Source organism: Nakamurella flava, assembly GCF_005298075.1.
Classification (GTDB): domain Bacteria; phylum Actinomycetota; class Actinomycetes; order Mycobacteriales; family Nakamurellaceae; genus Nakamurella; species Nakamurella flava.
This window is the reverse complement of record NZ_SZZH01000003.1, coordinates 169760-284381: the sequence shown is the minus strand read 5'-3', so window position 1 is coordinate 284381 and position 114622 is coordinate 169760. Positions and strand designations below refer to the sequence as shown.

105 protein-coding genes and 3 tRNA genes (2 of these 108 cut by a window edge) are annotated in these 114622 nt (G+C 72.2%); 46 read left to right on the top strand and 62 right to left on the bottom strand.

Annotated features, from left to right (window positions below):
• Nucleotides 1–205, top strand: partial view of a hypothetical protein gene (locus FDO65_RS22835; protein WP_240757593.1) — the 3' end only. The gene continues 626 nt to the left of window position 1, outside the view; 205 of the gene's 831 nt are visible here — the last part of the coding sequence; the start codon falls outside the window, past its left edge; it ends in the stop codon at nt 203–205.
• A gap of 62 nt (nt 206–267) precedes the next feature.
• Here the strand turns inward: FDO65_RS22835 and FDO65_RS22210 are convergent, their stop codons facing one another.
• The gene (locus FDO65_RS22210; RefSeq protein WP_166442180.1) at nt 268–429 is read right to left on the bottom strand and encodes a hypothetical protein; all 162 of its coding nucleotides are present in this window, start codon (nt 427–429) and stop codon (nt 268–270) included.
• Nucleotides 430–591: 162 nt separating this feature from the next.
• Between FDO65_RS22210 and FDO65_RS13060 the strand changes: the two genes are divergently transcribed.
• Nucleotides 592–1503: an SDR family NAD(P)-dependent oxidoreductase gene (locus FDO65_RS13060; protein WP_137450144.1), complete on the top strand. Its 912-nt coding sequence runs from the start codon at nt 592–594 to the stop codon at nt 1501–1503.
• A 9-nt stretch (nt 1504–1512) separates the two neighbouring features.
• Here the strand turns inward: FDO65_RS13060 and FDO65_RS13055 are convergent, their stop codons facing one another.
• Nucleotides 1513–2550 (bottom strand): LLM class flavin-dependent oxidoreductase, encoded by a 1038-nt coding sequence (locus FDO65_RS13055; RefSeq protein WP_205850019.1) that lies wholly within the window; start codon nt 2548–2550, stop codon nt 1513–1515.
• 291 nt (nt 2551–2841) lie between these two features.
• Here FDO65_RS13055 and FDO65_RS13050 point away from each other — a divergent pair, with 291 nt between their 5' ends.
• The gene (locus FDO65_RS13050; RefSeq protein WP_137450143.1) at nt 2842–3267 is read left to right on the top strand and encodes a hypothetical protein; all 426 of its coding nucleotides are present in this window, start codon (nt 2842–2844) and stop codon (nt 3265–3267) included.
• Nucleotides 3267–4577: a glutathionylspermidine synthase family protein gene (locus FDO65_RS13045; RefSeq protein ID WP_137450142.1), complete on the top strand. Its 1311-nt coding sequence runs from the start codon at nt 3267–3269 to the stop codon at nt 4575–4577. Before FDO65_RS13050 ends, FDO65_RS13045 begins: the two co-directional genes overlap by 1 nt.
• Nucleotides 4578–4621: 44 nt before the next feature.
• On the opposite strand, the gene FDO65_RS13040 is transcribed toward FDO65_RS13045, so the two are convergent.
• The 3 genes from FDO65_RS13040 to FDO65_RS13030 are packed head-to-tail and all read right to left on the bottom strand — an operon-like array spanning nt 4622 to nt 8901.
• A complete protein-coding gene (locus FDO65_RS13040) occupies nt 4622–5170 on the bottom strand; it encodes a type 1 glutamine amidotransferase domain-containing protein (protein ID WP_137450141.1) in 549 nt (182 codons plus the stop codon).
• 42 nt (nt 5171–5212) lie between these two features.
• Nucleotides 5213–7396 (bottom strand): YhgE/Pip domain-containing protein, encoded by a 2184-nt coding sequence (locus FDO65_RS13035; RefSeq protein ID WP_137450140.1) that lies wholly within the window; start codon nt 7394–7396, stop codon nt 5213–5215.
• Entirely contained in the window at nt 7393–8901 is a 1509-nt protein-coding gene (locus FDO65_RS13030; protein ID WP_137450139.1) for an ATP-binding cassette domain-containing protein, read from the bottom strand. Before FDO65_RS13030 ends, FDO65_RS13035 begins: the two co-directional genes overlap by 4 nt.
• 228 nt (nt 8902–9129) lie before the next feature.
• On the opposite strand from FDO65_RS13030, the gene FDO65_RS13025 reads away from it, so the two are divergent.
• Nucleotides 9130–9202, top strand: a tRNA-Lys gene (locus FDO65_RS13025).
• A gap of 139 nt (nt 9203–9341) precedes the next feature.
• On the opposite strand, the gene FDO65_RS22205 is transcribed toward FDO65_RS13025, so the two are convergent.
• The 5 genes from FDO65_RS22205 to FDO65_RS13010 form a co-directional block, all read right to left on the bottom strand.
• Nucleotides 9342–9827 carry a hypothetical protein gene (locus FDO65_RS22205; protein WP_166442179.1) on the bottom strand — a complete coding sequence of 162 codons (486 nt, stop codon included), beginning with the start codon at nt 9825–9827 and terminating at the stop codon, nt 9342–9344.
• Nucleotides 9824–9949 carry a hypothetical protein gene (locus tag FDO65_RS23095; protein WP_276606859.1) on the bottom strand — a complete coding sequence of 42 codons (126 nt, stop codon included), beginning with the start codon at nt 9947–9949 and terminating at the stop codon, nt 9824–9826. The genes FDO65_RS22205 and FDO65_RS23095 overlap by 4 nt, the downstream gene beginning before the upstream one ends.
• Nucleotides 9950–9997: 48 nt before the next feature.
• Nucleotides 9998–10153: a hypothetical protein gene (locus tag FDO65_RS22540; RefSeq protein WP_205850018.1), complete on the bottom strand. Its 156-nt coding sequence runs from the start codon at nt 10151–10153 to the stop codon at nt 9998–10000.
• Between the two features lie 144 nt (nt 10154–10297).
• Nucleotides 10298–11230 (bottom strand): SDR family oxidoreductase, encoded by a 933-nt coding sequence (locus tag FDO65_RS13015; RefSeq protein WP_137450138.1) that lies wholly within the window; start codon nt 11228–11230, stop codon nt 10298–10300.
• A gap of 101 nt (nt 11231–11331) precedes the next feature.
• Nucleotides 11332–12240 (bottom strand): NmrA family NAD(P)-binding protein, encoded by a 909-nt coding sequence (locus FDO65_RS13010; protein WP_137450137.1) that lies wholly within the window; start codon nt 12238–12240, stop codon nt 11332–11334.
• Nucleotides 12241–12283: 43 nt separating this feature from the next.
• Between FDO65_RS13010 and FDO65_RS13005 the strand changes: the two genes are divergently transcribed.
• Nucleotides 12284–12751: a MarR family winged helix-turn-helix transcriptional regulator gene (locus FDO65_RS13005; protein ID WP_137450136.1), complete on the top strand. Its 468-nt coding sequence runs from the start codon at nt 12284–12286 to the stop codon at nt 12749–12751.
• A gap of 15 nt (nt 12752–12766) precedes the next feature.
• On the opposite strand, the gene FDO65_RS13000 is transcribed toward FDO65_RS13005, so the two are convergent.
• Together FDO65_RS13000 and FDO65_RS12995 are read right to left on the bottom strand one after the other, a co-directional pair.
• Nucleotides 12767–14065, bottom strand: coding sequence for a hypothetical protein (locus FDO65_RS13000; protein ID WP_137450135.1), 1299 nt, complete (start codon nt 14063–14065; stop codon nt 12767–12769).
• Nucleotides 14062–14634: a TIGR03086 family metal-binding protein gene (locus FDO65_RS12995; RefSeq protein WP_137450134.1), complete on the bottom strand. Its 573-nt coding sequence runs from the start codon at nt 14632–14634 to the stop codon at nt 14062–14064. The genes FDO65_RS13000 and FDO65_RS12995 overlap by 4 nt, the downstream gene beginning before the upstream one ends.
• Nucleotides 14635–14704: 70 nt before the next feature.
• Between FDO65_RS12995 and FDO65_RS23090 the strand changes: the two genes are divergently transcribed.
• The 3 genes from FDO65_RS23090 (at nt 14705) to FDO65_RS22200 (ending at nt 16000) form a co-directional block, all read left to right on the top strand.
• Entirely contained in the window at nt 14705–15478 is a 774-nt protein-coding gene (locus FDO65_RS23090) for an ElyC/SanA/YdcF family protein (RefSeq protein WP_137450133.1), read from the top strand.
• Nucleotides 15479–15614: 136 nt separating this feature from the next.
• The gene (locus tag FDO65_RS12985) at nt 15615–15827 is read left to right on the top strand and encodes a hypothetical protein (protein ID WP_137450132.1); all 213 of its coding nucleotides are present in this window, start codon (nt 15615–15617) and stop codon (nt 15825–15827) included.
• A complete protein-coding gene (locus FDO65_RS22200; RefSeq protein WP_166442178.1) occupies nt 15824–16000 on the top strand; it encodes a hypothetical protein in 177 nt (58 codons plus the stop codon). Before FDO65_RS12985 ends, FDO65_RS22200 begins: the two co-directional genes overlap by 4 nt.
• A gap of 20 nt (nt 16001–16020) precedes the next feature.
• Here the strand turns inward: FDO65_RS22200 and FDO65_RS12980 are convergent, their stop codons facing one another.
• The 3 genes from FDO65_RS12980 to FDO65_RS12970 all read right to left on the bottom strand — a co-directional run bounded on the left by FDO65_RS12980 (nt 16021) and on the right by FDO65_RS12970 (nt 18560).
• Nucleotides 16021–16467 (bottom strand): hypothetical protein, encoded by a 447-nt coding sequence (locus tag FDO65_RS12980; RefSeq protein WP_137450131.1) that lies wholly within the window; start codon nt 16465–16467, stop codon nt 16021–16023.
• 69 nt (nt 16468–16536) lie between these two features.
• Nucleotides 16537–17676: a bifunctional diaminohydroxyphosphoribosylaminopyrimidine deaminase/5-amino-6-(5-phosphoribosylamino)uracil reductase RibD gene (gene ribD, locus FDO65_RS12975; RefSeq protein ID WP_137450641.1), complete on the bottom strand. Its 1140-nt coding sequence runs from the start codon at nt 17674–17676 to the stop codon at nt 16537–16539.
• Nucleotides 17677–17771: 95 nt separating this feature from the next.
• A complete protein-coding gene (locus tag FDO65_RS12970) occupies nt 17772–18560 on the bottom strand; it encodes a dioxygenase family protein (RefSeq protein ID WP_166442177.1) in 789 nt (262 codons plus the stop codon).
• An 83-nt stretch (nt 18561–18643) separates the two neighbouring features.
• On the opposite strand from FDO65_RS12970, the gene FDO65_RS12965 reads away from it, so the two are divergent.
• Nucleotides 18644–19171 (top strand): MarR family winged helix-turn-helix transcriptional regulator, encoded by a 528-nt coding sequence (locus FDO65_RS12965; RefSeq protein ID WP_137450130.1) that lies wholly within the window; start codon nt 18644–18646, stop codon nt 19169–19171.
• Nucleotides 19172–19232: 61 nt separating this feature from the next.
• On the opposite strand, the gene FDO65_RS12960 is transcribed toward FDO65_RS12965, so the two are convergent.
• The 12 genes from FDO65_RS12960 to FDO65_RS12905 all read right to left on the bottom strand — a co-directional run bounded on the left by FDO65_RS12960 (nt 19233) and on the right by FDO65_RS12905 (nt 36256).
• Nucleotides 19233–19308, bottom strand: a tRNA-Thr gene (locus FDO65_RS12960).
• 56 nt (nt 19309–19364) lie between these two features.
• Nucleotides 19365–20660: a L,D-transpeptidase gene (locus FDO65_RS12955; protein WP_240757591.1), complete on the bottom strand. Its 1296-nt coding sequence runs from the start codon at nt 20658–20660 to the stop codon at nt 19365–19367.
• Between the two features lie 314 nt (nt 20661–20974).
• Nucleotides 20975–22441, bottom strand: coding sequence for a M20/M25/M40 family metallo-hydrolase (locus FDO65_RS12950; RefSeq protein ID WP_240757590.1), 1467 nt, complete (start codon nt 22439–22441; stop codon nt 20975–20977).
• Between the two features lie 356 nt (nt 22442–22797).
• Nucleotides 22798–23613, bottom strand: a complete 816-nt coding sequence (locus tag FDO65_RS12945; RefSeq protein WP_137450128.1) for a PSP1 domain-containing protein — start codon at nt 23611–23613, stop codon at nt 22798–22800.
• A gap of 50 nt (nt 23614–23663) precedes the next feature.
• Nucleotides 23664–24896 (bottom strand): DNA polymerase III subunit delta', encoded by a 1233-nt coding sequence (locus tag FDO65_RS12940; protein WP_137450127.1) that lies wholly within the window; start codon nt 24894–24896, stop codon nt 23664–23666.
• Nucleotides 24893–25759 carry a class I SAM-dependent methyltransferase gene (locus FDO65_RS12935; RefSeq protein WP_137450126.1) on the bottom strand — a complete coding sequence of 289 codons (867 nt, stop codon included), beginning with the start codon at nt 25757–25759 and terminating at the stop codon, nt 24893–24895. The genes FDO65_RS12940 and FDO65_RS12935 overlap by 4 nt, the downstream gene beginning before the upstream one ends.
• 116 nt (nt 25760–25875) lie before the next feature.
• Nucleotides 25876–28008: an MFS transporter gene (locus FDO65_RS12930; protein WP_137450125.1), complete on the bottom strand. Its 2133-nt coding sequence runs from the start codon at nt 28006–28008 to the stop codon at nt 25876–25878.
• 89 nt (nt 28009–28097) lie between these two features.
• Nucleotides 28098–28847 carry a hypothetical protein gene (locus FDO65_RS12925; RefSeq protein ID WP_137450124.1) on the bottom strand — a complete coding sequence of 250 codons (750 nt, stop codon included), beginning with the start codon at nt 28845–28847 and terminating at the stop codon, nt 28098–28100.
• 136 nt (nt 28848–28983) lie between these two features.
• The gene (topA, locus tag FDO65_RS12920) at nt 28984–31908 is read right to left on the bottom strand and encodes a type I DNA topoisomerase (RefSeq protein ID WP_137450123.1); all 2925 of its coding nucleotides are present in this window, start codon (nt 31906–31908) and stop codon (nt 28984–28986) included.
• A gap of 189 nt (nt 31909–32097) precedes the next feature.
• Entirely contained in the window at nt 32098–32814 is a 717-nt protein-coding gene (locus tag FDO65_RS12915) for a hypothetical protein (protein WP_137450122.1), read from the bottom strand.
• A 219-nt stretch (nt 32815–33033) separates the two neighbouring features.
• The gene (locus FDO65_RS12910; protein ID WP_137450121.1) at nt 33034–33744 is read right to left on the bottom strand and encodes a hypothetical protein; all 711 of its coding nucleotides are present in this window, start codon (nt 33742–33744) and stop codon (nt 33034–33036) included.
• A 211-nt stretch (nt 33745–33955) separates the two neighbouring features.
• Nucleotides 33956–36256, bottom strand: a complete 2301-nt coding sequence (locus tag FDO65_RS12905; RefSeq protein ID WP_137450120.1) for a sodium-translocating pyrophosphatase — start codon at nt 36254–36256, stop codon at nt 33956–33958.
• A 280-nt stretch (nt 36257–36536) separates the two neighbouring features.
• Here FDO65_RS12905 and FDO65_RS12900 point away from each other — a divergent pair, with 280 nt between their 5' ends.
• Nucleotides 36537–38891: a Zn-binding domain-containing protein gene (locus FDO65_RS12900; RefSeq protein WP_137450119.1), complete on the top strand. Its 2355-nt coding sequence runs from the start codon at nt 36537–36539 to the stop codon at nt 38889–38891.
• Nucleotides 38892–38908: 17 nt separating this feature from the next.
• Here FDO65_RS12900 and FDO65_RS12895 read toward each other — a convergent pair whose 3' ends face one another.
• From FDO65_RS12895 to FDO65_RS12860, 8 genes are all read right to left on the bottom strand, one after another.
• Nucleotides 38909–39289, bottom strand: a complete 381-nt coding sequence (locus tag FDO65_RS12895) for an Rv3654c family TadE-like protein (protein ID WP_205850017.1) — start codon at nt 39287–39289, stop codon at nt 38909–38911.
• Nucleotides 39290–39378: 89 nt separating this feature from the next.
• The gene (locus FDO65_RS12890) at nt 39379–39705 is read right to left on the bottom strand and encodes a TadE family type IV pilus minor pilin (protein ID WP_137450117.1); all 327 of its coding nucleotides are present in this window, start codon (nt 39703–39705) and stop codon (nt 39379–39381) included.
• Between the two features lie 95 nt (nt 39706–39800).
• Entirely contained in the window at nt 39801–40007 is a 207-nt protein-coding gene (locus tag FDO65_RS23325) for a DUF4244 domain-containing protein (RefSeq protein WP_420847541.1), read from the bottom strand.
• Between the two features lie 255 nt (nt 40008–40262).
• Nucleotides 40263–41063: a type II secretion system F family protein gene (locus tag FDO65_RS12880; protein WP_166442176.1), complete on the bottom strand. Its 801-nt coding sequence runs from the start codon at nt 41061–41063 to the stop codon at nt 40263–40265.
• Entirely contained in the window at nt 41060–42019 is a 960-nt protein-coding gene (locus tag FDO65_RS12875) for a type II secretion system F family protein (protein WP_137450115.1), read from the bottom strand. Before FDO65_RS12875 ends, FDO65_RS12880 begins: the two co-directional genes overlap by 4 nt.
• Entirely contained in the window at nt 42016–43170 is a 1155-nt protein-coding gene (locus tag FDO65_RS12870; protein ID WP_137450114.1) for a TadA family conjugal transfer-associated ATPase, read from the bottom strand. Before FDO65_RS12870 ends, FDO65_RS12875 begins: the two co-directional genes overlap by 4 nt.
• Entirely contained in the window at nt 43167–44231 is a 1065-nt protein-coding gene (gene ssd / locus FDO65_RS12865) for a septum site-determining protein Ssd (RefSeq protein WP_137450113.1), read from the bottom strand. Before ssd ends, FDO65_RS12870 begins: the two co-directional genes overlap by 4 nt.
• A 1063-nt stretch (nt 44232–45294) precedes the next feature.
• Nucleotides 45295–46053, bottom strand: a complete 759-nt coding sequence (locus FDO65_RS12860) for an oxidoreductase (protein ID WP_205850016.1) — start codon at nt 46051–46053, stop codon at nt 45295–45297.
• Nucleotides 46054–46280: 227 nt separating this feature from the next.
• Here FDO65_RS12860 and acs point away from each other — a divergent pair, with 227 nt between their 5' ends.
• Complete coding sequence (acs, locus tag FDO65_RS12855; RefSeq protein WP_137450112.1) at nt 46281–48359, top strand: acetate--CoA ligase; 2079 nt, start codon at nt 46281–46283, stop codon at nt 48357–48359.
• A gap of 43 nt (nt 48360–48402) precedes the next feature.
• On the opposite strand, the gene FDO65_RS12850 is transcribed toward acs, so the two are convergent.
• Entirely contained in the window at nt 48403–49230 is an 828-nt protein-coding gene (locus FDO65_RS12850) for a hypothetical protein (RefSeq protein ID WP_137450111.1), read from the bottom strand.
• Nucleotides 49227–49736 carry an RNA polymerase sigma factor gene (locus FDO65_RS12845; RefSeq protein ID WP_137450110.1) on the bottom strand — a complete coding sequence of 170 codons (510 nt, stop codon included), beginning with the start codon at nt 49734–49736 and terminating at the stop codon, nt 49227–49229. Before FDO65_RS12845 ends, FDO65_RS12850 begins: the two co-directional genes overlap by 4 nt.
• Nucleotides 49737–49868: 132 nt before the next feature.
• Here FDO65_RS12845 and FDO65_RS12840 point away from each other — a divergent pair, with 132 nt between their 5' ends.
• The 7 genes from FDO65_RS12840 (at nt 49869) to FDO65_RS12810 (ending at nt 58420) form a co-directional block, all read left to right on the top strand.
• Nucleotides 49869–50393: a PadR family transcriptional regulator gene (locus FDO65_RS12840; protein WP_137450109.1), complete on the top strand. Its 525-nt coding sequence runs from the start codon at nt 49869–49871 to the stop codon at nt 50391–50393.
• On the top strand, nt 50390–51067 hold the full coding sequence (locus FDO65_RS12835) for an ABC transporter ATP-binding protein (RefSeq protein WP_137450108.1): 678 nt from the start codon (nt 50390–50392) through the stop codon (nt 51065–51067). The genes FDO65_RS12840 and FDO65_RS12835 overlap by 4 nt, the downstream gene beginning before the upstream one ends.
• Entirely contained in the window at nt 51064–53541 is a 2478-nt protein-coding gene (locus FDO65_RS12830; protein WP_137450107.1) for an ABC transporter permease family protein, read from the top strand. Before FDO65_RS12835 ends, FDO65_RS12830 begins: the two co-directional genes overlap by 4 nt.
• Nucleotides 53542–53554: 13 nt before the next feature.
• On the top strand, nt 53555–55255 hold the full coding sequence (locus tag FDO65_RS12825) for a hypothetical protein (protein ID WP_137450106.1): 1701 nt from the start codon (nt 53555–53557) through the stop codon (nt 55253–55255).
• 72 nt (nt 55256–55327) lie between these two features.
• Complete coding sequence (locus FDO65_RS12820) at nt 55328–56749, top strand: glucose-6-phosphate dehydrogenase (protein WP_137450105.1); 1422 nt, start codon at nt 55328–55330, stop codon at nt 56747–56749.
• 183 nt (nt 56750–56932) lie between these two features.
• Nucleotides 56933–57418: a phage holin family protein gene (locus FDO65_RS22535; protein WP_240757588.1), complete on the top strand. Its 486-nt coding sequence runs from the start codon at nt 56933–56935 to the stop codon at nt 57416–57418.
• A gap of 12 nt (nt 57419–57430) precedes the next feature.
• Nucleotides 57431–58420, top strand: coding sequence for an alpha/beta fold hydrolase (locus FDO65_RS12810; protein ID WP_137450104.1), 990 nt, complete (start codon nt 57431–57433; stop codon nt 58418–58420).
• Between the two features lie 6 nt (nt 58421–58426).
• Here FDO65_RS12810 and FDO65_RS12805 read toward each other — a convergent pair whose 3' ends face one another.
• From FDO65_RS12805 to nth, 3 genes are read right to left on the bottom strand one after another with little or no spacing between them, the layout of a single operon-like run.
• Complete coding sequence (locus FDO65_RS12805; protein ID WP_137450103.1) at nt 58427–59647, bottom strand: MarP family serine protease; 1221 nt, start codon at nt 59645–59647, stop codon at nt 58427–58429.
• The gene (locus FDO65_RS12800; RefSeq protein WP_137450102.1) at nt 59647–60345 is read right to left on the bottom strand and encodes an NUDIX hydrolase; all 699 of its coding nucleotides are present in this window, start codon (nt 60343–60345) and stop codon (nt 59647–59649) included. The genes FDO65_RS12805 and FDO65_RS12800 overlap by 1 nt, the downstream gene beginning before the upstream one ends.
• Entirely contained in the window at nt 60342–61145 is an 804-nt protein-coding gene (gene nth / locus FDO65_RS12795) for an endonuclease III (RefSeq protein WP_137450636.1), read from the bottom strand. The genes FDO65_RS12800 and nth overlap by 4 nt, the downstream gene beginning before the upstream one ends.
• An 83-nt stretch (nt 61146–61228) precedes the next feature.
• On the opposite strand from nth, the gene FDO65_RS22825 reads away from it, so the two are divergent.
• Together FDO65_RS22825 and FDO65_RS12785 are read left to right on the top strand one after the other, a co-directional pair.
• Nucleotides 61229–61549: a hypothetical protein gene (locus FDO65_RS22825; protein ID WP_240757586.1), complete on the top strand. Its 321-nt coding sequence runs from the start codon at nt 61229–61231 to the stop codon at nt 61547–61549.
• A gap of 225 nt (nt 61550–61774) precedes the next feature.
• Nucleotides 61775–62449, top strand: coding sequence for a Crp/Fnr family transcriptional regulator (locus tag FDO65_RS12785; RefSeq protein ID WP_137450101.1), 675 nt, complete (start codon nt 61775–61777; stop codon nt 62447–62449).
• 6 nt (nt 62450–62455) lie between these two features.
• On the opposite strand, the gene FDO65_RS12780 is transcribed toward FDO65_RS12785, so the two are convergent.
• The 3 genes from FDO65_RS12780 to FDO65_RS12770 are packed head-to-tail and all read right to left on the bottom strand — an operon-like array spanning nt 62456 to nt 64841.
• Nucleotides 62456–63325, bottom strand: a complete 870-nt coding sequence (locus FDO65_RS12780; RefSeq protein ID WP_205850014.1) for a putative RNA methyltransferase — start codon at nt 63323–63325, stop codon at nt 62456–62458.
• Nucleotides 63322–64101 carry an MBL fold metallo-hydrolase gene (locus FDO65_RS12775; protein ID WP_137450100.1) on the bottom strand — a complete coding sequence of 260 codons (780 nt, stop codon included), beginning with the start codon at nt 64099–64101 and terminating at the stop codon, nt 63322–63324. Before FDO65_RS12775 ends, FDO65_RS12780 begins: the two co-directional genes overlap by 4 nt.
• Complete coding sequence (locus FDO65_RS12770; RefSeq protein WP_137450099.1) at nt 64101–64841, bottom strand: NUDIX hydrolase; 741 nt, start codon at nt 64839–64841, stop codon at nt 64101–64103. The genes FDO65_RS12775 and FDO65_RS12770 overlap by 1 nt, the downstream gene beginning before the upstream one ends.
• Before the next feature lie 53 nt (nt 64842–64894).
• Between FDO65_RS12770 and FDO65_RS12765 the strand changes: the two genes are divergently transcribed.
• The 5 genes from FDO65_RS12765 to FDO65_RS12745 all read left to right on the top strand — a co-directional run bounded on the left by FDO65_RS12765 (nt 64895) and on the right by FDO65_RS12745 (nt 73578).
• Nucleotides 64895–65602, top strand: a complete 708-nt coding sequence (locus FDO65_RS12765; RefSeq protein WP_137450098.1) for an MBL fold metallo-hydrolase — start codon at nt 64895–64897, stop codon at nt 65600–65602.
• Nucleotides 65603–65680: 78 nt separating this feature from the next.
• Nucleotides 65681–66394: a response regulator gene (locus FDO65_RS12760; RefSeq protein ID WP_137450097.1), complete on the top strand. Its 714-nt coding sequence runs from the start codon at nt 65681–65683 to the stop codon at nt 66392–66394.
• Between the two features lie 2 nt (nt 66395–66396).
• Nucleotides 66397–67602, top strand: coding sequence for a sensor histidine kinase (locus FDO65_RS12755; protein ID WP_137450096.1), 1206 nt, complete (start codon nt 66397–66399; stop codon nt 67600–67602).
• 180 nt (nt 67603–67782) lie between these two features.
• Nucleotides 67783–68700, top strand: a complete 918-nt coding sequence (locus tag FDO65_RS12750) for a hypothetical protein (protein ID WP_137450095.1) — start codon at nt 67783–67785, stop codon at nt 68698–68700.
• Between the two features lie 240 nt (nt 68701–68940).
• Nucleotides 68941–73578 carry an RHS repeat domain-containing protein gene (locus tag FDO65_RS12745; protein WP_137450094.1) on the top strand — a complete coding sequence of 1546 codons (4638 nt, stop codon included), beginning with the start codon at nt 68941–68943 and terminating at the stop codon, nt 73576–73578.
• A gap of 108 nt (nt 73579–73686) precedes the next feature.
• Here the strand turns inward: FDO65_RS12745 and FDO65_RS12740 are convergent, their stop codons facing one another.
• Together FDO65_RS12740 and FDO65_RS22195 are read right to left on the bottom strand one after the other, a co-directional pair.
• Nucleotides 73687–74154 carry a RidA family protein gene (locus FDO65_RS12740; protein ID WP_137450093.1) on the bottom strand — a complete coding sequence of 156 codons (468 nt, stop codon included), beginning with the start codon at nt 74152–74154 and terminating at the stop codon, nt 73687–73689.
• Nucleotides 74151–74324, bottom strand: a complete 174-nt coding sequence (locus tag FDO65_RS22195) for a Sp36 family protein (RefSeq protein ID WP_166442175.1) — start codon at nt 74322–74324, stop codon at nt 74151–74153. The genes FDO65_RS12740 and FDO65_RS22195 overlap by 4 nt, the downstream gene beginning before the upstream one ends.
• A 39-nt stretch (nt 74325–74363) precedes the next feature.
• Here FDO65_RS22195 and FDO65_RS12735 point away from each other — a divergent pair, with 39 nt between their 5' ends.
• From FDO65_RS12735 to FDO65_RS12700, 8 genes are all read left to right on the top strand, one after another.
• Nucleotides 74364–74624, top strand: coding sequence for a hypothetical protein (locus FDO65_RS12735; protein ID WP_137450092.1), 261 nt, complete (start codon nt 74364–74366; stop codon nt 74622–74624).
• 97 nt (nt 74625–74721) lie between these two features.
• On the top strand, nt 74722–75735 hold the full coding sequence (gene bagA, locus FDO65_RS12730) for an ATPase BagA (protein ID WP_137450091.1): 1014 nt from the start codon (nt 74722–74724) through the stop codon (nt 75733–75735).
• Complete coding sequence (gene bagB, locus FDO65_RS12725; RefSeq protein WP_137450090.1) at nt 75732–76922, top strand: ArsA family ATPase; 1191 nt, start codon at nt 75732–75734, stop codon at nt 76920–76922. The genes bagA and bagB overlap by 4 nt, the downstream gene beginning before the upstream one ends.
• A gap of 110 nt (nt 76923–77032) precedes the next feature.
• Nucleotides 77033–79312, top strand: a complete 2280-nt coding sequence (locus FDO65_RS12720) for a transglycosylase domain-containing protein (RefSeq protein ID WP_166442174.1) — start codon at nt 77033–77035, stop codon at nt 79310–79312.
• A gap of 87 nt (nt 79313–79399) precedes the next feature.
• Nucleotides 79400–80413 (top strand): metallophosphoesterase, encoded by a 1014-nt coding sequence (locus tag FDO65_RS12715; protein WP_137450088.1) that lies wholly within the window; start codon nt 79400–79402, stop codon nt 80411–80413.
• 15 nt (nt 80414–80428) lie between these two features.
• Nucleotides 80429–80505 (top strand) — tRNA-Pro (locus tag FDO65_RS12710).
• Between the two features lie 411 nt (nt 80506–80916).
• Nucleotides 80917–81627, top strand: coding sequence for an IclR family transcriptional regulator (locus FDO65_RS12705; RefSeq protein ID WP_166442173.1), 711 nt, complete (start codon nt 80917–80919; stop codon nt 81625–81627).
• A gap of 87 nt (nt 81628–81714) precedes the next feature.
• On the top strand, nt 81715–83526 hold the full coding sequence (locus FDO65_RS12700) for a S9 family peptidase (protein ID WP_137450086.1): 1812 nt from the start codon (nt 81715–81717) through the stop codon (nt 83524–83526).
• Between the two features lie 6 nt (nt 83527–83532).
• On the opposite strand, the gene FDO65_RS12695 is transcribed toward FDO65_RS12700, so the two are convergent.
• On the bottom strand, nt 83533–85272 hold the full coding sequence (locus tag FDO65_RS12695) for an AMP-binding protein (protein WP_137450085.1): 1740 nt from the start codon (nt 85270–85272) through the stop codon (nt 83533–83535).
• Between the two features lie 125 nt (nt 85273–85397).
• Nucleotides 85398–86033: an NADPH-dependent FMN reductase gene (locus FDO65_RS12690; protein ID WP_205850013.1), complete on the bottom strand. Its 636-nt coding sequence runs from the start codon at nt 86031–86033 to the stop codon at nt 85398–85400.
• 168 nt (nt 86034–86201) lie between these two features.
• Here FDO65_RS12690 and FDO65_RS12685 point away from each other — a divergent pair, with 168 nt between their 5' ends.
• Complete coding sequence (locus tag FDO65_RS12685; protein WP_137450084.1) at nt 86202–87266, top strand: hypothetical protein; 1065 nt, start codon at nt 86202–86204, stop codon at nt 87264–87266.
• A 2-nt stretch (nt 87267–87268) separates the two neighbouring features.
• On the opposite strand, the gene FDO65_RS12680 is transcribed toward FDO65_RS12685, so the two are convergent.
• Nucleotides 87269–87904: a LysE family translocator gene (locus FDO65_RS12680; RefSeq protein WP_137450083.1), complete on the bottom strand. Its 636-nt coding sequence runs from the start codon at nt 87902–87904 to the stop codon at nt 87269–87271.
• A gap of 52 nt (nt 87905–87956) precedes the next feature.
• A complete protein-coding gene (locus FDO65_RS12675; RefSeq protein ID WP_137450082.1) occupies nt 87957–88538 on the bottom strand; it encodes an NADPH-dependent FMN reductase in 582 nt (193 codons plus the stop codon).
• Nucleotides 88539–88804: 266 nt separating this feature from the next.
• Between FDO65_RS12675 and FDO65_RS12670 the strand changes: the two genes are divergently transcribed.
• A complete protein-coding gene (locus FDO65_RS12670; protein WP_137450081.1) occupies nt 88805–89623 on the top strand; it encodes an esterase/lipase family protein in 819 nt (272 codons plus the stop codon).
• Nucleotides 89624–89752: 129 nt separating this feature from the next.
• Here the strand turns inward: FDO65_RS12670 and FDO65_RS12665 are convergent, their stop codons facing one another.
• Nucleotides 89753–90820 (bottom strand): aspartate-semialdehyde dehydrogenase, encoded by a 1068-nt coding sequence (locus tag FDO65_RS12665; protein WP_137450080.1) that lies wholly within the window; start codon nt 90818–90820, stop codon nt 89753–89755.
• Nucleotides 90821–90826: 6 nt separating this feature from the next.
• Entirely contained in the window at nt 90827–92092 is a 1266-nt protein-coding gene (locus FDO65_RS12660) for an aspartate kinase (RefSeq protein ID WP_137450079.1), read from the bottom strand.
• A gap of 444 nt (nt 92093–92536) precedes the next feature.
• Here FDO65_RS12660 and FDO65_RS22190 point away from each other — a divergent pair, with 444 nt between their 5' ends.
• From FDO65_RS22190 to FDO65_RS12640, 4 genes are all read left to right on the top strand, one after another.
• Entirely contained in the window at nt 92537–93178 is a 642-nt protein-coding gene (locus tag FDO65_RS22190) for a DUF2510 domain-containing protein (protein WP_166442172.1), read from the top strand.
• 19 nt (nt 93179–93197) lie between these two features.
• Entirely contained in the window at nt 93198–94076 is an 879-nt protein-coding gene (locus FDO65_RS12650; RefSeq protein ID WP_137450077.1) for an ATP-grasp domain-containing protein, read from the top strand.
• Nucleotides 94077–94157: 81 nt separating this feature from the next.
• Nucleotides 94158–94637, top strand: a complete 480-nt coding sequence (locus FDO65_RS12645) for a DUF2231 domain-containing protein (protein WP_137450076.1) — start codon at nt 94158–94160, stop codon at nt 94635–94637.
• The gene (locus FDO65_RS12640) at nt 94634–95434 is read left to right on the top strand and encodes a phosphatase PAP2 family protein (RefSeq protein ID WP_137450075.1); all 801 of its coding nucleotides are present in this window, start codon (nt 94634–94636) and stop codon (nt 95432–95434) included. The genes FDO65_RS12645 and FDO65_RS12640 overlap by 4 nt, the downstream gene beginning before the upstream one ends.
• On the opposite strand, the gene FDO65_RS12635 is transcribed toward FDO65_RS12640, so the two are convergent.
• Genes FDO65_RS12635 through FDO65_RS12620 form a run of 4 tightly spaced genes read right to left on the bottom strand, consistent with a single transcriptional unit; the run spans nt 95431 to nt 98748 of the window.
• Nucleotides 95431–96129 (bottom strand): GntR family transcriptional regulator, encoded by a 699-nt coding sequence (locus FDO65_RS12635; RefSeq protein WP_137450074.1) that lies wholly within the window; start codon nt 96127–96129, stop codon nt 95431–95433. The two genes, FDO65_RS12640 and FDO65_RS12635, sit on opposite strands and share 4 nt — an antisense overlap.
• Complete coding sequence (locus FDO65_RS12630; protein ID WP_137450073.1) at nt 96129–97325, bottom strand: CaiB/BaiF CoA transferase family protein; 1197 nt, start codon at nt 97323–97325, stop codon at nt 96129–96131. Before FDO65_RS12630 ends, FDO65_RS12635 begins: the two co-directional genes overlap by 1 nt.
• Nucleotides 97322–98209, bottom strand: a complete 888-nt coding sequence (locus FDO65_RS12625; protein ID WP_205850011.1) for an HpcH/HpaI aldolase/citrate lyase family protein — start codon at nt 98207–98209, stop codon at nt 97322–97324. The genes FDO65_RS12630 and FDO65_RS12625 overlap by 4 nt, the downstream gene beginning before the upstream one ends.
• Nucleotides 98206–98748 (bottom strand): MaoC family dehydratase, encoded by a 543-nt coding sequence (locus FDO65_RS12620; RefSeq protein WP_137450072.1) that lies wholly within the window; start codon nt 98746–98748, stop codon nt 98206–98208. Before FDO65_RS12620 ends, FDO65_RS12625 begins: the two co-directional genes overlap by 4 nt.
• A 202-nt stretch (nt 98749–98950) precedes the next feature.
• Between FDO65_RS12620 and FDO65_RS12615 the strand changes: the two genes are divergently transcribed.
• The gene (locus FDO65_RS12615) at nt 98951–100138 is read left to right on the top strand and encodes an acyl-CoA dehydrogenase family protein (RefSeq protein ID WP_137450071.1); all 1188 of its coding nucleotides are present in this window, start codon (nt 98951–98953) and stop codon (nt 100136–100138) included.
• A gap of 182 nt (nt 100139–100320) precedes the next feature.
• Here FDO65_RS12615 and FDO65_RS12610 read toward each other — a convergent pair whose 3' ends face one another.
• Genes FDO65_RS12610 through FDO65_RS12595 form a run of 4 tightly spaced genes read right to left on the bottom strand, consistent with a single transcriptional unit; the run spans nt 100321 to nt 104947 of the window.
• Nucleotides 100321–101085 (bottom strand): SDR family NAD(P)-dependent oxidoreductase, encoded by a 765-nt coding sequence (locus FDO65_RS12610; protein ID WP_137450070.1) that lies wholly within the window; start codon nt 101083–101085, stop codon nt 100321–100323.
• Nucleotides 101086–101143: 58 nt separating this feature from the next.
• Entirely contained in the window at nt 101144–102145 is a 1002-nt protein-coding gene (locus FDO65_RS12605) for an ABC transporter permease (RefSeq protein WP_205850010.1), read from the bottom strand.
• Nucleotides 102138–103691, bottom strand: coding sequence for a sugar ABC transporter ATP-binding protein (locus FDO65_RS12600; RefSeq protein WP_166442171.1), 1554 nt, complete (start codon nt 103689–103691; stop codon nt 102138–102140). Before FDO65_RS12600 ends, FDO65_RS12605 begins: the two co-directional genes overlap by 8 nt.
• Nucleotides 103692–103726: 35 nt before the next feature.
• Nucleotides 103727–104947 (bottom strand): sugar ABC transporter substrate-binding protein, encoded by a 1221-nt coding sequence (locus FDO65_RS12595; RefSeq protein WP_166442170.1) that lies wholly within the window; start codon nt 104945–104947, stop codon nt 103727–103729.
• Nucleotides 104948–105299: 352 nt separating this feature from the next.
• Here FDO65_RS12595 and FDO65_RS12590 point away from each other — a divergent pair, with 352 nt between their 5' ends.
• From FDO65_RS12590 to FDO65_RS12570, 5 genes are all read left to right on the top strand, one after another.
• Nucleotides 105300–106214 carry a polysaccharide deacetylase family protein gene (locus FDO65_RS12590; protein ID WP_137450066.1) on the top strand — a complete coding sequence of 305 codons (915 nt, stop codon included), beginning with the start codon at nt 105300–105302 and terminating at the stop codon, nt 106212–106214.
• A complete protein-coding gene (locus FDO65_RS12585) occupies nt 106211–107233 on the top strand; it encodes an asparaginase (protein ID WP_205850009.1) in 1023 nt (340 codons plus the stop codon). Before FDO65_RS12590 ends, FDO65_RS12585 begins: the two co-directional genes overlap by 4 nt.
• Before the next feature lie 21 nt (nt 107234–107254).
• Nucleotides 107255–108103 carry an alpha/beta fold hydrolase gene (locus FDO65_RS12580; protein ID WP_137450065.1) on the top strand — a complete coding sequence of 283 codons (849 nt, stop codon included), beginning with the start codon at nt 107255–107257 and terminating at the stop codon, nt 108101–108103.
• Entirely contained in the window at nt 108100–108927 is an 828-nt protein-coding gene (locus FDO65_RS12575; RefSeq protein WP_137450064.1) for an SDR family NAD(P)-dependent oxidoreductase, read from the top strand. Before FDO65_RS12580 ends, FDO65_RS12575 begins: the two co-directional genes overlap by 4 nt.
• A gap of 67 nt (nt 108928–108994) precedes the next feature.
• Nucleotides 108995–110038: a LacI family DNA-binding transcriptional regulator gene (locus tag FDO65_RS12570; protein ID WP_137450063.1), complete on the top strand. Its 1044-nt coding sequence runs from the start codon at nt 108995–108997 to the stop codon at nt 110036–110038.
• A gap of 41 nt (nt 110039–110079) precedes the next feature.
• Here the strand turns inward: FDO65_RS12570 and FDO65_RS12565 are convergent, their stop codons facing one another.
• The 3 genes from FDO65_RS12565 to FDO65_RS12555 form a co-directional block, all read right to left on the bottom strand.
• Complete coding sequence (locus FDO65_RS12565; protein WP_137450062.1) at nt 110080–111042, bottom strand: GTP-binding protein; 963 nt, start codon at nt 111040–111042, stop codon at nt 110080–110082.
• Between the two features lie 452 nt (nt 111043–111494).
• Nucleotides 111495–112826 carry an amidase gene (locus tag FDO65_RS12560; protein ID WP_240757649.1) on the bottom strand — a complete coding sequence of 444 codons (1332 nt, stop codon included), beginning with the start codon at nt 112824–112826 and terminating at the stop codon, nt 111495–111497.
• Between the two features lie 352 nt (nt 112827–113178).
• On the bottom strand, nt 113179–114622 hold the 3' portion of the coding sequence (locus tag FDO65_RS12555) for a flotillin family protein (RefSeq protein WP_137450060.1). 149 nt of this gene lie beyond the right edge of the window; only the last 1444 of its 1593 coding nucleotides appear in the window; its start codon lies off the right edge, out of view; it ends in the stop codon at nt 113179–113181.

Sequence of the window (114622 nt, the reverse complement as noted above, 5' to 3'; positions counted from 1 at the left end):
GTTCGTCGTCCAGGATCGCGCCCCGGCCGACGACCCGGTCCGTCGCACGGTGGAGCAGCGGGCGTGCACGTCACTGGGGACCTGGGGGGAGTCGGACGGGCAGTCCGGGTCGGGCGGCGGCGGGACCCGCGTCGCAGCGGCCGACCTCGGATCGAGCCGCGGCAAGCCCACGACCAGCGGGTTCGGCCTGTGGCAGTGCTCGTAACCCGGGGACGCCCGGGTGGTCGGTGACCGGGGACGACGGGACATCGTCCCCGGCCCGGGTGGTCAGAACTCGGACTTCGGCGGGAAGCGGTTGGTGTCGTTCTCCGCGTCGAAATCGCTGACGGTCCCGGCCGCAGCGCCGCCGCTGCCCAGCTGGTCGACGCGGCGCGCCAGTTCGTCGACCTTCGCCTCCAAGCGGGCCAGACGGTCGTCGTGATCGCTCATGGTGCACGTCCCTTCGCCGACGGGACGCCCACGGACGCCCCTGTCCCCGATCGCCGGGCCGATACCCGGCGCCGTTGTACTACCCCGGCCGGGGCCGGCAACACAGACCGGTATGCCTTTCACCGACGATTGCCACCCCCGCCACCAGGGCACTCGCCGGACATGACCGATTCCGCACCGCACGACCGGGCCCGACCGGTCGCCGTGATCGTCGGCGCCTCCAGCGGGATCGGCCGGGCCACCGCCGCGCGGCTGGCCCGCGACGGCTGGGATCTCGTCCTCGCGGCCCGTTCGCCCCAGCCGCTGACGGAGGCCGCCGACGAGTGCCGGTCCGCCGGAGCCACCGTGCTGACCGTGCCGACGGACGTCAGCGACGCCGACGCCGTCACCGAGCTGTTCACGGCCGCGACCAGGAGGTTCGGCCGGCTCGACGCGGTGGTGCACACCGCCGCGGCGGTCGGCTACGGACGCTTCACCGACGTGCCGGCCGAGGTGTTCGAGCGGGCCATCACCACCAACCTGCTGGGCACGGCCCGGGTCGCCCGCGCCGCCCTCACCCACTTCGAGGACCACGGCCGGGGCCGGTTGGTGGTGATCGGATCACTGCTGGGCAAGATCGTCGTCCCGACGATGGGGACGTACGTGGTCGGCAAATGGGGCGTGCACGCGCTCGTGCGCACCCTGCAGATCGAGTACCGCGACCGGGCGGGCATCGAGATCAGCCTGCTCTCCCCCGGCAGCGTCAACACCCCGGCCTACACCCAGGCAGCGAACTACGTCGGGTGGGAGGGGCGTCCGCCGCCGCCGATCGCCCAGCCGGAGAAGGCGGCGGCCGCGATCGCCGGGCTCCTGCGCCGTCCCCGACGGGACCGACCGGTCAACCTCACCAACCACCTCGCCGTCCTCGGGTTCCGGGTGCTGCCCGGCCTGTTCGATCGACTGGTCGGTCCGCTCGCCCGCTACGGCACGACATCCCGCCGCACGGTGCCGCCGTCGGCCGGCAGCGTGCTGGCCCCGAACCCGGACGGTCACGCGACCCGTTCCCGCTGGACGCCGACCGCCTGGTTCCGCTGACCGTCGCGGTCACCCGCCCGGCCGCCACCCCAGGGCCGGGCCGAGGCGGGTGGCGATGTCGGTGATGATCTGGTCGTAGTCGGCCGGGGCGAAGGTGAACGGCAACGCGAAGGCGACCTCATCGACCAGGCGGAAGCCCGGGTGGGCGTGCAACCGCGCGGCGATGTCCTCGGCCGGGCCGACCAGGTCGGGGGCGAACAGGAGCCCGCCCGGGCCCTGCGGCTCGCGGGTCCGCGGCAGGCGGGCGTCGGCGTAGGCCTGGTAACGCTCCCGCTGGTCGGCGGTCGCACCGTCGGTCGGGATCACCACCAGACCCTGGGAGATGCGGCCCGTCCCAGACAATCCCGCCGCGGCGCGGGCGTCCCGGTAGGCCTGCACGTGACCGGCCTGGATGGCCCCGAAGTCCGGTGCGGCGTCGTCGGGTTCGGCCCGCACGACACTGCTCATCAGCAGGTTCAGGCCGTGCTCGCCGGCCCAGGCCGCCGATCGGGCGCTCGCCGCGCCGTACCAGAGCCGCGCCGGCAGGCCCGGCGAGTGGGGCTCGACCCGGGCGGAGAACACCTCGATCCCGCGGGTCCCCTCGAACTGGCTGACCCGCTCGCCGCGCAGGCAGCGCAGCAGCCGTTCCACCCGCCCGTAGCCGAAGTCCTCGACGTCGGCGGTGTCCGGGTACAGGGCATCACGGACCGCGTCCCACTGCATCGGCGGGCCGACACTGAAACCACCGTGGAACCGGCCGCCGGACAGTACGTCCAGCGTCGCCCAGTCCTCGGCCAGCCGCAGCGGGTTCTCCCAGCCCAGCGGAGTGACCGCGGTACCCAGCGCGATGCGCGACGTGCGCTGGCTCGCGGCGGCCAGCACGGCCACCGGGGAGCTGATGCCGTGCTGCACGTGTCGGTGCCGGACCCAGGCACTGTCGAAACCCAGCTCCTCGCCGCGTTCGATCATCCGCAGGGTGGCCTCGTGACCGGGACGCGGGTCGGCCGGGTCGAACAGTCCCATGGTGAGAAAGCCCAGCGAGCGGAGTGGAGCACCGGGGACGGGCACGGGGACCTCCGGTTCGAGGTGACGGGACGGGTCAGCACCGTCATCGTGCCCCACCGGTCCTCCCTGACGGCCGGGCATACGGAGCGACGACATCTGGCCCCCCAGAAACCGGACGGGTCGCCCGCCGGGCACTCGTTGGGGCCTGGTCGACCGTCGAGCACGACCGCCCGGCTCCGGGCTCTCTACACTCGGGAAGTCGATGTGGACGAGGTCCGCCGGCCGCCCCGCAACACCCGCCGCCCGGGATCCGGAGCCGGCGCCGACGGCCCGGACCCCGAGGAAAGGCGATTCGTGACCGCTCACTCCCGATTCTCGGGTGCGCGACGACCCCTGTCCCTCCGACTGGTCAGCATGGCCGCGGCCGGCGTGCTCGTCGCCCCGTCGCTGGTGGCCTGCGGCTCCGACCACGACGGCGAGCAGACCGAACAGACCGTGTACTGCGTCGATGCGAACGACAATGTCGTCGACAACTCCCTGTGCGACGAGACGAGCACCAGCACCGGTTCCGGGTCGCACTTTCTGATGTTCGCGGCGGCCGGCTATCTGCTGGGCTCGCGACTGCCGTCCGGTGGCACCCGCATCTCCCCCACCGACAAGGCGGCCCGGACTTCGGCCGGCCTGTCCTCCACCGGCCGGGCCGCCGGGACGACCGTGAAGTCCGGCGGCATCGGCAAGGGCTCCACCGGATCGAGCGGCAGCAGCGGGTCGGGCAGCTGATGGAACGGCACGAGGACGGGGCACTGCGCCCGGCCTGGGAGGCGCAGGTCGTCGCCCAGGGGCTGGTGTTCAACACCGACCACGTCCCCCGCCCCGACGGCGGGGTCGACCTGCGGTCGTACTGGCGGGAAGCGCAGTACTACTCTTTCACCACCGCCGAGATCGACGACCTGGCCGCCGCCGGCAACACGATCCTGGACCGGATGCTCGTCCCGGCGGCCGACGAGATCATCGCCCGGCGCCGCTACGCCGAACTGGCCATCCCCAGCTGGGCGGTCCCGGCCATCGAGAAGTCGTGGGACACCGAGTCCCCCAGCGTCATCGGTCGGTTCGACCTGCGCTACGGCAACCATCCCGACCTGGTCGCCGCCGACCCGACCCTGGCCGTGCCGACGCTGCTGGAGTACAACGCCGACACCCCCACCAGCCTGCTCGAATCGACCGCCATCCAGTGGAACTGGTTGCTGTCCAACGACGCGGTCGGCGGCCGGGACCAGTGGAACAACGTCTACGAGGCGCTCGTGCTGGCCTGGAAGCGGAACCTGTCCCGGTTCTCGGCGCAGACCGGGCGGCCCGTCCGCACCGTGCACCTGGCCTGGTCGTCGGCCGACACCAGCGGTGAGGACCAGATGACCGTCCTCGCGATGGCCGACGCGGTCACCGAGGCCGGCTACCAGGTCGAGCTGCTGCACACCGAGGACATCAAGCTCGCCGAGGAACCGATGACCATCGACTTCGGCGGCACCGTCGTACACCCCGGCACGTTCCTCGACACGTCCAGCCGGCCCATCGACGTCATCTTCAAGCTGTACCCGTGGGAGATGCTGGCGCAGGAGCCGTTCGGCCGGACCGCGCTGTGGAACGCCGTGCAACCCACCGGCACCGTCTGGGTCGAACCGGCCTACAAGATGCTGTGGAGCAACAAGGGCATCCTCGCGATCCTGTGGGAGATGTTCGGCGACGACCCGGAGCTGTCCCGCTACCTGCTGCCGACGTACTTCGCCGGCCGGGAACCGGCCGACTTCACGACGTACGCGGAGAAGCCGCTGCTCGGTCGGGAGGGCGCCAACGTCCGCTTCGTCCGGGACGGGCAGACCGTGCACACCGAACCCGGCCCCTACGGCCAGGAGGGCACCGTCCGGCAGTTGCTGGCGCCGCTGCCCGACTTCGCCGGCGTCGACGGTTCGCACCACCCGGTGCTCGGGGTGTGGATGGTGGACGGTGAGGCCGCCGGGCTGGGCATCCGGGAGAGCGACGGCCTGATCACCGACAACCTGTCGTCGTTCGTGCCGCACTGCCTCATAGACTGAGACCGACGGCGGTCCGGCGCCCCGCGGCGCCGGACCGGTGCAGGTCAGGCCTGCGCGACGGCCTTGACCACGGCCTCGCAGAACGCCGGGATGTCGTCCGGGTTGCGGCTGGTGATGAGGTTGCCGTCGATGCTGACCTCCTCGTCGACCACGGTCGCCCCGGCGTTGCGCAGGTCGGTGCGGATGCTCGGGAACGACGTCACCGTCCGCCCCTGCAGTACACCGGCCTCGACGAGGGTCCACGGTCCGTGGCAGATCGCCGCGACGGGGCGACCGGACTGGACGAAATCGCGGACGAAGGCGACCGCGTCGGAGTCGATCCGCAGCTTGTCCGGGTTGACCGTGCCACCCGGCAGCACCAGGGCGTCGTACTCGCTAGGCTTCGCGTCGGCGACCAAACGGTCCACCGAGAACGAGCCGGCGTCATTGAGATCGCTTTCCTTGGCTTCGATCTCACCCTCCTTCACCGACAGCAGCTCGACGGTCGCCCCGGCCTGCTGCAGCGCCTTGCGCGGTTCCTCCAGCTCGACCCGCTCCACACCGTCAGCGGCGAGGATCGCCACCTTCTTACCGTTCAGATCGTTGTTCGCCATGTCCGCACGGTTCCCGGTGGCCGGGGGGCCGAACCCCGGCCGTCAGGTCTGCAGCACCGGGTGCAGGTCCCGCACGGAGAACCGCCGGCGCCGGCTGACGGCGAACACGGTCAGGCCGAGCGCGAGCACCGCGGTCCCGGTCAGCACCGCGACGTCCCGCCACAGGTGGTCGGTGGGGCCGCCCGTGAAGACGATGCGGAAGCCGTCGATGAGATAGCTCATCGGCAGGTACGGGTGGATCACCCGCAGCGGCAGCGGCAGCGTCTCGACCGGGTACAGGCCGCCGGATCCGGTCAACTGCACCATCAGCAGGACCAGCGTGATGGCCGACCCGACCACCCCGAGGGCCGTCCGCAGCAGGTGCGCGATGGCCGTGAAGGCGATGGCGGCCAGGGCGACCAGCCCGAAGGCCCCGCCGACGTTGACCGGATTCAGACCGAGCGCGAACCAGGAGACCAGCAGCAGGATCCACGATCCGAGCAGGCACAGCCCCACGATGGGCAACCAGCCGGCGAACGCGATCCGCAGCGACGAGGCCCGACCGGCCAGCGCCCGCAACGAGATCGGCCGCATCACCAGGAACACGGAGATGCCGAAGACCCAGATGGCGATCGCGAAGAAGAACGGCGCGAGACCCCGGCCGTAGACGCCGGCCGGGTTGTCCACGGTCTCCTGCAGTTCGACCGGAGCGGACAGCACCTGGGCGGCGTCCTGCTGCTGGTCGGGGCTGAGCGCGGGGATGCGGGCGGCGCCGGCGCTGAGCTGCTGCTGCAGCTGGGTCGCCCCGGACTGCAGCTGGGTCAGGCCGTCCGTCAGCGACGTGGTGCCCGTCTGCAGCTGGCCGATCCCGTCGGACAGCGACTGGGCGCCGGTCTGCAGGCTGCCGATACCGGAGTCCAGCTGGGTGGCCCCGGAGCTCAGCGACTGCAGGCCGGTGTCCAGGGACGCCGCGCCGCTGGCGGCCTGGTCGATGCCGCCGGACAGCTGGGAGGCACCGCTGGCCACCTGCTGGGCGCCACTGGCCAGGTCGGTGATCTGCTGGGCGGCCTGGCTGAACGCGCCGCCGGAGGCCTGGGAGTTGACGTCGGCGGCGACCTGGTTGACGGTGGCCGCCGCCGTGTTGATCTGGCCGGCGGCGGCGGCCAACCCGGCTCCGGTGCCGTCGATCGCGATCAGGGTGCTGGTCAGGGACTCGACCGCCGGGTCGTTCGGGTACTGGTTGCGCAGCTGGTTCAGCGCGGTGTTCGCGGTGGTGAGCTGGCTGTTGAGCGAGTTCGCCCCGGTGGACACCAGGGACGTGACCTGGGCGGCGCCGGCGGCCACGTTCTGGCCGGCGGTGGCGATCTGCGGTCCGAGGGCCGCGGCGTCGTTGAGGATGGGGACGACGGCCGAGGCGAGCGTGTTGTTCCCGTCGGCCACCCGCTGGGATCCGCTGACCAGGTCGTTCGCGCCGGTCTGCAACGAGCTGAGCCCGCTGGACAGACTGCTCGCCCCGGACTGCGCCTGCTGGGCGCCGGAGACCAGGTTGGTCGAACCCGTCTTGGCGTCGGTCAACCCGGTGACCAACTGGTCGGCGCCGCCCTTCGCGCTGGTCAGGCCGGTGGCGAGCTGGTTGCTGCCGTCCAGCGCGCTCTGCGCGCCGGATCCGAGTTGACCGGCCGCGCTCGCCGCCTGGTCGAGGTTCCCGCGGATCTGGTCCAGGTTGGCGAAGACGGCGTCGAAGTACGCGCCGATGGCGGCCCGGTCGACGGCGGCCTCCAGCTTGTCCTGCACGGAGGCGCTGAGGAGCCCGACGACGTAACCGTTCGCGTCGTCCCGGCGGACCTGCATGATCGCCCGCCGCGGATCGGTCCCCGAACCGCTGGCCAGGTTGGCCGAGAAGTCCGGCGGAACGAGGATCACCAGGTAGTAGTGGCCCTCGGCGAGACCCTTACGGGCGGTGGCCTCGTCGGTGAACTTCCAGTCGAAGATCTTTTCGTTCTGGAGCTGCGCGACGAACCGGTCACCGGCGTCCACGACGGCGTCGTTCGGACCGGTCACCGCCTGGTCCTGGTTGACCACGGCCACCGGGATCTGGTCGAGCTTGCCGTAGGGGTCCCAGTTGGACCACAGGTACAACGCCCCGTAGAGCAGTGGGATCAGGGTGACGAAGACCAGCGCGAGCTTGGGGACCGTGCCGCGGAACCGGCGCAGCTCGAAACCGGCCAAGCGGAACGTCTTGATCATCGGTGGTCCCCCTGGGCGGGTCCGTCGCCGGTGGACGGCGGGTCGGCAGGCGGGCGAACCGCCGGGTCGTCGGTCTTCGGCTCGGCGGGTGACCGGGGCTCGGTCCACCACGCCGACGCGGCGTCGTCGTCGCGGGCGACCCGGGGCCCGTAGATGGTCGGGTCGATGGGGAAGACGTCGGTCGGCGGGTCCGCCGGGTGTTCGGCGTGGTGCCCGTAGGACGGGACGGCGGCCGGGTCGACCGGCGTCGCCGCCGGTGCGGCCGCTTCTCCGACCGCCTCGGGTGCGGCGTGCCGGCCGCCGCGACGGCCGAACGGCCAGCGACGTCGCCGCTCGGGGGCGGCGACGGTCCCGCTCGGCGGGGGCGGCGGACCGGCGGCCTCCGGGGTGACCGGAGCGGCATCAGGGGGTGTCACGGCCGTCTTGTCCAGGGACACCACCTGGGTGGGGGCGTCCGGCAGCGGTTCGGCGGTCGCGTCCGGGGCGACCTCCACGACCACTGCGTCGGCGACCACGACGACCGGTTCCGGCTCGGCCCGGTCCGGCATGACGATCACCGTGTGGGCGTCGGCGACCGGGTACGGGTCGGTGGTCGTGACGACGATCGCCGGACCGGTGGCGGCCAGCGCCATGAGGGCGTGGAGGAGGTCGAACTCGTCCTGGCCGCTGACCCCGCCGTCCAGGTCGTCCAGGACGAGGACGGCGCTGACCCGGACGGCCGCGAGCGCGACGGCGAGCTTCGTGCCGTCCACCCCGCCGATGTCCCGAACCAGCGTCGAGGGGGCGACATCCAGCTCGAGGGTCTGGCAGACCTCGACGAAGCGCTGACGGCCCTCGGCCAGCGGGACGTCCTCCAGCAGGCACCGTTCGTCGACCGACTCGGCCACCGTCAGACTCGGTTCCGGGCCGATCCGGTGCGAGATCCGGGCGACCCCGGTCAGCGACCGCAGATGGTCCAGGCCCTCCGTGGCGTCGTGTCCGGCCACGGTCAGGACGCCGGCCGAGTGGGCCATCCGACCGGTCAGGGACAGCAGCAGGCACGAGCGACCGGTGCCGGACGGCCCGACGATCGCCGCGACCGTGCCGGGCTGCACGACCAGGTCGATCGCCCGGAAGATCACGCCGTCCCCGGTGACCAGGCTGAGATCCTTGGCGACCAGCGCGGGCGTGGGTTCCGGTGGCGGGGCGGTCGGGTCCCCGGCCGACTCCGGGGTCGGGGCGAGGGTGCCGGGACCGGCGGGCGGCAGGGTGAACGCACCGGAGCCCGTGGCCGGGGCCGTCGTCACACCCGCTGGACCGGTGGTCGGCGGGCCCGCGACCGCAACCGCGGGCGCGCCCGGCCCGGTCAGCGGCGGCAGCGTCGTCGGACCGGTCGGCTCCCCGGTGACCGGATCGACAGGGACCGCCGACTCGGCGTCCGCCCCACCCACGGCCCCCCAGGCCCGATAGGTCGACTCCGACTCCGACGGCCGTCCGGCCCGGTCGCCCTGCGGCGTGTCTGTCACAGCCCGTACCCCCTTCACTACCGTGTCGAGCATCCCAGCCCCCACCGGGGGTGCACGGGCAGGGTGAGGGGGGTGTCGGTCACGGCGCCCCACCCCGAGCCTGGACGGTGCCAGCCCGAACGGGTCGGACCAGCATGACCGTCCTGGGTGTCACCCGACCAGGTGACGGGTCCCCGCCGGGGGCACGACGCGGACGGGACACGCTCGCTGCCGTACCCTGACCGACCGGGGCCTCTAGCTCAACTGGCAGAGCAGCGGACTTTTAATCCGCGGGTTCAGGGTTCGATCCCCTGGGGGCCCACTTCTTACGGCAGTGTCGTCCGGGGCCAGCCAGGACGCTCGTGGCGTGACGGCCGGAGCGAAGCCCGACGATTGGCGGCAGATACACCGATGCCCCATCGGTCCGCCCGACGGGGCACCGCTCAACGATGAGAACTGGACTACCCGACGAGAGACCAGGTTCCTTCGCACCGCTTCAAGTCGACGCTGAAAGCATCGGCCGGGATGGAAGCGACCGTCGAGAAGCCGTTGTCGATGGTGTCGCCACTGGCGTCACTGGCCCGCCAGAATGTGTCGTCGTCACCCTTACTGCACTGCCAGTTGCCGGGTGTGATCTGTTGGCGTGCGAGATAGTTGCCGTCGGCCTTGGGGCCGCTCGGGTCCGCGCTTGCCATCGGAGCCGCTGCGGTTGCAGTTGTCGTGGCTGTCGCTGTGGCGGTCGCCGTCGAAGTGGCGACGGCTGTCACCGTGGCGGTCACAGTGGTGGTCTGACGGACGATGGGAAGGGCGCTGGCCACCGTCCGTGTCTCGGTGACGGTCGCAGAACCGGCGGTCGTTGCCCCGCCACAACCAGCCAGAGCAACGCCGACCGCGAGGGCCACGCCGATCGCCGTGGGCCTGACCTGCTTCCAGTCCGTCCGGGTCACACTCCACCTCCTCCAGCTGGCGGTGGCGCCTGGAGGTAGATGACGGCGGGTTCCTTCTTACGGGTCACCAGCCAGATCACGCCGAGGATGACGTCGACGGCAACCCAGAGGAACAGGATCAAGCCGGCGCCGATCGTCGCACCGATTCCCTGGGCGGCCTCGCAGGTCTTCTAATCGAGTCCGTTGCAGGAGGTGCCCGATTTCGACGCGGCCGTGGCGATGCCGCCGATCAGCCAGACGGCGAACAGCACGTTGATGGCGACGATGATCCAGGTGAAGACCCGGACCTTCTTCTTCCGTGGTGGTGGCGGGTAGGGCGTGGTCATGTCGAGGTCCCCCAGACGTTCGGAGCATTTCGACATGGGACGTACGAATCGCCCATCCATTACGCAGTTTGTCGATGCATGAACAAGCCCAGTGCCCACCCACTCAGCATCCGAGGCCCCAAGGGTCCGCGGGCTGCGTCGCGCTCATTCCGGGTTTGGCACGTACCCGTCGAGCAACTCGATCGAGGTGTCCCAGAGCCGCCGGGCATCGGCCCGGTTGCGCATGGGCTTCCAGGGGTCGATCCGTACGGCCGGTCCGCCCAGCAGCCGCTTCGGGCCGTAGAACTCCCCGCCGCGGGCGTCGGGGTCGGTGACGGCCAGCACGGCGGGTTCGGCGGCGCTCGGCACGGAACCGACGATGCCCACCCGGGCGGCCAGTCCGATGGCCCGCTTGCCGAGCATGTCCCGCTGCCGCCCCATCGCGGGCTGCGCGCCGAACAGGTTGGTGGGTGAGACGCCGGGGTGGGCGACGGTGCTGATCAGGCCCCAGCCGTGCTCGTCGCTGCGGCGCTGCAGCTCGAACCCGAACAGCGCGCAGGCCAGTTTGGACTGCTGGTAGTAGGTCATGGCCGAGTAGCCGCGCTCGCCGTTCAGGTCGTCCCAGGCGATGGCGGCCTGCCGGGCGGCGATGCTGGTCTGCTGGACGACCCGCGCTTCCCCGTCCCGCAGCAGCGGCAGTACCCCGAGGGTGAGCGCGACGTGAGCGAGGTGGTTGGTCCCGAACTGCAGCTCGAACCCGTCGTCGGTCTCCGTCCGCTGCGGCGGGGTCATCACACCGGCGTTGTTGACGAGGATGTCGATCGGGCGGCCGTCGGCGGTGAGCTGGTCGACGAGCGCGGTCACCGATTCGAGGGAGGCCAGGTCGAGCCGGGCCACGCGCACCGTCACCCCGGGGGCGTCACGACGGATGCCCGCCGCCGCCGTCTCGCCCTTCTCCTGGTTGCGGACGGGCAGCACCACGTCCGCGCCGGCCCCGGCCAACCGGCCCGCGATCACCCGGCCGAGACCGTCGCTGGCGCCGGTGACGACGGCCAGCCGGCCGGTCAGGTCGGGAAGGGGACGGGTGCTGGACGACATGGGTGCTGTCCTTCGGTCGGCGGTGCTCGGGCGAAGCGGCTGACCCCAGTCTGCCGATCGCCCCGGCAGTACCCGTTCGACGGCCGGACACCGACGGTCGCTCAGCGGTAGATGTCCAGGTGGTCCCGCAGGTAGTCCTCGACCGTCCGGCTCGGTCGGCCCAGCAGCCGCGGCACCTCGTACGTGGTGTCGATGTCGTGACCGGGGCGCACCACACCGGCGAACTGGATTCGCAGCCCCTTCGTCGTGAACGGCGACAGCTTGCCGGCGACCCGGAGCATCGCGGCGAAGACGTAGCCGGGCAGTTGGACGAAGCGCACCCGCCGACCCAGGACGCGACCGAACACGGCGGCGATCTCGGCCATCGTCAGGGCCTGCGGGCCGGTGAGGAAGTACGTGGCCCGGTCGTGGCCGTCCTCGGTGAGCACCCGCGCGGCGACGGCGGCGACATCGCGGGCGTCGATCCAGGACTCGGCGCCGTTCTTCGTCGTCTGCGGCAGGATCCCCCGCCGGATCGCCGGGGCGGACCCGGCGAAGTTCTGCAGGAAGGCGCTGGCCCGCAGCACCGTCCAGTTCAGCTCGGTGGTGGCGAGATACGTGTCGGCTTGGGCGTGGGCCTTCGCCCAGGGCACGTCGGTACTGACGTTGGAGTCGCCGGCCGAGATGCGCACGAGCCGTTGCACTCCCCCGGTGACAGCCGCATCGATCGCGCGCCTCTCCTGGTCCAGCTGGCCCGGGAAGGGCGCGGTGAGCAGGAACAGCCGATCGCAGCCGGTCAGGGCGCGCCGCAGGCTGTCGGCATCGTCGAGGTCACCGAGCACCGCCTCCACTCCCGACCCGGCCAGCCGTTGCTGCTGGTCGCGGCGGCGGACGAGGGCGCGGACGGGGACGCCCTGAGCGGTGAGCAGCCGGATCAGCTCGGACCCGATGGTGCCGGTGGCCCCGGTGACCAGCACCGGCCCACCCGCGGCGGTCGGGACGTCGGTCTCGCAACGGGAGGAATCGACCATGGCCCCACAGTATCAGGATTCTGATTTGTGGTGAGGTGGGTCGATGAGCGACAACGCGGCGCTGCCGGCCGACCGGGCCGACCTGGACGGGCTGCTGACGTGGGCGGTCATCCGCGCCGCCCGCGGCTTCGAGACGATGCTCACCGACGTCCTCACCCCGTACGGGCTGACCCCCATCCAGTTCGGCGCGCTGGCCCAGCTCTCCGTCGAGCCCTTCCTCACCCAGGCCCAGCTGGCCCACCGCATCCTCATGCGACCGCAGAGCGCCAACCACCTGCTGAACGTGCTGATCGAACGCGGTCTCGTCCAGCGCACCGGGGAACGGGGCTCGGGCCGCCCGAACCCCGTCCAGTTGACCCCGACCGGCCGCGCCCTGCTGGCCCGGGCCTGGCCCCGGGTCGTCGCCGCCAACGAGGCCGACGCCCTGGGCATCAGCGACCCGCAGCACGAGCAGCTGCACCGCATCGTCCAGGGGATCCTGCAGCTGCAGGCCGCCGACCCCCAGCGCTGACCGGCCCTGACCTGATCAGTCGGCGGCGGTCTCCGCCGCGAGGTCGAGCACCGTGGCCACGATGGCCGCCTCGGCGCGCCCCGGCTGCAGGGAACTGGCCAGCACCTCGAAGGTGTGGAAGCCGGCGGCGGTGTTGCTGGCGACGTATCCCGACGGCGCCCAGCCGTTGGTGAGGGTGGACAGCAGGGTGTAGCGGGCCGGGGACTCCCGCCGCAGCCGCTGCCCGATCTCGGTGAAGACCTCGGCGTCGACCCAGCCGAGCACCACGTCGCCCAACCGCAGCACTCCGATCCGCAGCGGCACCGGATCGGCGTCGACGTACTCACCGGGCCGCCCGGCGCGGCCGCGGTCGGTCCGCCGTCGACCGGGCAGCTCGACGACCCGCTGCGCCCCGGTCACCCGCACCGCGGTCCGGGGCCGGTCGCACCGCTCGGCGACGACGGTCAGCACGTCCTCGGCCAGCACCACCCCGAGCGCCTGCGCGACCCGCCGCTGCTCGTCGAGCAGTCGGGCGACCACCGGGTCGTCCCGGTCGAGACCGACGCCGCCGGGCGGCATGTCGTTGCTGATGTCGATGCCCCGGGCCGCATGCTCGGCCACCCGTCGCGCCCGCAGCTCGACCGTCTGCCGGTAGACGATCGGGTTCTGGTCCCCGGCGCAGCCGCTGCTGAACATCGCGACCACCTCCGGACCGAGCGCGGCCTCCACGTGCGCGGACGCGAACCCAGGAATGTCCGGGCCGATGAGATCGCGCAGCCCGGTGACCACCCCGTGCACGGCGTACTGGAACCAGACGGCGATCGGTCGTTCGTCCAGCGCCCGGAAAACCAGCACGGCCAGGGTCTTGTCGGACGGGCCCTGGTCGTCGCGGCCCTCCCGCCACTGGCCGACGGCCGTGTCGAAGAGGGTGCGGTTGACGTTGATGTGGCAGTCGCCCAGGCCGACCGACAGGGTGGCCGGCTGCACCGCGGCGGCGGCCCGGCCGACCGCGTCCACGATCGACCCGACCAGGCGGGGGCCGAGGCTGCTGGGCACGCTGTGGGTGTGGGTCGCCGAGAGCACCAACCGGTCGGCCGCGATGCCGTGCTCGGTCGCGATCCGGTCGGCGACCTCGGCCCAGACCTCGCTGCCCAGACCGACGATGTCGACCGCGACGAGGGCGGCCCGGGCGGAACCGTCGTCGACGACGATGGCGCGGGCCGCGATCGGATCGTCGATCCCCACGAACGGGGCCGGCAGCTCAGTGTCGGCCGGGGTGACGTCGACGACGGCCGCGCCGACCCGCAGCCCCCCGGGCCGAGCGGCGGGGGTCATCGGGGGTCCCGGCCGATGAACGCGACCAGGCGGGTCTGCGGATCGGCGTCGTCCGGCACCGGCACCTTCGGCCCGTACTGGCCGCTCGCCCGGAGCATCTCGTCCATCGGCTCCATCCCGGCCAGCAGGTCGGCGCAGCGCTGCGCGTCCAGGGTCTCGTCCTGGCCGGTGGCCCGAGCCAGGTCCCAGGTGTGCAGGAAGACATCGGTGGTGAAGAACTGATCGACGGCCCGGGGCACCGGGACCTCCCCGAGGTGCGGGTTGCGGAGCAGTCGTCCGGCGGAGTCCGGGTCGTCCAGGACGGCCTGCACCCCGTCGCTCATCACCTGCCAGGCGGCCACCGGGTCGTCCGCGACGGACGGTCCGGCCGGCAGCTCGATGCCCGATCCGCCGGCCAGGAATCCGGGGAACCAGCCGACCAGGTGACCAACGACGTCCCGGGCCGTCCAGCCGGCGACGGGCGCCGGCTGGTCCCAGGTCGCGGCGTCCGGGACCCCGCGGACCAGCTCGGTGAACCGCGCCGCGGTCCGTCGGTACTGCTTCGCCTCCGCGGTCGTCGCGTCCGTCATCCTCGGTCCTTCCGTGTGCCAGCCCCCGCCGGACGCCATTCTCGCGCCGCCGACCGGACACAATCACCGCATGCCGGAGCCCACGTCGACCGATCTGGCCGACGCCGGCCGGCTGTGGGACTTCCTGCGGCTGGACGACCTGCCCGACGGGCCGACGACGGATCCGGCTCCGCAGTACACCCTCGCCCTGGTCCTGGGCAGCCACGACCTCGCCCCCGCCGGGCGCGCGGCCCAGCTGTTCGGGCGGGGCCGGGTGGCCGCGCTCGTCTGCACCGGGGCCACCTCGCGGACGACGGCGGCGACGTTCCCGCAGGGTGAGGCGGCCGCGTTCGCGGCCGAGGCCGTCCGCCTCGGGGTGCCACCGGGCCGGGTGTTCCGGGAGGACGGGGCCCGGTCGACCGTCGAGAACGTCGTTCGCAGCCGTCGGCTCGTGCGGCAGCTCGGTCTCCCGGCGGCGGGGCTGATCCTGGTCGGCAAGCCCTACCAGCTGCGCTACGCCCGCGCCGTCACCGCTCGACTGTGGCCGGGACCGGTGGTCCGCTCGACCGCGGAACGGGTCGCGTTCCGCGAGTACGCCGAGCGCCTGGGCCCGGCACGGGTGGTCGGGATGCTGGTCGGCGACCTGCAGCGGGTCGCCGTCGTCTCCCGGACCGGGTTGGCCGCGGCGCAGCCGGTCCCCACGGACGTCGGGCGGGCGTGGGGGCGACTCGTCGCGGCCGGGCACACCGACCGGCTGATCCCGGGTGTGCCGCCGGCGCTGCCCGGAGCCCGCCTTTCGCCGGTGTCGCCTGGCGTCCCGGACGACCGGGGCGGGTGCGTCGTTCCGTCCCGGGACGGGAAGTAACCAGGCGACAACAGCGGGGTCCCCAACAGAGCGGACCGCGCACGGACGCACGGAGGGCCACCATGAGGGGCACGCCACGCAGCACCCGGAGCCGGGCGAGCAGCCCGCCCCGGGCCGACCGCCGGGGTGACCGGGCATGAGCGCGCGCGACGACCGGCTGGGCGCCGCGAGCGGGCGCTCGGGCAAGAAACTGCTGATCATCGTGGCCGTGACGTTCGTCGTGCTGGCCGCCATCGTGTTCGCCGTGGTGCTGCTGGTCTCCGGCGACCGCAGCGATCCGTCCGTCCGGACGAACGGCCTGATCACGGCATGGACGTCGACCCCGGGACTACTGGAGGTACTGCGATGAGCACACCGCGATCAGATGATCCGGGCTACACCGAGCAGGGCGAGGCGGCCGAGCAGTCGGCGTTCCGCGGTGAGGGCGAGTACAGCGGCGGCGGATTCGCCGGCGGACCCGAGGAGCTCACCGGCGCCGACGGCGACGCGACCGCGGAGGACGCGGGCCCGACCGACCACTGAGGTCGGCCGGGCCTGGGCGATCAGTCGGTGGCCGGGGCCTTCTTCTTCGACCGGGTGGTGACGGCGTCGATGATGAGGCTGGCTCCGGCGCCGGCCATCCAGACGTCCTTGGCGATGGCGATACCGTCCTGGGTGGGCCGGACGCCGCCCGGTTCGTGCAGGGCAGGGGTCCGCAGGTACAGACCGACCAGGCCACCGGCGAACGCGGTCAACGCCACCCCGGCGATCCCGGCCGGGACGATGGGGGCGAGCAGGACGGCGCCGGTGGCGATCTCGGCGACCGACAGGGTCCGCAGGAACGTCGCCGGCTGCATCTTCTGCAGGGCCGGATAGGCGCCGGCGGCCATCCCGTGGATGCCCTTGGCCTGTTCCTCGCCACCGGCCCACTTGCCCAGGCCACTGTTGAGGATGAATGCACCGGTGGTCAGGCGCAGCGGCGCCCGGCGGAGCTTGGCGGCCAGAGTCATGGACTTCTCCTCGTTCCGAGGTGATCGCGGCCGTCGGCGGGCGGATCGGCCGGGCGGTCACCGGGTGGGTCAGATCATCGAATCGGATACCCCGGGCCCGGGCGGGCCAACCGGGTCCCCCAGGCTGGTCGTCTCGAACCGGTACCGCAAGCGGACGTCCGGGCCGAACCGGGCCACGTCGATCAGCTCGCCGCGGTGGGCCTGGGTCAGGGTGCCGACCCGTCCGCCCTGCAGCACCGACGGCCCCGCACCCAGGGCGATGGGGGCCACGTAGAGCCACATCTCGTCGACCAGTCCGGCGTCCAGTGCGGCGGCGGCCAGGGTGGGTCCACCCTCCAGCAGCACGTGCCGGCGGTCGCGGCGGCCCAGCTCGGTGAGCAGGCCGACCAGATCGACCCGGCCGTCCGCGCCGGCGCCCACCTCCTGCGCCGTCGCGATCCAGGTCGCCGCCCCGGCGGCGGACTCGCCGGTGTCCCGGACCCGCGCCGCGGCCGGCGTCCGCCCCGTGGAGTCGACCACCACCCGCAACGGCTGGCGTACCGACGGCCGGCCGGCGTCGTCGCGGACGGTCAGCAGCGGATCGTCGGCCAGCACCGTCCCCACCCCGGCCATGATCGTGTCGACCGCGGCCCGCAGCACGTGCACGTCGGCCCGGGACGGCGGTGACGTGATCCACCGGCTGGTGCCGTCGGCGGCGGCGACCCGGCCGTCCAGGGTGATCCCGGCCTTGAGTGTCACCCACGGCCGTCCCCGACGGACCGCCGCCAGCCAGACGCGGTTGACCTCCTCGGCGGCGCTCACCACGGACACGGCCGCGGGATCACCGCCGGCGGCCAGCTCCGGGAGGTCGAGCACAGTGACCCCGGCGGCCCGCAGCGCCGCGATGCCGCCGCCGGCCGTGGGCCACGGGTCGCGGACGGCGACCAGCACCCGGGTGACCCCGGCGTCGAGCAGGGCCTGCCGGCAGGGCCCCGTCCGGCCGGTGTGGTTGCAGGGCTCCAGGGTCACGACCGCGGTGGCGCCGCGGGCCGCCTCCCCGGCGGCGGCCAGGGCCACGACCTCGGCGTGCGGGCCGCCGGCCCGCTGGTGCCAGCCCTCCCCCACGGTCCGGCCGTCGGGATCGAGCAGCACGCAGCCGACCACCGGATTGGGCAGCACGGTGCCCGCGCCCCGGTCGGCGAGCTCGACGGCCCGGTGCAGGGCGGCCAGCTCGGCGGGGCTGACGGCCGGGTCGGTCCGGTGGATCGCATCAAGGGGCGGAAAGGGGCCGGTCACCGACCCATCATCACCCGTGAACGCGCTGGTCAGTGCAGCTGGAAGGAGCGCTTGGCCATGCCGTACCAGAACCCGTCGACCGTGCTGTGGGCACCGGCCCAGTCGTCGGCGGTCGCGCCGAGCGAGACGAACAGCGGCGCGAAGTGCTCGGTCCGCGGGTGGGCGATCCGCGCGGCCGGGGCGCGGTTCTCGAAGTCGAGGACGGCGTCGACGTCACCGGACTCGACGGCCTCGGTGGCCCAGGCGTCGAACTCGCGCCCCCATCCCGGGCCGTGGCCGGAGGTGTCGCCGAAATCGGCCAGCGACAGGTTGTGGGTGGTGAAACCGGAGCCGACGATCAGCACGCCCTGATCCCGCAGCGGGGCGAGCCGCTGTCCGAGGGTGAACAGCTCGCGGGGGTCCAGGCTGGGCATCGACATCTGCAGCACCGGGACGTCGGCCGCCGGGAACATCTCCTTGAGCGGGACGTAGGCGCCGTGGTCGAGCCCGCGGTGCGGGTCGGAGTGCACGTCGTGGCCGGGGCGGGCGAGCAGGCCGCGGACGTCGGCGGCGAGTTCGGGCGCGCCGGGAGCGGGGTACGTGACCTCGTAGTACCGCTGCGGGAAACCCCAGAAGTCGTAGGTGAGCGGGACGGTCTCGGTCGCGCCGACCGTGGTCGGCGCCGACTCCCAGTGGGCGGAGACCACCAGCACCGCGGACGGCCGGGGCAGGTCGTCGCTCCAGGCGGCGAGCTCGGCCGTCCACGTCGCGTCGTCGGCCAACGGCGGGGCGCCGTGGGACAGGTACAGGACGGGCATGCGTTCGGCGGTGGTGGCCATGGCCGCACGCTACCGCCGTATAGTTGAGAGTTCAATAACTAGTGGGGTGAACCACCGTGACGACGAACGGGAATACTGGACACATGGCTGACGACCCGTGGCTGACCAGCGAACAGCAGCAGGTCTGGCGCTCGTTCCTGCGGATGTCGCGGCGGCTGAACGAGACCATCGAACGCGACATGCAGCACCACGGGCACATGCCGTTCGCCTACTACCTGATCCTGGCCATGCTCTCCGAGGCTCCCCAGCAGTCGCTCCGCATGAACGAGCTGGCCGGCGTCGTGGGGTCCTCCCAGTCCCGGCTGTCCCACGCCGTCGCCCGGCTCGAGGGCAACGGCTGGGTCCGCCGCACCGCCGCCGCCGGCGACCGGCGAGGGCAGATCGCCTCGCTCACCGAGGCCGGCCAGGCGACCCTGGTCCAACTGGCCCCGCTGCATGCCCGCACCGTCAAGTCGATGATGTTCGACCCGCTCAGCGACGCCCAGCTGGAGAACTTCAGCGACATCTGCGACACCGTTCTCGGCGGCAGCCCCGCCGACCCGGCCGAGGACGCCTGCGACCTGTCCGCCCCGGCCCACGACCCGTCGGCCGCGCGGGACGTCGAGGTCTGACCGACCCGCTCCACAACGCAGAACGCCGGCCCACCCTGGGGTGGACCGGCGTTCTGCGTGCTGGAGCCGCTGTGGGGAATCGAACCCCAGACCTTCTCATTACGAGTGAGATGCTCTGCCGACTGAGCTACAGCGGCGGCCTGATCAGTGTAGTCGGGACCGGACCGCGGCCCAAACCGTCACCGGGCCGGGCTCAGCCCATGGTCAGCCACTGGTCCCACGGGACGGCCCAGTCGTAGATGTCGCCGTCGGCGGACGAGAGCTGCACGCTGGTGCCGGTGACCTCCACCGGGTCGCCGTACATCGCGGTCTTGAAGTAGGCCTCGGCGTCCTCGGCGGACAGGTTGATGCACCCGTGACTGACGTTGGTGACGCCCTGCGCGTCGACGGTGTCCTGGTTCTGGTGGATGAACTCGCCGTTGTCGCTGATGCGGACGGCCCAGTGCTCGGTGACGTTGGTGTAGCCGTACTGCGGGTTACTCATCTTCGTCGTCTCCTGCATGTCGGAGACGACGTGGACGCCCGAGCGCGTGACCCGGTTGGGGTCGTTGATGATGTCGCCGTTGCCGTAGGAGGCGTTGTACGTGGCGACGGTCTGGCCGTCCTGCTGGACGACGATGTTGTGGGCGGTGGCGTCGGCCTTGACGACCTGGTTGCGGCCGATGGTGAAGTCGCTCGTCGCGCCGTCGCCGCCGAAGTAGTTGTCACCGAACGGCAGGCCGTAGATGTCGGACTCGACGTGCACCTTCGTGTTGGCCGGCCAGTACTCCCTCGGCCGCCAGTCCAGCGACGGGAACTGGTCGCCGTCGTGCCTGATCCACGCCCAGGCCCCCTCGACCTGCGGGTCGGTGGTGATCGTGACGTGCTTCATGATCTCGGCCTTCTCGGCGTCGGTCGTCGGCTTGTAGCCCAGATGCACGATGACGGGCGCGGCGACCCCGACCACGGCCCCGTCGCCCGGGGAGATCGACGTGGTGATCTGGTCGGTCGGGGTGACCGTCGTCCAGGTGCCGGAGATCTTCGTGGTGGCGCCGCCGGTACCGACCGCGGTCCCGGTGACGGTGTAGCTCTTGCCGTAGCCGAGGTCCTCGCCGACCGTCCAGGTGGTCCCGTCGGTCGACAGCGCGCCCTTCACCTGCACCCCGGCGGGGTTGGTGACGGTCACGTCCTTCAGGGTGCCGGAGCTGGTCGTCACCGACATCGGGGCCACCGGGGAGAGCCCCTTGCTGCCGAACGCGGGCGAGGCGGTCACGGTCGGTCCGGCCGGGGCGCTGCTCGACGCGGTGGTCGGGTCGCCGGCCGACGAGGGAGCAACAGCGCTGCTGGACAGCCCGCCGTTGTTCCCGGCCAGCGACGCCTCGGCGCCGGACAGGTTGTTGATGGAACCGGACGTGCAGGCCGTGAGGGCGACGAGAGCGCCCGCGGCCACCAGACCGACGAACCCGGAGCGCCGACGGCGCGCCGCCACCCCGCTGCGCAGCTGAACCACGATGAATGTCCTCCCGAAGAGCGGGCCGCTCGTGGATCGAGCGCGAACCCGGCGGGACCGCGTCATCGGCCACCGACCACCAGACGCCTGGCGGGCGGACTCGTTGGTCCCGGCGCCGGACTGCTGTGTCCGAGTGTGGGCCCGTGCGGACCTGGCGCTGCTCCATGATGGCGGAGATCGTTCGCCGTGCGAACCCTCTAACGGGTCAACCTGGTGTGATCCACAGCCTCGTCCGGTTCGCTTCGCACGTCACCCGCACGAAGAACGGGCCGGCGGATCACCCGATCCGCCGGCCCGTCCCCCACTCGACGGAGCTACTTGACCAGGTGGTTCCCGCGATACGCGAACTGCGACATGTCGAGCTGCTGCCGGGCCTGCATCCGGCTGCCGTCCGGGAAGAACCCGGTCTTGGTCAACGCCAACGTCATGGTGGCGCGGGCGGCGGCGTCGCCCAGCTCGTTGAGCGCCTGCGTGCTCAGGTTGGTGATGTCGTCACACGCCTGGTGGTAGCAGGCGTCGTACGCCTCGCCGGCGGTGCCGCCGAAGATCGTGGCCTCCTCCTCCGTCTTGACGCCCTCGGCCCCGGAGAACAGACCACCGGCCGGGATACCCGCCGCGATGAACGGCCCGTAGTCCGAGCGGCCGTCGAAATCGGTCGGCGCAGTGGCCAGGCCCTTGCCGGCGAACCAGTTGGCGAAGATCTCCTCGATCTGCGCGGAACCGGCCGGGCCGGACGGTCCGCCGGACGAGCCGTCACCGTCGTAGACGAAGCGCACGTAGTTCGGCGAGCCGAGCATGTCGAAGTTGAGGTTCGCGTAGATCTGCGCCAACTGGTCGTTGTTCAGCGAGTTGACGTAGTACTCCGAGCCCAGCAGCCCGCTCTCCTCCGCCCCCCAGAACGCGAACCGCAGTTTCTGACGCGGAGTGATCTTCAACTTGGACATCTGGACGGCGATCTCCAGGATCGTCGCCGTGCCGCTGCCGTTGTCGTTGATGCCGGGGCCCTCGGACACCGAGTCCAGGTGGGCACCGACGACGACCGTCTTCCCGGCGTCGCCCATCGTCGAGTCGGCGATGAGGTTCCAGGTGGTCTTGCGCTCGGTGACGACGTTCGCGGTGACGTTGACGGTCACCGCGCCGGCCCGGGCGGCCGCGACCAGGGCGGAGCCGTCGGCGTAGGACAGTGCGGCGGCCGGGATGGCGGCCGGCGCCCCGAGGGTGCCCTGGAAGACGTCGGTGCGACCGTCCTGGCCCTCGTTGAAGATCAGCGCCGCGTCGTAGCCCGCGGCCGCGGCGTTGGCGACCTTGGTGCCGAAGTCGCAGAAGCCGCGCTGGATGAGGGCCACCTGCGGCTGCGTGGTGCTGGCGGGGGTGAAGTCGGATGCGCTGCAGCCGGACGTGGTCGACCCGGGATTGCCCGGCGGGATGGCGATCGTCTTCGCCGGTACGACGGTGCCGGTGACGTTGCCGGCGCCCGAGTACTCCAGGACCGCGGTCTCGTACTCACCCGGCGTCGGGCTGACCTGGGTGACCGAGGTGCCGTTGTCGGTGAACGAGCTGAAGGTGAACGGCTGCGTCACCGTGCTGTACCCGGCCGCCTGCAGGGTCGAGCGCACGTACCGCAACGACTGCCGATAGCCCTCGGTGCCCGAGGCCCGGGTGCCGCCGTTCTGGTTCGCGATGCGCTGCAGCACCCGCTCGTGGCTGAGGATGCCGTTGACGGTCACCGCCTTCTCCAGGCGGGTGGTGTTCACCGTGTCGACCGCTGCTGCCGTACTCACCGGGACCACCATCGTCCCGGCCACCAACGCCGTGATCACCGCACCGGCGAGGGTTCTCCGTCGTCCGCCCAAGGCACGCCTCCAGGTCTGCTCCCCGACGGGGTCCGCACCGGGTGACGGCGCTGTGGAGACCGACCGCGGGAGGTGCCGTCCGACAGTGATCGAACGGTCACCGAAAGCACGTACCTGACGGGCTTACCTCACTCCCCCGGGGGCCGCCAGTCGATGTCAGTTGCGCAGCGCGAAGTTCATCCGGTCAGACCTGTGGGATGCACGTGAAATTCCTGCCCGTGCGGTGCGTGTCCGCCACTCTTCAGGGCATCGGTCGTCGCAACGCATTCACGTGGTTGTCGGGTTCAGCGACTGTCGTAGGCCTTGCGAGCCGAACACACCGAGGCCTTCGTACACACCTGACGGGACCCGTCCGCGGCCAGCTTGATGACCACGGAGTCCGTCGGTACCGAATGGCCGATCACCCGACCCGGACCCAACGGCGACTCGACGTCCTCCCCCACCGCTGGGGCCGTGGCCTTGAACTCCTGGTACAGCGGGTGCTCGTACTTCAGACAGCACATCAACCGGCCGCAGGCCCCGGAGATGCGCATCGGATTGGCCGGCAGGTCCTGATCACGGGCCGTCTGAAGGGTGATCGGCTCGTAGTCCCGCAGGAACGTCGAGCAGCAGGTGTCCCGCCCACACGACCCGATCGTGCCGGTGACGCGGATGGCGTCGCGAGCGGTGAGCTGACGCAACTCGATGCGGCTGTCCAGGGTGGCCGACAGGTCGCGCAGCAGCGACCGGAAGTCGACGGTGTCCGGTGAGGTGTAGTAGATGACGACGCGGCCGGTCGCCTCCTGGGGATCGACGGCCAGCACCTTCATCGGCAGCCCGTGCTCGCGGATCAACCGCCGGCTGGCCACGAGCGCCCGCGCCTTGGCCTTGCGCAACCGGGCCGCGGCCACCAGATCGGCCTCGTCGGCCATTCCGAGCAGCGTCGGGAACCCGTCGGTGTCCTCGGCGGAGTACTCGGCCGCCCAGACGACCTGGGCCACCACCGGGCCGTGGTCGGTCGGCAACAGCACCCGGTCTCCGACCTCCGGCGCCAGACCCCCCGGGTCCGCGTAGTGCAGCTGCCCGTTGGGGGCGAAGGTCACCGCGCACAGCATGCCCATAGGCAGCGACGCTACCCCGGTTCGCCGGGTATCCGCCGGTGAGCGCCCGGTCAGCCCCGGGCCACCGCCACCGACTGCCGACCGCCCACCGGGCCCGAGAACAGGGCCATCATCATCGCCTCGACCGCGATCTGCGGTTTGACGTTCATCTCGATGGCCTCCCGGCAGGCCAGCACCGCGTCCAGCCGGTGCAGCGCCCCGACCGACCCGACCCGGGCCGCGGCCACCCGGATCTCGGTGTCGACGTCCGGGTTCAGCAGGGCCTCCGTGCTGCCCAGGCTGACCGCGAGGACGTCCCGGAAGAAGCCCGACAGGTCGACCAGCGCCCGGTCCAGCACGTCCCGTTCGGTCCGGGTCGAGCGGGACTTCTGCCGCCGCTCCAGCTCCTTGACCACCCCGGCCGTCCCGCGGGCCGCGCCGACCGCCCCCTTACCGGTCCCGCCGGCGCCCAGCGCGGTCTTCAGTTCCTCCAGCTCCGCGCCGTCCCGCCGCTGCGAGACCGCGGTGGCCTCGGCCTTCGCGGCGGACAGCAGATCGGCGGCCTCGGCGAAGACGTCCCCGATGCTCCGCACGGCGGCGGGGATGGCGAGCACCCGGCGGCGCTGCTCGCGCGCCGTCTCGTCGGTCGCCAACCGACGGGCCCGCCCGACGTGCCCGGCCGACACCGACGCCGCCCACTGCGCGGTGGGCGCGTCGATGAAGTCCCGACGCACGAGCACCTCGGCGATCGACTCCGCCGACGGCTGCCGCAACGACAGCACCCGGCAGCGCGACCGGATGGTCACCGACACGTCGTCGGGGTGGGTGGACGGCGCGCACAGCAGGAACACCGTCTGCGGGGACGGCTCCTCGACCGCCTTGAGCAGCGCGTTGGACGCCCCCTCGGTCAGCCGGTCGGCGTCCTCGATGAGCACGATCTGCCAGCGGCCCGTCGCCGGCCGCCGGGCCGCGAGCTGGACCACCGCCCGCATTTCCTTCACCGAGATCGTCAGGCCCTCAGGGGTGACGGCGCGGACGTCGGCGTGGGTGCCGGCCAGGACGGCGTGACAGTGCGAGCACACGCCGCAACCGCGGTCCGGGCACTGCAGGGCGGCCGCGAACGCCCGAGCCGCCACCGAACGGCCCGACCCGGGCGGGCCGGTGAACAGCCACGCGTGGGTCATCGCCGCGGTCGGCACCGCCGTGTCGCCGCCCGCCGCCGCGACCGCGTCGGTCAGTTCGGCGATGGCCTCCGGCTGCCCCACGACGTCCCGGAAGACCGGGGCACCGTGCTGGCCGCTCATCGAGCCTCCCCGCCCGGGGCGGGGTCGTCCGGCAACGGCCGGGCCAGCGCGACCAGCGAGTCGAGCCGGCCCGCGTTGCCGGGGGCGACCGGACTGGTGACGACCCGCGTGATCACCAGCCCCGCCCGGGCCGCCAGCACCCGCAGCGTGTCCGGGGTGAAGTGCCAGATGTGCTGCTCGGGCTTGAGGGTCCACCATCGGGAGCGCAGCGCGCGGGCCGGCAGGCTGGCGAAGGACGGCACGGACAGCGCCGCGAGGGCGTCGGGCCCCGACATCCGCTGGCGCACCTGCGTCAGGAACGCCAGCGGGTCGGGCACGTGCTCAAGCGTGTCCCAGAAGCAGACGACGTCCGCCGGCTCGGGGTTCGGGTCGTCGGCCAGCTGACCGGCGAAGACGTCCAGGCCCAGGCGATCCCGGGCGTGGGCCACGCCCGTCCGGGACAGCTCGATCCCCCGGGCCTGGTAACCGGCGTCGCGGGCGGCGGCCAGGAAGTGGCCGTAGCCGCTGCCGATCTCCAGCAACCGTGCCGGCGGCGGGACCTGCGCGGCCAGCAACGCCAGCCGCCCGGCCGTCCAGGTCCGCTGCAGCAGCATCGCCGGAGACCACCGCGACGTGCCGTAGACGGTGTCGTCGAAATACGCCGGCTCGTCGTACAGCCGCTGCAGCGCCTCGGCCGTCAACCGGGGCGAGACGAACACCAGCGCGCACCGGGGGCACCGGACGACCGCGAACGGCGCCTGTTCGTACAGCGGGGCGCCGGGTTCCCCGCACAGGCAGCAGACCACCGGCTCGACATCCGCGGCCGACCACCCGGCCGCGGCGCCGTGACCGGCACCGGTCGGACCATCGGGTGTCGCGCTCATCGGTTGCCCTCGTCTCGTCACGGCACGCGGGCATCCACCCGGTGCGGCCGGTCGGACCGGCGCGGCCACCGTACCGGGCGGAACCGACAATCAGGTTTCGACGACCCCGGGTGGCGTCAGAGGCCCGACGTCACCGGCCCGGCCCCGGCGGCCGTCGCGGACGGGTCGAGCAGCGCGCCGGGGCGCAGCAGACCGCGCTGCCGCAGTACCGACTCCAGGCGCAGCCGCACCTCCTGGGTGAGCTGCTCACCGTCGCCGGACGGGGCCGTGACCAGCAGATACCGCTCCGGGGCGTAGGACGCGCGGTCCCGGTAGGCCTGCTCCGCGTCGACCAGGTCGTGGTGGCCGGCGTCGGGGGACGAAGCCGCGGGCACCCGCTCGGGCTCATCCGGGGCGTCGGCCGCTGCGCGGGCTCGGGGGTCGGCCGGCTCCACGACCAGGGACAGGTCGGCCCGCAGGCCCGCGACGGCCCACTGGGCGATCCGGCCCAGTTCCTGCTCGTCGACGCCGAGGGTGCGGTACCGGACGACGGCGGCATCGATGAAGCCCTCGCAGACGACCACCGAACTCTCGTCGAGCGCCGGGACGATCCGGTCGGCGGTCAGATCGGCCAGGTCGGCCATCGCCCGCAAGGCGTCCGCGGGATGGTCCTCGAGATACCCGGCCGGGCCCGGGGGCGCCGGCGGGGTCGTGGAGGACACCCGGACGGCGTCGACGCCGTCCGCGCGCAACGCGGCGGTGACGGCCATGGCGTACCGGTGCACGACGTCCGGGTCCGGACCCTCCACCGCCAGCAGGACCCCGGGGTGCTGGTCGGGGTTCTCCCACAGCTTGGTCCCCCGCCGGAACAGCTTGCGCCGGACCTGCGCGGTCAACCCGCCGATCTGCTGACCGGCGATGGCGCTGACCCCCACGGCCAGCAGCCCGCCGACCGCCAGCACGATGCCCGGGCCGGTCACCACGAACCGGAAGTCGCCGACGCTGATGAGGTGCGATCCGACCGCCCCGGCCAGCACCGGGCCGACGGCGATGCTGCCGAGCAGGGTGATGCGCACCGAGGACATCACGAAGGCGAAGACCCGCCCGCGGAGCTGGTCGGAGACCTCCTGGCCGATCATCGTGAAGCCGGTGATCCAGGCGATGCCGCCGAACAGCCCCATGACGGTGGCCGTGATGACCGCCCCCAGGAAGTCCTGCAGGACGCTCATCACGATCAGCGCGGCGCCCGCGCCGCCGATCGCCGGGGTGAAGATCATTCGCCGGGGCACGGTGGGCAGCACCTTCGGGCCGACCAGCATGCCCAGGGCCACGCCCGTGAACACCGAGCCGAACAGGATCGCGTACCCGGAGTTGCCGGCGCCGAGGGTCGCGACGTACGCCTGCGCCACACCGACGATGAGCCCGCCGGCGCCGAACGCGCCGAGGATGCCGATGTAGACCGAGCGCATCAGCCGGCTGTGACGGACGAAACGGATGCCCTCGGCGATCAGGGACAGGATGTTGTCCGACGTGTTCCGCTCGCCCACGAAGGCCGGGATCATCCGCCGCGAGGTGAAGACGACGCCGGCCGAGATCCAGTAGCTGACCGCGTTCAGGCCCAGGGCGATGTCGATGGCCAGCGTGTTGGTGCCACCGCTGATCAGGGCACTGCCGGTGTCCTCGATCGTCGGGGTGCCGAAGAACGAGGCCAGCGTCGACAGCAGCACGAAGATCACCGAGGCGACGGGGATCATCCCGTAGATCGAGACCGAGTTCAGCTGGTTGGCCACGGCCAGCCGTTCGCGCGGCACGATGTTGACCCACAGCGTCTGCTTGGCCGGGGTGGAGAACAGGCCGATCGCCTCGGCGATGAACTGGGCGGCCAGCAGCCACCACAGCGACGGGAAGATGACGATCGAGGCGTAGAGCAGGCCGGCCAGGGTGTCGCAGGCGACGGCCACCTTGCGGCGGTCGACCTTGTCGACCAGGGCGCCGGCCACCGCTCCGAGCAGCAGGTCGGGGAGCAGCCGGACCAGCAGGACGCCCGAGACCGCCGCGCCCTGAGCGAGGTTCGACGTGTCGCGCGTCAGGTAGGCGGCCAGCGCGGTGGTGGCCAGCAGGGCCAGCCAGTCGCCCAGGCTGGAGAGGGCGATCGCCGCCCACATGCGCCGGAAGATCGGGATGCGCAGCAGCACGGCCAGCGAGTTGTCGCCCGGGGCCCGCCCCCGCCGACCGCGACGACCGGATTCGTCTCCCACGGGACTGATCACCGGCTGGGTGTCGCCGGCTCCGACGCCGTCGGGCGACGGCGACTCCGGACGCCCGGGGTCGCCGGGATCGGATCCGGGCACGGGGCGGTTCACCGGTCCAGCAGGGAACGCACGAGGTCGACGATGCCGGCGGCCAGGCCCGACCCGAAGAGGAAGAGGACGGCGAAGACGAACAGCACGAAGATCAGCGTGGAGTTCGGGCGGCGGCGTTGCCCGTAGGCGGTGCGCCCGTCGGCCGTCCGGCCGGACGTACCGGCCGTCCGGGGAGCCGGGGGCCGCTGGCGGTCGGTCCCGGTCGGCAGGAACGGGGTGGCCGCCGCGGCGAATCTGCCGGAGTCCCGGGCCTGCCGGATGAAGTCGCGGGCGGTGGTCCCGCCGGACGACCAGCCGGTGCCCGCTCGCGGGTCCTGGGTGTACCGGCTCGGGGCCGATGGCGCGGTCCGGGCGGCGGACGCATTCTGGCGAGGGGCCTGCGGCGCCCGGCGGGCCGGGGCTCGGCGGGCGGCGGTGGGCGCCGGGGCCGGGGCGGGGGGACGCCGGGCCGCTGCGTGCGGTGCCGTCGGGCCGGTGGTCACCGGACGGATCGCCACAGGGACGGTGACCCGGGGCGGGAGGGCGCCGGGGTCGGTGGCGCTCAGGGCGTCCGGGAAGACCTCACCGGGCGCGGCCAGTCCGCCGAGGTCGGCGGGCCAGGGGCCGGGTTCGGCCATCCCATCGGCGCCGGACAGAGCGTCGGTGAACCCGTTCGAGCCGGGAGTGCGGGGCCGCCGACGACCGCCGCCGCGACCGTCGACCGGTACGACGGTGGCCGCGCCGTCGAGTCCACCGAGCGCCGTCATGTCCCCGATGGTAGGCGGGGGCTCCACCGAGAACAGCTGACCACTCCGACGAGGATCCCGTTCGGGGCCGATTCACGATGGGCGTCGGCCCGGCCGTTCGTTGTGGCCGGGCCGCGCGGCTGCGCTGCCTCGGCGATCAGTTGGACTCCCCGTCCGACGCGGCGGCCGCCTTGCGGCGGGTGGCCGTCGCCGTGCCGGCACGCCCGGTGCCCGTCTTGGCCGTCGTCTTGCGGGCGGCCGTCTTGGTCCCCGTTGCCTTCGTCGTGGTCGATTTGGCCGCCGTCTTGGCCGGCGCCCGGCGGGTCGTCGTCTTCTTGGGGGCGGCCCGACGGTCGGCCAGCAGTTCGGACGCCCGCTCGTCGGTCAGGGTCTCGACGGCGTCGCCCTTGCGCAGCGATGCGTTGGTCTCGCCGTCCGTGACGTATGGCCCGAACCGACCGTCCTTGATCACCATCGGCTTGTCGGTCGCCGCGTCCTTGCCCAGTTCCCGCAGCGGCGCCGCGGCCGCCGACTGCCGACCGCGGGTCTTGGGCTGCGCGTACAGCGCGAGCGCCTGCTCCAGCGTGTAGCTGAACAGCTCGTCCTCGGTGGCCAGCGACCGCGAGTCGGTGCCCTTCTTCAGGTACGGCCCGTACCGGCCGTTCTGGGCGGTGATCTCCTCGCCCGACGCCGGGTCGGCGCCGACGACGCGCGGCAGGGTGAGCAACTTGAGCGCGGTCTCGTGGTCGATGGTCTCCAGCGACATCGACTTGAACAGCGACGCCGTCTTCGGCTTCACCGCGTTCTTACCGGTCGTCGGGGTGCCCTCGGGGAGCACCTCGGTGACATACGGGCCGTAACGGCCGTCCTTGGCGACGATCGGGTAGCCGGTGTCGGGGTTGACGCCCAGCTCCCGGTCCCCCGCCTCGGCCTGTGCGAAGAGCGTGTCGACGGTCTCCGCGGTCACTTCGTCGGGGGCCAGGTCCTCCGGCAGGTTGGCCCGCTCGGTCAGCGGCGGCCCGTCCGGATTCTCCGGGTTGGGGCCGAGGACGCGTTCCAGGTAGGGGCCGTACCGGCCGACCCGGACGACGACCGTCCGGCCCTGCTCGTCGGTGAGGATCGGCAGCGAGTTGACCTCGCGGGCGTCGATGTCCTCGAGCCGGTCGCCGACCAGCTTCTTCAGACCCCCGCTGTCGGCGATGGAACCGGTCGCGCCGGCGCCGTTCTTGGTGTCCGACCCCTCGCTGCCGAGGTCGCCGCCACCGAAGTAGAACGAGTTCAACCAGGCGGTCCGGCCGAGCCGGCCGCCGGCGATGTCGTCGAGCTGGTCCTCCATGGCCGCGGTGAAGTCGTAGTCGACGAGCTGCGGGAAGTGCCGCTCGAGCAGGCCGACGACGGCGAACGCGATCCAGGACGGGACGAGCGCCTGGCCCTTGCGCCAGACGTACCCGCGGTCGGTGATGGTGCGGATGATCGAGGTGTACGTTGACGGCCGGCCGATGCCGTGTTCCTCCATGGCCTTGACCAGCGACGGCTCGGTGTAGCGGGCCGGCGGCAGGGTCACGTGGCTGGACGGGATCAGGTCCCGGGTGTCGAGCGCCTGCCCGACCGTCAGGTTCGGCAGCCGTCGCTCGGCGTCGTCGGCCTCCCCGCCGGCCTCGGCGTCGACGGTCTCGACGTACGCCCGCAGGAACCCGGGGAAGGTGATGGTGCGCCCCGAGGCCGCGAACCCGGCCGTCCGCGCGGTGGGCTCGGTGGTGGTGGACTCGATGCGCAGCGACAGCGTGAGGCCGCGGGCGTCGACCATCTGCGAGGCGATGGTGCGCTGCCAGATCAGCTCGTACAGCCGGAACTCGTCGCCGGACAGCTCCCGGGCGACCTGGCCGGGGGTCCGGAAGTCGTCGCCGGCCGGACGGATGGCCTCGTGGGCCTCCTGCGCGTTCTTGACCTTGCGGGTGTACTGCCGCGGCGACGGCGGGACGTAGTCGTCGCCGTAGAGCTGACGGGCCTGGCGGCGGGCGGCGTCCAACGCGGTCTGGCTCAGCGTCGTCGAGTCGGTCCGCATGTAGGTGATGTAGCCGCCCTCGTAGAGCCGCTGGGCGGTGCGCATCGTCCGCTCGGAGTTGAAGCCGAGCTTGCGACCGGCCTCCTGCTGCAGCGTCGAGGTCATGAACGGCGCATACGGCTTGCGGGTGTACGGCTTCTCCTCCGAGGAGGTGACCGTGGCCGGGCGGTCGGCCAGGGCGGTGGCCAGGCCACGCGCGCCCGCCTCGTCGAGCAACTGCACACCGGCGTCCACCGACGCCTTCTTCAGCTGCCCGGTGCGCTCGTCGAAGTCGCGGCCGACGGCGATGCGGTTGCCGTCGACGGTCTGCAGGGCGGCGGTGAAGGTGCTGTCCTGCCCGGTCGGCGCGAACGTGGCGTCCAGACCCCAGTAGGTGCCGCTGCGGAAGGCCATCCGGGCCCGTTCGCGGTCGACGACCATCCGGGTCACGACGGACTGCACCCGGCCCGCCGACAGCTTCGGCATGACCTTCTTCCACAGCACCGGCGAGACTTCGTAGCCGTACAGCCGGTCGAGGATGCGGCGGGTCTCCTGGGCGTCGACCAGGTCGTTGTTCAGCTCACGGGGCGACTCGGCGGCGGCCCGGATCGCGGCCTCGGTGATCTCGTTGAAGACCATCCGCTTGACCGGCACGGTCGGCTTGAGGGTCTGCAGCAGGTGCCAGGCGATGGCCTCGCCCTCGCGGTCCTCGTCGGTAGCCAGATAGAGCTCGTCGGCCTCGGCGAGCAGCGACTTGAGCTTGGCGACCTGGCTCTTCTTCTCCGGGGAGACGATGTAGAGCGGCTCAAAGCCCTGGTCGGTGTTGACCCCGAGCCGGGCCCACGGCTCGCCCTTGTACTTGGCGGGCACGTCGGCGGCGCCGCGCGGCAGGTCCCGGATGTGCCCGGACGAGGAGTCGACGATGTAGCCGTCACCCAGGTAGGCGGCGATCTTGCCGACCTTGCTGGGGGACTCCACGACGACGAGTCGCGTGGGGCGGTCGGAGCCGCCCGACCGCCTGGTCTTGGCTGGGGCCATTTCGATGTCCGTCCTTGTCGCCACTGCCCACGGGAACCCGGCCACGGGGGCCGGTCGGCGCCTCCGACCGGGCCGATGGGTTCGGCGGCGGAGCCGCAACGGGACGATTCACCCCGCCACCGGGGCGTCCGCTGCAGGATGCCACACACAACCACCCGACCCGACCGACACCGCGCGGTGACCGCGCCGTCACGGGGGTGAACCGGCGGCGCGCATGATCTCGCGGTAGCGGTCGATGAGGGCCGCCGGCGGCCGGCCCGAGGCCAGGTCGGGGGCGAGCAGCGCGTGGGCGGCGGCGGGATCGTGGACCTCCCAGTGCCGACGGCGCCATCCGCGCAGCAGTTCGTCGGCGGGCACCGGGCGGAGCGCCGCGCGCACCGCGGGATGGTCGACGCCGAGCGCGAGCGCTCGGTGCAGCAGCAGGTCGAGATGCGCACCGACCGTGTGCAGGTCCTCGGCGGAACAGCCGCCGGTGGCCACCAGATCGGTCCCCCGGGTCAGATACCCGGGCACCGACCGGTCCGGGTGCACGAACAGCTGCAGGAACAGTCGGTGCCGCAGGTCCCACCAGGGGTCCACCGACCCGGACGGATCGTCGGCCCAGGCCTCGTACCAGCCGAACGTCGAGATGCTCCGGGTTCGCCAGAACTGGGCGTCGCGCACCTGGGCGCGGTAGAGGTTGTGGAACGTCAGCCACAGGCCGGCTCCGGTTCCGGTTCCGACGATGAGGATCGAGCCCGGCTGGAAGAAGAGGATCGTCGCCCAGGCCACTGTGTCGGAGTCCGAATACAGGCCGGTCGCCCACCAGAGGCCCCAGATGAACAGCGAGACCGCAACCACGATGAGCGCCGTGGTCAGCCAGTACCACTGCCGTCGGCGGTGCAGCCGGACCCGGAGGTCGTCCACGGGGTGCACCCTGGACCCCGGCGCGGCCCCGGGTACCGCGACCGTCGTCCCGTCCTGATCCACGTCTGCTCCGTCCGCCTGCCGGCGGGGTCGTCCGACCGGGCGAGCGAACGGTAACGAGCGTGGCGGGCGGGCAGAAACCGTCGAGCGGCCCTGTGGACAACCCGCCCGCATGGGGATACACGCAGTCCGCCGGACGACGGTTGTCGCGCGGTTTCCTCAGTGGATGGCGGGCGGGAACGCTCCGGGCGGCGCCTCCGGCGGCGCGCTGCCCACCAGCTCGGCGAGCCGCTGGCAGCGCCGGTGACCGACGATGCGGATGGCGGGGGAACGGGTGCGTGACCCGACCAGCGAGCCGGTGATCCCGGCCGCCGAGCAGGCGGCGGCCAACCCCACGTGGGTGTCCACGGCGTCCGGGTCCAGGCCGAGCAGATAGCCGACGTCGGCCGGCCGCCCGGACGTGATGACCCAGCAGCGCAGCAGACCGGCGGTCAGCCGCAGGTCGTCGGGCAGCGTCTTGATGGATCGTTGGGTCCACCGGCGGGCCAGCTCGTCCAGGTGCGGGGCCTGCTCGAGCCGCAGCTCCCAGCTGCGACCGTCGTCGTCCCCGACGGGCTCGTCGCGCGCGGTCGGCGCCGCCAGATCCGGCGGGGCCCCGGCGGGCAGGATCTCCACGTCCCGGACCCGGCACTCCCGCTGCAGCGCCTCCAGGCGCCACCGGGCGTCGACGACGACAGACAGGCGCGCACCGCCGGGGCTGGGCGCGATCCGCCCCGGCCCGGCCAGCAGACCGGCCAGGTCGTCGGGTTCGGGTGGGGTCAGGTCGGCGGAGAACAGCGACAGCTGGTTGTCCCGTTCGGCCTCGGCCCGGCTGACGACGATGGCTTCGGCCCGGGTGAACAGCCCGGGTTGCCGCGCGTCGGCGCTCATCGCCGCCCTCCCTTCTCGCCACTCCCGGCGGGGCCGGGGATCGTCGGATGCCGTCGCGGCCGCCGCCCATCTGCGAGCGTGCCCCGGGCCGTGGGCGCCGGCCGGTCGCCGTGGAGCGGGATTACCCCATCGGAGGGGCGGCGACACGACTGACCGGCCCGGGGCGCTCCCCCGGGCCGGTCAGCTCGTGTCGTCCGATGGTGCCGACCGGTCAGGCCGGCTGCGGCTGGTCGGCGTGCAGTGCCGATGCCCGGCGCTTGGACACGACGACCGCGGCGATGATGATCACCAGGGCGACCGCGGCGATGGCGTACCGGATGCCCTCGTTCGCTCCGGACCCCACGGTGAGGGTCACGACGGCCGGGGCGATGAGCACCGACACCAGGTTCATGACCTTCAGCAGCGGGTTGATGGCCGGGCCGGCGGTGTCCTTGAACGGGTCGCCGACGGTGTCGCCGATGACGGTGGCCTCGTGGGCCGGGGAGCCCTTGCCGCCGTGCCGGCCGTCCTCGACGATTTTCTTCGCGTTGTCCCACGCACCGCCGGAGTTGGCCAGGAAGACGGCCATCAGCGTGCCGGTGGCGATGGTGCCGGCCAGGTAGCCGGCCAGCGGACCGACACCCAGGCCGAAGCCGACGGCGATGGGAGCGAAGACGGCGAGCAGGCCGGGGGTGGCCAACTCCCGCAGCGAGTCGCGGGTGACGATGTCGACGACCTTGCCGTACTCCGGCTTGGTCGTGCCCTCCATGATCCCGGGGATGTCGCGGAACTGACGTCGCACCTCGTAGACCACCGCGCCGGCCGCCCGGGACACCGCATTGACCGCGAGACCGGAGAAGAGGAAGACGACGCAGGCGCCGAGGAGCATGCCGACCAGGGTGGCGGGCGACACGACGTTCGCGGTGAAGACCTCGATGGCCTCGCCGGCCGTGACCATGGCCTGCAGGATCGCGTCGGAGTAGGAGCCGAACAGCGCGGTCGCCGCCAGTACGGCGGTCGCGATGGCGATGCCCTTGGTGATGGCCTTGGTGGTGTTGCCGACGGCGTCCAGCTCGGTGAGGATCTGCGCGCCCTGCTCGGACACCTCGCCGCTCATCTCGGCCACGCCCTGGGCGTTGTCGGAGACCGGGCCGAAGGTGTCCATGGCGACGATGACGCCGACGGTGGTGAGCAGACCGCAGCCGGCCAGCGCGATCATGAACAGCGCCACGATGAGGGACCCCGAGAGCAGGAACGCGCCGTAGACGGCTCCCGCGATGACCAGCGCGGTGTACACGGCCGACTCGAACCCGACCGAGATACCGGCCAGCACGACGGTGGCCGCGCCGGTCAGCGAGGCGTCGGCCACGTCGTTGGTGGGCTTGGTCTCGGTGCCGGTGAAGTAGCCGGTGAGCCAGAGGATGACCGCGGCCAGCACGATGCCGATGATGACGGCGATGAAGGCGATCAGTGCCGGGTTGCCGGTCTCGTTCGCGACCGCGGCGACGCCGAGGTCGGCGAAGCTGCCGGGCAGGTAGACGAAGGCGGCGACCCCGCACAGCACGGCCGAGATGACGGCCGAGATGTAGAAGGACCGGTTGATGGTCGTCAGTCCGGCCTCGCCGGCCCGTGGCTTGGTGATGTAGACGCCGATGATGGCGGTCAGCACGCCGATGGCCGGGACGATCAGCGGGAAGATCAGGCCCTTGGCCCCGAAGGCGGCGCTGCCCAGGATGAGCGAGGCGACCAGGGTCACCGCGTACGACTCGAAGAGATCGGCGGCCATGCCCGCGCAGTCACCGACGTTGTCGCCCACGTTGTCGGCGATGGTGGCGGCGTTGCGGGGGTCGTCCTCGGGGATGCCCTGTTCGACCTTGCCGACCAGGTCGGCGCCGACGTCGGCGGCCTTGGTGAAGATGCCGCCGCCGACCCGCATGAACATGGCGAGCAGGGCGGCGCCGAACCCGAAGCCCTCGAGCACCTTCGGCGCTTCGCCGGTGTAGACGAGCACGACGATGGCGGTGCCGAGAAGGCCGAGGCCGGTGGTGGCCAGGCCCACGGTGCCGCCGGTGCGGAACGCGATCCGCATGGCCGCGTCCCGTCCCCCGGGCTCGTTGGCGGCGGCGGCGACCCGGACGTTGGCCCGGGTGGACAGCCACATGCCGAGGTAGCCGATCGCGGCCGAGAAACCGGCGCCGACCAGGAAGAAGATCGACCGGCCGATCCGCTCGCCGGTGGTGTTCGCGGGCAGCACGAACAGCAGGGCGAAGACGATGACGACGAAGATGCCGAGGGTGCGGAACTGTCGTCCGAGGTAGGCGGCCGCGCCCTCCTGGACGGCTTCGGAGATCTCCCGCATCTTCGGTGTGCCCTGACCGGCGGCCAGTACCCCGGCGCGCAGGACGAAGGCGATGACCAGGGCGACGAGGGCGATCACCCCCACGGCGATCACGATGCCCTGATCGCTCCCACTGAGGGTCAGGTCGGCGGCGGCAGCGGTGTGTGTCGTCGTCGCGGCAAGAGTTGTAGTCATCGAACTCCCGATCCCTGCATGCACAGTCGTGAAAGTCCGGTCACAACATGCGGGACCGGCGTTGGTCGACACGTGTCGCCGCGGTTGCTCACGGCGTGACGCATCGCACTGTATGTCACCTCTCACGAAGTTCTCAGCAGCTGGTCCGACACGCGCTGCGCGCGTCGGATGGCGCCGTAATGCCGCTGGTCAAGCGGTAGTCTTCGGACAACCGAGCGGGGCGTGCCGGCTGCTGACGGCGCCCGCCACGAATGGCTGAATCGATCAAAGAGGCTGATAGGTGACCTCCGTCACATCCGGCGTGCTGCATACCGAGTTCCTGGCCGCGCGGGCCGGCGAGCCGGTGTCGTGGCCCGAGTGGGTGCCGGCCGAGCTGCGGGCCGCCTGCGCGCGCCGCGGGGTCATCGCCCCCTGGTCGCACCAGGCGGCCACCGCTGACCTCGCCGCGTCGGGCCGGGACGTGGTGGTCAGCACCGGTACGGCCTCGGGGAAGTCGCTGGGCTACCAGCTGCCGGTGCTGGCGGCGGCCATGGCCGACCCGCGGACCTGTTCGCTGTACCTGTCGCCGACCAAGGCCCTGGCGGCCGATCAGCTGGCGTCGTTGGTCGGGTTCGAGCTGCCGGGGGTGCGTCCGGCGCGCTACGACGGCGACACCACCACCGATGAACGCGACTGGGCGCGGGCGCACGGGAACGTGCTGCTGACCAACCCGGACATGCTGCACCGCGGGATCCTGCCGCAGCACGGACGCTGGTCGCGGGTGCTGCGGCGCCTGCGGTACGTGGTGCTGGACGAGTGCCACGCCTACCGCGGGGTGTTCGGTGCGCACGTGGCCCTGACCCTGCGGCGGCTGGTGCGGCTGGCCCGCCGGTACGGGTCGGATCCGGTCTTCGTGCTGGCGTCGGCGACCGCGGCCGACCCGGCCGGAGCGGGGCGGCGGTTGACGGGGCGACCCTGTGTGGCGGTGACCGCCGACGGCGCCCCCCGCCCGGCGTCGACATTCGTCCTGTGCGAGCCGCCGGCCCTGGACGGTGTCGCCGGGGAGAACGGGGCGCCGATCCGCCGATCGGCCGGGACGCACGCCGCGCACGTGATGGCCGATCTGGTCGCGGCCGGCACCCGCACGCTGACCTTCGTCCGGTCGCGGCACGGCGCCGAGACCACGGCGGTCACCGCCGGCCGACTGCTCGACGAGGCCGTCGGATCCGCCGCGGGCCGGGTCGCCGCCTACCGGGGCGGTTACCTCGCGGAGGACCGACGGGCGCTGGAACGGGCTCTGGCCAGCGGCGAACTGCTCGGCCTGGCCTCCACCAACGCCCTGGAACTGGGCATCGACATCGCCGGCCTGGACGCGGTCGTCCTGACGGGCTGGCCGGGGACGCTCGCGTCCCTCTGGCAGCAGGCCGGACGGGCCGGGCGGCGCGCCGCACCGGAGCCGGGACGGCCGGACCCGATGGCCGTCTTCGTCGCCCGGGATGATCCGCTGGACACCTATCTCGTCCACCACCCGGAGCGCATCTTCGGCCGGCCGGTGGAGGCCGCGGTCTTCGACCCGGCCAACCCTTACGTGCTCGGCCCCCATCTGGCCTGCGCGGCCGCCGAACGGCATCTCACCGAGGACGACCTCGAACTGTTCGCCACCCCCGGGCTGTCCGGGGCCGAGCAGGCGGCCGCCGTGCAGGCGGTGCGGGCGGTGGTCACCGACCTGGTGGCCCGCCGGATCCTGCGCCGCCGACCGGCCGGCTGGTTCTGGGCCGAACCGGGCAGCCCCGCCGAACGGGTCGACCTGCGCGGCGGTGGGGGCGGCCAGGTGGCGATCGTCGAGGGCGAGTCCGGCCGTCTGCTCGGCCACGTCGACGTGGGCCGGGCGCCCTCCCAGGTCCACCCGGGTGCGGTGCACCTGCACCAGGGCGAGTCGTACGTGGTCGACGACATGGACCTGGTCGACGGGGTGGCGTTCGTGCACCGGGCGAGCCCGCCGTGGACCACGGTGGCCCGTTCGATCTCCAGCGTCGACCTGACCGACCCGTCGGCCGCCCGGACGTTGACCGGCGGCATCCGGGTCGGCTACGGCCCGGCCCGGGCCACCGGTCAGGTTGTCGGCTACCTGCGCAAACGGTCCGATGGCGAGCTCATCGACGCGGTGCCGTTGGACATGCCGGCGCACGCCCTGGACACCCGGGCGGTCTGGTATTCGATCCCCGAGGACGTGCTGTTGGCGGCGGGTCTGGACGAGGGCGAGATCCCCGGTGCGTTGCATGCGGCCGAGCATGCGGCCATCGGCCTGCTCCCCCTGTTCGCCGGGTGCGATCGATGGGACATCGGCGGTCTGTCCACCGCGCGGCATCCCGATACCGGCGATCCGACCGTCATCGTCTACGACGGGTATCCGGGCGGGGCGGGCTTCGCCGAACGGGGCATGGCCGTTCTGGCCGACTGGCTGGCGGCCGTCCGCGACCTCGTGCGTGACTGCCCGTGCGAGCGCGGCTGTCCGTCCTGCGTGCAGTCGCCGAAATGCGGCAACGGCAACAACCCGCTGTCCAAGACCGGCGCGCCGGTGGTCCTCGATCTGGTGCTGCAGTCCCTCGCCCTGGAGACCGATCTGCGCTCGACCGGGGCGACGGTGCGGGCCTGACCGTTCCGGCGGCCAGGTCACGGTGCATCCGGGACCGCGTCGTCGCCGGACCCGCCCGCGGCGCGGACCCCGACGTCCGACACCGGGCCGGCCTGGGCCCGTCCGTCGGCGGAACCGTCGACCGGCCCGACCCGGACGTCGACCGTGGTGGTGACGCGGACGGTGACCCCGGTGACGCGGCAGGAGTCGAGGCCGGCCCCGTTCGCCTCCGCCACCCGGACCGCGGCGGCGCAGACGGCGTCGGCCCCGCGCACCACCACGGCCGCCCCGGCCAGCGCCGCCAGATCGGCCGCCGCCCCGGCCCGGTGCCGCGCCGTCACCGCCGCCGCCAGCCAGGTGGCCGCCACCAGCACCACCAGCAGCGCCGCCAGACCCGCCGCGACCAGCACCGTCGCCACACCCGCGTCCGCCTCTCCGGCGCGCTCTTCCGACGGCCATCGGCCAGCCCCACGGACCGCTGACCCCGGCCGAATCCCCGGCCACGCGATCACCGGGTCGCCCCGGGTCGCGGTTCGACCGCCGCCACCGCGGACGCCGACAGCTGGATGCCGGGCAGCAGGCCCCCGGCCGCCCGGCTGGTGACCGTCGCGGTGACCAGACCGTCGGCGCGGTCCAATCGCAGCTCGGCCCCGTCCGGGGCCGCAGCCCGCACGACAGCCGCCGCCGCCCCGGTGTCGTCGCGGGCGGCCAGCCGCGCTGCCTCCCGGGCCGCGTCCACACAGCGCAGATGGCCCATCAGGCAGACGATCGCCGCCAGTGCCCCCGCCAGGACGACCGCCAGCACGGACAGCGCCAGGGCCGCCTCGACGGTCACCGCACCCCGGTCGTCCCCGGATGTCGGTGGGCCGGTGGCGACAACGCGGGTCGACCGGCCGACCGGACGCCGGGACGGGCGAGTGGGCACGGTGGTCAGAACGTCGAGGACAGCGCGGACTCGACGAGGTTCGTCAGGCCGGCCACCACGGAGTCGCCGGTGACGATCTTGTACAGCACCGCCGCGAACGCCGCGGCCACCACCGTCCCCACCGCGTACTCGACCGTGCTCATCCCGGCGTCGCCGGCCGGGCCGGCCGGGCCGGCCGCGGGGCCGGCTGTCGCACCGGTGGCGTCCGCCAGGGCCGACGGGTTACCGGCGGCGGCCGGCCGGCGTGACCACCGCCGCAGCATCGACACCTGGCCGGAACAGCCGGATTCGTGGGTGTCGGTGGTTCCGACGGCGGTCGGTGGGCTGACGGTCATGGCGGACTCCTTCCAGCGTTCCGGGAACGGCTCCCGGAGTGGTGACATCGACTGTGCGGCAACGGGTGTGATCGCGGCAGAACGATCGTGTGCTTGTGGACAGCCGTCCGGGATGTGGACAGCCGGCCGGCGTCAGAACAGGTCGAGTTGGCCGATGAGGCCCAGCACGACCGGGGCGAGACCGAGGCACAGGAAGGCCGGCAGGAAGCACACGCCGAGCGGGGCGACCATGAGCACACCGGCGCGGCCGGTGGCCTGGCGCTCCGCGGTCTCGACCTGGGCCCGGAGCGCCCGGGCCTGCTCGCGGACGGCGTCGGCCAGGCCCGCACCCCCCAGTGCCGAACGGCGGGCGGCGGACGCCAGCGGACGCAGGTCCGGGTCGTCGTCCGCCGGTTTCCAGGCCGCGTCGGGGCCGGCCCCCAGCTCGAGCATCGCCGCGACGGCCTCGAGCACCCGGTCGGCCTGCGCCTCGGCGGTGGTGTCACCACCGGCCGGAGCCGCCGTCCCGTCGGCCCGAGGCGGGGGCGACGGCAGCGCATCGGCCACGGCCCGCAGCGCAGCCCCGATGGGCATGCCCGCGTCGAGACAGGCGGCGACCAGTTCGTGGTGCACGGCCAGGTCGGCCTGCCGACGTGAGGACGACCCGCGGGAGCGGCGGGCCGCTCGTCGACGGATCACCACCACCGCCGCCGCGAGCACCACCAGCCACCAGGCCTCGGGGGCGATGAGCACGATGACCAGGGCCGGCCCGATCCCGGCGATCAGGTCGGCGCGCCGTCGCGCGGACGGATCGTCGTCGTCCAGTCCGATCCGCGCCCGCCAGCCGCCACGGCCCGTCGACGGCGTCCGCAGACGCCCCCCGTTCGGCGGCGGGGGCCAGAGCAGTAAGGACAGTCCGAGCACGACCAGGGCGTACGGAGCGGCGGGGGTCATCGCCGGACGATGCGCGCGGACCAGAGCAGGCCGGCGGCGGTCAGGACGGTGCCGGTGAGCAGCAGGATCGGCCCCCATCCGCTGGGGGCGAGCAGGACGGCGAACGGGTCGACCCCCATGCCGCTGCCCAGCAGCAGTCCCATGATCGGCAGAGCCGCCAGCACCCAGCCGGACAGGCGGGGACCGGCGACCTCGGCGCGTCGCGCGTCGAGTGCGGTGGTGCGCTCCTCGGCCACGGCGACCACGGCATCGACGAGCCGGGTCAGCGGCAGCCCCGTGCGGGTCGCCAGGCGCCAGCCGCACACGAGCCGGACGGTCAGCTCGTCGACCGGCCCACGTCGGCGGCGTGAGGCGTCCGGCGGCCCCGTCGACGGCCCGCGGCCGGCCGCCTCGGGCACCACGAGGTCCCGCAACACCTGCTCCACCCGTCCGCGATCGGTCACCGGTACTCCGATCCCGGAGCGCGACCTCCGGGACGAGCCGGACCGACCGGCGAGGGCGGCCCTGACCGCCGCGTCCGGTGAGGCACCCGCGCGGAGCTCGCGAGCGACCATGCGCAGCGCCGCGGTCAGCTCGACCAGCTCACGGCGCCCCCGACGATCGGCCGCTCCCCACCGCAGCAGGAGGGTCACGGTCCCGCCGAGCACCGCGACCGCCGCCGACCCGGCGGCCGACCCCAGCAGCAGGACGGCCCCCGCCGCCAGCAGGACCATCAGGCACGCGGTCATCGTGTCCGCACGGAGCCGCACCCGCGGGCCGTGTCCCGCGCGTCGGGACCGTCCCGACGCCCGGTCGGAGCGGGCGGGCGGGCAGGGCGGCGAGGGCCAGAGCAACAGCGCCGCCGCCAGGCACGACAACCCCAGGGCCGACCAGAGTCCGCCCGATCCGGGCGTCCCCCACGCCGGCCAGCCATCGGCGACCGCCCCGTCCGGGGACGCGATGACCGCCTTCGTCACCACGGGACACCGACCCCGCGGTCGGCCAGCACCGTGGCCAGCACCGCCGCGCCCCGGGCGACCGGCACACCGCGACGCACGGCGGGGACGGCCGACACCAGGCCGTCGGAACCGCGCTGCAGCACAGCGATCTCGACCAGTTCGCGACCGGCCGCGCCCCGGGTCATGTGCAGGACGATCTGCACGGCGCCGGCGAGCTGGGCGTGCACGGCCGACCGGCCGACGCCGCCGAGGGCGGCCAGCGCCTCGATGCGGGCCGGTACGTCGGCGGCGGTGTTGGCGTGGACCGTCCCGGCGCCGCCGTCGTGGCCGGTGTTGAGGGCGGCCAGCAGATCGACGACCTCCAAACCCCGGACCTCGCCGACCACGATGCGGTCGGGCCGCATCCGGAGGGCCTGGCGGACGAGATCACGCAGGACCACGGCTCCGGCCCCCTCGACGTTCGCGGGCCGGGCGACCAGACGCACCAGATGCGGATGGGGCGGGCGGAGTTCCTCGGCGTCCTCGACCGTGACCACCCGCTCGTCCGGTGGGAGCGCGGCGAGGAGCGCGGCCAGCAGGGTCGTCTTGCCCGAACCGGTCCCGCCACTGACCAGAAACGCCAACCGGGCGGCGACGATGCCGGCCAGCACCTCCCGGGTGACGCCCGGGAGGGTGCCAGTGGCTGCGAGGGTGGTCAGGTCGTGGCGAACGGGCCGCAGGACCCGCAGCGACACGCTCGTCCCGGTCGCGGCCACCGGGGCCAGGACGGCGTGCAGCCGACTGCCGTCGGCCAGCCGTGCGTCCACCCAGGGACAGGCGTCGTCGAGTCGGCGACCGGCCGCGGTGGCCAGCCGGCGGGCCAGGCGGGCCACCGCGGCGTCGTCCGGGAACCGGATGTCGGTCGCTTCCCAGCCGTGACCCCGGTCGACCCGCACATCGTCCGGTCCGTTGACGACGACGTCGGTGGTGGCCGGGTCGGCCAGCAGTTCACTGAGCGGGCCGCTGCCGACGAGTTCGCGTTGCAGCAACCGGATGAGCCGCAGGAGCTCGGCGTCGCTGAGCAGTCCGGCGGACTCGGCCCGGATGGCCGTGGCGAGTGCGGTGGACGTGGGGGCGGCGCCGTCACGCACCAGCCGGCGCTGCACGCGCTCGATCAGGTCGGCGCTCACACCGCGACCGGATCGAGCAGGTCCAGGACCGCGCCGGCAGCCCGACCGAGGGCATCCCGGGGGCCGCCGGACGGGACGATCCCGCGCTCGCCGTCCCGGGCCACGGCCGGGAGCGCCCGCATCCTGGCCCAGAGCGGCAGGTCCAGCACGTCGGCGACCTCCTGCGCGCTCAGTCCGCCGGGCGAGGGGCCGCGAACCACGACACCGCACCGGCCGGCGGATTCGGACAGGACCGGGATCAGCCGGCGGGCGGCCAGGCACGCCCGCACGTCGGCCGGCACCACCAGCACCGTCAGGTCCGCTCGTTCCAGCACCCGGTCGGTGACCGGTTGCGGATGCCGCGGCAGGTCGACGATGGTCAGCACCCCGGCCCGGCGACAGCCGTCGAGGACCACCTCAGCCACGGCGGCGTCCACCGGCTCGACCCGCCCCGGCGGGTAGGCCAGGACCGGGATCCGCCCACCACCGGAGGACGCCGCCGGCACCGCCCGCAGCAGGGTGTGCGCGTCCAGCCGTCCGGTGGGTGCGGTCAGGTCGGTCCAGCGGACGCCCGGTCGATCCTCGATGCCCACCAGCGCGTCGAGGCCGGAGCCGGTCGGGTCGGCATCCATGAGCAGGACCTCCGGCTGGTCCCGCACGGCCGCGGCGGCCAGTGCGAGCGCGAACACCGTGGCGCCCGCCCCGCCGCATCCGCCGACCACCGCGATGCACCGACCATCGTCTGGACCGCCGGCGACGGTGTCGGCGAGGGCGGCGACGATGTCGACATCGCCCTGTCCGATCTCCAGGACCCGATCGACGCCCAGGGCGACGGAGGCCGACCAGGTGGCCGGGGTGGGGGCGGACCGGGCGAGGACCACGACACCGGGCCGCCGGCCGAGCCGGGCGGCCACCAGCTCACCGACGAGCTCCTCGTCGACCAGCACCGTCGGGGCGTCGCGCCAGGCCGTCCGGCACCCGGCGTCGCGACTGTGGGTGAGCTCGACGCCGGCGGCCGCGGCCATCCGGAGTACGTCGTCGAGCAGGTGGTCGTCGGCCGTGATCAACAGCGGGCGTGGCATGTGTTCGTCTCCCCGGGGTGCGCCGTCAGCGAGGAACCCAGGGAACGTCACAGCAACACTCACCCACCACGGGCCGACCGCAGGTGGGGACGGATATCGGGGATGTGGACAACTACCGTCGCCGGCTGTGTGGATGATCGCCGAGCGGAGCACATCGCCGGGCCGACCCGAGAAAAGGGGCGGCCCCCGCCAGGGGGGAGGGCGGGGGCCGCGGGGGTTCAGCTCCGGGGGGTTGAGCTGAACCCGATGGTCGGTTCCGGGGGGGTGGAAACCGACGACTTCACTGTAGACCCGAGCCCAGCCATTCGTCACCTATGGCACGCAGGGCATTGCCGTGTTCTCCCGGTTGCCCACCTCGTCTGTTGACTCGATCGGGGGCGTCTGAATCGGTCCGGCCGGGGGAACGCCGTCGTGGCGGTTGCCGACGACGTCGGACGCGGGTATCACTGTTGACAGGGACCCCCGCCCGGCCAGGGACATCGCGGAAGAGAAGTGATGCCCACCCCGTGGAGGAGCTCCCCGCGTGGACCCCGGTACCCACTCACCGCTGTATGCCGCGGGAGGTACGTCGTCAGGGCCACTCCCGAGAGACGGGAACGCCCGTAACGACGAGTCGTGGTGAGCCTGGTAGCCGGTCAGCCTACGCCGACGGCGCCCCGAGAAGTATTGCGGGGCGCCGTCTTTCATTTCCGGACCAGGCATGCGCCGGCCGGCCGCCCGGATCGTCGCGGAGAACAGCGAGCAGCCGGTGCGCTGTCGTTCGACGCTCCCCTCGCCCGGCCGACCGCGGCCCGGCAGGTCACTCCGGGCCTCGCCCCACGTTCCGCTCCGGGCGAATGCGCCGAGCGGGACCACCGTTGGCTCGGGACCGGTTCACGACGCCGGCCCGCCACGGGCGCCCTTTTCGCGCCCCTTCGATGCGAAGGGGCGCCCCCAGATCGGTGGGCCGGAACATGCGGAGGAATTCACCCGGACGGAGCAAGCCGCGCCGTGCTTTTGCGCGGCCAATAAAATCGCAAAGTGATTGCCTGATTACTAGTAGCAGCCAAAATGCTGGTGAGCATCAAATGACACTGTCAGCGACGGTGATCGCTTCCCGTGCGCCCTCGACCAGAGCGTCGACCGTCCGTCGCGTCCACTCGACCTCGTCCCAGCCGATCGGCTCCGGACGAGAATCGGGACGAAACCATCGCAGATAGGCGATCTCGGGCACGGTGAGGCCGTCGGGGTCCAGCCCGGTCGCCATCATCGTCAGTCGCGCGGCCGCCCGGGCCACCACACCGTTGGCCGTCGCGAACGGCGACGTCACGACGAGCTCCCGATGGACGAGGGCGACCAGTTGCGGAGCCGGTCGACCACCCGCCAGCACCAGATCGCTGACCTGTCCCAGCGCGGACGCCGCCCCGGGGCCGGGACGCGGCCGCCCGACCTCGCCGTCAGCCGCCACCCCGGCGGCGGCGAGCAGATGGAGGCGGGCCAGCACCTGCCGGGGAGAGCGCTGCCAGGCTCCGACGAGATCGGGCAGGGCCGCGCCGGCCCGAACGGCTCCGACCAGCACCGGCGACACGGTCGTCGTCGGGACGGACAGCGGGACCCCGTCGATCGCGGCCGACAGCCGGGCCGCCCGCAGGCCGGCCTCGGCTGCGTTCCGCTCCCGGTGACGACGTTGAGCGGGATGACCGCGGACCTCGTCGATGGCCCGTCTCGCGCGTTCGACGTCTCCGTCCTGCTCGGGTGCCGGTGCCCGCCGGGCGGGGCCCGATGCACCGCGCGGCTCAGCGGGACCGGATGGGGCGACGCGATCGCCGGCAGAACTGGACACGTCCCGCACGCTACCGACGCCAGCTGGTTCGCCGGCCCGCTCACCGCCTCACCACCCCGGCTCGCCGGCTCGCGCGACCGTTGACCGATCCCCGCCGACCGCTGGCCGCCCGGGCGGACCCGGCCGTGGCGGGTGTCACCGCGCTTGGTTACCGTCGCCCCGAGACGCCGGTACCCCACGCGCTGCGTCGGTCCGGTCGACAACGTCGTCACCACCGAGGAGTTCTCATGAGCGGACCGTCATCCCCCACTGCCGACGTCACCCCGGACCCGGCGGCCGCAGCCACGGCCGGCGCGGGGTCGTCAGCCGCGACCGGTGAGGCCAGCACGGCGCCCACCGACGACGCCAACACCCTCGACAATCTGCTGGCCGAGAACCGCACCTTTGCGCCGCCGGAATCCCTGGCCGCGAAGGCCAATGCGACCGCCGAGTCCTATCAGCAGGCCGCCGATGACCCCGAGGGGTTCTGGGCTGAGCAGGCGCGGGCCTTGTCGTGGGGTCGGGATTTTGGTGCGGTGGTGGATTGGTCGGATCGGCCGCATGCGCGGTGGTTTGTGGGTGGTGGGTTGAATGTGGCGGTCAATTGTGTGGATCGTCATGTGGAGGCTGGTCATGGGGATCGGGTGGCGATCTTCTGGGAGGGTGAGCCGGGGGATTCTGAACAGATCACGTACAGCGATTTGCGGGTGCGGGTGGCGCAGGCCGCGAACGCTTTGACGGAGCTGGGGGTGTCGGCGGGGGATCGGGTGGCGATCTATTTGCCGATGATTCCGCAGGCGGTGGTGGCGATGTTGGCGTGTGCCCGTCTGGGGGCGGCGCATTCGGTGGTGTTCGCGGGGTTCTCGGCGGAGGCGTTGCGGTCGCGGATCTCCGATGCGCAGGCCTCGGTGGTGATCACCGCGGACGGTCAGTACCGGCGCGGGCAGGCGGTGAACCTGAAGGACGCGGTCGATGAGGCGGTCGCCGGTGCTGACTCGCCGGTTCAGAAGGTGCTGGTGGTGCGGCGCACCGGTGGGGAGGTCACCTGGGACGAGGGCCGGGATGTGTGGTGGCATGAGGTGGTCGACGCCCAGCCCGAGCAGCATGAGGCGCAGGTGTTCGACTCGGAGCAGCCGTTGTTCATCTTGTACACGTCCGGCACGACGGGGAAGCCCAAGGGGATCCTGCACACCTCGGGTGGGTATTTGACGCAGGCGGCGTACACGCATCGGGTGGTGTTCGATCTGAAACCCGAGTCGGATGTGTATTGGTGCACCGCTGATATCGGGTGGGTGACCGGGCATTCCTACATCGTGTACGGGCCGCTGGCCAACGGGGCGTCGCAGGTGATCTATGAGGGGACGCCGAACACGCCGGATGAGTCGCGGCATTGGCAGATCATCGACAAGTACAAGGTGAGCATCTATTACACGGCGCCGACGTTGATCCGGACGTTCATGAAGTGGGGCGCCGACATCCCCGCCAGGTTTGATCTGTCCAGTTTGCGGGTGTTGGGGTCGGTGGGTGAGCCGATCAACCCGGAGGCGTGGATGTGGTACCGGGTCAACATCGGGCGGGAGCGGTGCCCGATCGTGGACACGTGGTGGCAAACCGAGACCGGGGCGATCATGATCTCCCCGCTGCCGGGGGTGACGCACACCAAGCCGGGGTCGGCGATGACCCCGATCCCGGGGATCAGCGCGAAGATCGTCAACGACGAAGGCGTCCCGGTCGGTCACGGGCAGGGTGGGTATCTGGTCATCGACAAGCCGTGGCCGTCGATGCTGCGCACCATCTACGGCGACGACCAGCGATTCGTTGACACGTACTGGTCGCGGTTCGCCGACCAGGGGTATTACTTCGCCGGGGACGGGGCGAAGTACGACGACGACGGGGCGATCTGGCTGCTGGGGCGGGTCGATGACGTCATGAACGTCTCCGGGCACCGGATCTCGACCACCGAGGTCGAATCGGCCCTGGTGTCCCACGAGGCGGTGGCCGAGGCCGCGGTGGTCGGCGCGGCTGATGACATGACCGGGCAGGGGATCGTCGCGTTCGTCATCCTGCGCGGCGGAGCGGTCGACGATGGGGACGCGCTGGTGCAGCAGCTGCGCAACCACGTGGCCAAGGAGATCGGGCCGATCGCCAAACCCAAGCGCATCCTGGTCGTCCCGGAACTGCCCAAGACCCGGTCCGGGAAGATCATGCGCCGCCTGCTGCGTGACATCGCCGAGAACCGCGCCACGGGCGATGCCACCACCCTGCAGGACCCCACCGTCCTGAACCTCATCTCCCAAGGCCTGGGCGGCAACAAGAACGACGACTGAGCCGGACTGCGGGTCGTCCCGCCGAGCGCCTCGGCGGGACGACTCAGCCGGTCATCGACAGTGCGCGGGTGGCCGCCAGGGTGGCGAGCTGCTCGTCGGTCATCGGGAGGCTCGAGGTGTCCAGCCCCACTGATGCGTCCGACGGCTCGAGAGTGAGCCGGACAGCGCTGCCGTCGGGGAACCAGGCGTGCGCGACAAGCCCCGCGGCTCCCTCCCGACTGACGTCGACGACCGTTCCGTCATCAGAGACAACCCGGCGGATGACCGAGTCGGCGCACGACGGGGGTGCGCCGTCTCCGTAGCCCTGCAAATCGAGCGTGAGCCGGGCCTGCCGGGTACCACCGGCGTCCTGGACCGTCAGCATCGTGGTGGACACCTCTCCGTTCGACATCCAGAACTGCCCGCCTGGCGCGCCGTCGGCCCCGTGGTCATCCGGACCCGGCGACGGCGAGTATTCGACGACCCCGGTCGGCAGGGCGGCGATGACCGCGGCCGGCGCGCGCACCAGGTATTCGTCCGACGCCCCGGCCGGTCCCTGCTCGGACGGGCTGGACGCTCCCGGGGCGAGGGACGTGAGCAGCAGCGGTCCGTCCACGCCGATCGGCGCCGCGGTCGACACCACCGTCGAACACCCCGGCACGGCCGCGGGCGTGACGGTCGACCCACCGATCCACCGCGTGCCCAACCCCACCCCGACGACCCCCACGGTCACCGCAGCAGCAACCCCGCCGACCGCCCACATCCGGCGCTGCCGGAGCCGGCGGTCCCCCTGCCGTATTGCGGCGTCCACATCGACCGCCCCGGCTGGTTCGTCCGACAGCGCGGACGCGAACCAGCGCGCGGCCTCCCGGGCCTCCTGATCGTCGGTCATCGTGGTCCCCTCCCTTCGGTCTCCCCCGCCGGTGCGGCGCTCAGTCGTTCGCGCAGCGCGGCGATGCCCTTGGCGGTCTGTGATTTGACGGTGCCCTCGGTGATGCCGAGGGCGGCGGCCGTCTCGGCGACCGAGAAGCCGGCGTAGTAGCGGAGGACCAGCGTGGCCCGCTGGCCCCGGGGCAGGCCCGTCAGCGCCCGGCGCACATCCATCGCCTCGTCGGGAGAGGCGTAGTCGGCGCCGCGATCCGGCAGTTGTCCACTGCTGACCTCGCGGCGTCGGTGGGGTCGCCGGGACTCGTCGACGGCCAACCGGGCGATGGCCACCCGGGCGTAGGCGTCGATGCCGTTCGGGTCGATGGACGGCCACTTCAGGTACATCCGCAGCAGCACGCTTTGCGTGAGGTCCTCGGCCTGGGCCCAGTTCCCGCAAATCAGGTACGCCGTGCGTCGCCAGGCCGGCGCACGGTCGCGGACCAGCGTCGAGAACGTCGCGCGATCGGCCATCTCCACCTCCCCTTCATCTCTACATACGAGATGCGGCGCCGGGAGGTTGCCCGGCTCGCCGACGGCAGCGGGGCGAACACCTGCACCACGCGTGTCTACACAGCGAGTAGATACCGTGTGTATAGTCGCGCCATGTCGGTCTCCCGAACACTCCTGGCCCTGCTGGAGAGCACTCCGCGGCACGGTTACGACCTCAAGCGCGCGCACGACGATCTGTTCCGGGCGGACCGCCCGCTGGCCTATGGCCAGGTCTACGCGACGCTGGCCCGGCTGCTGAAGAACGGTCTGGTGACGGCGGAGGGCACGGCGGCGGGCGAGGGGCCGGACCGCAAGCTCTACGCCATCACCGACGCCGGGGTCAGCGACATCGACGCGTGGCTGACCTCGCCGGAGAAGCCGAGCGAGTACCTGCAGAACACCCTGTACACGAAGGTGGTGTTGGCCCTGCTGTCCGACCGGAACGCCGACCAGGTGCTGGACGCGCAGCGGCGCGAACACCTGACGGCCATGCGCCAGTACACCCGCCGCAAGGAGTCCGGCGACCTGGCCGACCAGCTCATCTGCGACCACGCCCTGTTCCACCTGGAGGCGGACCTGCGGTGGCTCGACCTCACCGCCGCCCGGTTGGCCGAGCTGCGCGAGCAGGTCGCCCGATGAGCGCCCTGCTGACCGCCCGGGACGTGACCTACTTCTTCGGCAACACCCCCGCCCTGCGCGGCGCCGACCTGACCGTCGACGCCGGCGAGGTGCTCGCCGTGCTCGGACCGTCCGGATCCGGCAAGTCGACCCTGCTGCACTGCGCGGCCGGGATCCTGCCGCCCAAGACGGGGTCCGTGCACTACCGGGGCGTCGACCTGGCCGGCCTGGACGACCGCCGCCGCTCCGACCTGCGGCTGCGGGAATTCGGTTTCGTCTTCCAGTTCGGGCAGCTCATCGACGAGCTGACCTGCCTCGAGAACGTCAGCCTGCCGTTGCGGCTGCTCGGACAGGGCCGTCGCAGCGCGGACGAGACCGCCCGGACGTGGCTGGACCGGCTCGGCGTGCCGGACGTCGCCGGTCAGCGGCCTGGCCAGGTGTCCGGCGGGCAGGCCCAACGGATCGCCGTCGCCCGGGCCCTGGCCCACCGCCCGGCGGTGATCTTCGCCGACGAACCGACCGGCGCCCTGGACAGCCTGCAGGGCGAACAGGTGATGCGACTGCTCGTCGAAGCGGTCCGGGAGACCGACGCCGCCCTCGTCCTCATCACCCACGACACCCGCATCGCCGCCTACTCCGACCGCGAGATCGTCGTACGGGACGGCCGCACCTCCGAGACCCGGTCGGCGGCGTGAGCGAGCAGACGCAGGACCGCCGTGCGGACACCGGCGGCCACCCGCGTCCCGCCACCGGCCGGGCCTCCGCCTGGTTGCCGCTGCGTCTGGCCGCCCGGTTCGTCGCCGGAGGCGACCTGGCCGACCGGGTGCGGGCGCTGCTCACTGTCGTCGCCATCGCACTGGCCGTGTCGGTCGTCCTACTGTCCGCCGCCGCCTTCTCCGCCCTCGGGCAGCGGGACGCGCGATCAGCCGCGCTGACCCCGGCGTATGCGATCTCCCGCTCGGATCCCCCGAGCACGTCGCAGCCCTCCCCGTCCCTCCCGGAGCTGCTGCAGACCCCCGGGCGCTTCTTCGTCGACGTCCAGTCGCAGCCTTATCGTGGGCAGCCGGTGACGGTCGTCCGCATCGCCCCACCGGCCGGCTCCTCGGCCGCCCTCCCCCCGCCGCCCGGAACGATCGGCGCACCCGAGCCCGGCCAGGCCGTGGTGTCGCCCGCGCTCGCCGCACTGATGGCCACACCCGCCGGCGCCGATCTGCGCGCCCGTTTCCCGCAGACGATCGTCGGATCCATCGGCACCGACGGCCTGCTGGACGACGACGAACTGCGGGCCTACGTCGGTACGACCACCAATGGCTTCGGACCCGATGGCGGCTCGGCCTTCGAACTGGCGACGGGCTGGGGCGACTACTCGGTCCCCCCGGAGCTCTACCGGGGCGCGACCCTGCGCATCCTGCTGCTGGCCGGAATGGTCGTGGTCATCACCCCGCTGCTGGTGCTGATCGGTCTGCTGGGCCGGCTCGGAGGAACCGCACGGGAGCGCCGACTGGCCGCGCTGCGGTTGCTCGGCGTCCCCGCCAGCACGACCCGGGCGGTCGCGGCGGGCGAGGCGACCCTGCTCGGACTGACCGGTGCCGCGCTGGCTGCAGTCACCTTTCCGCTGGTCAGCCTGGCCGTTCGTGGGATTCCCCTGGACGGGGTACCGCTGTCCTCCCGCACGCTGACTCTTCCCCCGGCCATGCTCATCGGTGCGGCCCTGGCCGTCGGTCTGCTCACATCCGTCGCCGGCGCAGTCGGCTCCGGCGGCTCCACGGCCCGCCAGCTGGCGCGCGTCCGGCGAACCGGCGACCGGGCCCCGCGCTGGTGGCCGGGACTGCTGGTCCTGGTCGCCGGACTGCTGCTCCTGGGTCAGGGTCTGACGAACGGCGGGCTGTACGCCAACTACCGGATGCTGCTGACGCTCTGCGCGGGCCTGGCCCTGACCCTGGTGTCGGTGGCCCTGCTGGCTGGTCCGGCCGTGGCCGCCATGGGTCGCGTGGTCCGGGGCAGGGGGCCGGTGAGCACCCTGGCCGCCGCCCGCATCACTGCCGACCCCCGGGCGCGGGCGGGCACGGTGGCGGGCATCGGCGTGGTCCTGGCCGGAGCCATCGCCCTGCAGGCGGTACTGGCCCTGGTCGCTGCCGACCGCACCGCCACGTCGGTGTCCACCGCTCCGGCCTACCGGGTCTACCTCAAGCCCACGCAGCCGGGCCTGACGGTGGGCGACAGCGCCCGGGTGGTCGACGTGCTGGCCGCCGCGCCGGGATCGGAGCAGATCACCGGCGGGTTCTACCTCCCGGGCGAGTTCGGCAACGGCAGCGTCACCTCGGCCGACGGCTCCATCGACCGGTCGGAGACCGTCGAGATCATGGTGGCGCCCTGCCGGGCCATCCCCGAACGGCCGGACTGCCGTGACGGCGACGTGTACCGGGTGGACACGCAGCTCCAGGACGGCGCCTCGTCAGCCGACCCGCCCGCCGGGACGGTCATCCGCTTCGCGGATGACGAAGGCCGCGCGTCGTGGACGCTGCCCCCGGTGACCGCCACCGTCGAACCGGACCGCCTGCTGCGGGGCAACAGTCTCTACAACTACCTCGTCACGCCGGGGGCGCTCGGCGACCTCGCGGCGTTGCCCGCGGCGGCCGCGGCGATCGACCTGCGCGTCTTCGGACCGGCCACCCCCGCGACGGCCGATCAGCTCCGCGCAGAACTGGGGGCGCAGGGTTGGCGCGTCCAGGTGGACAGCACCGCCGAAGCCACCGGCGAGCGGGGCAACCTGCTGGTCGTCGGCCGCACCGGCCTGGCTGGCACCGCCGGACTGACGGTTCTGGCCGCCCTCGGCGGTCTCCTGGTGTTGACGTTCGCCCAGGTCAGCCGCAATCGTCGCGCGGTCGCCCTGGCCCTCGCCGCCGGTGTTCCACGAACAGTGCTGCGTCGGTCCTTCGTCGTGGAGGCCGCGGTCAGTGCGGCAGCGGTCGTGCCGATCGCCACCGCGGTCGCCTACGGGTTGGCTGCGGTCCTGACCAGGCTGGGTCGACCGGCGACCGATCTGCCGAGCATCGGGGTCACGGCCGCGTTGGCTCTCGGCGCCACGACAGTGACCGTGCTCGCCGCCTGGCTGGCCGCCGCGCTCGCCGTCCGCACCGTGGACGTCACCGACCTGCGCACCGGCTGACCGGCCACCGGCGATGAGCGACGTCACCGACCTGCCGCCCGGCTCCAGCCGGATGCTCGACCGGATGCCGCAGGATGTGCGCCTCGCCGTGCGCCTGGCGGTGCCCCGCGGCCGGGCCGGGACGCTCCGGTGCGCCCTGGTCGTGGTCGGGATCGCCGGCTGCGTGGCCGTGCTGCTGTTCCTCACGGCGTTCCCCGGGGCCGTGCAGGCACGTCAGGTCCGCGAGGTGGCCGTGACCCCGGCCCCGGTGCAGGACGGGTGGTCGTGGACCACGGGGCGCCCGGTCGCCGGCGGCGAGTTCTTCGCGGCGCGGTGGGAGGTGACGATGGGCGGGCACCCGGTCCACGGCGAGGACCTCTTCGCCCCCGATCCATCGAGCACACCGCTCCCACCGGGGGTCACCCGGTTCCCCGGACCCGGCGAGCTGGTCGTCTCCCCCGCGCTGGCCCACCTCCTTGCCGACGGCACCGCCCGGCCGCCGGCGGTGGAAGGCACCGTGATCGGGGAGATCGCCCCGGACGGCCTGCTCGGGCCGGACGACCTGCGGTTCTACCGGGGCACCGCCGCACCCACCGCACCCACGGCCGACGGGCCGCTGCTGGGCACCGCGGCCACCGGGTGGGGCCACGGCCTGGCGAACTGGGAAAGAAGAGGCGCCGACCCGGCCGACCGGCCGACGACCGTGCTGCTGGTCGCCGGGTCCGTGGTCACCGGGCTGACGGCCGTGGGCCTGCTGGTCCTGCTGGCCCGGCTCGACGGCGTGACGGCTGTTCGGCAGTCCGTCGCCCTGCGGCTGCTCGGGGTGTCGACTGCGCGGCGGCGACGGGTCGGCGCCGTGCGCGGAGCGATCCTCGCCCTGGTCACGGTGGTCCTCGGCGCGGCCGGATTCGCGGCCCTCCGAGCCGGGGCCGGTCAGTTGCGGCTCGGGCCGAGCTCCTTCTTCCCGTCCGACCTCACCGTCCCGTCGGCTGCGGCCGCGCTGGTCGTCATGCTGGTCGGGGCCGTGATGATCCGCGTCGGGACCCGCCTGCCCGACCGGGTCGACCTGGCGGCGGAAGAGCACGCGCCCCCGCGGCCCTTCGGTGCGCAGCTCGCCTTCCTGCTGGCCGCCTCGATCACCCTCGCCCTGGCCTGGTCGGCCGGAGCCGACAGCCGCGGCGCGGGACGGCTGGTCCTGGGCACGATGACGCTTGCGCTGCTCGCCGTCCTCGGCGCGGTGGCCGTGCTGGTGCCGTGGTCGGTCGACGTGCTGGTCGACCGACCGGGCGTCGTCGGTGACCCCCGGGAACGGCGCGTACTGAGCCGCCCGTTCGGGGCCGCCGCCGGTCTGCTCACGGCCGTGTTCGTGCTGCTGGCGGTGGTCCACTCCGACGACGCGGGGGCCGGTCTGGTGGCCACCGCCCGGACCGGGCTGTGGGTCGCCGTCCCGGCGGTCGGGCTGTTCCTGGTCGCCGGCACGGTGCTGGCCGCCGACCGGCTCGGACCCCGGCGTCGATCCGAACTGGCCGCCGCCGTCCTGCTGCCGACCGCGGTGGGCGTCGTGCTCGCCGTCCCGACCGCCGGCCTGGTGATCTGGGCGGCCGCCCGCGCGGCACATCTCGAGATCCCGACGGCCGCGCCATGGTCCGCCCTGGTGTGGGCGGTGGCGATCGCGGTGCTGATGACGGCCCGCTCCGCGCCCGCCGGTCCCCCCGCCGGCCGCACCCTCGAATGAGTCGTCATCCGCCCAGGCGAAGAACCCCGCCGCTCCCGTTTACACCCCGACCCGCTCGGCTACCGTGCGCGCATGACCTCTTCGGGTGACCCGGTCGTCTTCGTCCTCTTCGGCGCCACCGGCGACCTGGCCAAGCGCATGGTGCTGCCGGCGTTCTTCACGCTGGCCCAGCAGAAGCTTCTGCCGGAGAACTATCTGCTCATCGGCGACAGCCGCAGCGACCGCACCGACGACGACTTCCGCGACCACGTCAAGGACGTGCTCACCGAGTTCGGCCCGCACCCGGACGAGGGCCCGTGGGACGACTTCAGCTCGCGGCTGCGCTTCGCCGGCGGCGGGTTCACGCCGGACGATCCCGGCCAGCTGGTCGACGTGGTGAACAAGGCCCGGGAAGAACTGGGCGGGTCCGACGGCGCCGCAAACGTGCAGCTCATCCACTACCTGGCCCTGCCGCCGTCGGCGTTCATCGAGACCACCCAGGCCCTGGGCGCGCACGACCTGGCCAAGGGCACCCGGGTGGTCTACGAGAAGCCGTTCGGCACCTCGCCCCAGGGGTTCAAGGACCTCGACAAGGCCGTCCACCAGGTGCTGGACGAGGAGCAGGTCTACCGGATCGACCACTTCCTGGGGAAGGAAGCGACCCAGAACCTGCACGTCGTCCGGTTCGCCAACCGCCTCATCCACTCGGTCTGGTCGGCCGAGCACGTCGCGTCGGTGCAGATCGACGCCCCGGAGACCCTGGACATCGACGACCGCGCGAAGTTCTACGACGCCACCGGCGCCCTGCTGGACATGGTGGTCACCCACCTGTTCCAGGTCGCCGCCGAGGTCGCGATGGACCCGCCGGCCAGCATGGCGGCGGCCGATCTGCAGGCCGCCCGCGAGGAGGTCATCGGCTGTTTCCGGCCGCTCGACCCGGCCGAGGTCGTCCTCGGCCAGTACGACGGTTACACCGATGTCGAGGGCATCGAGAAGGACTCGACCACCGACACGTTCGTCGCCGCCCGGCTCTGGGTCGACAACGATCGCTGGCGCGGCGTGCCATTCCTGCTGCGTACCGGCAAGCGGATGGCCGAGTCGACCCAGCGGGTCAGCCTCATCCTCAAGGACCCCAGCGACGGGCCGCTGGCCGACGCCACCCCGACCATGGGCGACGTCCTGAACTTCACGCTCAAGGGCAACGGCTCGGTGGACATCGAGCTCATCGTCAAGAAGCCGGGCGCCGGGACCGAACTGGTGCCCACCGACGCGTCGATCGTGCTGGCCGACATCCCCGACGGCGATCCGCTGCCGCCGTACGTCCGCCTCATCCATGACGTCCTGGAAGGCGACCGGTCGCTGTTCACCCGCCCCGACGGCCTGGCCCACACGTGGGAGGTTATCGAGCCGGTGCTCGACGACCGCCCCCCGGTCAAGCCGTACGAGCAGGGCAGCTGGGGTCCGGCCGAGGCGGCGGCCCTGGCCGAGCCGGGCCGCTGGCTGCTCGGCCAGTAGAACCCGGGCACCCGGCCGATGCGGCGGGACGGTGCCGCCGGACCGCTTCGTCGGGCATGGGAGGATTGGGCCGTCCGGCGGTCGGGAACGCTGCCGACGTGCGCGCATCCCCAGCGGCGCCGACGAAACCTGCGTCGGCGCCGGGCGCCCCGCTCAGCCCCGCAACACCACGGAGGACCGGTCGTGACGATCACCAACGGCAAACCCCAGCAGTACGTCGTCCCGGGGACGCCGCAGGCATCGATCCCGCTCGTGCTCGAGCCGGACGTCAACCGCAACGGCTCGATGGGTGAGCTCGTCAAGGACGTCACCACCCACATGTCCACGCTGGTCCGCTCGGAGATCGAGCTGGCCAAGCTGGAGGTCACCAGCAGCGTCAAGCAGGGCGCGACCGGTGCGGTGTTCTTCGCCGCCGCCGGGGTCATCGGCGCCTTCTCGCTGTTCTTCTTCTTCTTCATGCTCGGCGAGATCCTGGCGATCTGGCTGCCCCGCTGGGCCTCCTTCACCATCGTGTTCGCACTGATGGTGGTGCTGGCCGCCGCCTTCGCCTTCCTGGGCCTGCGCAAGGTCAAGAAGGTCCGCAAGCCGGAGAAGACCATCGCGTCGCTGGAGCAGACCGCCCAGACGCTCAAGTCGGCGGCCACGCACAGCGGCCCGGCCGCCGTCTGACCGGGGCGCGCCCTGTTCCAGTCGGCGCCCGGCCCGGCGGGGGGCGGGTCGGCGGGCGCTGACCGTTCCCCCACCGGATCGGGTGCGGTCGTCCGTGTAGGCGCCGTCAACCAGGGTCCCTGGCAGCACCGGGACGTCAGCGCCAACGGCATCCGCTTCCACCTGGCCGAGCAGGGTAGCGGTCCGCTCATCGTCCTCGTCCACGACTTCGGTCAGTACTGGCGGTCGTGGCGCTACCAGCTCCCCGGCCTGGCCGCGGCGGGCTACCGGGTCGTCGCCCCGGACCTGCGCGGGTACGGCGACACCGACAAGGCGCCCCGCGGGTACGACGCGTTCTGCCTGGCCGCCGACCTGTCGGGGCTGATCCGGGCGCTCGGTGAGCGGCAGGCGATCCTGGTCGGTCAGGGCTTCGGCGGGATCACCGCCTTCAACACCGCCGCCATGCACCCGGACCAGGTGGCCGGCCTCGTCGTGCTGGGCGCCCCGCATCCACTGCGTATGGCGAAGATCGGGCGGCCCTGGCCCGCCGACCGGGCCCGCCGGCTCGTCACGTGGGCCGGCACTCCCGTCTGGCCCGAACGGCACCTGCTGAGTGGCCGGGCGGCCCTGCTGGAGCGCATCGTCCGGTCGTTCTCCGGGCCGGCGTGGCGGGGGTCGCGGGACTTCCGGGTGACGGTCGAGCAGATGCGCGCGGCGATCCGCATCCCCGGGGCCGCGCACGGGGCCGTCGAGCACCTGCGGTGGATGGCCCGCTCCCCCTGGCGGGCCGACGGCCACCGGCACCGGGACGCCATCGCCCAGCCCCTGACGCTGCCCGTCCTGCACCTCGTCGGCGACGCCGACCGGTTCACCCCGCCGGACTCGCTGGCCCCGACCCGCGAGATGTGCCGGGGCTGGTACACGTTGTCGACCGTGCGCGGGGTCGGGCACTACCCGGCCGAGGAGGCCCCCGAGCTCACCACGGAGCTGATCGCCGGACTGGCCGCCCGCGCCCACCGCTGACGGCGCTCAGGCCGCGGTGCAGACCTGCGTGGAGGTCGGGGTGTCGTCCTGCAGGCCCTCCTGCAGGATGTCGGCGACCTGATCGGCGGTCAGCGCGAAGCCCACGTCCTCCGAGTCGATGGCCCCGCCGAAGATGACGCCGAGCACGGTGCCGTCGGAGGCGAGCAGCGGTCCGCCGGAGTTGCCCGGCCGGACCTGCGCCCGGATGGTGTAGACCTCGCGCGTCACCGTGCTGGAGGAGTAGATGTTCGGTCCGCGCAGGTCGATGACGGTGCGGACGCGGGCGGGGCTCAGCGTGTACGGGCCGTCCAGCGGGTAGCCGGCCACCACGGCGTCGGCCCCGGCGGGCGCGGCGGACGAGGCGAACGTCAAAGCCGGGATGTCCGGGCTCAGGTCGGGCACGTCTAGCACGGCGATGTCCAGGTTCGGGTCGTACACGACGACGGAGCCGGTCAGGACGGTCCCGTCGACCTCCACCCCGGCGCGCGCCGACCCGGCGACCACGTGCGCGTTGGTCATGATCTTGTTCGGGCCGATGACGAACCCGGTGCCCTCCATCCGCCGCGAGCAGGACTCGGAGACGGCCCGCACCTTCAGGATCGACGGCGCGGCCGCGGCGATGGCCGGGTTGTCGGTGGCGGCGGCGTCGGGCGCCGCGACCTCGGTGGTTCCCGGGGTGGGCGCGAGCGGGTCGAGGATCGCCGGGAACCCGGAGTCGTTGAAGACCTGCCGGAGCCCGGAGGACAGGTCGCGGGCCTGGTCCGGCATCACCTTGTCGACCTCGCCGAGCACGGTGGACGACCGGATGGTCGACGACAGCCAGGGCCACGGCACGGAGGCCAGCGGGACCGCGACCATCCAGATGACCAGCAGCACGGCGAGGCTGTAGCCGAAGATGCCGAGCGTCCGGTCGACGGCCTGCGCGGGCCGCCAGCTGATCCGCGAGGAGATCGCCCGGCCGAGCAGCGAGCCGACGACCTCTCCGATGCCGACCCCGACGATCACGCAGGCGATCCCGAGCGCGATCTTGGCCGTCGAATCGGTGACCAGGTCCATCGCCAGCGGGGCCAGCTTGACCGCGCCGACCGCGCCGGCGACCGCGCCAACCAGGGTGAACAGGGCGGTGATGAGTCCCTGCCGGAAGCCGGAGATCGCGGCGGCGATCACCAGCAGGACGACCAGGACGTCGATCGCGTTGATCGACTGCAGCATCGAGGACAGGTCCATCAGCCTTCCACCGCCAGGGGCAGCACTCGTGCGGTGTCCCAGGGCACGGCCCAGCCGCCCAGGGTGAGCAGCACGTCGACCAGCGCACCCGTGAAGCCCCAGACCAGCAGGTCGGCGACGTCGAAGGCGGGTCCACGGTGCCCCGACCGCAGGGTGACGACACCCCGGTGGGCCGGGTCGACGAGCTCACTGATCGGCACCCGGGCGACGAGCGCGGTCTCCGCGGGGTCGACCGCGCTCACCGGCCCCGGCTCCGCCCACCAGGCCAGCACGGGGCGGACCAGGTGCCGGGACGGGGGGAGGTACACGTGCGGCAGCAGGGCCGCCGGCCGGACGGAGGTCGGGTCCAACCCGGTCTCCTCCTGGGCCTCGCGCAGGGCGGTGGTCACGTCGTCCTCGCCGGGCTCACCGCGCCCGCCGGGGAAGGCGGGCTGCCCGGCGTGCGAGCGCAGCGTCGCCGACCGGCCGGTGAGCAACAGGTCCGGGCCGTGCGGGCCCTCCGCGAACAGCATCAGCACGGCGCTGGCCCGGGCGTCCGCGGTGGCCAGGTCCAGCAGTGCCGCGAGCGGGCTGTCCAGCTCGGCACCGTCGATGCGGTGGACGAGGGGGTGCAGCCAGTCGGGGAGATCGGCGTCGGGGAGGAGTCGGCGGCCCAGCCGATCCGGGGCGGTCGGGCGGCCCACAGCGGTCGGTCTCATCCGGTGGGTGTTCCCGACCCCGGGCCGGAGTCGCCGCCGTCGTCGTCGACCGGATCGTCGGGCCCGAGCCCGACCAGGGCCAGCAGGTGCGGCTTCTCGGCCCCGGTGATCAGGCCGGCGGCGATCTCGGGATCGGTGGGGCCGGCCCCGTACGACGGGCACAGGGCGGCCAGGAAGCAGGCCCCGCAGGCGGGGCGCTTGGCGTTGCACACGCGGCGACCGTGGTAGATCGTCCGGTGCGAGAACATCGTCCAGTCGCGGGCCGGGAGCATGCCGGTCAGCTCGGTCTCGATCTTGACCGGGTCGGTCTGCGTGCTCAGACCCCACCGCTTGACCAGGCGCTGCACGTGGGTGTCCACCGGCAGGCCGGGGAGACCAAAGGCGTTCCCCAGGACGACGTTGGCGGTCTTACGGCCGAACCCGGGCAGGCTCACCAGGTCGGCCATGGTCGCGGGCACCTCGCCGTCGTACCGCTCGACCAGCGCCTGGCCGAGGCCGATGAGCGAGGTCGCCTTGTTCCGGAAGAAACCAGTCGGCCGGATCAGCTCCTCGAGCTCGGCCCGGTCGGCGGCCGCGTAGTCGGCGGCGGTGCGGTACCGGGCGAAGAGCGGGGGCGTCGTCTGGTTGACCCGGACGTCGGTGCACTGGGCCGACAGGATGGTCGCGACGGCCAGTTCGAGCGGGGTGGTGAAGTCGAGTTCGATGACGGCGTCGGGGTAGCCGACGGCCAGTTCCGCGGCCAGCCGGCGGGCCCGCCGGGTACGGGCCAATGGGGTGGCCGGGACGCTCGCCCGGCGCACCCGGGCCGGGGCCGCCCCCGGAGCTGTTCTCGCCGCCACGCCGATCTGCACGAAAGCCAGGTTGCCACAGGGACGTGTGAGGCATGATGGAACGCATCATGGCGGTCTTCCTGGTGGTGCTGATCCCCATCCTGCTGATGCTGTTCGCCCTGTTCATGGAACGGGTGGAGAACAGGCTGAAGACGCGCACCGTCAGCGAGGCCGATGTCCAGCAGTTCCTGGACGAGGCCCGACCGGAAGAGGTCAACACCCTCATGCGCGAGGGCTGGACCCGCGCCTTCGACAAGTTCCGGCTGCGTCGCCGGCCGCGCTTCCGCCGTCGCGGTGCGGGCCGCGCCAAGGGCGCGCCGACCGTGACCCAGTCTGCCGCTCCGACGTCGGACACCCCCGACCCGCAGGCCTGACCCGGGCCGCAACTCCCCGGCACCCCCGGCTCGCCGCCTGCAGGCCGAGGGCTTCCGAGCACACACTGCTACCTCCCCCCTAGACTGTGCCCTGCGTCTCACGCGTACGGTCGTCTCCCCAGACGTTCGGCGTTCTGGGAGCACGCAGTGGTCCGGGCGAGAGTCGGCCGGAGAAGGGCAGGCGCACCGGGATCACCCGGTGGCGCGGCGATCAGGAGGATGTCGGTGGAGGAAACGCTGGGCAGAGCCGGCATCTTCCAAGGTGTTGACCCCGAGGCCGCTGCGGCGCTCGGATCCACCCTGGAGACCGTCGATTACCCGCGCGGCAGCGCCATCTTCGCCGAGGGTGAGCTCGGCGATCGGCTGTACATCATCCTGTCCGGCAAGGTGAAGCTCGGCCGGCACTCCCCCGACGGCCGCGAGAACCTGCTCGCCGTCATGGGTCCGTCCGACATGTTCGGCGAGCTGACCGTCTTCGACCCGGGTCCCCGCACGTCGACCGCCACCGCGGTCACCGACGTCCGCCTGGCGACCATGGACCGCACCGCGTTGCGCGAATGGATCACCAAGCGCCCGGAGATCGCCGAGCAGTTGCTGCGGGTGCTCGCCCGCCGGCTGCGCCGCACCAACAACGCGCTGGCCGACCTGATCTTCACCGACGTCCCCGGCCGCGTCGCCAAGGCCCTGCTGCAGCTGGCCCGCCAGTTCGGTCAGCAGGAGGGCGGCTACCTCCGCGTCACCCACGACCTCACCCAGGAGGAGCTGGCCCAGCTGGTCGGCGCCTCCCGGGAGACCGTCAACAAGGCCCTGGCCGACTTCGGTCAGCGCGGGTGGCTGCGCCTGGAGGGCAAGAGCGTCGTGCTGCTCGACGCCGAACGGCTGGCCCGCCGCGCCCGCTGACGCGGATCAGGTCGGTTTCCGCAGCACGGTGACCGTCACCGCGAGCCGGGTCGGGGTCCGCTCCGGCAGCCCGTCGGCGACGGCGGCCAGGGCGGCCGCGTCCAGGTGGTGGGCGTTCGGCCCCATGCCGACGACGTCGGCGACGTCCGCCGGGGTCAGCGCCAGGTCGGCGGTCACCTCGATGCGCTCGATCAGCTCCAACCGCCCGGCGAACGCGTCGGCCAGCCGCTCCGACTTGCCGGCGTCCACCGCGAGCAGCGGCACGACGTCCCGCAGTTCGGCCAGGTGACCGGGCTCGGGGGTCACCGCCACCAGCCGGCCGCCCGGCCGCAGGATGCGGGTGATCTCCTCGACGTCCCGCGGCGCGAACACGCTGAGCGCCACGGCGACGCCGGCGTCCACCACCGGTAGCGGCGACCACGCGTCGGCGACGACGGACGCGACCCGCGGGTCGGACGCGGACCGCCGCGCAGCCGCCGCGGAGGAATCCAGGGCCACCCCGATCGGCGACTCCCCGTCCGGACCGCGGCGGGCGTCCAGGACGCCGCGCAGGTGATGCCCCGGCCCGGCCCCGATCTCCACCACCGGACCGACCGGGGCGGCCTGCTCGGCCAGCACCGTCGTCACCGGGGCGTAGTGCCCGCGGCCGAGGAACCGTTCCCGGGCCGTGACCATCGCCGCGGTGTCCCCAGTGTCGGTGCGCGCCCGCGGCCCGAGCAGGCTGACGTAGCCCTGCCGGGCGATGTCGAAGCGGTGGCCGGCCGAACACCCGAGCACCCGGCCGGCCTGCACCACGGCCAGCGGGGCGCGGCAGTGCGGGCAGGTCAGGAGGTCGACGGCGGCGGCCAACCCGGCCCCTCTGAGGGAACCGCTCACGACGGGGCGCCGCGCAGGTGGTCGAGCTGGGCCGCCACCGACCGTTCCGCCGCCCCGCGCAGGGTGGCGTCGTCAGGGTCGAGGAAGTCGTAGACCACGTCGGTCACCTGGGCGACCGTCGCCGTCGGGCCGATCTCCTGCAACACGGCCCGCACCTGGTCCAGGCGCTGGGTGCGATGGGTGAGGTATTCGGCGCAGACCGCGGCCAGGTTCGGCCGGACCGGCCCGTGACCCGGCAGCACCGGCACCGCACCGATGTCCGCCAGGCGCCGCAACGAATCCAGGTAGGGGCCGAGGGCGCCGTCCGGGTGGGCGATGACGGTGGTCCCCCGCCCCAGGATGGTGTCCCCGGTGAACACGGCGACGGTGGCGCCGGCGGAGTCGAGCAGCCGCAGGCACACCGAGTCGGTGGTGTGGCCGGGAGTGAGCACGACCTGAAGACGATCGACCAGGCGTTCTCCGTCGGCCAGCGGCGGGCCGTCGACGCACTCGACCGGGTCGGCACCACGGACCGGGGCGCCGGTCAACTCGGCGAGACGGGCGGCCCCGGCCGTGTGGTCCCGGTGCCGGTGGGTGACGACGATCAGCCCGACCGGACCGGCCGCCGCGACCTGCCGCAGGTGCGGCTCGTCGTCGGGGCCGGGGTCGATCACCACGGCGGGGGCCCCGGGGGCGTCGTGGCTCGTGATGCGCCAGGTGTTCGTGCCGTCGAGGGTCATCGGTCCGGGGTTCGGGGCCAGGAACAGGTCGACCCCGGCGGGCAGGTCGGTGGCCATCACGACCCCGCGCCGGCGGGCACGTACGGCACGACCGCCCCGCTCTCGTCGCGGGTCCACGGGACGATCACCGGCTCGGCCGCGAGCACCCCGGCAACGGTCGAGTGGGCGGCCAGGTCGGTCAGCACGGCGCGGGTCGGCGGCATGAGGCGGACGCTACCGGCCCCGTCGGCGGCCAGGAGCGCGGCGGGGGTGGCCCAGAAACCCTCGTCGGCCTCGGTCGTCGTCAAGCGCAGGTCGTCACCGTCCGGGAGGGCGGTGACGAAGAACGCCGTGTCGTACCGCCGGGAGCGGCCCCGGGGGGTGACCCAGTTCGCCCACGGCCGGAGCGCGTCCGCGCACAGCACCCGGCCCTGCTCGGTGAGCAACCGGGCCAGCGCCCCGTCCGGTTCGGGGGCGGGCCGCCGAGCGCCGGCCGGTGCGGCCAGCAGCAGCCCGGTCTCCTCGTACAGCTCCCGCACGGCCGCCACGACCAGCCGATGGGCCAGGTCGACCGCACCCGGCCCGGACAGTCCCAGACGCCGGGCGAACCACGCCGGCGGTGGACCCTGCCAGGGCACGGGACCGGCGTCGGACGGATCGACCCCACCCCCGGGGAAGACGGTCATGGACGGCGCGAACTGCATGGACGCGACCCGGCGCAGCACGAACACCTCGAACCCGGGCACCGTCGGGTCGGCGGCGGCCGGTCGCAGGACGACCACCGTGGCGGCGGGGCGGGGGGCGGGTTCGTCGCACACGCCGCCGACGGTAGCCCCACCCTCCAGCGGGGCGTGCTCGGTACGGTCACGTCATGATCGGCCGCCGCTGGGACGTCGTGATCGCCCGGGAGGACCTGTCAGTGCTGGTCACGACGAGCCGCCGCGAGCTGACCACGTCGACGCTGCTGCTGGCCGGCCCGGTCGGCGCGGCCGCCCAGGCCCTGGTCGTCGACCCCGCATGGGATCCGGACGAGCTCGACGGCCTCGCCGGCGACCTGGCCGGGTGGGGCGTGACCGACGTCAGCGGTATCGCGACGCACGCCCACTACGACCATCTGCTCTGGCACCCGGGGCTGGGTCGCGGACCCCGCTGGTCGTCGGCGACCACGGCCGCCACCGCCGGTCGCGACCGGGACACCCTGGTCGCCGCCCTGGGCCCGGACTTCCCGGCGGACCTGGCGGCGCTGGTGGGCCGGGTTCGGGGCCGGGCGCCCGGCCCGCTGCCGTGGTCCGGCCCCCCGGTGGAACTGGTCGAACACGATGCGCACACCCCCGGCCACCTGGCCGTCTGGCTGCCCGACCCGGGGGTGCTGATCGCCGGGGACATGCTGAGCGACGTGGAACCGCCCCTGCCGGAGGAGACCGGACCGGCCGAGTACCGGGCGGGGCTGGACGTGTTGGCGCCGTTCGTCGAGCGGACCTCGGTGGTCGTTCCCGGGCATGGGCACGTCGGCGACGGGGCCGAGGCGCGGCGACGGTGGACCGCCGACGCCGCCGCCGTCGCCGACCTGACGAACTGATCCCGCCACACCCTCGGGTATCACCGAACGTCACCACGGTTGACTTTCAGTAGCCTGCCTTCGGGGGCAGGGGGACGAATGGACGACGGACGCGACGGCCGCCGCATCCGTGTGCAGCTGGTCGACGACCAGGCGCTGCTGCGGGTCGGTTTTCGCATGATCATCGGATCCGAACCGGACCTCGAGGTCGTCGGCGAAGCGGCCGACGGGAACACCGCGGTCGCCGAGGCCCAGCGTTGCCGACCGGACGTGGTGCTGATGGACGTCCGCATGCCCGGCATGGACGGCATCACCGCCACCGCGGCGGTGTTGGCCGACGACCCGGCCCGGAAGGTGATCATCCTGACCACCTTCGACCTCGACGAATACGTCGTCGACGGGCTGCGAGCCGGGGCGAGCGGGTTCCTGCTCAAGGACACGCCGCCGGCCGACCTGATCGCCGCGATCCGCACGGTGCACGCCGGGCAGGCGTTCCTGGCTCCCACGGCGACCCGGCGACTGCTCGACGCGTGCCTTCCGACCCTGGCCGGCCCCGCGGACGGGTCCGAGGTCGACGTTCCGCCGTCCCCCCAGGCAACGGCCCTGGCCCGGCTCACCGACCGCGAGGCCAGCGTCCTGGCCGAGCTGGCCCGGGGCCGCTCCAACCGGGAGATCGGGCAGGCGCTCTTCATCGCCGAGGGCACCGTCAAGATCCACATCAGCCGCATCCTGGCCAAGCTCGAACTCCGCGACCGGGTGCAGGCGGTCATCCTGGCCTACGAAGCGGGTCTCGTCCGGCCCGGGGTGACCTGACCGTGACCGCGATCGGTCGGTGGCTGCGTTCGGCCGCCGCGGGTCGTCCGGGCCCGCGATCGGTCGGATCCTGGACCTTCGACGTGGTCGTGGCGCTGGTGTGGACGGCGTTGACGCTCGCCCCGCTGTTCGACGGATCCGATCGGGATCGCCTCGGGCCCGCCCTCGTCCTGGGGGTGTGCGCCGGGTGTGTCCTGGCCCTGCGCTGTCGGTGGCCGGTGCCGGTGCTGCTCGTCCTGCTGGTGCTCGCCCTCGTCTCGCACCTGGCCGGTCTCGACGTCTCACTGGGCCTGCTGGTGATGGTGGCGTCCTACACCGTCGTGGTCGATCAAGGCACCCGCAGCGGCGCGGCCGCCATCACCGGTCTCCTCCTGGTCCTGGCGGCGGTACGCACGCAAGCGTGGGCGGGCGGCGATCAGCTGGACGAGTTCCTGCTGGCCGCCGCCGTCGTCGTGGCGGTGGTCGGTTTCGCTCTGTACCGCGCCGCGAGGTTGGCCGGTGTCGACCAGTTGCGTGAGCGCAACACGTTGCTGCAGCAGCGCGCCGAACTGCAGGAACGGGACCAGGAGCAGCAACGCCGGTTGGCGGTCGACGACGAACGGATGCGGATCGCCGCGGGGATGCACGACGTCGTCGGCCACCACCTGACCGTCATGGTCACCCTGGCCGAGGGCACCCTGCGGGTGCTGCCCGCCGGCGACCCGGCGACCGAACCGGTCCGGCTGATCGCGGACACCGGCCGGGATGCGCTGGTCGAGACCCGCCGGCTGCTCGGCCTGTTGCGCACCGATCCCGGGCCGCCGACCGTGTCGACGGACGAGCGGGTGCGGGCGCTGGCCGAATCGGTGGCCGTCGCCGGGGTGGCGGTCACGCTCACGGGTTCAGCGCGCTGGGACGACCTGCCACCCGAGTTGGCCGACGACCTCATCCAGGTGACCAGGGAGGCGCTGACCAACGTGCTCAAACACGCGGGGCCGGGCAGCGCCGCTGTCGTCGTCCTGGAGCGGGACGGCAGCGGTGTCCGGCTGACGGTGACCGACGACGGAGCCGGTACCCCGACCGCCCTGGCCGTGTCCTCGCACGCCGGGGTCGTCGGTATCGTCCGGCGGCTCGCACCGTGGTCCGGCCGGGTCGACGCCGGTCCGCGACCGGGCGGTGGCTGGTCGCTGGACATCAGCTGCCGGTCGACGCCCCGACCGGCGGCCTGACGCGACGCCGACGCGTATGGCAAAAGGTGTACCTGCGTCGGCCGGTTGCTGACGATCGGCCGATACCGAGTCCTGCCCCCCGTCCCTACGGTCATTTCCGGGTGTTGCAGACGGGCGACATCGTCAAGGGGGATGGACATGACCTGCGTACGACGAACAATCATCGGTGCCGCCATCGGAATGGCAGCAATCGTCACGGCCACCGGGGGCGCTCCGGCATTCGCCGGAACGACGCCCACCCAGAATTGTGATCTGGACACCTCCGCACACCGGGGCGCCTGCATCTATTACGACAACGAGATCTCGCAGTTCACCACCCCAGGGCCCGCGGCGACCGGCTTTTTCGACCTGACCCTGGATCAGCACGACGTCAACCACGGGACCGATTCCGACGGCGGTCACACGGCTGCCCCCGAGGACCCGGCAGCTCACGGCGGGCAGGGATTCCAGTCCATCGTGTCGGACGGCGTGTGGACCGGGCTGGAGACCCACGTCTCCTACTCCCCGGCCGGTGGCCCTTTCAGCGGCATCGATCAGGTCGGCTGGCACGTCGACATCCCCCAGCAGGGCGACAACACCTACGAGCCGAAGGGGTCGACGTACCTGTTCGACACCCAGACGGTGCCGTACGAGGACCGCGACGGGGACCACGCGATCGTCACCAACCGATTGTCGGACCGACCCCTGTCCATCGGGATCGCCAACAGCGTCACTGGTCTCACACTGACGCAGGTGGGGACCGAGACCACGGGCGGGATGCTGATGGATCCGGCCGGACGCACTCCCGGCGCGACCCTGACTTCCGGTACGACGAACTATTTCGCCGGGTACCGGTCCGGCTCGGACGACGCCACCCTGCAGATCACCTACGTCGTCCTTCCGCCGCCGGCCGGGACCGACCCCACTGCCCCACAGTCGATCTATGCCGGGTTCCAGGTACACCTCGATGCCGTCGTGAATTCGACGGACCCCGGCGCTCAGAATTCGACCTGTTCGGTCACCTCGGCCACCAGCCTGGCCGCCTTGAATTGTTCGGTGGTCCAGGGCGGCAGCAACGACGGGCAGAGCCAGGTGACCGTCAGCATCACCAAGCCCTGACGGCCGGCGCCGATATCCGTTCACCGTCTCGGGTGCTATTCCCAGACAGTGATTCCCGGACAGTGAATGGACACCACTTTTCCCGCCCGTCCCGCACGACGGGCCGTGAGGCGTCGTCCGAACAGCAGATGCCGTCATCGCCTCGATAGGCCAGGAGACAGATGTGTCCTGCTGCCCGCCTTTTCTACGGTTCATCACATCGAACCGAACGCCATCGCTTTCACCGGGGGACCAGCCACGATGTCCACAGCCAGCCGAACGTCCAGCCGAACTCTGCAACTCCTGACCGCCGTGGTCGTCACCTCCATGGTGACCTGCGGCATCTCCTCCGCCGGTGAGACCGCCACGTCCGCTCCTGCCACGCAGACCTCCACCCTGGTCACCGGGTCCGCGGGCAACCCTGCCGACCTCGCCGCACTGACCGGCGATCCGGCATCCGGACCGGCCGTGCCGGTCCACACCGGATCGGTGGTGACCGAGTCGACGGGCATCGCGACCTCGACCACCCCGGTGCTGCAGGCGACGGCTACCACGGCCGGTCAGTACCAGTTCACCGTCGCGCCGCTGTCCACCGGCGCTCCGGCGAACCCGGTGACGCTCTCGGCGTCGGGGCCGTCCGTGCAGGTGCCGACGGGGACCCTGCAGGAGGGCGACGTCTACCAGTGGCGGGCAACGGCCCCGGGGGCGGCGGCTGGCGACTGGCACGTCTTCACCGTCGACAGCACCCGCAGCGGACTCGCGCCGGTCGACTCGGCCGGCGGGGTCGCCGTCAACGAGGCCACCGGCGCCGTCAGCACCGACTGGACCTCGCAGTCCGTGTCCTCAGCCGCGGGAGTGGCAGGGATCGGTCTGGCCTTTCGCGCCGGGTCGAGCGCGCAGGCGGGTGTACCGGCGGGATGGAGTCTCACCGCCGGATCAGCGAGCGGGTATCAGCGGCTCACGGTCCAGCCGGGCGGCTCGGTCCAGACGGTGTCCGATTCAGGGGTCACCGTGAACTACCAGGGCGGGCCCGACCGGGCCTACACCCCGGTCTGGGGGACCGGGCAGTCGGCTCCCGGCGCGGCGCTGTCCACCCTCGTGCACAACGACGACTCCACCTGGACGGTGTCCGACCCCGACGGCACGACCACCGTTTTCACCGCCACCACCGACCAGCCCAGCGGGGCGCAGCCGCTGACGGCCCAGGCGACGTCGGTGACCAAGGGTGGTACCCCCAGCTTCGGGCGGACGATCACCGACGGACTGGTCAGCGCGATCACCGACCCGGTGTCCGGGCAGCAGATCACCGTGCACTACGGCCCCGTCGCCGGGCAGCAACTCCCCCACGGGTTCGTTCCCGCCCCGTCCGGCCTGGTGTCCGGGGCCACCTTCTGGGACGGCTCCACCGTGCAGGTGCTGTACGTCGACACCCCCACGGGCCCCCAGATCGGCCGGCTCGTCGCCGACGCCCAGGCCGGTGACGCCGCCCGGGTCAGTGACTACGCGTACGACGCGGCCGGCCGGCTCTCAGCCGTTCGCGCACCGCTGTCCGCCGCGGTGCTGGCTGCCCAGATCCCCGGTTTCAGCGCCGATCAGGTCGAGACCCACCTGACCTACGACGGCCAGGGACGCGCCGTCGCGGTGACGGCCCCGGTGGCTGGTGCTGGGCAGACGCCCGTCACCCGGCATTACGCGTACGCCGCCGACAGCACCAGCACCACCACCACGCAGGACGGCACAGCGCCCCCCGCGGGCTTTCTCACCAAGGTGCAGGTGGATCCGGCGACCCTGCTGCCCACCGCGACCTGGGACGCCGACGGCCGCAAGTCCACCACCACCTACGACCCCGCGACGGGTCACGTGCTCAGCACCACTACCGGCGACGGGGCCACCACAACGACCTCCTACGACCCCAGCACCGGGTGGCCGGTCAAGGTCGTCGGACCGGTCCGCGGCCCGGCCGGCCCGGATGCACCCACCCTGACCCGGGCGTACGACCAGGTCACCACTGGTGAGAGCGCCACCAGCCCGGGGGTGACCAAGGACCTGCGCGGTCTGGACGTGCACTACTGGGCGAACGCAAACACCGAAGGCGCCCCCGCCCGCACCGAGATCGGCCCGGTGAACGGCAGCGACGTCCCCAACACCATGGCGATGTCCTGGACCCAGCCGCCGGTGAACGGCGACAACGGGTGGTCCGCCCGCCTGACCGGCACCTGGCAGGTCGACACGGCCGGCACGTACACCGTCACCGCCGGCCCGTCCGGTGCTGCATCCCTGTGGCTGGACGGCCAGTCATGCCCCGGTGGCACCTGCAGCAACGTGGCCCTGGCCGCCGGGCCGCACACCATCCGCATCGACCTGCGGGTGCCGCACCCCACCGCCGGAGCCGCCGGCGCCCTGACCCTGTCCGCCGCCCCGGCCGGCAGCCAGCCCAGCCCGGTTCCGACCGATCACCTGCACCCGAACCTCGGTCGCGTGTCGTCCACCAGCTCCGCCGACGCCACGGGCCCCGGAACCGCCGCCACCGTGACCAGCCACACCGACTACGACCCCGCACAGATCGACCGGGTCACCAGCAACAGCAGCCCGTCGGGCCTGAAGTACGGGACCGCCTTCGAGCCCGTCGACCCGGCCCACGGCCAGTTCGGTCGGCAGACGTCCACCACTTCACCTGGCGGTGACAGCGTCGTCCTCGGGTCCTGGGGCGGGAACGAGCAGGCCACCGTGCCCGGTATCGACCACCCCGTGAACCAGGCGGGGCTGCCGAAGACGGTCAGCGACCCCACCCCCGGCGGCGGCGACACCGTCACCTCGACCACCACGTACGACGCGGCCGGCCGGCCGGCTGCCGTGGTGACCGCCACCGCCTCCACCACGACCGGCTACGACCAGATCGGACGGCCGGCCACGTCGAGCACGACCGCGGCCGGGAAGCAGACCCCGGACAGCACCGTCACCACCCAGTACGCCTACCAGGGCAACCCGCTGCAGACCGCCGTCACCAGCACCACCGCCGAAGGCACCCACACCACGGTCACCCAGGTCGACCTGGCCGGGCGCCCCACCCTGCAGGTCGACTCCTGGGGGACGACCACCGCCACCACCTACGACCCGGCCACCGGCCAGGTCGCCCAGGCCGTCACCACCACGAGCCCTGACGGCGGTGCTGCCCCGACGGTCAAGACCACCACGAGCACCTACAACGCGGACGGCACCCCGAAGACCGTCCGCACCAGCTCCCAGACCAGCCCGGCCCAGGCCGTCACCGCGGCAGCCACGCTGAGCTACGCGGCCAACGGCGATCTGACGTCGATCGAGTACAGCAACGGGACCCACACCGCCTATACCACCGACGCAGAAGGACGCACCGCCAAGGCCGTCACCACCACCAGCGACGGCCAGACCTTCACCGACAGCCGCACCTTCAGTCCGGCGAACAAGGTCCTCACGCAGGTGCTGGACACTCCCGGCCACACCGCCACCACCGACTACCACTACGACATCGACGCCCGGCTGACCGGCGCCGAGCTGTCCACCGACCAGAACGTCACCCACCACTCCTGGGCCTACACCTACGACGCCGACGGCAACCGCACCAGCCAGGACGTCGACGGCAAGACCTACACCTACTCCTACGACCCGGCCGGGAGCCGGTTGACCGCCACGGACGATCCGAGCGTCGGCGCCATCACCTACGACGCGGCCACCGGGAGCCAGATCACCGGCATCGGCGACACCAGCCTGGGCTACGACCCCGTCGGCGACCTCGTTTCCGCCGCCGACCCGACCGTCGCCGTGGCCTACACCCGGGACGCCACCGGAGCCGTCATCGCCCGGACCACCACCCCGACCGGGGGCCAGCCGGCGACCGTCCGGATGAGCGACGACGGACTGGAACTGGACGCCACGAACCACCCCACCACCGACAGCACCACTCTGCCGGGCGGGGTGACCGCAACGACCACGGGCGGCGTGACCACCTGGTCCCACGACGACAAGCAGGGCAACGCCTGGTTCACCACCGATGCCGCCGGCCACCCGACCGGGACGCCGACCCTGACCGACCCCTTCGGGCAGGCGCTGACGACCGACGTGCCGTCGGCCGGTGATCCGGACATGCCCGGTTGGCAGGACGGCGCGGGGCTGCAGGTCATCCCCACCGCTCACCTGGCGCTGCTGCAGGCCGGCGATCGGACCTACGTGCCCGCCCTGGGCCGCTTCACCACCCCCGACCCGCAGGTGGGCGGGTCGGCCAACCGCTACGACTACGCCAACCAGGACCCCATCAACGCCGGTGACCCGACCGGGCACAGCGTCACCGCCGAGATCGTCGGCACCGCGATCGCGACCATCGTGCTGTCGGTGTTCTTCTGGTGGTTGGGCGCCCCCGAGATCGGCTCATCCGCGATGTCCGCCGAGAGCGCGGGACTCGCGGCGACGAACGCAGAAGGGGCGGCTGCGGCCGCTGCGGCCCGAGCCGGCGGCCAGGCTGCGGAAGAGGTGGCGGACGAAGTCGTCACACCCAGCGCGTGGAAGCTGGCAAAGAGGTTCGTCGGCAAGGCTTTCGACAACCTGGGTCGAATCGGCAGCTACCCGTTGGGGGCGGCCGGAAGCGGTGGGCTCGGGGGGGCCGTCACCGGTGCGGCGACGGGCGCCGTCTACAACGGGAGCGAACAGCTCACCGACTGGGTCATCGACGGCACTCCCTTCGACCCGGCGTCATTCGGTCGTTCCGCCTGGATGGGTGCGGCGATCGGCGGCGGGGTCGGATTTCTCGGTCGCGGCGCTCTCGCCCTGCGGGTCAACGTGAACGGGCGCGACCTGATGCCTCTGATGCCGTTCACGACGTCGACCATGAACGCGGCTCGGGCGATGGTGCGGGGGGCGCGGAGATGAGATGACAGGTGGCCGGGTCGACGAATCGACACCCCACCGGTCACCAGGAACCACAGCGCCCCGACGACCACCCGGTCGTCGGGGCGCTCGGCGCTCCTGCCTGGTTCGTCAGCCCCGCACCTGCACGATGGCCTCGACCTCGACGGGCGAGCCCAGCGGCAGCTCGGCCACCCCGACGGCCGACCGGGCGTGCCGGCCGGCCTCGCCGAAGACCTCGGCCATCAGGTCGGACGCACCGTTGATGACGCCCGGCTGCCCGGTGAACCCGGGGGCGGACGCGACGAAACCGACGAGCTTGACGATCTTCTCGACCCGGTCGAGACCGACGGCGGCGTCGATGACGGCCAGGATGTTGACCGCGGACAGCCGCGCGTACTCCTTGGCCTCCTCGGGGGCGACCTCGTCACCGACCCGGCCGGTGGCCGGGAGGGCGCCGTCGACGAACGGCAGCTGACCGGCGGTGAAGACCAGGTTCCCGCTCTGCGACCACGGCAGGTAGGAACCGGCGGGGGCCGGTACGGCGGGCAGCGTGATGCCGAGTTCGGCCAGCCGCGCCGCGGGCGAACCGTCGGTCACGCCTTCTCCCGCTTGAGGTAGGCGACAAGCTGCTCGGGGTTCGGCCCGGGGACGACCTGCACGAGCTCCCAGCCGTCCTCTCCCCAGGTGTCGAGGATCGCCTTGGTGGCGTGGGTGATCAGCGGGACGGTGGAGTACTCGAAGGCCCGGCGCGGGGCGGGTGACGTCATGGCCACGACTGTAGAGCGGGCCTCCCTAGTCTGTGACCCGTGGGAACGACGTTCAGCGGGTGGACCGCGGTGGTGGCCGTGGCGATGGCCGGGCTGCTGCTGGTCCTCGTGCTGCTGCGGTACGACACCTACCGCAACCGGCCCGGATGGTCCCTCGGGTACGCGACCCGGCGGGCGCTGCTGTTGGCTCCGGTGATCCCGCTCGGGGTCGTGGTCGTGCTGCTGGTGCCGCTGTGGCTGGGCGCCGTCCTGCTGGCCGTCCCGGCGCTGATCATCCTGGTCATGGCCCTGGCGTCCTGAGCGGCCGGTCTGCGGTCGCGCGCATCGGCCGGCCTGGCAGGATCGACGCAATGAGCTGCACGCCGACGGCGCGGACCTGCGCGCTCGGAAATGCCCGGTGACCGGGTCGTGGACCGCCGCCTGCCGGCGGGCCCGCCTGCACGTGGTGACGGGCAAGGGCGGGACCGGGAAGACCACCGTGGCGGCGGCGCTGGCGCTGGCCCTGGCCACCGACGGACGGCGGGTGCTGCTGGTCGAGGTGGAGGAACGGCAGGGCATCGCCCGGTTGTTCGACGTGCCGCCGCTGCCGTACGAGGAGCGCAAGGTCGCCGTCGCGTCCGGGGGAGGTGAGGTGCGCGCCCTGTGCATCGACGTCGAGGCGGCGCTGCTCGAGTACTTCCAGATGTTCTACAACCTGGGCATCGCCGGTCGGAGCCTGCGCAAGCTCGGCGCCATCGAGTTCGCCACCACCCTGGCGCCCGGTCTGCGGGACGTACTGCTCACCGGCAAGGTGAAGGAGACGGTGACCCGGGTCGGCAAGGACCACCGTCCCGTGTACGACGCGGTGGTGATGGACGCCCCGCCCACCGGCCGGGTGGTGACGTTCCTCAACGTCACGCAGGCGATGTCCGGCCTGGCCAAGCGCGGGCCGATCCACTCCCAGGCCGAGGGGGTAGTCCAGTTGCTGCACTCGCAGGACACCGTCGTGCACCTGGTGACGCTGCTCGAGGACATGCCGGTCACCGAGACGATCGAGGGCATCGAGCAGATGCGCCGGGAGGGCCTGCCGGTGGGCAGCATCATCGTCAACGCCGTCACCGAGTCGCCCCTGCCCGCCGATCTGCTGCCGACGGCCGCCGCGGGCGACCTGGACGCCGCCGCTCTGACCCAGGCGTTGGCGGCCGGCGGCCTGACCGCCGGGCGATCCGCGGACGAGGTCGACGACCTGGTGCGGGGTCTGCTGACCCAGACGTCGGAGCAGGCCGAGCGGGTCCTGGACGAGACCCGCTGCCGCCGGGAGTTGGAGGCGACCGGGATGCCACTGCTGACCCTGCCGCGGCTGGTCGACGGGACCGACCTGGCCGGGGTCTACGAGCTGACCGACCGGCTCACCGACCAGGGCGTGCGATGACGGCCCGGACGCGCGGTCCCCGGCCGGCCGACGGTACGGCGCTGCTGCGGGTGGCCCCGCTGTTGACCGACCCGGCGACCCGGGTGGTGGTGACCTGCGGGTCGGGCGGAGTGGGCAAGACCACGACGGCGGCGGCCATGGCCCTGTTCGCGGCGGACGCCGGCCGCAAGGTCGCGGTCCTGACGATCGACCCGGCGAAGCGACTGGCCCAGTCTCTGGGCCTGGACGAGTTGGACAACGACCCGCGCCGGGTGGACGTGCCGCTGGGCCCGGGCGCCTCGGCCGCCCCGGAGGCCCGGCCGGGCGGTGAACTGTGGGCGATGATGCTGGACACCCGGCGCACGTTCGACGAGATGGTGGCCGCGCATTCCACGCCCGACCGCGCCCAGGCGATCATCGAGAACCCCTTCTACCAGGTCATCTCCACCTCGTTCTCGGGGACGCAGGAATACATGGCGATGGAGAAGCTGGCCACCCTGGCCGCGACCGACGAGTTCGACCTGATCGTCGTCGACACCCCGCCGAGCCGGTCGGCCCTGGACTTCCTGGACGCGCCGCAGCGGCTCTCCTCGTTCCTGGACGGCCGGATGATCCGGCTGCTGGCCACCCCCGGACGGGGGGTGATGAAAGTCGTCGGGGCCGGGTTCAGCCTGTTCTCGAAGGCGGTCAGCACCATCCTCGGGGGCCAGTTCCTGTCCGACGCCGCACAGTTCGTCCAGCTCTTCGAGGACATGTTCGGCGGCTTCCGGGAGCGGGCGCAGGCCACCTACGAGCTGCTGCGCTCGCCGGGCACCCGCTTCGTGGTGGTGTCGATCTGCGAGCCGGACGCGCTGCGGGAGGCGTCGTACTTCGCCGACCGGTTGAGCGCCGAACGGATGCCGCTGGCCGGGCTGGTGCTCAACCGCACCCACCCGCCGTTGGCCGAGCTGCCGGCGGCGGCCGCCGAGGTCGCCGCCGCCCGGCTGGCGGCGAACGACGGGCCGGCCGATCAGGTGGCGGCGGCGGTGCTGCGGATCCACGCCGAGCGGGTGGCCGTCCGGGGCAACGAGCTGCACCTGCAGTCCCGTTTCCACCGGGTGCACACCACCGTCCCGGTGGTCGAGGTGCCGGCACTGCCGTCGGATGCGCACGATCTTCCGGCCCTGCGGGAGATCGGGGCCCGGCTCACCGCGGCTGCGGGCGCCTGACAGAATCGCCGGCGTCCGGACCACGCCGGACGGCCGACGAGATGGGCCCCACCCCTGGCGAGCCGTGGCAATTCCGGCTGCCCTCAGGGGGCGCCGGTACATTCGGGTCCGTGCGCGCGTTGAACGGCTTCGGCCGGTTGGTCCTGGGAACCCTGCTGGCCGGGGTGCTGGTCGCTGCTCTGCTGCTGCCGGCGGCCGTCGGGATCGGCTCGGCGACCAACGCCGTCGCCGACGCCGTGGACAACGCGCAGGCGGACCCGTTGGACGGTCAGGTGCCCCTGCGGACGACGATCACCGATTCCACCGGCGCGACGGTGGCCACGTTGTGGAAGCAGAACCGGGTCTGGGTGCCCCTGGCGTCGATCTCGGACTACCTCCAGAAGGCCGTCGTCGCCATGGAGGACCGGCGGTTCTACGCGCACACCGGGGTGGACTGGAAGGGGACGGTCCGGGCGCTGCTGCGGAACTCGCAGACCAGCGGCACCCAGGGCGGTTCGACCCTCACCCAGCAGTACGTCAAGAACTACCTGTATCTCGTCAACGCCAAGACCGAGGCCGAGAAGGCCGACGCCATCGCGACCACGCCGATCCGCAAGCTGCGCGAGGCCAAGCTGGCCCTGCAGCTGGAGCAGACCCACACCAAGGCCGAGGTCCTGGAGGGTTACCTGAACCTGGTGGCGTTCGGCCCGTCGCAGTACGGCGCCGAGGCCGCCTCGGAATGGTTCTTCGGAACGTCGGCGGACAAGCTGAGCCTGGCCCAGGCGGCGCTGCTGGCCGGGATGGTCAACAACCCGCCGAAGTACAACCCGCTGGACGAGAGCCACGTCGAGGACTCACGCACCCGCCGCAACCTGGTGCTCGATGTCATGGCCAGCACGGGGGCGGTGTCGAAGGAGGCGGCCGACGAGGCCAAGCAGCAGGACCTCGGGCTGAACCCCCAGCGCATCCCCAACGGCTGCGTCAACGCCGACAACTCCGCGGTCAACGGGTACTTCTGCCAGTACGTCCTGGACTACCTGCGCAACGCCGGTTTCGACAACGACACGGTCGCCAGCTCGGGCTGGACGGTCAAGGCGACGATGGATCCGAAGGTCACGGAGTCGGCCAAGGCGGCCGCCACCCAGCAGGTGGACCCGACCAAGGCGGAGACCACCCGCATCGCGAACACGGTGGCCGTGGTCGGCAAGGGCGAACCCCGCAAGGTGCTGGCGCTGGTCGCGAACCGGCCCTACGGCCTGGACACCAGCCAGGGACAGACGGTGCAGCGGCTGCCCACCACCTTCGCCCCGCTGGGCTCGGGGTCGACGTTCAAGATCTTCACCGCCGCGGCGGCGATGGCCGACGGCTACGGCACCAACTACGTGATGCAGACCCCCGCCCAGGTGTCGTCCCCCCTGGCCCCGGGCCGGGTCTTCAAGAACGCCACCCAGTACCCCGATTCGATGACGCTGGCCCAGGCGCTGGCGACCTCGCCGAACACCGGGTTCATCAACCTGGAGGGCGACGTCGGGTTGCAGAAGGTCGCGGACATGTCGGTGGCCCTCGGCCTGAAGGGCTACAGCCTGGACGCCGGGGACGTGGATCCGTCGTTCGCCGGGGCCGGGACCGACTACGCCGCCCAGGTGGTGGCCCAGAAGATCGTCTCGTTCACCCTGGGCGTCTCCCCCGTGAGTCCGCTGGAGCTGAGCAACGTGGGCGCCACCCTGGCCTCAGACGGCAAGTGGTGTCCGCCGACGCCGGTCGACACCATCACCGACCGCGACGACAAGCTCGTCACCTGGACGGCGGCGGCCTGCGAGCAGGCCGTCCCGGCCGAGCTGGCGCGCACCCTGGCGGTGGCGATGGAGGGCGACTTCACCGGTAACGGCACCGCGGCCACCGCGGCGAAGGGGGCCGGCTGGAACTGGACGGCCGCGGGCAAGACGGGGACGACCCAGGAGTACCGGTCGTCGGCGTTCCTGGGCTTCACGCCGGAGATGAGCGCCAGCGTCGTGCTGTGGGATTCCGAACCTCGTCCGCAGGGCATCTGCAAGGACCCGATCCGCACGTGCTCCACCGACGAGGCCCTGAACGGCAACGGCGTGGGTGGTGGCGGGGTGCCCGCGGTGACGTGGATGAACACCATGAAGCCGCTCAAGGACGGGCAGCCCAACACGTTCTTCGCCCCGGCGTCGCCGCAGTACATCACCGGTTCGGCCAACACCCAGGTCCCCGACGTCCGACGCAAGAACATCGACGACGCCAAGGCCCAGTTGACCGCGGCCGGCTTCAAGGTGGAGGTGGCCACCCGGCAGAACGGTGGAGCCGCGCAGAACATCGTGCTCGACCAGAGCGCGTTCCCGACCGCCGCCCCGGGCGCCACGATCATCATCACCGTCTCCGCCGGCTGACGTCCGCCGCCCGGGTCGGGTGATCGGCCGGCCACCGGGCGCACGGACCGGGCCCCTTGCCCAGTCCCGACGGCTACCCTGACCGGCATGGCAGCAGTGACGGCACGTTCCCTGGTGGTCTCCAGCCTGGTCGGGGCGGGGGCGGCCGCGGTGGCCGGGGCGGGCGCCCTGGCCTGGGGGACGCTGGCCGAACCCCGGATGTTCACGCTGCGGCGGGTCGACCTGCCGGTCCTGCCGGAGAACGCCTGGCCGATCCGGATCCTGCACCTGTCGGACCTGCACATCGTCCCCGGCCAGGACCGCAAGTCCGCCTGGGTGTCCAGCCTGGCCAACCTGCGTCCTGACCTGGTGGTCAACACGGGCGACACGCTGTCGCACCCCAAGGCCGTGCCGGCGGCGGTCGCCGCGTTCGGCGACCTGCTCGACGTCCCCGGGGCCTTCGTCTTCGGCAACAACGACTTCCACGCACCGCTGCCCAAGTCGCCGCACCTGTACTTCCGCAAGCGCGGCCGCTCCCGGCGGGGGCCCGCGCTGCCCTGGCAGGACCTGCGGGCCGCGCAGGCCGAGCGCGGCTGGCTGGATCTGACCAACGCGCGGAACTCGGTGACCATCCGGGGTCAGCGCATCGACCTGGCCGGCGTCGACGACCCGTACACCCGCCGGGACCGCTACGAGAAGATCGCCGGCCCGGCCGATACCGCGGCCACCGTCCGGATCGGGGTGGCCCACGTCCCCGAGCCGCGGGTGCTGGACCGCTTCGCGCAGGACGGGTACGACGTGCTGCTGGCCGGTCACACCCACGGGGGCCAGATTCGCGTCCCCGGGTTCGGGGCGATCGTCACCAACTGCGGCATCGACCGGAGCCGCGCCCGGGGGCTGTCCCGCTGGGGGGCCTCGAGCTGGTTGCACGTGTCCGCCGGGTTGGGTTCCAGCCCGTACATGCCGATCCGGTTCTGCTGCCGTCCGGAGGCCACCCTGCTGACCCTGCGCCCCCGGGAACCGCAGGCCGCGCCGCTGTCCCGGCCGCACGGCACCGGCCACATGCCGGCGAGTGAACAGTCACAGGCGGGTGCGGTCATCCGACCCGGAAATCTCCGCTAAGCTCGTACAGGCCTTCGGGGTGTGGCGCAGCTTGGTAGCGCGCTTCGTTCGGGACGAAGAGGTCGCAGGTTCAAATCCTGTCACCCCGACCATGTGGTCCCGGTCCACCGCTCAGCGGTGGACCGGGACCGTTCTCGTTCCGGGGCCACTGTGACGGCCGGTGCGGCCGCCACGACTCGAGGGTTCATCGTCCGCCCGCACCCACCGTGCGGTGTCGGCGGTCGTCCCGCTGAACTCGTCCGATCAGGTCCGTACCAATACGGCGGCTGTGAGCGATAACCTGTGAGGACGTCGACCGACGCATCGGGGGGCGGATGTCGGGAGCTCAGGAGTGGGGCCCTGCGAGCGAATTCCGCAACGGTGATGGGCGACCAGGTCGGCGGCCGCGGGCGAGTGAAGCACTGGACGGTCATCTCGATGAGGCCGGCCTGCTGGGCGATGACGGCTGGGCGGACGGCGACGAGAGCGACAGCCGGTCCAGTCCCCTGCGGGCCGTCAGTCGCGTGTGCGACATCATCGACGCCCTCACCCAGCATCCGGACGGCGCCACGCTCTCCGCACTGTCGGTCGAGGTCGATCTGCCCAAGAGCTCGACCTTCCGTTATCTGGCCGCGCTGGAGATGCGCGACTACGTCGAACGCACCCTGGACGGCGTCGGCTACCGCCTGGGGCCACGGAACTTCGGGCGTCCCGTCGGTGCGGTGCGACCCGACCGCCTGCTGCTGACGGCCAAACCGCTGATGGAACGCCTGGTCGACGGTCCGGTCGAGGCGTGCCTGCTCACCGGGCTGGACGGGTCGCACGTCCGCTACCAGTGGGTGACGTCGAAGTTCCCGGCCGACCCCCGGGTCCCGCGGACCGGTGACCGGGACGCGTTGCACACCACGGCGACCGGGAAGGCGGTCGCGGCCCAACTGGCCGACGAGTCCGTCGCCGCGCTGCTGACGGCCAGCGGGATGCGGCCGGCCACGGGACGTTCCGTGCAGACGGTGCCCCAGTTCCTCCGCGAGTTGCACCACATTCGCGGCGAGGGCTACGCCCTGACCACCAACGAGCGCTACCCGGACGTCCGGGGGGTGGCCGTCCCGGTGGGCGGGGAGCCACTCGCGCTGGGTCTGGTCGGTCTGACCGCGACGCTGACGGACGATCTGGTGCCGCCGGCGGTCCGTCGACTACGGCGCGCGGCCGCCGTGCTGGCCCGCGGTCTGCGCTGAGCGAGGCAGGATGGGCGGGTGCCCGCCTCTGTTTCGTCCCCGTCCGCCCCCTCCTCCCCCGTCGCGGACCGACGGGAACATCCCGCGATGGCGGTCCCCGACCGGTTGTTCGCCGACGAGGCCGCCGAGCAGCGGTGGCGGTCCCGGTTCTCGGCGGTGCGCACCAGCCTGCCGTCCCCCGCCCGGGACGACGACGACCGTGCGTGCTTCGTCAGCAACGCCACCGGCCGCTACGAGGTGTCCTGCTGGGACGTCGCCTCGGGCACGGTGACGGTGGCGACCGACCGGCCGGACGGGACCATCGCGGCCACGCTGTCCGCGGACGGCACGAGCCTGTGGTGGTTCGACGACACCGAGGGCGACGAGTTCGGGGCCTGGCAGCGGCAACCGTTCGGTTCGGCCCCGGGCGCCCAGGGGGTCGCTCTCCCCGACGTTCCGCCCGGTTACGGGGCCGGTCTGGAGGTGGGCCGGTCGGTGGTGCTGGCCGGGTTCTCGGACGACGACGGCAGCCGGGTGCACCTGCGGGTCGGGGACGGGCCGGTGCGCGAGGTGTACCGCAACGAGCAGGACGCCGGGGTGGGCGCCCTGTCCGAGGACGAGAGCATCTGGGTGCTGTCGCACGCGGAACTGGGTGACAGCCGTTACCCGTCGCTGCGGGCCTTCCGGGTCGCCGACGGCACCGTTGTCGGTGAGCTGTCCGACGGGTCCGACAAGGGTCTGCAGGCGATCGCCTTCTCCCCGCTGGCCGGTGACCAGCGTCTGCTGGTCGGTCACGAACGGTCGGGACGCGACGGCCTGCTCATCTGGGACCTGGCATCCGGGGCGACCCGCGAGCTGGCGCTGGACCTGCCCGGCGATCTGGACGCCGACTTCTACCCGGACGGCACCGCCCTGCTGGTCGAGCACAGCGCCGCGGGCCGGGCCGAGCTGTACCGGTACGAGCTGGAGAGCGGCGCCCTGACCCGGCTGCCCGCGGCCCGGGGGGTGGTGTCCGGCGCCCTGGCCCGGCGGGACGGCAGCATCTGGTACCGGTGGTCGTCGGCGGTCGCCCCGGCCGAGGTGCGGGTGCTGCGGGCGGACGGCACCGACGACCCGTTGTTGCCGGCCATCAGCGAACCCGCCCCGCCGTCGCTGGCCCTGCGGGACGTCTGGGTCGACGGGCCGGGCGGCCGTATCCACGCCTTCGTGGCCGAGCCGGAGCGGCCGTCGGGAGCGGCGGTGTTCCTGGTGCACGGCGGGCCGGCCGCCGAGGACGACGACTCGTTCGACGCCGGCCGCGCGGCCTGGCTCGACGCGGGGTTCACGGTGGTGCAGGTCAACTACCGCGGGTCGACCGGTTATGGATCGGCGTGGCGGGACGCGCTGACCGAGCGCATCGGCCACGTCGAACTGTCCGACATCGACGCCGTGTTCGCCCATCTCGTGGCCGCGGGGACGATCACCGCCGGTCGGGTCGGCATCGTCGGGCATTCCTGGGGCGGGTTCCTGTGCCTGCTGGCCCTGGGGACGCGGCCGGAGCAGTTCGCCGTGGGCGTGGCCGGAGTCCCGGTCGCCGACTACCCGACCGCCTACGCCGACGAGATGGAACAGCTCCGGGCCTACGACCGGGCGCTGTTCGGCGGCTCACCGCAGGACGTCCCGGACAAGTACGCCGATTCGTCCCCGTTGACGTTCGTGGACGGGGTGACCGCCCCGGTGCTGGTGATGGCCGGCGAGAACGACCCGCGCTGCCCGATCCGGCAGATCGACAACTACCTGGCCGCGCTCGCCGACCGCGGCCGCGACTACGCGGTCTACCGTTTCGACGCCGGACACGGATCGATGGTCATCGCCGAACGGTTGCGTCAGGTGTGTGCCGAGATCGCCTTCGTCCGGGACGTTCTCGCCCCCACCGGCTGACTCGGTTCAGTCGCCCGAGAAGTCCTCGGCGCGGTACTCCCCCGGCCCGCCGGTGGCGAGATCGTCGGTGCTGCGCGCGCTTTCCCGCTCGCGCAGCTCGACGCGGCGGATCTTGCCGGAGATGGTCTTGGGCAGGTCGGCGAACTCCAACCGGCGGATCCGCTGATAGGGGGCCAGCTCCCGCTGCGAGTGCGCGAAGATCGCCTGCGCCACAGCGGCATCCGGGCGGTAGCCGTCGGCCAGCACGACGAACGCCTTGGGCACGGCCAGCCGCGTCGGGTGCGGTGACGGGACGACGGCGGCCTCGGCCACCGCGGGGCTGCGCAGCAGGACCGATTCCAGTTCGAACGGCGAGATGCGGTAGTCGGAGGCCTTGAACACGTCGTCGGCCCGACCGACGTACGTGAGGTACCCGTCGTCGTCGACGGTGGCGACGTCGCCGGTGCGGTACCAGCCGGCCGCGGTCGCCTCCGCCGTCCGATCCGCGTCCCCGGCGTAGCCGGTCATCAACGGCACCGGCGGACCGTCGGCACCGCGCAGATCGACGGCGAGCTCGCCCTCGGCGGCCGGTTCGCCGGTCTTCACGTCGAGCAGCCCGATGCGGTACCCGGGCATCGGTCGGCCCATCGACCCGGCCCGGACCGGCTGGCCCGGTGAATTGCCGACGGCCAGGGTCATCTCGGTCTGACCGAACCCGTCGCGCACCGTGCGGCCCCACGCCTGCTGGGTACGGGCGACGACCTCCGGGTTGAGCGGCTCACCGGCGGCGACGAGTTCGCGGGGCGGGGTGCGCAGGACGGACAGGTCGGACTGCAGGAGCATCCGCCAGACCGTCGGCGGAGCGCAGAACGTCGTGACGCCCTCGGTGTCCATGGTGCGCAGCAGGGCGGCGGCGTCGAAACGCTCGTAGCTGTGCACCAGTACGGTCGCGCCGGCCAGCCAGGGGGCGAAGACGTTGGACCAGGCATGCTTGGCCCAGCCGGGTGACGAGATGTTCAGGTGCACGTCGCCGGGTTGCAGACCGATCCAGTACATCGTCGTCAGATGCCCGATGGGATACGAGACGTGGCTGTGCTGCACGAGTTTGGGCCGGGCGGTGGTCCCCGAGGTGAAGTACTCGAGCAGCGGCGCCGCGGCAGGGGTGGGTCCGTCCGGGACGAAGCGGGTCGGCATCGACGTGGAGTCGGCGTACTCGATCCACCCTGGTTCCGGGTCACCCACGGCGATCCGGACGAAAGTGCCGGTCACAGCCCGGAAGTCGGCGGTGTCGACCGACCGGGCCACGACGAACGCGACCCGACCCCGGTCGATGCGGTCCTGGAGGTCGGCGGGCCGCAGCAGGGTGCTCGCCGGCACGACCACCGCCCCGACCTTCATGGCCGCCAGCAGCACCTCCCACAACTCGACCTGGTTGCCGAGCATCACCAGCACCCGGTCGCCCCGGCGCAGGCCGTTCGCCCGCAGCCACGCGGCGACCTGGTCGCTGCGGCGGGACAGGTCGCCGTAGCTGCGGACCAGACGGGTGCGGCCGTCGGTGATGACGAGCGCCGGGCGGTGCGGGTGTTCGGCGGCGACCACGTCGAACCAGTCGAGGGCCCAGTTGAAGTCGACCGGGCGGGGCCAGCTGAACTCGGCGACCGCGCGGGTGCGGTCGCTGCGCGTGGCGAGCAGGAAGTCGCGGGCGGCGCGCAGTTCGGCGGTGGGCGCCCCGGTGGGCGACGGTTCCGGACCGGGATGTTCCGTCATGGGGCGAGCATCGCACCGGCCCGCTCGACCCGCCTACCGGGGCTGATGCCGCCCACGGAGGCTCAGGCTGATCATCTTCGCGGCACAGCTCGATGCGACGGGCGGAAACGACGCTGCGACCAGCGTCAGCCCAGTTCGTCGGCGTCGGGTTCCGCGCCCCGGCCAGGAGCGGAGCCGCCTCCGGACGGGTCGCGCGTCCATCGGGTCGCGAAGTCGACCAGCTGCCCGGCGAGCAGCTCCACGCCGCCGGCGGTGGCCGGATCGTCCAGGCCGTCCGGCGCGGTCCGCGCCCGTCCGTCACCGTCGATGTGCACCTGGCTGCTGTTGACGGCCAGTCCGAACGGCGTGGGCCAGCCCCGCAGGGCGTGGGTGACCTGGCGCAGCGTCGACAACGTCCCGATGGCGGCCTGATGCCCGAGAGCCACCGCGATGAGCCCGACGGCCCGCCCGTCCAGGTAGGGCCGGGTGTCGGTCCGCAGCTCCTCCAGATAGTCCAGGGCGTTCTTGACCAGGCCGGACAGCGTGCCGTGGTAGCCGGGGGAGGCGATGACGACGGCGTCGGCGGTCCGGACCGCCTCCAGGTAGTCCCCGGCGGCCGCGGGTAGTGGGGCACCGGATCGGTAGGACGGGAAGTCGAGGGTCGCCGCGGGGAACACCCGGACCTGCGCGCCACGCCCTTCGGCGGCGGTCAGCACCGCACGCAGCGCGCGGTCCGACTGTGAACCGGGGTCGGCGGATCCGCCGATACCGACCACGGACACTTGCCGACCATTGCTGTGAGCCACTCCTGGATCCTGCCCCAGCGGCAGCGGCGGCAACCACGAGTCGGGCGGCGGGGCCGGGTGATCGTCCCCACGGACCGGGCGGCGGGTCCCGTCCGTTCGGGTTCGTCGGCGGTCGGTGACGGAGTCGTCACCACCCTGGCCGGGGTGAGGGCACCCACCGGCCGCGGATCGTCGTCCCGCACCGCGCGCCGGTCGGCGCACCCGAGGTGGGCGACGTTCCTGGCGGTGTGCGGGATGGGTCTGTCGGCGTGCACGGCGTCGACCAACACCGGCGACCCATCCCCGCCAACGGGCCTGTCGGCCTCGGCATCCGCGCCGGCCGCCCCGACCAGTGCGGAGACCGACGGGTCCTTCGCCGTCCACGCCGTCGACCTGGCCGCCGACGCCCCGGACGAGGCCAGCGGCCTGCTGGTGCTGCCCGGCACGGCCGCCACCGGGGTGCCCGGCCGCTACCTGACCGTCGACGACGACGACGGGCCCCTGGAACTGGTCGCGGTCGACGAGGCCGGCGCCGTGGTCGGGCGCACCCGGGTCGCCGATGTCGACGCGGTCAACCCGGAGGCGCTCGCCCTGGGGCCCTGCCCAGCCGGCACCTGTGTCTACATCGGGGACATCGGGTTCACCCAGCGGCGCACGATCGTCGTCCACCGTCTGCCCCTGGACAAGGTCACGGCCGACGGCACCGCCGCGGAGCCGGCCCGGGCCACGATTCCGGTGGAGTCGTGGCGGTTCCGGTGGCCGGACGACGCCCAGGACGCCGAGGGCATGCTGATCGAGCCGGACGGCAGCGTGCTGCTCGTCGACAAACCGTCCCGCAAGCGGCAGGCCGAACCCACCCGCCTGTACCGGGGCCCGGCCGGCGGTGGCGACCTGCAGGTGCTCACCGAGTTCACGCTGCCGGCCCCCACCGCCCCGCTTCGCACCCTGGTCACCGGCAACGTCGTCACCGACGCCGCCGCCGACGATCGACGGGTGCTGCTGCTGACCTACGACCAGGTGATCGAGTACACCGATCCCGCGGGGGACGCCCGGTCCCACCTGGCCGACTTCCCGTCGTGGCCGCACCGGAACCTGCCGCTGCCCCCGAGCGCCCAGGCCGAGGGCATCGCCCCGACCCCCGACGGGTGCGGGTACGCGGTGGTCTCGGAGGCCGGGCCGAGCGGGTGGGACTCCCCGGTCGGCCGGTTGTCGATCAGCAGCTGTCCCTGACCTCAGGCGGCCTTGGTTCCGGTCAGCGCGAGCGTGCCGCCGAGGCCGATCATCATCACGCCCCCGGTCCCGGAGAGGGTCGAGATCCGACGGGGCGAGCGGGCGAACCAGCCGCGCGCGGTGCCGGCGGCCATGGCCCAGACGCTGTCGCAGGCCAAGGCGAGGGCCGCGAAGGTGAGACCGAGCAATAGGAGCTGGGCCCAGACCGGGCCGGCGGCCGGGTCGACGAACTGCGGAAGCACCGCCACGAAGAAGGCGAGCGTCTTGGGGTTGGTGATCCCGACGACGAAGCCCTGCCAGAGCAGCCGCCCGGACGAGGTCGGACCGGTGACCGTCCCGGCGACGTGGTCGCGGCGGTGCCGGATCGCCTGCACCCCCAGGTAGACCAGATAGGCCGCCCCGACCAGCTTGATGATCGTGAAGGCGACCACCGAGGCGGCGACGACGGCGCCGAGCCCGAACGCCACCGCGACGATGGCCGGGAGGATGCCCAACGCGTTGCCGAGGACGCTGAGCACCCCCGCCCGACGGCCGAGCGCCAGGGACCGGCCGATGGTGAACAGCACGCTGGGACCGGGGATGACGATGATGACGACCGCCGTGACGATGAAGGCGACGAAGTGCTCCGCGGAGATCATCGCCGCACCGTACCCCGGTCCCCCACCGGCTCGGAGTGTCCCCGAAGGGCGGTCAGCTGGCGAGCGCCTGGGGGGCGTCGGCGGCGGCCCGCTGGGTCCGGACGAACGCCGCGAAGGTCTCGAGGAAGTCCTCGAGGAGTCCCCGCGTCTGCTCATCGGTGACCGAGCCGTCGTTGGCGATGGCCCCGGTGTCCTGCAGGAACAGCTCCGGCTGGCCGAGCACCAGCGCGTCGAAGTGCACGAGGATCGCCCGCAGGTGCTGCTGGGCGGTGGCCGTCCCGATCGGGCTCGGCGACGTGCCGGCCAGCGCCACGGGCTGTCCGGCGAAAGCGTTCTCGCCGTACGGGCGGGCCGCCCAGTCGAGGGCGTTCTTCAGCACGCCGGGGATGGAGCGGCTGTACTCCGGGGTCACGATGAGGATGCCATCGGCGTCGGTGATGGCCTGCTTGAACTGGCGCGCCGCGGCGGGGAAGTCCTGCTCGGCGTCCAGCGAGTAGAACGGCAGGTCCTTGATCCCGATCTCGACCAGGCGGACGCCGGCCGGGGCCAGCTGCTGGAGAGCGGCGGCCAGGCGCCGGTTGATCGAGTCGGTGGAGATGCTGCCGACGAGGTAGCCGATACGAAGGTCGCTCATGGTGGTCCTTTCCCAGTGGACGGGCACTGTTCGCCCGTCCGGGTCCATCACTCCATTAACCCTCATGTATCGGCCTCAATCGCCCGGGTCCCCGCTGCGAAGTCGATCACTGTCGACCCGCCGTCCCCACCGTCACGGGGGTTCGACATTGCCGAACGGCCGCGGTGGAGTGCCGATGCAATCCGCCGTTAACGTCTGCCCACACCTACGGCGACCGCCTCCACGGACCCGGGCGCCGCACCTGACGAGACGAAGGCAGGCCATCAATGAAGATCGCGCACCTGATCGCGTCGGCAGTCCTCGCGGCGGCCACGGCACTGACCACGGTGGCCCTCCCGGTCACCGCCCAGGCCGGCGTGGTGGGCGTTTCCCCGACCGGCGCCAACGACTGGTCGTGCCGGCCTTCCGGCCAGCACCCCAACCCCGTCGTCCTGGTGCACGGGACGTTCGAGAACATGCTCAAGAACTGGCAGGTTCTCTCCCCCCAGCTCAAGGCGGCCGGGTACTGCGTCTTCGCCCTCGACTACGGCAACGACGCGACCGCGCCGATCGCCCAGTCGGCTCGGGAGTTGGCCCCCTTCGTCGACGCGGTGCTGGCCGCGACGAAGGCTAGGAAAGTGGACATCGTGGGCCACAGCCAGGGCGGGATGATGCCGCGCTACTACCTCAAGTATCTCGGCGGGGCGGCCAAGGTCGGTGAGCTGATCGGCATCGCGCCGTCCAACCACGGAACGACCAACCCGCTGACGATCCCCACCGGATACACAGTCTGCCCGGCTTGCCTGGACCAACAGGCCGGGTCCGCCTTCCTGACCGATCTCAACCGTGGCGGCGACCTCGTCCCGGGCCCGGTCTACACCGTGCTCTCCACCCGGTGGGACGAGATCGTCACGCCGTACCAGAGCCAGTTCCTGGCCGGTCCGGCGAGCCGGGTCACCAACGTGACGCTGCAGGACAAGTGTCCGCTCGACCCGTTCGAGCACGACCAGACGCCGAACGACCCAGTGGTCGCGCAGTGGGTGCTGAACGCCCTGAGCCGCAAGGGCCCGGCCGATCCCGGGTTCCGGCCCACCTGCGTCCTCTGACGCCCGGACGACGAAGGGCGGCCCCGGCGGGAAACGCCGGGACCGCCCTTGTCTGCCTCAGCGGTCGGTCACCGCGCGGCGGCGACGGAGTCCCCGTCGATCAGCACGGCAGCAGTCAAGCCCGATCGGTCACCGCGCGGCGGCGAGCACCTCAGCGATCTGCACGGCGTTGAGCGCCGCACCCTTGCGCAGGTTGTCGTTGGACAGGAACAGCGCGAGTCCCTTGCCCTCCGGCGCGCTCAGGTCGCTGCGGATCCGGCCGACGTAGGACGGGTCGCGACCAGCGGCCTGCAGCGGCGTCGGCACCTCCGAGAGCTCGACACCCGGCGCGGTGGAGAGGATCTCGGTGGCCTGCTCGGGCGACAGGGGACGCTCGAACTCGGCGTTGATCGACAGCGAGTGGCCGCTGAAAACCGGTACCCGCACGCAGGTCCCGGCGACCAGCAGGTCCGGGATGGACAGGATCTTGCGGGACTCGTTGCGGAGCTTGCGCTCCTCGTCGGTCTCGCCGGTGCCGTCGTCCAGGAAGTTGCCGGCCTGCGGGAGCACGTTGAACGCGATCGGCGCGACGTACTTCTTCGGCTCCGGGAACTGCGCGGCGGTGCCGTCGTGGGTCAGCGCGGCGGCGTCCGGCAGGACGGCCTTGACCTGACCATCCAGCTCGGTGACCCCGTCGAGGCCACTGCCGGAGACGGCCTGGAAGGTGGTGACGATGACCCGGCGCAGGCCGGCGGCGTCGTGCAGCGGCTTGAGCACCGGCATCGCGGCCATGGTCGTGCAGTTCGGGTTGGCGATGATCACGCCGGTGCCGCGCTCGGCGATCGCGGACAGCGCGGCGTCCGGGTTCACCTCGGAGACGACCAGCGGTACCTGCGGGTCCATCCGCCAGCCGGAGGAGTTGTCGACCACGGTGACGCCGGCGGCGGCGAACCGCGGGGCCTGGGCCTTGGAGGTGGTGGCGCCGGCGGAGAACAGCGCGATGTCCAGACCGGTGGGGTCGGCCTCGGCGACGTCCTCGACGACGACCTCGGTGCCCTTCCAGGGCAGCGTCTTGCCGGCCGACCGGGCCGAGGCGAAGAAGCGGATGGAGGCGACCGGGAAGTCCCGCTCCTCGAGGATGCGGCGCATCACGCCGCCGACCTGCCCGGTCGCCCCGACGATGCCGATATTCAGCCCGGCGCTCTGGTTCTCACTCATGCTGCTCTACCGTCCCGTTCCCGCGTAGACGACGGCTTCGTCCTCGCCGCCGAGGTCGAAGGCCTTGTGCAGGGCCTTGACCGCACTGTCCAGTTCGACGTCGCGGACCAGCACCGAGATGCGGATCTCCGAGGTCGAGATGATGTCGATGTTGACGCCGGCCTCGGCCAGCGCCTCGCAGAACGTCGCCGTCACACCCGGGTGCGAGCGCATGCCCGCGCCGATCAGCGACACCTTGCCGACGTGGTCGTTGTAGACGATCTGGTCGAACTCGATGTCCGAGCGGCGGCTCTCGAGCGCGGCGACCGCCGTCGGGCCGTCGCCCTTAGGCAGCGTGAAGGTGATGTCCGTCTTGCCCTGGGCCGAGATCGACACGTTCTGCACGACCATGTCGATGTCGATCTCCGCGTCCGCGATGGCCCGGAAGATGCGGGCCGCGACCCCCGGGTGGTCCGGGACCGCGGTGACGGTGACCTTGGCCTCGCCGCGGTCGTGCGCGACGCCGGTGATCAACGCCTGTTCCATCGGGAGTTCCTCCATGGTGCCGGTGACGAGAGTGCCTTTGAGGTCGGAGTACGAGGAGCGGACGTGCACCGGCACCTCGTAACGCCGGGCGTATTCGACGCAGCGCAGCATGAGCACCTTGGCCCCCGAGGCGGCCATCTCGAGCATCTCCTCGTAGGTGATGGTGTCGAGCTTCGCGGCGTCCGGGACGATGCGCGGGTCGGCGCTGAACACGCCGTCGACGTCGGTGTAGATCTCGCAGACGTCGGCCTTCAGCGCCGCGGCCAGCGCGACCGCGGTGGTGTCCGAGCCGCCGCGGCCCAGCGTCGTGATGTCCTTGGTGTCCTGGCTGACGCCCTGGAACCCGGCGACCAGGGCGATGGCCCCGTCCGCCAGGGCGGCCTGGATGCGGCCGGGGGTGACGTCGATGATGCGGGCCTTGCCGTGGCTGGAATCGGTGATGACCCCGGCCTGCGAGCCGGTGAACGAGCGCGCCTCGGCCCCGAGGGAACTGATGGCCATGGCAACCAGGGCGTTGGAGATGCGCTCACCCGAGGTCAGCAGCATGTCGAGTTCGCGCGCCGGCGGCACCGGGGACACCTGCTGGGCGAGGTCCATCAGCTCGTCGGTGGTGTCGCCCATGGCGCTGACCACGACGACGACCTGGTTGCCGTCCTTGGCGGTGGCGACGATGCGCTCGGCGACGCGCTTGATCCGTTCGGCCGTCCCGACCGACGAACCGCCGTACTTCTGGACGACCAGACCCACGAGATGCCCGCTTCCTCAAGTTCCGTGCGCTTGTTCCCGAGGCCGTCGGCACCCGCACCGACCGCCCCGTCCCGCTCGGACCCGGCCCGCTCCGGGCGCGCGAGAGCGCCGTCGAGCAACCTGGATCCGCACGTCAGACTACCCGTCGGTGACCCACGCCCGGTTCCGTCGGGATGTGGCCGCGGGCCAGCCGGCCGGCCCGTACCCACCCCACCGCATCCGACGGCGACGGACCTTCGAGCGACGGGCCACGGCACCGCAGAGCCTCCCGCCGAGCCCCGTCGGCCACCGAGATCTTGCGGTCCCCGGCCCCGCCCGGCCCGCCGCGCCGGGCCGGGCGGACGAGTTCCCCGCTGTCGGACCGGGGCGTTACCGTCGGCCTCGTACCCCGGTCGGCGCCCCGTCTGTGGCAGCCGAGCGGACCCCGCGGCGAGAGAAGTGTCGATGAGCGCCTCCTACCCCAGCTCCCCGTCCGGCGCTGTTCCGGCCGGCTGGTACCCCGACGTCGAGGAACCGGGCGCCGAGCGCTGGTGGAACGGTGCCCAGTGGACCGAGCACCGCCGTCCGGTGATCGACCCGACGGTGGCCGCCGCCCCGCCGACGTCCTTCGGGTTGGCCGGGGTCTCCCTCGACAAGCCGGCGACCCAGGCATTCGCGGCCGCCCCCTCGTTCGGCGCTCGGGCATCGGCTCCGACGGTGCCTCCGGGGTGGTACCCGGACCCGGCCGGCGGCCCGCAGCCGCGGTGGTGGGACGGTCACACCTGGGCGTCCCCCAGCGCCCCGGTCGCTGCCTGGGGTGGCGGCTGGCCCTCGTCGACGACGACCGTCGTCAACGTCGGGGCCCCCAAGTCGGTCGGCATCGCGTTCCTGTTGACGTTCTTCTTCGGCCCGCTCGGGATGCTCTACTCCACGGTTCCCGGGGCGCTGATCATGCTCGCGATCTCGTTCTTCGGCGGGATCTTCTTCGGCCTCCTCACCCTCGGGCTGATCTGGATCGTGTGGGCGCCGTTGATGTGGGTGATCAGCATCGTCTGGGGCTGCGTCGCCGTGCCCAGCCACACCTCGACCACCATCTACCACCGCTGATCCCCAGGAGCTTCCCCGCATGCGCATCGCCATCGTCAGTTCGGCCCGGGCCCGCGGCACCGACGACGACGAACCCCTGCTGTTGCCGGCCCTCGCCCGGGCCGGGGCGGCCGCCGACGTCGTCGACTGGGACGACGCGACGGTCGACTGGGCCGCCTACGACCTCGCCGTGCTGCGCTCCACCTGGGACTACACGTTCCACCATCAGAAATTCCTGGCCTGGACCGAGCAGGTGGCCGCCGTCACCCGCCTGCGCAACGGGCCGCCGGTCGTCCGGTGGAACAGCGACAAGACCTACCTGACGGACCTCGCGGCGGCCGGGGTGCCGATCGTCCCGACGACCGTCCTGCGGCCGGGTGACCCGATCGAGTTGCCGACGGACGGGGAACTGGTCGTCAAGCCGACGATCTCGGCCGGCAGCCGCGACACGGCCCGCTACCGGCCGACCGAGCTCGACCAGGCCACCGATCATGCCCGGCGCCTGCTCGACGACGGCCGCGCCGTGCTGGTGCAGCCGTACCAGGCGGCCGTCGACGACGCCGGCGAGACCGCCCTGCTGTTCCTCGGCGGCACCTTCAGTCACGCCGCCCGCAAGGGACCGCTGCTCTCCGCCGGTGGGGCCATCACCGACAAGCTGTTCGCACTGGAGCAGATGTCGCCGCGGACGGCGACGGCCGCCCAGCTCGACGTCGCCGCGCGGGCCCTGGCCTGTGCCGCGGACGCCGTACCGGGCGGGGACGAGCTGCTCTACGCCCGGGTCGACGTCGTCCCCGGACCGGGCGGCGAACCGCTGCTGCTCGAGTTGGAACTGGTCGAGCCGTCGGTCTTCCTGCCGCAAGCCCCGGACGGCACGGCCGACCGGTTCGCGGCCGCGATGGTGACGGCGGCCCGCACCTGACCCGGCCGGACCGGTCGCACTGAGAACTCCCTGAGAACCCCCCGTGAGCATGGGCGGCAGCACACGTCTCGGGGAGAGCTCATGTTCGACACCTTCTTCGGCCTGCCGCTGCACCCGCTCGTGGTGCACGCGACGGTGGTCGCCGTCCCGGCCACGGCCGCTGCCCTGCTGCTGACGGCCCTGTGGCCACGGTTCCGGCGGTGGGCGGGCTGGGGGCCGCTCGCGCTCGCCGTGGGCACGCTCGGCCTGGTACCGCTGTCCACCGAGTCCGGCGAGAAGCTCGAAAAGCGCCTGGGGCACAGCGATCTCATCCGGCAGCACGCCGAGTACGCCGACGGGCTGCTGCCATGGGCCGCGGGGGCGGTGCTCGTCGCGCTCGGGCTGTGGTGGTGGCGGCAGAGCGAGCGACCGGAACCCGGTCGCTTCGGGCCGCTCCCCTGCTGGGCGCCGGTGATTCTCCGCGTGGCCGCCGTGGTGGTGGCGGCCGGCATCACCGTGCAGGTGATCCTGATCGGCCACAGCGGCGCGGAAGCCGCCTGGAACGGCGTGGTGTCCGCATGAGCGTCGCGACCTGGGGGCCGTACGCGGCGGCCACGCTGGCCCTCCTCGGGCTCCTCGCCCTGCCCCGTCTGCGGCCACGCCACACCACCCGGCTGACCGAGTTCCTCGTCCTGCGCGGCGCCGTGCTCGCGCTGATGGCGCTGGTCCTCGCCCTGCTGACCGACGCGGCGGCCGAGGGTGACGGCCTGACGGTGATCGATCGGCCGGTCTGGTCCGCCCTGATCGCGCAGCGCACGCCACTGCGGACCGCGGTGGCCACGATCGCCTCGGACGTGGGGAGCACGGGCGTGATGGCGGTCCTCGCCGGGGCGGCGGCCGTCTTCCTCGTCTGGCGGCGCCGTCGGGCCGAAGCCGTCCTCGTCCTGGTGGTGACGGCGGGCGCCGGCCTGATCGTCCTGATCGCCAAGCCGATCGTGGGTCGGGTACGGCCGCCCGCGGAGTTCCGGCTGGCCGTCGAGAGCAACCAGTCGTTCCCCTCCGGTCATGCGGTGGCCTCCGCGGCCGTCCTGGGAGTGCTGGCCGCGGTGTTCGCCCCGCTGCTGCACCGGAGGTGGCAGCAGCTGATGGTCCGGGTACTCGCCGTCGTCGCGGTCCTGACGATCGGTCTGAGCCGGCTGTACCTGGGCGTGCACTGGGCCACCGACGTGGTCGGGGGCGCTCTCGCCGGCACCGGGTGGCTGCTGCTCTGCCTCACCGGGTACGCCTGGTGGTGCAGTCGTCCGGCCCGGTCGGAGATTTGCGTCGGGCGGCGGATCGTGCCATCCCTGGGCCGCTGGTCACCGCCGGCCGCCTTTTAGGGCCGCAGCCCCGCGCCGTCCGGGGACCGCTCCTCGAAGTGGCGGGCCAGCAACTCCCCCGCGTGGGTGATGTGCCGCTGCATGGCCTGCCGGCTGTGATCGGCGTCCCGGATCTGGATGCCACGCAGGATCTGTTCGTGGTCGTCGATGGTGGCCCTCGGCCAACCGGTGATCTCCGCATAGAAGTCGTGCGGCACGTAACGGGTCAACATGCCCAGCACGCCGGCGATCCTGGGTGACCCGGCGACCAGATTGATCTCCCGGTGGAAGGCGTGGTTCTTCTCCTCCAACTGCGGGTGGTCGTTCCGGGCGGCGGCGGCGATCAGCTCATGGTGCAGCGCCTCGAGTTCCCTGACCTGGCTCTGGGTGGCCGCCCGGGCCGCGCGTGCGGCCAGTTCACCGGCGATCAGCGCCTGGGCCTGGAACAGGTCCCGGATGTCCTGGCCGGTCAGCGGGGCGACCTGGAAACCCTGTTGCGGCACCGAGAGCAGGAATCCTTCGACCCGTAACGCCTGCAGCGCCTCGCGGGCCGGGGTGGCGGAGATGCCCAGCGCCTGACCCACGATCTCCGGACGAACGCCGGCCCCGGGACGAAGCTGACCGGACATGATCAGACCCCGGACGTAGGACGCGGCTTTGTCGCTGAGCCGCTGGCGCCCGCCCGCCCCACGGCGAGCTGTCGGCTCGTCGACCATCACCGGTTCCGAGTACCCGGATCCGCCGTCGGGGTGAGCCGATCGGGGTCCGTCGGCGCGATGCCGAGTTCGGCGAGAACCGACGCGGTGTGCTGGCCGAGTTCGGGTACCGACCCCCAGCTCAGGTCCACACTCCGCGAGCTGACCGGCGGAATGAGGCTTCGAACGGGTCCCACGGGGGTGTCGACCGTTCGCCAGCGCCCGCGCTCCTCGAGCTGAGGGTGCCGGGCGAATTCCGCCATCGTCCGCAGTCGGGCGTTCGCGATCCCCGCGGCGTCCAACCGGGCCAGTACCTGCTCGGCCGGCAGATGCTGCAGCACCTGGTCGATGGCTTCGTGCAGGGCGGCCCGCTGGTCGACACGGCGGGCGTTGCCCGCGAAGAGCGGGTCGTCCACCAGCTCCGGCCGATCCAGCACGATGCGGCAGAACTGCGCCCATTCGCGGTCGTTCTGAATACCGAGGAACACCGTTCCGTCGGCCACCCGGAACGGGCCGTACGGCGCGATGCTCGCGTGCTGGGCGCCGCTTCGCGGCGGTGCGCTGCCCCCGTACTCGGCGTACAGGTAGGGCTGGCTCATCCATTCGCCCAGCGCTTCGAGCATGGAGACCTCGATGACGTCCCCCTTCCCGGTGACCGCGCGGTCGAGCAGTGCGGTGAGAATCCCGCTGTAGGTGTACATGCCGGCGCAGATGTCCGCGATGGACACGCCGACCTTGGCGGGGCCGTCCGGGGTGCCGGTGAGGCTGAGCAGACCCGCTTCGCACTGCACCAGCAGGTCGTAGGCCTTCTTCTGCTCGTAGCTGCCGCCGCGGCCGTAGCCGGAGATGGACGCGTGCACCAGGCGCGGGTTGAGCTCCAGGGCGTCGTCGGGGCCGAACCCCAGGCGTTCGACGGCACCGGGAGCGAGGTTCTGCACCAGGACGTCCGCGGAGGAGACGAGGGCCCGTAACGCTTCCCGGCCGACGGTGGACTTGAGGTCCAGCACGACGCTCTCCTTGCCGCGGTTGAGCCAGACGAAATAGCTGGCCATCCCCCGGACCTTGGTGTCGTAGCCGCGAGCGAAATCGCCGGAATCGCGTTCGATCTTGATGACGCGAGCGCCCAGGTCGGCGAGTTGGCGGGTGGCGAACGGGGCCGCGACCGCCTGTTCCAGGGCGACGACGGTCAGTCCCGCGAGGGGGAGTCGCCGGCTCACGACGCGTCCGTCCCGGCCAGCCGCAGGATCCGGCGGGCCGCCGCGATCACCGGCTTGTCGATCATCCGGCCGTCGATCTGGACGGCGGCCTCCCCGGCGGCCAGAACCGAACGGGCCCAGGCGAGCTGCTCCTCGGTGGGCGCGAACGCCGCCCGCACGGCGGCCACCTGCCGAGGGTGGATGCAGAGCTTGCCGCCGAACCCGGCCGAACGGGCCACCCGGGCGGCGTCGCCGACGAGCGCGAGATCCGTGATGGCGGTCGACGGGCTGTCCAGCGGCGCGGCGATCCGAGCCGCCCGGGACGCCAGCACCAGATGGGCCATCGCATGGGTGACGACCGGGCTCTCCAGATCGGCACCCACATCGACGGTCAGATCGATGGCCCCGAGGGCGAGCCGGGTGACCCCGGGAACCGCGGCGAGTTCGGCGGCCCGCAGGACTCCACGGGCCGACTCGACGAGAGGAACGACAGCCACAGGCTTTTCGATTGCGGCAAACCGGGTGACCACGTCGGCGACGACGGACGGGTCCTCGGACTTGGGCAGCATGACGCCCAGCAGTCCGGACCGGGACAGCCGGGCGGTCGCGAGCAGCGCTTCGATCTCGGCGGCGAAGAGGCCCGAGTCGGCGGCGTTCACCCGGACCAGCGCCCGGGCCCGGTCGTCGTCCGGCGCGCCGAGCGCCCGCGTGGCAGCCAGTCGGGCCCCGAACTTGGCCGGGGGGGCCACCGCATCCTCCAGGTCGATGACGACGACGTCCGCACCCGAGGTCGCGGCCTTGGCGTACCGGTCCGGGCGGTCGCCGGGGACGAACAGGGCGGTGACCGCACCGGCGACCTGGGCGACGGGGTCGACGCCGGCCGACGGGGCGGAGCTCATGCTCATCGAGCCACGTCCGGAAGGCTGGACTCGTCGGGCCGGACGTCGTCGACCGCCGGGAGGTGGCCCTGGCGGTACACCATGAAGGTGCGCCGGTAACTGATCACGATCGCGCCGTCCTGGTTGAAACCCTCGCTGGCCACCGTCACCAGACCCACGCCCGGACGGGACGCCGAGGCCCGGAGTTCGAGGACCTTCGACCGCGAATAGATGGTGTCCCCGACGAAGACCGGATGCGGCATCCGGACCTCGTCCCAGCCGAGGTTCGCGAACACGTTCATCGACAGGTCGATCGTCGACTGCCCGGTGACCAGGGCCAGGAGAAACGTCGAGTTGACCAGCGGCCGACCGAACTCGGTCTGCTCGGCGAAATGGGCGTCCACGTGGGTCTTGGCCACGTTCTGGGTGAGCAGGGTGAACCACTGGTTGTCGGTCTCGGTGACCGTCTTGCCGAACGGGTGGTAGTAGACGTCGCCCACCGCGAAGTCCTCGTACAACCGCCCCGTCCACCCGGGCACGACCCGGGACTCCGACGCTTCGCTCACTGCCGCCTCCTGCCCCGGTCGCCGCCGCTGGCGCCGGTGTCGTCTGAAAATATTCTGCGATGTCGGCCCAGAATGGGCTTTGAACTGCCTTGATGCAACTCTCAGTGACCTGAACCACCCGCCCTGGCGTACAGAATATATTTGGTTAGTCTGAGCCCGAGCAGCGCGGCCGACGACGGCAGCCCGGCATGAAGGAGCGACGATGCCCCACCACCCGGAGATCGAGACGACGCACCCCGACGGGTCCGTGGAGGAACTCCGCGAGAAGGTCCGCCGGTTGTGCGCCGCGTTCCCGGACGAGTACTGGAGAGAGACCGACCGGAACCGTCGCTATCCACAGGAGTTCGTGGACACCCTGACCGCCGCGGGCCTGTTGTCGGCGCTCATCCCGACCGAATACGGCGGGCTGGGCCTGGGTCTGACCAAGGCCAGCGTGATCATGGAAGAGATCAACAAATCCGGCGGTCACTCGGCCGCCTGTCACGCGCAGATGTACACGATGGGCGCTCTGCTGCGGCACGGCAGCCGGTTCCTCAAGGACCGTTACCTGCCGGCCATCGCCCGGGGCGAGCTCCGGCTGCAGGCCTTCTCGGTCACCGAGGAGTCGGCCGGGTCGGACACCACCAGCATCACCACCACCGCGGTCCGGGACGGGGACGACTACCTCATCACCGGGGCCAAGAACTGGACGAGTCGCATCGACGAGTCCGACCTGGCCCTCGTCCTGGCCCGGACCAGCGACAAGGGCACCGACAAGACCCGGGGCCTGACCCTGTTCCTGGTCGACCTGCGGGAGGTGCGGGCCGGACAACCGGAGTCCCTGCAGGTCACCAAGGTCCGCACCATGTTCAACTACGCGACCAACTCGTTGGTCTACGACGGCCTGCGGGTGCCGGCCGACCACGTCATCGGAACGGTGGACGACGGATTCCGGTACGTCATCGACGGCTGGAACGCCGAACGCATCCTGCTGGCGTCCGAGGCGATCGGTGACGGGTACTGGTTCATCGAGCGGGCGGTGGACTACGCCAACGCCCGAGAGGTGTTCGGCCGTCGGATCGGCGCCAACCAGGGCGTCCAGTTCCCACTGGCCGACGCCTACATGAAGGTGCGCGCCGCCGACATGATGCGCTACGAAGCTGCGCGACTGTTCGAGTCCGGTCTTCCCTGCGGCGCGGAAGCCAACATGGCCAAACACCTGGCCTCGGAAGCGAGTTGGGCCGCGGCGAACACCTGCCTGGACACCCATGGCGGCTACGGCTTCGTCGACCGGTTCGACGTGGAGCGCAAGTTCCGGGAGACCCGCATGTTCCAGGTCGCCCCGGTGAGCAACAACATGATCAAGGCGTTCGTCGCCACCAAGGTGCTGGGGCTGCCTCGATCGTACTGACGTCGGCCCATCGGGGACCCGGCCGAGACGGGTCCCCGCATCGTCGGTACGAGACGAGACCGGCACGAATCGAGAAGTGTGGCCGTGGTTCTGCCCTCGAGCTTTCTCGGCACGCACGGCGGCCGCGGTCCTCGACGCGCGGCGCAGCCGCATCCGTGGACCGCGGCCGACCCGCGACGCGCTCAGCCCCAGATACCGGACGTCAGACCGCCGTCCACGGTCAGCGCGCTGCCCGTCACCCAGGACGCGTCGTCGGAGGCGAGATACACCATCGCCGAGGCGATGTCATCGGGCTGCCCGAGCCGTCCCAGCGGATGGATGGACTCGGCGAAGGTCCGCGCCGACGCCGGATCCGTCTGATCGGCGAAATAGCCCTGGATCATGGGGGTGTCGGTGTACCCGGGACACACGCAGTTGGAGCGCACCCCGTCGCGCGCGCCGTCCAGGGCCATGCACTTGGTCAGCATGAGGACGGCGGCCTTGGACGCGCAGTAGGCGGCGTCAGCGGGGATGGCCCACAACGCGGCGATGGAGGCCGTGTTGACGATGTTGCCCTTGCTGGCCACCAGGTGGGGCCAGGCCGCGCGGCTCATCAGGTACACGCTCTTGACGTTGACCCGCATCTCGCGATCCCAGTCGTCCTCGGCCAGATCGTGGGCGGCGCCGGTGATGGTGACCCCGGCGTTGTTCACCAGCACGTCGAGCCGTCCCCGCTGGGCGACGACGGAGGCGACTGCCGCGGCGACCGAGTCGGCGTCGGTGACGTCGAGCCGTAGACCGAGTGCGTCCCGCCCCAGGTGCTCGGCGGCGGCCAGGGCGCCGGCTTCGTCCAGATCGCCCACCACGACGATCGCACCCTCGTCGGCGAAGCGCTCGGCGGTCCGTCGGCCGATGCCAGAGGCGGCGCCGGTGATGAGCGCAACCTTCCCCTCGAGTCGTCCGGTCACGGGATGCCGTCCTTTCTCACCCACGCCGGGCGCGGGCGGGTTCTCGGTGCTGGGGTGTTCAGGAGGTCGGGCGGACGCTGCGACGCCGGGCGAGTCGGGACAGGCCGACCGCGATGACCAGGGCGCCGCCGTAGAACAGCTGCTGGACGAAATTGGGCACACCCAGCAGCTGCAGCCCGGTGATCCCGGTGACCAGGAAGTAGACGGCGGTGAACGTGCCCCAGACGTTGAAGCGCCCCGGGGTCACCGCAGTCGCGCCGAGATAGACGGCCGCGAAGGCCGGCAGCAGGAAGGCGGCCCCGGAGGTGGGATCGGCCCCGCCCTGGGTGCCGACGCTCACCGCACCGGCCAGCGAGGCCAGCAGCGAGCAGGCGATCAGCGCCCCGGCCCGCAGCCGCCGGGTGTTCAGGCCGCTGAGCCTGGCCACCTCGGGGTTGCGTCCGACCACGAGCAGGCGCCGACCCAGGGGGGTCCGGGTCAGCAGCACCCAGACGACGACGCAGAGCAGCAGCGCGCCCCAGAACGACAGGGAGATGAAGGCGACGCGGATGCTCGTGACGAACCGGGTCAGGGTGGGGTCGACCCCGCTGACGGTCTGTCCCTGGCTCACCAGCTGGACCACTCCGAGCAGCAGGGTGGAGGTGCCGAGCGTGACGATGAAGGAATCGAGGTCGAACACCACGATCAACAGGGCGTTGATCGCCCCGACGACCAGGCCCACCCCGAGGCCGGCGAGGACGGCCAGCGGGAGGGGAACGCCGTGCTGGGCGTTGAGCAGGGCGACGGTCATCGCGCTCAGGGTCAGTACCGAGGCGATCGACAGGTCGAACAGTCCCGTCAGCAGCGGGAAGAGCAGACCGAGGGCCAGCACGAGCAGCACCGACTGCGTCCCGAAGATCGTCTGCAGGGTGTCGGTCCGCAGGAAGATCCCGGGGATGGCCACCGCGACCAGGACGGCCACGAGCAGCCAGGCGATCAGCAGCGCATAGCGCTCGCCGTACCGCGTCACGATCCCCCGTGGACGCGCCGCTTGCCGGTTCGCGCTCTTCGACTCAGCCACGGTCTGCACCGTCTCGGACATGTCGCTGCTCTCCTCTGGTCGTCGTCTCGCTGCCCTGCAGCACGGTTCGCGCGATGGCGCCCTCGGTGAGGGCGGCGCCTGACAGCTCATCGATGACCTGGTCATCGGCGAACACCAACACCCGGTCGCACAGGCGGGCCAGCTCGTTGTAATCGGTGCTCGCGCACAGCACGGCCATGCCGCTGGCCTCGGCTGCCGATCCGATGAGGGCATGGATGTCTTCCCGTGACCCCACGTCCACACCCTGGGTCGGCTCGTGCAGCAGCAGGAGCGCAGGCTCGGTCTGCAGCCACTTACCCAGGACGGCCTTCTGCTGGTTACCGCCGCTGAGCGTGGCGAACAGGGCGTCGGACCGACGGGGGCGGACGTCGAACTCCTCGACCAGCTCGTCCGAACGGGCCCGGACACGCTTCTGGTCGAGCAGCCCACGCCGGGTGAAGGAGTCCAGCACCGGCAGGGTCACGTTCTCTTCCACGGTCAGCTCGCCGGCAGCCCCGAGCCGGGCGCGGTCGCCGGGGACCAGGGCGATGTTGCTCCGCCGGGCCAGACCGGTCGTCCACCGCGAGGCCGGGACCGACGCACCGTCGATCGCGACTCGGCCGGCGAAGGAGCCCCGGGCACCGGACAGCAGATAGACGAGTTCGTCGTAGCTCGACCCCATCAACCCGGTCAGCCCGACGACCTCGCCGCCGCGCACCCGCAGATCCACCGGCGCGAGACGTCCACTGCTCGCACCCTCCAGCACCAGTCGGTCGGGACCCGACCGGTCGGGTGCCGCCCGCTGACCCTGCACCACCTCATGGCCGACGATCAGGGAGACGAGCTCGGCGGTCGTGGTCTGCCCCGTCACGGCCTGAGCGACGACTTGCCCGTCCCGCAGCACGGTGACACGGTCGGTGACGGTGCGCACCTCGTCGAGATCGTGGGAGACGAACAGCACCGCGGCACCGGTGGCGACGACGTCGCGGACCAGCCCGAAGAGGCGGTCGACACCGGAGCGGGGCAGGAACACGGTCGGCTCGTCCAGGACCAGCAGGCCGGGACCGGCGTCCGGCCCCCGCCCGCGCAGCTGGTCCACCGCCCGGACGATCGCCAACAGCGCCCGGTCGGTCCCGTCGAGATGGTCCAGCAACTCGTCGGGCGAGATGGCCAGCTTGAACTCGGCCAACAGTTCCGCCGCCCAGCGCCGCAGCTTGCGGGCGTCCAGCGGACGCAGTGCTGCTCCGGTCGCGATCCGACTCAGGCCCAGGTTCTCGGCGACAGTGAGACCTTCGGCCAGGCCGAGGTTCTGGTGCACGAAGGTGAATCCCCATCGTGCCGCGTCACCGGGAGCCGCCGGGAGCGTGACGGCCTCGCCACGGACGAGCACCTCGCTGCCCTCATCGGGTGCGTGGTACCCGGCCAACACCTTGATGAGAGTCGACTTGCCGCAACCGTTCTGGCCGAGCAGGCCGTGGACTTCGCCGGCTCGCACGGTGAGATCCACGGCGCGAAGTGCGGCAACGCCGGCGAAGGTCTTACTCACCGAACGTAGCTCGACCACCGGCGGCCCCGCCGGGGTCATTGGCCGCTCGTCCACAACGCGTCGTATCCGCTGGAGTAGGCGTCGCCGTAGCCCAAGGTCGCCTGGGGCGGGGTGCCGGCCTCGCCCACGTTGTCCGGGGTGAAGATGCGCAGCGGGGTCTTGACGTCGCCCCCGGCGATCGGTTCCTGGCCGGCCAGGAGACGGAAGGCCTGGTCCGCCGCCGCCCGGCCCAGCCAGGCGGTGCTCTCCCCCACGTCGACCTTCATCGGGCCGCCGTCCTGGATCAGCTTGAGGATGTCCGGAGTGCCGTTGTAGGAAGCGACATCGACCCCCGTCGTCTTGCCGGCGCTGGTGATGCCGGAGATGACACCCAAGGACATCGAGTCGTAGAGCGGGATGACCCAGTTGATGTCGGGGTCACGCTGCAGCGCGGTCTGGGTCGTGCTGCTCAACCGGGTGGCCCAGTCGGCGACCGGCACGTTCTCGACGGTGGCCTTGCAGGTGTCCGGGCACCGTTCCTTGAGGGTGGCCTGCACCGCGTCGGAGATCGACTGGCTGGGCGCGACCTCGGTGGAGGTGATGATCAGGGCGTTGACCGCCCCGCCACTGCGGGCGATGGCCGCGTCGGCCATCAGCCGACCGGCCTCGGCGAAGTCGACGTTGGTGGTGGCGGCGATCAGCCCGTCGACCTCGGACGGCAGCTCCTCCCCGACCTGGTACAGGTGGCTCAGGACCACCGGGATCCCGGCTTCCTTCGCCTGTTGCAGTTGGGGCACCAGCAGTTTCGGATCGGGGCCCTGGCTGAGGATGATCACATCGGCCTGCTGGGCGATCGCCTGGGTGATGCCGGCGGCCCATTCCGTCGGCTGCCCGCTGTTGGGGAACTCCAGGTAGGTCGCGCCATGCTGCTCCACCACCGACTTGATCTCGGCATCGACCGCCGTCACATACGGGATCTGCGAGGACAACGGGATGACGTAGACCTTCTTGCCGGCGATCTTGGTCATGTCGACCGGCGGGGCCTGCAGCTGGAAGGCCGGGACCGCCGAAGCCTCCTTGACCGCAGCGACCGCGGCGGAGACATCGACGCCCTGGCCCGCCGCCGAGGAACCGGTGCCGGCCTCCCCGGTGGACGTGCATCCGGCCAGTACCAGCCCGGTGGCGGCGATCAGTGCGGTCGCCGCTCGTCGCGCCCTGCGGGGTGGGTTCACCGACAAGGTCGGTGAGATGCGCAGGTCGTGGTCTCGAATGCTCATCGATGCTCCTGGTGGCGGTGCCGTCGAGGCTCGGAAGGGATCTTCGGCCGGTCGATGACGACCTTGCCAAACGATTGGCACATCTGAGCGGAAATGCGCTCGCATTGTCAAGACCCCGAGTGCGACTACTGTGCGTCGACCATCAGTTCAGCGTGCGTGATGTCGCGAAAGACGGGATCCAGCAGGTCCTCAGCCGTATCCCAGCGATAGGGAGCATCGCCTGCTGAGGCGTTGACAATCAGCAGCTGCCACCTATTGACTGCCCCCAACCCGTAGCCAAACGATTGGCAAGAGCCGTTGTCGGCGGCTCCACGGAGGCAATCCCGGTCATCGACGATCAAGGAGGCTGAACATGGGCAAGGACATCAAGGTCTGTATCGGTGCGGACATCGACGCCGTGGCGGGCTGGCTGGGCTCGTACGGCGGGGAGGATTCACCGGCCGACGTCCAGCGCGGCATGTTCGCCGGCGAGGTCGGCATCCCCCGCCTGCTCAAGCTCTACGAGCGCTTCGGCATCACCACGACGTGGTTCGCGCCGGGGCACTCCATCGAGACGTTCCCGCACCGGATCGAGCAGATCGTCGCCGCAGGGCACGAACTGGCCGCACACGGCTACTCGCACGAGAACCCCATCCAGATGAGCCCTCAGCAGGAGGAGGACGTCCTCAACAAATCGATCGAACTGATCGAGAAGTTCTCCGGCCAGCGCCCCCGTGGCTACATCGCCCCGTGGTGCGAGCTCTCTCCGGTCACCACGGACCTGTTGCTCAAGAACGGGTTCCGGTACGACCACAGCCAGGCGTTCCACGATTTCCAGCCGTTCTACGCCCGCACCGGCGACACCTGGACCAAGATCGACCTGTCGCAGCCGGCCGACCACTGGATGAAGCCGCTGGTGCGGGGCCAGGAGATCGACCTGGTCGAGATCAATTTCAGCTGGTACATCGATGATCTGCCGCCGATGATGTTCATCAAGGCGAGCCCGAACAGCCACGGTTTCGTCAATCCCCACGACATCGAGCAGCTCTGGCGCGACCAGTTCGACTGGGTCTACCGCGAGTACGACTACGCGATCTACCCGATCACCATCCACCCCGACGTGTCGGGGCGGCCGCAGGTGCTGCTGATGCTCGAGCGCCTGCTGACCTACATCCAGGGCCACGAAGGCGTGTCCTTCGAGACGTTCGAGAACACCGCCGAGGACTTCCGCCGCCGGTTCCCGTTCGCGACCAACGCCAAGTACCCGTTCGATCAGGAGAACCCGTGACCGAAGCGGCCCCGCGGCCCTCGGCCGCGGTGGCCCCGCTGCCGGAGATCCTGGTGATCTCCCTGGGCGGCACCATCGCCTCCGTCCCCGCAGCCGGGGGCGGGGACGCGGTCCCGAGCCTGACCCCCGAGCAGTTGGTGGCGTCGGTACCCGGTCTTCAGGAGGTGGCCAGCCTGGAGTGCGAGGCGTTCCGCCAGTTTCCCTCGGGCGATCTCACGGTGGTCGACATCCTCGAACTGGCCCGGCTCATCGAGCGGCGAGCGGCAGACGTCGACGGGATCGTCGTCACCCAGGGAACCGACACACTGGAGGAGACGTCGTTCCTCCTGCATCTGCTGCTGCGGACGACCACGCCGGTCGCCATGACGGGAGCGATGCGCAACTCCGGGCTCCCCGGCGCCGACGGACCGGCCAACCTGCTGGCCGCCGTCCGCGTCGCCGCCGCCGCGGACTCCGCCGGTCAGGGCGTTCTCGTCGTCTTCGCGGACGAGGTCCACTCGGCCCGGTTCGTCCGCAAGACCCATAGCTCGTCCCCGTCGACGTTCCAGTCGCCGACGGTGGGTCCCGTCGGATACGTCGTGGAGGGCCGGGTTCGCCTGCCCTTCAGTGCCCGGCGGGTCTCGGCACCACTTCCGCCCGCGGGGGCGGACGACCTGCCCACCGTGCCGCTCGTGCGCATGGTGCTCGGCGATGACGGGAGCCTCGTCCGCCTCGCGGCGAACGGGGCGGCCGGACTGGTGGTCGAGGCGTTCGGCGGCGGGCACGTCCCGGCCCGGATCGTCCCGCTCCTGGAGTCGGTCGCCCGCGACGTCCCGGTCGTCGTCACCACGCGGACCGGGGCGGGCGATCTCTACACGAACACCTACGGGTTCCCCGGTTCGGAGAGCGACCTCTGGAAACGCGGACTCATCCCCGCCGGGCCGCTGGACGGGCTCAAGGCCCGCCTGGCCCTGATGGTGCTGCTGATGGGCGGGGCCGACCGTGCGGCGATCGCCGCCTTCTTCGACAACGACTACTGATCACCGGAGGATTGAAAGACCATGGCTCGAATCATCAGCATCGGCGACGCCGACCTGTGGACAGAGGTCAGTGGCCAGGGAGACCCGGTCCTGCAGATCCACGGATCCGGTTTCGGTCACTACAACTTCGCGCCGCTGAGCCCGCTGCTGGCCGAGAAGTTCCAGGTGATCGACTACGACCAGCGGGGATACGGCGACTCCAGTCGTCCCGACGACTACCCGTATTCGATCGAGCGGTGGGCAGCCGACGCCGCCGCACTGCTGGACGCGATGGGCATCGAGCGAGCACACGTGCACGGCACCTCGATGGGCGGCATGGTCGCCCAGGCGTTCGCAGGTCTGTACCCGGAACGGACCCAATCCGTGGTGATCAACTGCTCGGCGTCCAAACTCGGCCGCAACGGTCGGCTGGTCTTCCAGAACTGGATCGACATCGTGCAACTCGATCCCGCCGGCCCCGGGAGCAGGATCCTGGCCGAGCTCATCTCCTGGCAGGCCTTGTCCAACGGCTACATGGAGAGCGAGGCGGGACGCGACGCCGTCGACCAGGTCCAGACCATCCTGCGCGACAGCAACACGCTCGCACCGTTCGTGGCGGCGTGCCGGGCCATGCAGGAGATGGATCTGCGGGACCTCGTTCGCGCCATCTCCTCCCCCGCGCTGGTGCTGGGTGGGGACCAGGACCTCATGACCCCGTGGGACCAGGGCCCGCAGGGGGCGGGGCAGCAGTGGATCGCCGACAACCTGCCCGGCGCCGAGGTCCACGTCATCAAGGGTGGCGGTCATTCGACTCCGTTCGACAGCACGGAGGAGCACGCCTCCGTCGTCGCGGACTTCTTCTCCCGCCACGCCATGGAGCAGGCCCGATGAACGAGCAGGGCGGTACGTCCCCGGCGGGGCCGGGGGCACCCCTGGGCCGGCAGGACGCCCTCCTCGAGGGCCGCCGGGTGCTGGTGACCGGCGCGGCACAGGGCATCGGACAGGGTGTCGCCGTCGGCCTGGCCGCGCTGGGGGCCCGGGTCGCGATCCTGGATCTCGATGAAAGCAGGCTCGACGAGACCTCCTCCATGATCGGGGATCTCGACGGCTCGGCGGTCACCGTGTCGGCCGATGTCAGCCGCCGGGACGAGGTCGACCGTGCGGTCGCCGCGGCCGGTGCCGGAATGGGCGGGCTGGACGGCGTGGTCAACTGCGCCGCGGTCATCTGCCAGAACGGGCCGGCCGAGGAGGCCAGCGAGGCCGATCTCGACCGACTGTGGGCCATCAACGTCAAGGGGTTGCTCTTCGTCAGCCAGGCCGCTCACCGCCTGATGCACGAGAACGGCGGCGCGATCGTGAATCTCGCCTCCCAGGCGGCTCTGACCGCCCTGCCTCACCAGGTCGTCTACACCGCGACCAAGGGCGCGGTTGCCGCCATGACCCGGAGCCTGGCCATCGACTGGGCTCCAGTCGGTATCCGCGTCAATGCGGTCGCGCCGACGTTCGTCTGGACCCCGATGGCCTCGCCGATGCTGGCGGACCCGGCGGTGCTGCGGGCATCGGAACGCCGCATCCCCCTGGGCCGGGTGGGGCAGCCGCGGGACATCGCCGGGGCGGTTGCCTTCCTGCTCAGCGACGCGGCCGCCATGGTCACCGGGCAGATCCTCCCCGTCGACGGCGGTTGGCTCGCCGGCGAGCCGGGTCTGGACATCTAGCGGTGATGCGGGCAATCGCGTGCCGAACGTGGCACAGTCGCTGAAGTCGACCGTCGAGGAGTGAGTCATGTCAGCCCCGCACTCGGTGACGTTGGCGGAGATCGCTGATCGGGCCGGGGTGCATGTCTCCACCGTCTCCCGTTCGTTGCGGGAGCCACCGTCACGTGCCGGAAGCGCCACCGTCGCCCGCATCCGGCGTATCGCCGAACAGATGGGATACGTCCCCGACCCGGCGGCGACGGCGCTGCGGACCCGGCGCAGCGGTCTGCTGGGCGTACTGGTCCCGCGTGTGACCGACTACGTGCTGGCGCGGATCTACGAGGGCGCCGACGACGGGGCCCACGAAGCCGGCCTGCACACGGTCGTGCAGACCTCGAGTGACAAGCCCACGTCCCGGCACGAACAAATGGAGCAGCTGCTCGCGCGCCGGGTCGAGGGCTGCATCATCGGCGACGCGCGACTCGACGGCGATGAACTGGTGGCCTCGCTTAAAAGGCGGAACCATCCGTACGTCCTGGTCAACCGCCGCCTGCGCGGACACCCGTCGGTGACGACCGACGACGTCCGTGGGGGCGAGCTGGCCGCCGAGCACCTGCTCGAACTGGGTCACCGGGACGTCGCCGTCATCGCCGGCCACGAATACGCCAGCACGTGCGTCGAACGCACCCACGGTTTCGTCGGCCGCTTCCAACGGGCCGGGGTCGCCGTTCCGGGCAGCCACATCGCCCTGTCCGGGGCCGATGCCCAGGGTGGCTACGAGGCGGCCGGGCGGCTGCTCACCGCCCATCCACAGATCACCGCCCTGTTCGCGATCAACGACTTCGCGGCGATCGGCGCCATGGGCGCGGCCAGTGAACTGGGCCGGCGCGTCGGGCAGGACATCGCCGTCATCGGCTACAACGACATCCCCCTGTCTCGGTATCTCCCGGTGACGCTGACGTCGGTCGCTTCCCCCATGGTGGAGATGGGCCGGCGCGGGGCGCTGGCCCTTGCCGCCCGGCTCGGGGGCCAGGCGATCGAGTCTGAACTGCTCCAACCGTTCCTGTCCGCCCGGGCATCGACCCTCGGTGCGCGGCGCCTGACGGACGACGGGCACGCGACGGACGTCTGAGAGTCCCTGGACCGGCTTGTCTCCCGCCGGTCCCGCGACCCTCAGTCGTCGGCCGCCCCAGCGCTCGGCACCCACTGCGATAGCGACGCCCGGACCTGATCGCGATCCAGCCCGCGGAGGACGTACGTCATGTCCGTCGGTCCGGACCGGCTGTCCGGGTCCACTGCGGCGGTCGCCACCAGCTCGACCGTGATGGCCGCACCGACCGACTGGACCAGGGCCCGCCCCGCCGGCGTGGTGACGTAGCCCTTGGAGCGCACCAGTCCGGCCGGGTGCCGGCGCGTCATCGCGTGCAGCCACAGCGCGTACTCGGCCCAACGGGTGCGGGCGGAGAGGCGGACCGCGAGGGTCGACAGGCCACCGACCGCCCCGTCGACATCATCGCCGACCAGCAGTACCTCCGGAACGACCGGGCCCAGCGGATGATCGGCCCCCCGGGCGGTTGCGGTGAGACGCAGATCGGGCCGCAGGCCGCGCACCACCCCCGCGGCGTGGCGCAGATCCGTCGGGCTGACCACGTCGGCCCGGGTGAGGACCACCTCGTCGGCCACGGACACCTGGGTGCGGACAGCGGCCTCGTGCCGCAGACCCCGCACCGCGTCCGAGCCGTCGAGCACGACGGTCAGGCGAGCCACGCGCACGTTGGCTCCGAGCACCGGGTCGTCGGTCAGCCGTCGGAGCAGCTGGTCCGGCTCGGCCGCCCCGGACACCTCCAGCAACACCTGACGATCACGCCGAGACGTTCCGACATGGGCCTCATTCACGCACTGCAGCAACGTATTCCGAAGATCCGGCCACGCCGTGCAGCACACGCATCCACCCGCGATGCACACCGTTCGGCGGCCGGCTCCGGCGGACTCCGGGGCCAGGATCGAGTCGTCGATGGACACGTCGGCGACGTCGTTGGTGACGAGCAGATCGCACTCGAGCAGGTCCGCCTGCTGGAGCAGCCAGGTCGTCTTGCCGGCGCCGAGCGGTCCACTGACCACCGTGAGGTCGATCATCTCAGTGCCCGTTCTGCCGAGAGGAGCTCTCGGTCGCGGGGCCGGATGGGGCACTCATCGGGTCGACAGGGCGGCCGCTCAGTCGCTCGGCCGCGTCGACCAGGTCCTCGAGATGTTCGACCGTTCTGGACTTCCCGGTCGCCGTCGTCATCACGAAGGTCATGGACGCGGCCGGGGCACGCACACTGATCCGCCATGGCTGCAGGACCCGGCTGGCCGCCAGTGCGGCCTCCTCGCGGGCCCGGCGACGGCTCCCGATGTCGGGTCCCGCGCCGACGAGGAACCAGTCGTTGCGGGGGGCGGGCGCTCGACACTGACCACACATAGCCTCAGTGTGCGGCATCGTCGCATCGATGACCACGAAAAATATTGCTGGCGCTCACTTGTCGGCCATCAGCGGCGTGTGCGACGTGCGCGGCAGGCGACCGTGGCGGCCTTGGCCCTCTCGCGGATCAACCCGCCGACCGCCAGCCGGCTTCGACCGCCGCGGCCACGTCGAGCACTCCGGCCTCGTCCTGGCGCACGCCGACGATCTGCACGCCGATCGGCAGCCCGTCGACCGGCGCCGGGATGCTGACGGCCGGCCAGCCGGTCAGGTTGAACGGCGAGTTCAGGGCCAGCAGTGCCGGCCGCACCTCCACCGGCGCCCCGTCCCCGCCCTCTGGCGTCACCTCGGCCGCGCCGATCGGAGTGGCCCGCAGTCGGGTGGTGGCCAGCACCAGGACGTCGACATCGGCGGCCGCCGCGGTGAACTCGGCCGACAACCGACGCCGGGTCCGCTGCGCCTCGATGTAGTCGCGGGCCGGCCGGTCGGCGAAGCTCAGCAGCCGCTCGCGGGTCAGCGGCTGGTATGCCTCGGGCCGTTCGGCCAGCCACCGGGCGTGCGTCGCGTAGGCCTCGTTGCTGACGATGGGCCGGTAGGCGGCGGCGAACTCGTCGATGAACGGCGTCGACACCTCGATCACCTCGGCCCCTCTGTCGCGCAGCACGTCCACCGCCCGGCCGGGCCAGGGGGCGATGGCCGGGTCGGCCGGCCGCCAGTAGTCGTCGGTGAGGACGCCGACCCGCAGTCCGCGCACGTCGACCGGTCGTTCGCGGGGGCCTTCCCCGGACAGCACGGACCAGGCGGTGGCGGTGGCGGCGACGTCGGTGGACAGCAGGCCGGGGTGGTCCAGTGACTCCGACAGCGGGAAGATGCCGTCCGACGGCAGCCGGCCGTACCGGGGCTTGAGGCCGACCACCCCGCAGAGCGCGGCGGGACCCCGGACGCTACAGCCGGTGTCGGTGCCCAGCGCCAGGGGCAGATGCCCGGCGGCCAGCGAGCCGGCCGACCCGGACGACGACCCGCCGGTGATCCGGGTGGGGTCGTGCGGGTTGTGCGCCGGACCGCTGGCCGACACATCCCCGGTGGCGCCGTGGGCGAACTCCTGGGTGTGCAGTTTCGCCACCACGACGGCTCCCGCCGCCCGCAGCCGGGCGACCACGGGGGCGTCGAGGCGGGCGGGGGCGGCGTCGGCGAACACGTTCGATCCGCACCGGGACGGCAGCCCGGCGACGTCGATCAGATCCTTGACCCCCAGGGCGATCCCGTGCAGCGGCCCTCGGTCCCGCCCGGCGGCCAACTCGTCGGTCAACTCCCGCGCGGTGGCCAGCGCGCGGTCGGCGTCGAGGGTGACGACCAGGTTGTACGGGTCGGCGGTCAGGCGCTCGAGGACGTCGGCCACGTGCTCGGTCGGGGACGACTCCCCAGACCGGAACGCCGCCGCGATGCGGTTCAGATCCATCACCCGCCCCACTCTGCCCCTTCTGCTGCGGGTGGTGGCGGTCGGGGCTCGGGCGTGACGCCGACGAAGCCCGCTGGCGCTGATCATCGTCCGACCCGCCGTCGCAGATCGCGCGGACACCGACGCTGCTCAACCCCGCTGGCGCTGACCAATTGCGCGCTGGAGCGCCCGAAATGCCCGCTGTGAAGCGGAGTTGATCAGCGCGAGCCACCTTCGTCGGCGTCGACCACATTCACCAGCGTCAGCTCGGTTCACCAGCGTCAGCCGACGTGGTCAGCGTCGACCAACCGCCCCCCCGCAGGAAGGGGCCGGCCGACCTGCAGGTCGACCGGCCCTTCCTTCGTCCGCGGGGTCAGCCGTCGAGCCGACCGTTCTCCGTGCCGTCCAGGGTGATCGGCTCGGTCCGGGCCGGGGTGGCCACCGCCGGACGGGCGGCGGGCCGCTTCTCCGGCGTCGCCTTCTTCGTGCTGCCGGTGTCGACGGTCTGACCGGTGAGCCGCTGGAGCAGCGCAGCGAGATCCACACCGGTCAGGTCACTGGAGAGCTGCAGCCCCTGGGCGACGTTGGAGGCGACTGTCTTGCCGAGGGAACCGGCACCGCCGTCGGAGGAGATGACGGTCATCTTGTCGACCGCGGCCAGCGGGGCGGACGCGGCGCCGACGACCTCGGGCAGCACCTTGACCAGCAGATCGAGCACGGCGGCCTCGCCGTAGGTGGCGAACGCCTGCGACCGCAGGTCCATCGCCTCGGCCTCGGCCCGGCCCCGGGCGAGGATGGCGGACGCGTCGGCCGCGCCTTCCTTCTCCACGGCCTCGGCGATGGCCACGCGGCGCTGCCGCTCGGCCTCACCGCGCTTGGCGCCCTCGATGGCCTCGGCCTCGGCCAGCGCGGATCGGCGGGACCGCTCGCCCTCACCGGACAGCCGGGCCTTCTCCGCCCCGGCCTGGGCCGCGGCGATGGTCGACTGCCGGTCGGCCTCGGCCCGGGCGATGGCGGCGTTCTTGTTGGCCTCGGCCTGCTGCTCCACCTTGTACCGGTCGGCGTCCGCCGGCTTGCGGATCTCGGTGTCCAGCTGCCGTTCCTTCAGGGCCGCGGTGCGCAGCGCGACCTTCTCCTTCTCGGACAGGACGAGCTGGTCCTGGGCGGCCTGGGCCAACGGACCGGCCGCCGCGGCCTGCGCCTTGGCCGCGTCGATCTGAGCGCTGATCTCGGCCTGCTTGAGGTTGTACTGCCGGTTGGCGACGGCGATGGCCTCCTCGGCCAGCAGCCGCTCCTGCTCGGCGGCCTGCCGGGCCCGGGCCTCGGCGATGGACGCCTCCTTGACCACCCGCGCCGCCTCCGGCCGACCGAGGTCGGCCAGGTACGAACCCTCGGCCTGGATGTCCTGCAGCTGGAAGGTGTCCAGGACGAGACCCTGCCCGGTCAGCGACGTCTCGGCCTCCTCCGCGACGGCGGAGGCGAAAGCGGCGCGGTCGCGGATGATCTCCTCGATGGTCAGCCGGCCGACGATGGACCGCAACGCACCGGCCAGCACCTCCGAGGTGAAGGTGTCGATGCCCTGCTGCTGGTTGAGGAACCGCTGGGCGGCCGCCCGGATGGACGTCTCGTTGCCACCGACCTTGACGATGGCGACGCCCTCCAGGTCGCACTTGACGCCCTGCTTGGAGACCGCACCCCGGATGCCGACCGGGATGCGGCGGCTGGACAGGTCGATGGTGTGGAGCTTCTGCACCACGGGGATGACGAACACGCTCGCGCCCATGACGACCTTCTGACCGGACATGTCGGTCGAGGTC

Bases quoted from the DNA above. Each gene is read 5' to 3' on its own strand.
- FDO65_RS22210 (WP_166442180.1), bottom strand. From the start codon at position 429: ATGAGCGATCACGACGACCGTCTGGCCCGCTTGGAGGCGAAGGTCGAC.
- FDO65_RS13060 (WP_137450144.1), top strand. From the start codon at position 592: ATGACCGATTCCGCACCGCACGACCGGGCCCGACCGGTCGCCGTGATC.
- FDO65_RS13045 (WP_137450142.1), top strand. From the start codon at position 3,267: ATGGAACGGCACGAGGACGGGGCACTGCGCCCGGCCTGGGAGGCGCAG.
- FDO65_RS13040 (WP_137450141.1), bottom strand. From the start codon at position 5,170: ATGGCGAACAACGATCTGAACGGTAAGAAGGTGGCGATCCTCGCCGCT.
- FDO65_RS13035 (WP_137450140.1), bottom strand. From the start codon at position 7,396: ATGATCAAGACGTTCCGCTTGGCCGGTTTCGAGCTGCGCCGGTTCCGC.
- FDO65_RS22540 (WP_205850018.1), bottom strand. From the start codon at position 10,153: ATGACCACGCCCTACCCGCCACCACCACGGAAGAAGAAGGTCCGGGTC.
- FDO65_RS13015 (WP_137450138.1), bottom strand. From the start codon at position 11,230: ATGTCGTCCAGCACCCGTCCCCTTCCCGACCTGACCGGCCGGCTGGCC.
- FDO65_RS13010 (WP_137450137.1), bottom strand. From the start codon at position 12,240: ATGGTCGATTCCTCCCGTTGCGAGACCGACGTCCCGACCGCCGCGGGT.
- FDO65_RS13005 (WP_137450136.1), top strand. From the start codon at position 12,284: ATGAGCGACAACGCGGCGCTGCCGGCCGACCGGGCCGACCTGGACGGG.
- FDO65_RS13000 (WP_137450135.1), bottom strand. From the start codon at position 14,065: ATGACCCCCGCCGCTCGGCCCGGGGGGCTGCGGGTCGGCGCGGCCGTC.
- FDO65_RS12995 (WP_137450134.1), bottom strand. From the start codon at position 14,634: ATGACGGACGCGACGACCGCGGAGGCGAAGCAGTACCGACGGACCGCG.
- FDO65_RS23090 (WP_137450133.1), top strand. From the start codon at position 14,705: ATGCCGGAGCCCACGTCGACCGATCTGGCCGACGCCGGCCGGCTGTGG.
- FDO65_RS12985 (WP_137450132.1), top strand. From the start codon at position 15,615: ATGAGCGCGCGCGACGACCGGCTGGGCGCCGCGAGCGGGCGCTCGGGC.
- FDO65_RS22200 (WP_166442178.1), top strand. From the start codon at position 15,824: ATGAGCACACCGCGATCAGATGATCCGGGCTACACCGAGCAGGGCGAG.
- FDO65_RS12980 (WP_137450131.1), bottom strand. From the start codon at position 16,467: ATGACTCTGGCCGCCAAGCTCCGCCGGGCGCCGCTGCGCCTGACCACC.
- FDO65_RS12970 (WP_166442177.1), bottom strand. From the start codon at position 18,560: ATGGCCACCACCGCCGAACGCATGCCCGTCCTGTACCTGTCCCACGGC.
- FDO65_RS12965 (WP_137450130.1), top strand. From the start codon at position 18,644: ATGGCTGACGACCCGTGGCTGACCAGCGAACAGCAGCAGGTCTGGCGC.
- FDO65_RS12945 (WP_137450128.1), bottom strand. From the start codon at position 23,613: ATGGGCATGCTGTGCGCGGTGACCTTCGCCCCCAACGGGCAGCTGCAC.
- FDO65_RS12940 (WP_137450127.1), bottom strand. From the start codon at position 24,896: ATGAGCGGCCAGCACGGTGCCCCGGTCTTCCGGGACGTCGTGGGGCAG.
- FDO65_RS12935 (WP_137450126.1), bottom strand. From the start codon at position 25,759: ATGAGCGCGACACCCGATGGTCCGACCGGTGCCGGTCACGGCGCCGCG.
- FDO65_RS12925 (WP_137450124.1), bottom strand. From the start codon at position 28,847: ATGACGGCGCTCGGTGGACTCGACGGCGCGGCCACCGTCGTACCGGTC.
- topA (WP_137450123.1), bottom strand. From the start codon at position 31,908: ATGGCCCCAGCCAAGACCAGGCGGTCGGGCGGCTCCGACCGCCCCACG.
- FDO65_RS12910 (WP_137450121.1), bottom strand. From the start codon at position 33,744: ATGAGCGCCGACGCGCGGCAACCCGGGCTGTTCACCCGGGCCGAAGCC.
- FDO65_RS12905 (WP_137450120.1), bottom strand. From the start codon at position 36,256: ATGACTACAACTCTTGCCGCGACGACGACACACACCGCTGCCGCCGCC.
- FDO65_RS12880 (WP_166442176.1), bottom strand. From the start codon at position 41,063: ATGACCCCCGCCGCTCCGTACGCCCTGGTCGTGCTCGGACTGTCCTTA.
- ssd (WP_137450113.1), bottom strand. From the start codon at position 44,231: ATGCCACGCCCGCTGTTGATCACGGCCGACGACCACCTGCTCGACGAC.
- acs (WP_137450112.1), top strand. From the start codon at position 46,281: ATGAGCGGACCGTCATCCCCCACTGCCGACGTCACCCCGGACCCGGCG.
- FDO65_RS12850 (WP_137450111.1), bottom strand. From the start codon at position 49,230: ATGACCGACGATCAGGAGGCCCGGGAGGCCGCGCGCTGGTTCGCGTCC.
- FDO65_RS12845 (WP_137450110.1), bottom strand. From the start codon at position 49,736: ATGGCCGATCGCGCGACGTTCTCGACGCTGGTCCGCGACCGTGCGCCG.
- FDO65_RS12840 (WP_137450109.1), top strand. From the start codon at position 49,869: ATGTCGGTCTCCCGAACACTCCTGGCCCTGCTGGAGAGCACTCCGCGG.
- FDO65_RS12835 (WP_137450108.1), top strand. From the start codon at position 50,390: ATGAGCGCCCTGCTGACCGCCCGGGACGTGACCTACTTCTTCGGCAAC.
- FDO65_RS12825 (WP_137450106.1), top strand. From the start codon at position 53,555: ATGAGCGACGTCACCGACCTGCCGCCCGGCTCCAGCCGGATGCTCGAC.
- FDO65_RS12820 (WP_137450105.1), top strand. From the start codon at position 55,328: ATGACCTCTTCGGGTGACCCGGTCGTCTTCGTCCTCTTCGGCGCCACC.
- FDO65_RS12805 (WP_137450103.1), bottom strand. From the start codon at position 59,647: ATGGACCTGTCCTCGATGCTGCAGTCGATCAACGCGATCGACGTCCTG.
- FDO65_RS12800 (WP_137450102.1), bottom strand. From the start codon at position 60,345: ATGAGACCGACCGCTGTGGGCCGCCCGACCGCCCCGGATCGGCTGGGC.
- FDO65_RS22825 (WP_240757586.1), top strand. From the start codon at position 61,229: ATGATGGAACGCATCATGGCGGTCTTCCTGGTGGTGCTGATCCCCATC.
- FDO65_RS12775 (WP_137450100.1), bottom strand. From the start codon at position 64,101: ATGGCCACCGACCTGCCCGCCGGGGTCGACCTGTTCCTGGCCCCGAAC.
- FDO65_RS12765 (WP_137450098.1), top strand. From the start codon at position 64,895: ATGATCGGCCGCCGCTGGGACGTCGTGATCGCCCGGGAGGACCTGTCA.
- FDO65_RS12760 (WP_137450097.1), top strand. From the start codon at position 65,681: ATGGACGACGGACGCGACGGCCGCCGCATCCGTGTGCAGCTGGTCGAC.
- FDO65_RS12750 (WP_137450095.1), top strand. From the start codon at position 67,783: ATGGCAGCAATCGTCACGGCCACCGGGGGCGCTCCGGCATTCGCCGGA.
- FDO65_RS12745 (WP_137450094.1), top strand. From the start codon at position 68,941: ATGTCCACAGCCAGCCGAACGTCCAGCCGAACTCTGCAACTCCTGACC.
- FDO65_RS22195 (WP_166442175.1), bottom strand. From the start codon at position 74,324: ATGACGTCACCCGCCCCGCGCCGGGCCTTCGAGTACTCCACCGTCCCG.
- bagB (WP_137450090.1), top strand. From the start codon at position 75,732: ATGACGGCCCGGACGCGCGGTCCCCGGCCGGCCGACGGTACGGCGCTG.
- FDO65_RS12715 (WP_137450088.1), top strand. From the start codon at position 79,400: ATGGCAGCAGTGACGGCACGTTCCCTGGTGGTCTCCAGCCTGGTCGGG.
- FDO65_RS12700 (WP_137450086.1), top strand. From the start codon at position 81,715: ATGGCGGTCCCCGACCGGTTGTTCGCCGACGAGGCCGCCGAGCAGCGG.
- FDO65_RS12695 (WP_137450085.1), bottom strand. From the start codon at position 85,272: ATGACGGAACATCCCGGTCCGGAACCGTCGCCCACCGGGGCGCCCACC.
- FDO65_RS12680 (WP_137450083.1), bottom strand. From the start codon at position 87,904: ATGATCTCCGCGGAGCACTTCGTCGCCTTCATCGTCACGGCGGTCGTC.
- FDO65_RS12675 (WP_137450082.1), bottom strand. From the start codon at position 88,538: ATGAGCGACCTTCGTATCGGCTACCTCGTCGGCAGCATCTCCACCGAC.
- FDO65_RS12670 (WP_137450081.1), top strand. From the start codon at position 88,805: ATGAAGATCGCGCACCTGATCGCGTCGGCAGTCCTCGCGGCGGCCACG.
- FDO65_RS12665 (WP_137450080.1), bottom strand. From the start codon at position 90,820: ATGAGTGAGAACCAGAGCGCCGGGCTGAATATCGGCATCGTCGGGGCG.
- FDO65_RS22190 (WP_166442172.1), top strand. From the start codon at position 92,537: ATGAGCGCCTCCTACCCCAGCTCCCCGTCCGGCGCTGTTCCGGCCGGC.
- FDO65_RS12650 (WP_137450077.1), top strand. From the start codon at position 93,198: ATGCGCATCGCCATCGTCAGTTCGGCCCGGGCCCGCGGCACCGACGAC.
- FDO65_RS12645 (WP_137450076.1), top strand. From the start codon at position 94,158: ATGTTCGACACCTTCTTCGGCCTGCCGCTGCACCCGCTCGTGGTGCAC.
- FDO65_RS12640 (WP_137450075.1), top strand. From the start codon at position 94,634: ATGAGCGTCGCGACCTGGGGGCCGTACGCGGCGGCCACGCTGGCCCTC.
- FDO65_RS12635 (WP_137450074.1), bottom strand. From the start codon at position 96,129: ATGGTCGACGAGCCGACAGCTCGCCGTGGGGCGGGCGGGCGCCAGCGG.
- FDO65_RS12625 (WP_205850011.1), bottom strand. From the start codon at position 98,209: ATGAGCATGAGCTCCGCCCCGTCGGCCGGCGTCGACCCCGTCGCCCAG.
- FDO65_RS12615 (WP_137450071.1), top strand. From the start codon at position 98,951: ATGCCCCACCACCCGGAGATCGAGACGACGCACCCCGACGGGTCCGTG.
- FDO65_RS12595 (WP_166442170.1), bottom strand. From the start codon at position 104,947: ATGAGCATTCGAGACCACGACCTGCGCATCTCACCGACCTTGTCGGTG.
- FDO65_RS12590 (WP_137450066.1), top strand. From the start codon at position 105,300: ATGGGCAAGGACATCAAGGTCTGTATCGGTGCGGACATCGACGCCGTG.
- FDO65_RS12580 (WP_137450065.1), top strand. From the start codon at position 107,255: ATGGCTCGAATCATCAGCATCGGCGACGCCGACCTGTGGACAGAGGTC.
- FDO65_RS12575 (WP_137450064.1), top strand. From the start codon at position 108,100: ATGAACGAGCAGGGCGGTACGTCCCCGGCGGGGCCGGGGGCACCCCTG.
- FDO65_RS12570 (WP_137450063.1), top strand. From the start codon at position 108,995: ATGTCAGCCCCGCACTCGGTGACGTTGGCGGAGATCGCTGATCGGGCC.
- FDO65_RS12565 (WP_137450062.1), bottom strand. From the start codon at position 111,042: ATGATCGACCTCACGGTGGTCAGTGGACCGCTCGGCGCCGGCAAGACG.
- FDO65_RS12560 (WP_240757649.1), bottom strand. From the start codon at position 112,826: ATGGATCTGAACCGCATCGCGGCGGCGTTCCGGTCTGGGGAGTCGTCC.